The 114,065-nt window shown below is 40.3% G+C and carries 124 protein-coding genes (2 of these 124 running past the window's edge); 65 read left to right on the top strand and 59 right to left on the bottom strand.

Going from position 1 to position 114,065, the window contains the following annotated elements; translation table 11 throughout:
- The 12 genes from ACULLH_RS13410 to mgrA all read right to left on the bottom strand — a co-directional run.
- Window positions 1-542, bottom strand: partial view of an alpha/beta hydrolase gene (locus ACULLH_RS13410; RefSeq protein WP_454089266.1) — the 5' portion only. It extends 118 nt beyond the left edge of the window; the window shows 542 of its 660 coding nt (coding positions 1-542); it begins with the start codon at window positions 540-542; its stop codon lies off the left edge, out of view.
- Window positions 543-642: 100 nt separating this feature from the next.
- Window positions 643-966 carry a hypothetical protein gene (locus ACULLH_RS13405; protein WP_454089265.1) on the bottom strand — a complete coding sequence of 108 codons (324 nt, stop codon included), beginning with the start codon at window positions 964-966 and terminating at the stop codon, window positions 643-645.
- A 4-nt stretch (window positions 967-970) separates the two neighbouring features.
- Window positions 971-2,224 carry a dihydroorotase gene (locus ACULLH_RS13400; RefSeq protein WP_454089264.1) on the bottom strand — a complete coding sequence of 418 codons (1,254 nt, stop codon included), beginning with the start codon at window positions 2,222-2,224 and terminating at the stop codon, window positions 971-973.
- Complete coding sequence (locus ACULLH_RS13395; RefSeq protein WP_454089263.1) at window positions 2,221-4,140, bottom strand: BatA domain-containing protein; 1,920 nt, start codon at window positions 4,138-4,140, stop codon at window positions 2,221-2,223. The genes ACULLH_RS13400 and ACULLH_RS13395 overlap by 4 nt, the downstream gene beginning before the upstream one ends.
- A 214-nt stretch (window positions 4,141-4,354) precedes the next feature.
- Window positions 4,355-5,362 (bottom strand): glycosyltransferase family 2 protein, encoded by a 1,008-nt coding sequence (locus ACULLH_RS13390; RefSeq protein WP_454089262.1) that lies wholly within the window; start codon window positions 5,360-5,362, stop codon window positions 4,355-4,357.
- A 39-nt stretch (window positions 5,363-5,401) separates the two neighbouring features.
- Window positions 5,402-6,349 carry a hypothetical protein gene (locus ACULLH_RS13385; protein ID WP_454089261.1) on the bottom strand — a complete coding sequence of 316 codons (948 nt, stop codon included), beginning with the start codon at window positions 6,347-6,349 and terminating at the stop codon, window positions 5,402-5,404.
- Complete coding sequence (locus ACULLH_RS13380; RefSeq protein WP_454089260.1) at window positions 6,346-7,038, bottom strand: SGNH/GDSL hydrolase family protein; 693 nt, start codon at window positions 7,036-7,038, stop codon at window positions 6,346-6,348. Before ACULLH_RS13380 ends, ACULLH_RS13385 begins: the two co-directional genes overlap by 4 nt.
- Before the next feature lie 61 nt (window positions 7,039-7,099).
- On the bottom strand, window positions 7,100-7,678 hold the full coding sequence (locus ACULLH_RS13375) for a hypothetical protein (protein WP_454089259.1): 579 nt from the start codon (window positions 7,676-7,678) through the stop codon (window positions 7,100-7,102).
- On the bottom strand, window positions 7,675-8,844 hold the full coding sequence (locus ACULLH_RS13370) for a heparan-alpha-glucosaminide N-acetyltransferase domain-containing protein (RefSeq protein WP_454089258.1): 1,170 nt from the start codon (window positions 8,842-8,844) through the stop codon (window positions 7,675-7,677). Before ACULLH_RS13370 ends, ACULLH_RS13375 begins: the two co-directional genes overlap by 4 nt.
- 5 nt (window positions 8,845-8,849) lie before the next feature.
- Window positions 8,850-9,455: a carboxymuconolactone decarboxylase family protein gene (locus tag ACULLH_RS13365; protein WP_454089257.1), complete on the bottom strand. Its 606-nt coding sequence runs from the start codon at window positions 9,453-9,455 to the stop codon at window positions 8,850-8,852.
- Between the two features lie 25 nt (window positions 9,456-9,480).
- A complete protein-coding gene (locus tag ACULLH_RS13360; RefSeq protein ID WP_454089256.1) occupies window positions 9,481-10,968 on the bottom strand; it encodes a S10 family peptidase in 1,488 nt (495 codons plus the stop codon).
- Between the two features lie 43 nt (window positions 10,969-11,011).
- Window positions 11,012-12,028 (bottom strand): L-glyceraldehyde 3-phosphate reductase, encoded by a 1,017-nt coding sequence (gene mgrA, locus ACULLH_RS13355; RefSeq protein WP_454089255.1) that lies wholly within the window; start codon window positions 12,026-12,028, stop codon window positions 11,012-11,014.
- A 180-nt stretch (window positions 12,029-12,208) separates the two neighbouring features.
- Here mgrA and ACULLH_RS13350 point away from each other — a divergent pair, with 180 nt between their 5' ends.
- Window positions 12,209-13,345: a Gfo/Idh/MocA family protein gene (locus ACULLH_RS13350; protein WP_454089254.1), complete on the top strand. Its 1,137-nt coding sequence runs from the start codon at window positions 12,209-12,211 to the stop codon at window positions 13,343-13,345.
- A gap of 90 nt (window positions 13,346-13,435) precedes the next feature.
- Here ACULLH_RS13350 and ACULLH_RS13345 read toward each other — a convergent pair whose 3' ends face one another.
- From ACULLH_RS13345 to ACULLH_RS13320, 6 genes are all read right to left on the bottom strand, one after another.
- Window positions 13,436-13,831, bottom strand: coding sequence for an EthD family reductase (locus ACULLH_RS13345; protein WP_454089253.1), 396 nt, complete (start codon window positions 13,829-13,831; stop codon window positions 13,436-13,438).
- Window positions 13,832-13,905: 74 nt separating this feature from the next.
- Complete coding sequence (locus ACULLH_RS13340; protein WP_454089252.1) at window positions 13,906-14,358, bottom strand: GNAT family N-acetyltransferase; 453 nt, start codon at window positions 14,356-14,358, stop codon at window positions 13,906-13,908.
- Between the two features lie 96 nt (window positions 14,359-14,454).
- On the bottom strand, window positions 14,455-14,889 hold the full coding sequence (locus ACULLH_RS13335; RefSeq protein WP_454089251.1) for a cupin domain-containing protein: 435 nt from the start codon (window positions 14,887-14,889) through the stop codon (window positions 14,455-14,457).
- A gap of 11 nt (window positions 14,890-14,900) precedes the next feature.
- Window positions 14,901-15,308, bottom strand: a complete 408-nt coding sequence (locus tag ACULLH_RS13330) for a gamma-glutamylcyclotransferase family protein (RefSeq protein WP_454089250.1) — start codon at window positions 15,306-15,308, stop codon at window positions 14,901-14,903.
- 58 nt (window positions 15,309-15,366) lie between these two features.
- A complete protein-coding gene (locus ACULLH_RS13325) occupies window positions 15,367-16,131 on the bottom strand; it encodes a TIGR02757 family protein (RefSeq protein ID WP_454089249.1) in 765 nt (254 codons plus the stop codon).
- Window positions 16,132-16,140: 9 nt separating this feature from the next.
- Window positions 16,141-16,803, bottom strand: coding sequence for an ABC transporter ATP-binding protein (locus ACULLH_RS13320; RefSeq protein WP_454089248.1), 663 nt, complete (start codon window positions 16,801-16,803; stop codon window positions 16,141-16,143).
- A gap of 156 nt (window positions 16,804-16,959) precedes the next feature.
- Between ACULLH_RS13320 and msrA the strand changes: the two genes are divergently transcribed.
- From msrA to ACULLH_RS13305, 3 genes are read left to right on the top strand one after another with little or no spacing between them, the layout of a single operon-like run.
- Window positions 16,960-17,520, top strand: coding sequence for a peptide-methionine (S)-S-oxide reductase MsrA (msrA, locus tag ACULLH_RS13315; protein ID WP_454089247.1), 561 nt, complete (start codon window positions 16,960-16,962; stop codon window positions 17,518-17,520).
- Window positions 17,521-17,522: 2 nt separating this feature from the next.
- Entirely contained in the window at window positions 17,523-18,122 is a 600-nt protein-coding gene (folE, locus tag ACULLH_RS13310; RefSeq protein WP_454089246.1) for a GTP cyclohydrolase I FolE, read from the top strand.
- Window positions 18,123-18,162: 40 nt separating this feature from the next.
- On the top strand, window positions 18,163-18,459 hold the full coding sequence (locus ACULLH_RS13305) for a hypothetical protein (RefSeq protein ID WP_454089245.1): 297 nt from the start codon (window positions 18,163-18,165) through the stop codon (window positions 18,457-18,459).
- A gap of 193 nt (window positions 18,460-18,652) precedes the next feature.
- On the opposite strand, the gene ACULLH_RS13300 is transcribed toward ACULLH_RS13305, so the two are convergent.
- The 10 genes from ACULLH_RS13300 to ACULLH_RS13255 form a co-directional block, all read right to left on the bottom strand.
- Window positions 18,653-18,985 (bottom strand): hypothetical protein, encoded by a 333-nt coding sequence (locus ACULLH_RS13300; RefSeq protein WP_454089244.1) that lies wholly within the window; start codon window positions 18,983-18,985, stop codon window positions 18,653-18,655.
- A gap of 40 nt (window positions 18,986-19,025) precedes the next feature.
- Window positions 19,026-19,580, bottom strand: a complete 555-nt coding sequence (locus ACULLH_RS13295) for a type 1 periplasmic binding fold superfamily protein (protein WP_454089243.1) — start codon at window positions 19,578-19,580, stop codon at window positions 19,026-19,028.
- A gap of 12 nt (window positions 19,581-19,592) precedes the next feature.
- On the bottom strand, window positions 19,593-21,992 hold the full coding sequence (locus tag ACULLH_RS13290; protein ID WP_454089242.1) for a TonB-dependent receptor: 2,400 nt from the start codon (window positions 21,990-21,992) through the stop codon (window positions 19,593-19,595).
- A 429-nt stretch (window positions 21,993-22,421) separates the two neighbouring features.
- Window positions 22,422-22,937 carry a DUF6787 family protein gene (locus ACULLH_RS13285; protein ID WP_454089241.1) on the bottom strand — a complete coding sequence of 172 codons (516 nt, stop codon included), beginning with the start codon at window positions 22,935-22,937 and terminating at the stop codon, window positions 22,422-22,424.
- A 30-nt stretch (window positions 22,938-22,967) separates the two neighbouring features.
- Window positions 22,968-23,426, bottom strand: a complete 459-nt coding sequence (locus ACULLH_RS13280) for a DUF6146 family protein (protein WP_454089240.1) — start codon at window positions 23,424-23,426, stop codon at window positions 22,968-22,970.
- Window positions 23,427-23,495: 69 nt separating this feature from the next.
- Window positions 23,496-24,137, bottom strand: a complete 642-nt coding sequence (locus ACULLH_RS13275; RefSeq protein ID WP_454089239.1) for a DUF937 domain-containing protein — start codon at window positions 24,135-24,137, stop codon at window positions 23,496-23,498.
- A 52-nt stretch (window positions 24,138-24,189) separates the two neighbouring features.
- Window positions 24,190-25,140: a D-2-hydroxyacid dehydrogenase gene (locus tag ACULLH_RS13270; RefSeq protein ID WP_454089626.1), complete on the bottom strand. Its 951-nt coding sequence runs from the start codon at window positions 25,138-25,140 to the stop codon at window positions 24,190-24,192.
- Between the two features lie 42 nt (window positions 25,141-25,182).
- The gene (locus ACULLH_RS13265; protein ID WP_454089238.1) at window positions 25,183-25,518 is read right to left on the bottom strand and encodes a four helix bundle protein; all 336 of its coding nucleotides are present in this window, start codon (window positions 25,516-25,518) and stop codon (window positions 25,183-25,185) included.
- 29 nt (window positions 25,519-25,547) lie between these two features.
- A complete protein-coding gene (gene serC / locus ACULLH_RS13260) occupies window positions 25,548-26,612 on the bottom strand; it encodes a 3-phosphoserine/phosphohydroxythreonine transaminase (protein WP_454089237.1) in 1,065 nt (354 codons plus the stop codon).
- 114 nt (window positions 26,613-26,726) lie between these two features.
- Window positions 26,727-27,773, bottom strand: coding sequence for an acyl-CoA reductase (locus ACULLH_RS13255; protein WP_454089236.1), 1,047 nt, complete (start codon window positions 27,771-27,773; stop codon window positions 26,727-26,729).
- A gap of 90 nt (window positions 27,774-27,863) precedes the next feature.
- Between ACULLH_RS13255 and ACULLH_RS13250 the strand changes: the two genes are divergently transcribed.
- Entirely contained in the window at window positions 27,864-28,217 is a 354-nt protein-coding gene (locus ACULLH_RS13250; RefSeq protein WP_454089235.1) for a 4Fe-4S dicluster domain-containing protein, read from the top strand.
- A 3-nt stretch (window positions 28,218-28,220) separates the two neighbouring features.
- On the opposite strand, the gene speB is transcribed toward ACULLH_RS13250, so the two are convergent.
- Window positions 28,221-28,997: an agmatinase gene (speB, locus tag ACULLH_RS13245; RefSeq protein WP_454089234.1), complete on the bottom strand. Its 777-nt coding sequence runs from the start codon at window positions 28,995-28,997 to the stop codon at window positions 28,221-28,223.
- A gap of 111 nt (window positions 28,998-29,108) precedes the next feature.
- On the opposite strand from speB, the gene ACULLH_RS13240 reads away from it, so the two are divergent.
- From ACULLH_RS13240 to ACULLH_RS13220, 5 genes are all read left to right on the top strand, one after another.
- Complete coding sequence (locus ACULLH_RS13240; RefSeq protein ID WP_454089233.1) at window positions 29,109-29,237, top strand: hypothetical protein; 129 nt, start codon at window positions 29,109-29,111, stop codon at window positions 29,235-29,237.
- Window positions 29,238-29,383: 146 nt separating this feature from the next.
- Entirely contained in the window at window positions 29,384-30,478 is a 1,095-nt protein-coding gene (ychF, locus tag ACULLH_RS13235) for a redox-regulated ATPase YchF (RefSeq protein WP_454089232.1), read from the top strand.
- A 101-nt stretch (window positions 30,479-30,579) separates the two neighbouring features.
- Complete coding sequence (locus tag ACULLH_RS13230; protein ID WP_454089231.1) at window positions 30,580-32,439, top strand: DNA topoisomerase IV subunit B; 1,860 nt, start codon at window positions 30,580-30,582, stop codon at window positions 32,437-32,439.
- 24 nt (window positions 32,440-32,463) lie between these two features.
- The gene (locus ACULLH_RS13225) at window positions 32,464-35,091 is read left to right on the top strand and encodes a DNA gyrase/topoisomerase IV subunit A (RefSeq protein WP_454089230.1); all 2,628 of its coding nucleotides are present in this window, start codon (window positions 32,464-32,466) and stop codon (window positions 35,089-35,091) included.
- A 63-nt stretch (window positions 35,092-35,154) separates the two neighbouring features.
- Window positions 35,155-36,111, top strand: coding sequence for a sterol desaturase family protein (locus ACULLH_RS13220; protein ID WP_454089229.1), 957 nt, complete (start codon window positions 35,155-35,157; stop codon window positions 36,109-36,111).
- On the opposite strand, the gene ACULLH_RS13215 is transcribed toward ACULLH_RS13220, so the two are convergent.
- Genes ACULLH_RS13215 through ACULLH_RS13205 form a run of 3 tightly spaced genes read right to left on the bottom strand, consistent with a single transcriptional unit; the run spans window position 36,112 to window position 37,742 of the window.
- On the bottom strand, window positions 36,112-36,924 hold the full coding sequence (locus tag ACULLH_RS13215) for a TerC family protein (protein ID WP_454089228.1): 813 nt from the start codon (window positions 36,922-36,924) through the stop codon (window positions 36,112-36,114).
- A 2-nt stretch (window positions 36,925-36,926) separates the two neighbouring features.
- Window positions 36,927-37,304, bottom strand: a complete 378-nt coding sequence (locus ACULLH_RS13210; protein WP_454089227.1) for a DNA topoisomerase IV — start codon at window positions 37,302-37,304, stop codon at window positions 36,927-36,929.
- 42 nt (window positions 37,305-37,346) lie between these two features.
- Window positions 37,347-37,742: a helix-turn-helix domain-containing protein gene (locus tag ACULLH_RS13205; RefSeq protein WP_454089226.1), complete on the bottom strand. Its 396-nt coding sequence runs from the start codon at window positions 37,740-37,742 to the stop codon at window positions 37,347-37,349.
- Between the two features lie 274 nt (window positions 37,743-38,016).
- Between ACULLH_RS13205 and ACULLH_RS13200 the strand changes: the two genes are divergently transcribed.
- The 3 genes from ACULLH_RS13200 to ACULLH_RS13190 all read left to right on the top strand — a co-directional run bounded on the left by ACULLH_RS13200 (window position 38,017) and on the right by ACULLH_RS13190 (window position 40,243).
- Window positions 38,017-39,126: a M14 family metallopeptidase gene (locus ACULLH_RS13200; protein WP_454089225.1), complete on the top strand. Its 1,110-nt coding sequence runs from the start codon at window positions 38,017-38,019 to the stop codon at window positions 39,124-39,126.
- Between the two features lie 100 nt (window positions 39,127-39,226).
- Entirely contained in the window at window positions 39,227-39,706 is a 480-nt protein-coding gene (locus tag ACULLH_RS13195; RefSeq protein WP_454089224.1) for an Lrp/AsnC family transcriptional regulator, read from the top strand.
- A gap of 18 nt (window positions 39,707-39,724) precedes the next feature.
- Window positions 39,725-40,243: a DinB family protein gene (locus ACULLH_RS13190; RefSeq protein ID WP_454089223.1), complete on the top strand. Its 519-nt coding sequence runs from the start codon at window positions 39,725-39,727 to the stop codon at window positions 40,241-40,243.
- Between the two features lie 12 nt (window positions 40,244-40,255).
- On the opposite strand, the gene ACULLH_RS13185 is transcribed toward ACULLH_RS13190, so the two are convergent.
- Both ACULLH_RS13185 and aroB read right to left on the bottom strand, forming a co-directional pair.
- The gene (locus tag ACULLH_RS13185) at window positions 40,256-40,591 is read right to left on the bottom strand and encodes a hypothetical protein (RefSeq protein WP_454089222.1); all 336 of its coding nucleotides are present in this window, start codon (window positions 40,589-40,591) and stop codon (window positions 40,256-40,258) included.
- A 97-nt stretch (window positions 40,592-40,688) separates the two neighbouring features.
- The gene (gene aroB, locus ACULLH_RS13180; RefSeq protein ID WP_454089221.1) at window positions 40,689-41,744 is read right to left on the bottom strand and encodes a 3-dehydroquinate synthase; all 1,056 of its coding nucleotides are present in this window, start codon (window positions 41,742-41,744) and stop codon (window positions 40,689-40,691) included.
- Between the two features lie 91 nt (window positions 41,745-41,835).
- Between aroB and ACULLH_RS13175 the strand changes: the two genes are divergently transcribed.
- Window positions 41,836-43,008: a proline dehydrogenase family protein gene (locus ACULLH_RS13175; RefSeq protein WP_454089220.1), complete on the top strand. Its 1,173-nt coding sequence runs from the start codon at window positions 41,836-41,838 to the stop codon at window positions 43,006-43,008.
- Between the two features lie 2 nt (window positions 43,009-43,010).
- On the opposite strand, the gene ACULLH_RS13170 is transcribed toward ACULLH_RS13175, so the two are convergent.
- The 7 genes from ACULLH_RS13170 to porX form a co-directional block, all read right to left on the bottom strand.
- Window positions 43,011-44,603, bottom strand: a complete 1,593-nt coding sequence (locus ACULLH_RS13170; protein WP_454089219.1) for a helix-turn-helix domain-containing protein — start codon at window positions 44,601-44,603, stop codon at window positions 43,011-43,013.
- Window positions 44,604-44,839: 236 nt separating this feature from the next.
- A complete protein-coding gene (locus ACULLH_RS13165) occupies window positions 44,840-45,211 on the bottom strand; it encodes a DUF4258 domain-containing protein (RefSeq protein ID WP_454089218.1) in 372 nt (123 codons plus the stop codon).
- Between the two features lie 6 nt (window positions 45,212-45,217).
- Window positions 45,218-46,417 (bottom strand): alanine dehydrogenase, encoded by a 1,200-nt coding sequence (locus ACULLH_RS13160; protein ID WP_454089217.1) that lies wholly within the window; start codon window positions 46,415-46,417, stop codon window positions 45,218-45,220.
- 43 nt (window positions 46,418-46,460) lie between these two features.
- Window positions 46,461-47,000, bottom strand: coding sequence for a hypothetical protein (locus ACULLH_RS13155; protein WP_454089216.1), 540 nt, complete (start codon window positions 46,998-47,000; stop codon window positions 46,461-46,463).
- Between the two features lie 88 nt (window positions 47,001-47,088).
- Window positions 47,089-47,223 carry a hypothetical protein gene (locus tag ACULLH_RS13150; protein ID WP_454089215.1) on the bottom strand — a complete coding sequence of 45 codons (135 nt, stop codon included), beginning with the start codon at window positions 47,221-47,223 and terminating at the stop codon, window positions 47,089-47,091.
- A gap of 176 nt (window positions 47,224-47,399) precedes the next feature.
- Complete coding sequence (tsaE, locus tag ACULLH_RS13145; protein ID WP_454089214.1) at window positions 47,400-47,807, bottom strand: tRNA (adenosine(37)-N6)-threonylcarbamoyltransferase complex ATPase subunit type 1 TsaE; 408 nt, start codon at window positions 47,805-47,807, stop codon at window positions 47,400-47,402.
- 9 nt (window positions 47,808-47,816) lie between these two features.
- A complete protein-coding gene (gene porX, locus ACULLH_RS13140; RefSeq protein WP_454089213.1) occupies window positions 47,817-49,361 on the bottom strand; it encodes a T9SS response regulator signal transducer PorX in 1,545 nt (514 codons plus the stop codon).
- Window positions 49,362-49,398: 37 nt separating this feature from the next.
- On the opposite strand from porX, the gene ACULLH_RS13135 reads away from it, so the two are divergent.
- The 23 genes from ACULLH_RS13135 (at window position 49,399) to ACULLH_RS13025 (ending at window position 71,723) form a co-directional block, all read left to right on the top strand.
- Window positions 49,399-50,625 carry an HD domain-containing protein gene (locus ACULLH_RS13135; RefSeq protein ID WP_454089212.1) on the top strand — a complete coding sequence of 409 codons (1,227 nt, stop codon included), beginning with the start codon at window positions 49,399-49,401 and terminating at the stop codon, window positions 50,623-50,625.
- Window positions 50,626-50,648: 23 nt separating this feature from the next.
- Window positions 50,649-51,680: a UDP-3-O-(3-hydroxymyristoyl)glucosamine N-acyltransferase gene (gene lpxD / locus ACULLH_RS13130; RefSeq protein WP_454089211.1), complete on the top strand. Its 1,032-nt coding sequence runs from the start codon at window positions 50,649-50,651 to the stop codon at window positions 51,678-51,680.
- Window positions 51,667-53,073: a bifunctional UDP-3-O-[3-hydroxymyristoyl] N-acetylglucosamine deacetylase/3-hydroxyacyl-ACP dehydratase gene (locus ACULLH_RS13125; RefSeq protein ID WP_454089210.1), complete on the top strand. Its 1,407-nt coding sequence runs from the start codon at window positions 51,667-51,669 to the stop codon at window positions 53,071-53,073. Before lpxD ends, ACULLH_RS13125 begins: the two co-directional genes overlap by 14 nt.
- Window position 53,074: 1 nt before the next feature.
- Complete coding sequence (gene lpxA / locus ACULLH_RS13120; protein WP_454089209.1) at window positions 53,075-53,860, top strand: acyl-ACP--UDP-N-acetylglucosamine O-acyltransferase; 786 nt, start codon at window positions 53,075-53,077, stop codon at window positions 53,858-53,860.
- 4 nt (window positions 53,861-53,864) lie between these two features.
- Window positions 53,865-54,431, top strand: a complete 567-nt coding sequence (gene efp, locus ACULLH_RS13115; protein ID WP_454089208.1) for an elongation factor P — start codon at window positions 53,865-53,867, stop codon at window positions 54,429-54,431.
- 6 nt (window positions 54,432-54,437) lie between these two features.
- Window positions 54,438-55,376, top strand: coding sequence for a UDP-3-O-(3-hydroxymyristoyl)glucosamine N-acyltransferase (locus ACULLH_RS13110; protein ID WP_454089207.1), 939 nt, complete (start codon window positions 54,438-54,440; stop codon window positions 55,374-55,376).
- A 61-nt stretch (window positions 55,377-55,437) separates the two neighbouring features.
- Entirely contained in the window at window positions 55,438-56,310 is an 873-nt protein-coding gene (gene sucD, locus ACULLH_RS13105) for a succinate--CoA ligase subunit alpha (RefSeq protein ID WP_454089206.1), read from the top strand.
- 112 nt (window positions 56,311-56,422) lie between these two features.
- On the top strand, window positions 56,423-57,169 hold the full coding sequence (fabG, locus tag ACULLH_RS13100) for a 3-oxoacyl-[acyl-carrier-protein] reductase (RefSeq protein ID WP_454089205.1): 747 nt from the start codon (window positions 56,423-56,425) through the stop codon (window positions 57,167-57,169).
- A 6-nt stretch (window positions 57,170-57,175) separates the two neighbouring features.
- Window positions 57,176-59,203 carry a VWA domain-containing protein gene (locus ACULLH_RS13095; RefSeq protein ID WP_454089204.1) on the top strand — a complete coding sequence of 676 codons (2,028 nt, stop codon included), beginning with the start codon at window positions 57,176-57,178 and terminating at the stop codon, window positions 59,201-59,203.
- 12 nt (window positions 59,204-59,215) lie between these two features.
- Window positions 59,216-60,028, top strand: a complete 813-nt coding sequence (locus ACULLH_RS13090; protein WP_454089203.1) for a prohibitin family protein — start codon at window positions 59,216-59,218, stop codon at window positions 60,026-60,028.
- Between the two features lie 202 nt (window positions 60,029-60,230).
- Window positions 60,231-61,088, top strand: coding sequence for an ATP phosphoribosyltransferase (gene hisG, locus ACULLH_RS13085; protein ID WP_454089202.1), 858 nt, complete (start codon window positions 60,231-60,233; stop codon window positions 61,086-61,088).
- Window positions 61,088-62,377, top strand: a complete 1,290-nt coding sequence (hisD, locus tag ACULLH_RS13080; protein WP_454089201.1) for a histidinol dehydrogenase — start codon at window positions 61,088-61,090, stop codon at window positions 62,375-62,377. Before hisG ends, hisD begins: the two co-directional genes overlap by 1 nt.
- Window positions 62,378-62,436: 59 nt before the next feature.
- Window positions 62,437-63,483 carry a histidinol-phosphate transaminase gene (hisC, locus tag ACULLH_RS13075; RefSeq protein WP_454089200.1) on the top strand — a complete coding sequence of 349 codons (1,047 nt, stop codon included), beginning with the start codon at window positions 62,437-62,439 and terminating at the stop codon, window positions 63,481-63,483.
- Window positions 63,483-64,619: a bifunctional histidinol-phosphatase/imidazoleglycerol-phosphate dehydratase HisB gene (gene hisB / locus ACULLH_RS13070; RefSeq protein WP_454089199.1), complete on the top strand. Its 1,137-nt coding sequence runs from the start codon at window positions 63,483-63,485 to the stop codon at window positions 64,617-64,619. Before hisC ends, hisB begins: the two co-directional genes overlap by 1 nt.
- Window positions 64,620-64,671: 52 nt before the next feature.
- Complete coding sequence (locus tag ACULLH_RS13065) at window positions 64,672-65,025, top strand: four helix bundle protein (RefSeq protein WP_454089198.1); 354 nt, start codon at window positions 64,672-64,674, stop codon at window positions 65,023-65,025.
- Window positions 65,026-65,070: 45 nt separating this feature from the next.
- On the top strand, window positions 65,071-65,655 hold the full coding sequence (gene hisH, locus ACULLH_RS13060) for an imidazole glycerol phosphate synthase subunit HisH (protein WP_454089197.1): 585 nt from the start codon (window positions 65,071-65,073) through the stop codon (window positions 65,653-65,655).
- Between the two features lies 1 nt (window position 65,656).
- Complete coding sequence (locus ACULLH_RS13055; RefSeq protein WP_454089196.1) at window positions 65,657-66,079, top strand: GNAT family N-acetyltransferase; 423 nt, start codon at window positions 65,657-65,659, stop codon at window positions 66,077-66,079.
- 136 nt (window positions 66,080-66,215) lie between these two features.
- Entirely contained in the window at window positions 66,216-66,998 is a 783-nt protein-coding gene (locus tag ACULLH_RS13050) for a 1-(5-phosphoribosyl)-5-[(5-phosphoribosylamino)methylideneamino]imidazole-4-carboxamide isomerase (protein ID WP_454089195.1), read from the top strand.
- A complete protein-coding gene (locus tag ACULLH_RS13045) occupies window positions 66,988-67,509 on the top strand; it encodes a DinB family protein (protein WP_454089194.1) in 522 nt (173 codons plus the stop codon). The genes ACULLH_RS13050 and ACULLH_RS13045 overlap by 11 nt, the downstream gene beginning before the upstream one ends.
- A 104-nt stretch (window positions 67,510-67,613) precedes the next feature.
- Window positions 67,614-68,369: an imidazole glycerol phosphate synthase subunit HisF gene (gene hisF, locus ACULLH_RS13040; RefSeq protein WP_454089193.1), complete on the top strand. Its 756-nt coding sequence runs from the start codon at window positions 67,614-67,616 to the stop codon at window positions 68,367-68,369.
- Between the two features lies 1 nt (window position 68,370).
- Complete coding sequence (hisIE, locus tag ACULLH_RS13035; RefSeq protein WP_454089192.1) at window positions 68,371-68,967, top strand: bifunctional phosphoribosyl-AMP cyclohydrolase/phosphoribosyl-ATP diphosphatase HisIE; 597 nt, start codon at window positions 68,371-68,373, stop codon at window positions 68,965-68,967.
- A 73-nt stretch (window positions 68,968-69,040) separates the two neighbouring features.
- Window positions 69,041-70,201 carry a vWA domain-containing protein gene (locus tag ACULLH_RS13030; protein ID WP_454089191.1) on the top strand — a complete coding sequence of 387 codons (1,161 nt, stop codon included), beginning with the start codon at window positions 69,041-69,043 and terminating at the stop codon, window positions 70,199-70,201.
- Window positions 70,202-70,259: 58 nt separating this feature from the next.
- Window positions 70,260-71,723: a magnesium chelatase gene (locus ACULLH_RS13025; RefSeq protein WP_454089190.1), complete on the top strand. Its 1,464-nt coding sequence runs from the start codon at window positions 70,260-70,262 to the stop codon at window positions 71,721-71,723.
- A gap of 3 nt (window positions 71,724-71,726) precedes the next feature.
- On the opposite strand, the gene ACULLH_RS13020 is transcribed toward ACULLH_RS13025, so the two are convergent.
- Window positions 71,727-72,206, bottom strand: a complete 480-nt coding sequence (locus tag ACULLH_RS13020; RefSeq protein ID WP_454089189.1) for a hypothetical protein — start codon at window positions 72,204-72,206, stop codon at window positions 71,727-71,729.
- A gap of 134 nt (window positions 72,207-72,340) precedes the next feature.
- Window positions 72,341-73,558 (bottom strand): DUF418 domain-containing protein, encoded by a 1,218-nt coding sequence (locus ACULLH_RS13015; RefSeq protein ID WP_454089188.1) that lies wholly within the window; start codon window positions 73,556-73,558, stop codon window positions 72,341-72,343.
- A gap of 136 nt (window positions 73,559-73,694) precedes the next feature.
- On the opposite strand from ACULLH_RS13015, the gene ACULLH_RS13010 reads away from it, so the two are divergent.
- Window positions 73,695-74,570, top strand: a complete 876-nt coding sequence (locus ACULLH_RS13010; RefSeq protein ID WP_454089625.1) for an alpha/beta hydrolase — start codon at window positions 73,695-73,697, stop codon at window positions 74,568-74,570.
- Window positions 74,557-75,354 carry an alpha/beta hydrolase gene (locus tag ACULLH_RS13005; protein WP_454089187.1) on the top strand — a complete coding sequence of 266 codons (798 nt, stop codon included), beginning with the start codon at window positions 74,557-74,559 and terminating at the stop codon, window positions 75,352-75,354. Before ACULLH_RS13010 ends, ACULLH_RS13005 begins: the two co-directional genes overlap by 14 nt.
- Here ACULLH_RS13005 and cysM read toward each other — a convergent pair whose 3' ends face one another.
- A complete protein-coding gene (gene cysM, locus ACULLH_RS13000; RefSeq protein WP_454089186.1) occupies window positions 75,355-76,239 on the bottom strand; it encodes a cysteine synthase CysM in 885 nt (294 codons plus the stop codon). It abuts the gene before it with no gap.
- Window positions 76,232-77,023 (bottom strand): serine O-acetyltransferase EpsC, encoded by a 792-nt coding sequence (gene epsC, locus ACULLH_RS12995; protein WP_454089185.1) that lies wholly within the window; start codon window positions 77,021-77,023, stop codon window positions 76,232-76,234. The genes cysM and epsC overlap by 8 nt, the downstream gene beginning before the upstream one ends.
- 94 nt (window positions 77,024-77,117) lie before the next feature.
- Here epsC and ACULLH_RS12990 point away from each other — a divergent pair, with 94 nt between their 5' ends.
- Entirely contained in the window at window positions 77,118-77,798 is a 681-nt protein-coding gene (locus tag ACULLH_RS12990) for a DUF2461 domain-containing protein (protein WP_454089184.1), read from the top strand.
- Here ACULLH_RS12990 and ACULLH_RS12985 read toward each other — a convergent pair.
- Window positions 77,790-78,197, bottom strand: a complete 408-nt coding sequence (locus ACULLH_RS12985) for a glyoxalase (RefSeq protein WP_454089183.1) — start codon at window positions 78,195-78,197, stop codon at window positions 77,790-77,792. The two genes, ACULLH_RS12990 and ACULLH_RS12985, sit on opposite strands and share 9 nt — an antisense overlap.
- A gap of 127 nt (window positions 78,198-78,324) precedes the next feature.
- On the opposite strand from ACULLH_RS12985, the gene ACULLH_RS12980 reads away from it, so the two are divergent.
- Complete coding sequence (locus ACULLH_RS12980) at window positions 78,325-79,224, top strand: DUF72 domain-containing protein (protein WP_454089182.1); 900 nt, start codon at window positions 78,325-78,327, stop codon at window positions 79,222-79,224.
- Here the strand turns inward: ACULLH_RS12980 and ACULLH_RS12975 are convergent.
- On the bottom strand, window positions 79,221-80,072 hold the full coding sequence (locus ACULLH_RS12975; protein ID WP_454089181.1) for a phosphatidylserine decarboxylase: 852 nt from the start codon (window positions 80,070-80,072) through the stop codon (window positions 79,221-79,223). The two genes, ACULLH_RS12980 and ACULLH_RS12975, sit on opposite strands and share 4 nt — an antisense overlap.
- A gap of 191 nt (window positions 80,073-80,263) precedes the next feature.
- Between ACULLH_RS12975 and ACULLH_RS12970 the strand changes: the two genes are divergently transcribed.
- A complete protein-coding gene (locus tag ACULLH_RS12970) occupies window positions 80,264-80,671 on the top strand; it encodes an acyl-CoA thioesterase (RefSeq protein ID WP_454089180.1) in 408 nt (135 codons plus the stop codon).
- On the opposite strand, the gene ACULLH_RS12965 is transcribed toward ACULLH_RS12970, so the two are convergent.
- Complete coding sequence (locus ACULLH_RS12965; protein ID WP_454089179.1) at window positions 80,668-81,816, bottom strand: dipeptidase; 1,149 nt, start codon at window positions 81,814-81,816, stop codon at window positions 80,668-80,670. The genes ACULLH_RS12970 and ACULLH_RS12965 overlap by 4 nt on opposite strands.
- A 67-nt stretch (window positions 81,817-81,883) precedes the next feature.
- Between ACULLH_RS12965 and ACULLH_RS12960 the strand changes: the two genes are divergently transcribed.
- Window positions 81,884-82,762, top strand: coding sequence for a hypothetical protein (locus ACULLH_RS12960; protein WP_454089178.1), 879 nt, complete (start codon window positions 81,884-81,886; stop codon window positions 82,760-82,762).
- A 19-nt stretch (window positions 82,763-82,781) separates the two neighbouring features.
- The gene (locus tag ACULLH_RS12955) at window positions 82,782-83,141 is read left to right on the top strand and encodes a hypothetical protein (RefSeq protein WP_454089177.1); all 360 of its coding nucleotides are present in this window, start codon (window positions 82,782-82,784) and stop codon (window positions 83,139-83,141) included.
- A 434-nt stretch (window positions 83,142-83,575) separates the two neighbouring features.
- Here ACULLH_RS12955 and ACULLH_RS12950 read toward each other — a convergent pair whose 3' ends face one another.
- Window positions 83,576-84,442, bottom strand: a complete 867-nt coding sequence (locus ACULLH_RS12950; RefSeq protein ID WP_454089176.1) for a sigma-70 family RNA polymerase sigma factor — start codon at window positions 84,440-84,442, stop codon at window positions 83,576-83,578.
- A 241-nt stretch (window positions 84,443-84,683) separates the two neighbouring features.
- Between ACULLH_RS12950 and ACULLH_RS12945 the strand changes: the two genes are divergently transcribed.
- Window positions 84,684-86,195 carry a DEAD/DEAH box helicase gene (locus ACULLH_RS12945; protein WP_454089175.1) on the top strand — a complete coding sequence of 504 codons (1,512 nt, stop codon included), beginning with the start codon at window positions 84,684-84,686 and terminating at the stop codon, window positions 86,193-86,195.
- A gap of 4 nt (window positions 86,196-86,199) precedes the next feature.
- Window positions 86,200-87,435, top strand: coding sequence for a glycosyltransferase (locus ACULLH_RS12940; protein WP_454089174.1), 1,236 nt, complete (start codon window positions 86,200-86,202; stop codon window positions 87,433-87,435).
- A gap of 24 nt (window positions 87,436-87,459) precedes the next feature.
- Here the strand turns inward: ACULLH_RS12940 and ACULLH_RS12935 are convergent, their stop codons facing one another.
- The 3 genes from ACULLH_RS12935 to ACULLH_RS12925 are packed head-to-tail and all read right to left on the bottom strand — an operon-like array spanning window position 87,460 to window position 88,959.
- Entirely contained in the window at window positions 87,460-87,954 is a 495-nt protein-coding gene (locus ACULLH_RS12935; protein ID WP_454089173.1) for a GNAT family N-acetyltransferase, read from the bottom strand.
- Between the two features lie 17 nt (window positions 87,955-87,971).
- Window positions 87,972-88,424 (bottom strand): N-acetyltransferase family protein, encoded by a 453-nt coding sequence (locus ACULLH_RS12930; protein WP_454089172.1) that lies wholly within the window; start codon window positions 88,422-88,424, stop codon window positions 87,972-87,974.
- Window positions 88,425-88,467: 43 nt separating this feature from the next.
- Window positions 88,468-88,959 (bottom strand): DinB family protein, encoded by a 492-nt coding sequence (locus tag ACULLH_RS12925; RefSeq protein ID WP_454089171.1) that lies wholly within the window; start codon window positions 88,957-88,959, stop codon window positions 88,468-88,470.
- Window positions 88,960-89,135: 176 nt separating this feature from the next.
- Here ACULLH_RS12925 and ACULLH_RS12920 point away from each other — a divergent pair, with 176 nt between their 5' ends.
- On the top strand, window positions 89,136-90,302 hold the full coding sequence (locus ACULLH_RS12920; protein WP_454089170.1) for an acyltransferase family protein: 1,167 nt from the start codon (window positions 89,136-89,138) through the stop codon (window positions 90,300-90,302).
- Here the strand turns inward: ACULLH_RS12920 and ACULLH_RS12915 are convergent.
- A complete protein-coding gene (locus ACULLH_RS12915; RefSeq protein WP_454089169.1) occupies window positions 90,292-91,263 on the bottom strand; it encodes an NAD(P)-dependent alcohol dehydrogenase in 972 nt (323 codons plus the stop codon). The genes ACULLH_RS12920 and ACULLH_RS12915 overlap by 11 nt on opposite strands.
- Window positions 91,264-91,348: 85 nt before the next feature.
- Window positions 91,349-92,479: a hypothetical protein gene (locus tag ACULLH_RS12910; RefSeq protein WP_454089168.1), complete on the bottom strand. Its 1,131-nt coding sequence runs from the start codon at window positions 92,477-92,479 to the stop codon at window positions 91,349-91,351.
- Window positions 92,480-92,645: 166 nt separating this feature from the next.
- On the opposite strand from ACULLH_RS12910, the gene ACULLH_RS12905 reads away from it, so the two are divergent.
- The gene (locus ACULLH_RS12905) at window positions 92,646-93,491 is read left to right on the top strand and encodes a 1,4-dihydroxy-2-naphthoyl-CoA synthase (protein WP_454089167.1); all 846 of its coding nucleotides are present in this window, start codon (window positions 92,646-92,648) and stop codon (window positions 93,489-93,491) included.
- Between the two features lie 313 nt (window positions 93,492-93,804).
- Here the strand turns inward: ACULLH_RS12905 and ACULLH_RS12900 are convergent, their stop codons facing one another.
- Window positions 93,805-95,139 (bottom strand): serine hydrolase domain-containing protein, encoded by a 1,335-nt coding sequence (locus ACULLH_RS12900; protein WP_454089166.1) that lies wholly within the window; start codon window positions 95,137-95,139, stop codon window positions 93,805-93,807.
- Between the two features lie 45 nt (window positions 95,140-95,184).
- On the opposite strand from ACULLH_RS12900, the gene ACULLH_RS12895 reads away from it, so the two are divergent.
- Genes ACULLH_RS12895 through ACULLH_RS12875 form a run of 5 tightly spaced genes read left to right on the top strand, consistent with a single transcriptional unit; the run spans window position 95,185 to window position 100,143 of the window.
- Window positions 95,185-96,057 carry a pirin family protein gene (locus tag ACULLH_RS12895; RefSeq protein WP_454089165.1) on the top strand — a complete coding sequence of 291 codons (873 nt, stop codon included), beginning with the start codon at window positions 95,185-95,187 and terminating at the stop codon, window positions 96,055-96,057.
- A 43-nt stretch (window positions 96,058-96,100) separates the two neighbouring features.
- Complete coding sequence (locus ACULLH_RS12890; protein WP_454089164.1) at window positions 96,101-97,588, top strand: FG-GAP repeat domain-containing protein; 1,488 nt, start codon at window positions 96,101-96,103, stop codon at window positions 97,586-97,588.
- A 20-nt stretch (window positions 97,589-97,608) separates the two neighbouring features.
- Window positions 97,609-98,034 (top strand): 3D domain-containing protein, encoded by a 426-nt coding sequence (locus tag ACULLH_RS12885; RefSeq protein ID WP_454089163.1) that lies wholly within the window; start codon window positions 97,609-97,611, stop codon window positions 98,032-98,034.
- Complete coding sequence (locus ACULLH_RS12880; RefSeq protein ID WP_454089162.1) at window positions 98,031-98,690, top strand: peptidoglycan recognition protein family protein; 660 nt, start codon at window positions 98,031-98,033, stop codon at window positions 98,688-98,690. The genes ACULLH_RS12885 and ACULLH_RS12880 overlap by 4 nt, the downstream gene beginning before the upstream one ends.
- A 4-nt stretch (window positions 98,691-98,694) precedes the next feature.
- Window positions 98,695-100,143, top strand: coding sequence for a M14 family zinc carboxypeptidase (locus ACULLH_RS12875; RefSeq protein ID WP_454089161.1), 1,449 nt, complete (start codon window positions 98,695-98,697; stop codon window positions 100,141-100,143).
- On the opposite strand, the gene ACULLH_RS12870 is transcribed toward ACULLH_RS12875, so the two are convergent.
- Window positions 100,140-100,307 (bottom strand): hypothetical protein, encoded by a 168-nt coding sequence (locus ACULLH_RS12870; protein ID WP_454089160.1) that lies wholly within the window; start codon window positions 100,305-100,307, stop codon window positions 100,140-100,142. The genes ACULLH_RS12875 and ACULLH_RS12870 overlap by 4 nt on opposite strands.
- A gap of 173 nt (window positions 100,308-100,480) precedes the next feature.
- Between ACULLH_RS12870 and ACULLH_RS12865 the strand changes: the two genes are divergently transcribed.
- Entirely contained in the window at window positions 100,481-101,089 is a 609-nt protein-coding gene (locus ACULLH_RS12865) for a 3-keto-disaccharide hydrolase (RefSeq protein WP_454089159.1), read from the top strand.
- Window positions 101,090-101,146: 57 nt separating this feature from the next.
- Here the strand turns inward: ACULLH_RS12865 and ACULLH_RS12860 are convergent, their stop codons facing one another.
- Both ACULLH_RS12860 and ACULLH_RS12855 read right to left on the bottom strand, forming a co-directional pair.
- Entirely contained in the window at window positions 101,147-102,088 is a 942-nt protein-coding gene (locus tag ACULLH_RS12860) for a 3-keto-disaccharide hydrolase (RefSeq protein ID WP_454089158.1), read from the bottom strand.
- Window positions 102,089-102,181: 93 nt separating this feature from the next.
- Window positions 102,182-103,270, bottom strand: coding sequence for a vWA domain-containing protein (locus tag ACULLH_RS12855; protein ID WP_454089157.1), 1,089 nt, complete (start codon window positions 103,268-103,270; stop codon window positions 102,182-102,184).
- Window positions 103,271-103,441: 171 nt separating this feature from the next.
- Between ACULLH_RS12855 and ACULLH_RS12850 the strand changes: the two genes are divergently transcribed.
- The 11 genes from ACULLH_RS12850 (at window position 103,442) to ACULLH_RS12800 (ending at window position 113,927) form a co-directional block, all read left to right on the top strand.
- A complete protein-coding gene (locus ACULLH_RS12850; RefSeq protein WP_454089156.1) occupies window positions 103,442-103,903 on the top strand; it encodes a (2Fe-2S)-binding protein in 462 nt (153 codons plus the stop codon).
- A gap of 30 nt (window positions 103,904-103,933) precedes the next feature.
- Window positions 103,934-106,168, top strand: a complete 2,235-nt coding sequence (locus tag ACULLH_RS12845) for a molybdopterin cofactor-binding domain-containing protein (protein WP_454089155.1) — start codon at window positions 103,934-103,936, stop codon at window positions 106,166-106,168.
- Between the two features lie 4 nt (window positions 106,169-106,172).
- A complete protein-coding gene (locus ACULLH_RS12840) occupies window positions 106,173-106,427 on the top strand; it encodes a MoaD/ThiS family protein (protein ID WP_454089154.1) in 255 nt (84 codons plus the stop codon).
- A gap of 43 nt (window positions 106,428-106,470) precedes the next feature.
- The gene (moaA, locus tag ACULLH_RS12835) at window positions 106,471-107,457 is read left to right on the top strand and encodes a GTP 3',8-cyclase MoaA (RefSeq protein WP_454089153.1); all 987 of its coding nucleotides are present in this window, start codon (window positions 106,471-106,473) and stop codon (window positions 107,455-107,457) included.
- A 144-nt stretch (window positions 107,458-107,601) separates the two neighbouring features.
- On the top strand, window positions 107,602-108,210 hold the full coding sequence (locus ACULLH_RS12830; protein ID WP_454089152.1) for an NTP transferase domain-containing protein: 609 nt from the start codon (window positions 107,602-107,604) through the stop codon (window positions 108,208-108,210).
- Window positions 108,200-109,264, top strand: coding sequence for a ThiF family adenylyltransferase (locus ACULLH_RS12825; RefSeq protein ID WP_454089151.1), 1,065 nt, complete (start codon window positions 108,200-108,202; stop codon window positions 109,262-109,264). Before ACULLH_RS12830 ends, ACULLH_RS12825 begins: the two co-directional genes overlap by 11 nt.
- Complete coding sequence (locus ACULLH_RS12820; RefSeq protein ID WP_454089150.1) at window positions 109,255-110,037, top strand: sulfite exporter TauE/SafE family protein; 783 nt, start codon at window positions 109,255-109,257, stop codon at window positions 110,035-110,037. Before ACULLH_RS12825 ends, ACULLH_RS12820 begins: the two co-directional genes overlap by 10 nt.
- Window positions 110,034-111,230, top strand: coding sequence for a molybdopterin molybdotransferase MoeA (locus ACULLH_RS12815; RefSeq protein WP_454089149.1), 1,197 nt, complete (start codon window positions 110,034-110,036; stop codon window positions 111,228-111,230). Before ACULLH_RS12820 ends, ACULLH_RS12815 begins: the two co-directional genes overlap by 4 nt.
- 2 nt (window positions 111,231-111,232) lie before the next feature.
- A complete protein-coding gene (locus tag ACULLH_RS12810; RefSeq protein WP_454089148.1) occupies window positions 111,233-112,237 on the top strand; it encodes an XdhC family protein in 1,005 nt (334 codons plus the stop codon).
- 9 nt (window positions 112,238-112,246) lie between these two features.
- Window positions 112,247-112,846, top strand: a complete 600-nt coding sequence (locus tag ACULLH_RS12805) for a nucleotidyltransferase family protein (RefSeq protein WP_454089147.1) — start codon at window positions 112,247-112,249, stop codon at window positions 112,844-112,846.
- Entirely contained in the window at window positions 112,839-113,927 is a 1,089-nt protein-coding gene (locus tag ACULLH_RS12800; protein ID WP_454089146.1) for an amidohydrolase family protein, read from the top strand. The genes ACULLH_RS12805 and ACULLH_RS12800 overlap by 8 nt, the downstream gene beginning before the upstream one ends.
- On the opposite strand, the gene ACULLH_RS12795 is transcribed toward ACULLH_RS12800, so the two are convergent.
- Window positions 113,924-114,065: the 3' portion of a hypothetical protein gene (locus ACULLH_RS12795; RefSeq protein ID WP_454089145.1), read on the bottom strand. Its footprint extends 2 nt past the window's final position; only the last 142 of its 144 coding nucleotides appear in the window; only part of the start codon is in view: it crosses the right edge, with 1 base visible at window position 114,065; the stop codon is at window positions 113,924-113,926. The two genes, ACULLH_RS12800 and ACULLH_RS12795, sit on opposite strands and share 4 nt — an antisense overlap.

The raw sequence follows: 114,065 nt of genomic DNA, 5'->3' as shown, positions 1-114,065 counted from the left end.
GTTTTTTGGGCCCATTCCAAAGGAATCACTTGGTCTACCTGACCATGAGAGGCATAAATATTAAGTGAGCTATGGTCCTTTTCCTGATAGCCTTGCAACAAGATGCCTTCATTGACATAACCGCTCAAGGCAACGACATTCTTAATTTTTTCTGGGAAGGAAAGTGCGACGGAATAACTGAGAATGGTTCCCTGGCTAAAACCTAACAAGGTAATATTCTCCCTGTCCAATCCATATGCATCACAGGCTTCGTCAATGAATGCGACTATTTTGTCTCGAGAACTTATGGCCTGTTCATCATCACTCCATTTTCCATATTCCGCGTCAAAGTTAATAGCATACCAAGCATGCCCAAAGGGCTCAAGGTCATAAGGAGCTTTAACGGAGATTACATGGAGTTCCTCAGGGAGTTCCGAAGCAAATGAGAACAAATCTTCTTCATTACTTCCATAACCATGAAACATAAAGATTGAAGGAATTTTTCCGGAGGTTAGAGACGATGGCCTCTGTAGGTATTCCAAAGACAGTGAGGTGGGGGACATCTATTTTTGTTATTCGTTGATATGTTATTGCGTTAGGCCAGTTTCCTTCATTGTATTTTTACTGACTACTGACTACTGACTACTGACTACTGACTACTGACTACGGAATAAAGGTAAACCATTTTTGAAAATGTTCGCCAATAATTGGAAGCGGTTTGGTTTTTCCGTTTAGGGCTTGCAAAAATCCATATCCCCAAATAATTAAATACAGAAAATACAATCCAAACGAAGCATAAACTATCCCCGTATAGGTCAATACAATGGCCAAGGCGTGGAAAATCAAATGGATGCCAAAGGCCTGTCGGGTGTGAAACCGGGCGTAAGCATTCTTTGGTTCGATGTTCATAGTAATGGCAATCAGACTTCCCACTATGGTAATATAGGCTATGATAGCAGTTGTTTTTCCGGGATTGGACTTGCTCAAAATATTAGATTGAAATTTGGTTGTTATTTATGATTCCATAAACCTTACCTTTTAGGGGGCTTTCCAAGAACATGCTATTTTTTGAAGTTGACAGAATATTTTCCGTTTCAAAAACTGATTCTGGTTCGGGATCAAAAAGCGTCAAACAGGCTTCTTGTCCTTCCTTTAGCTCTGGGGTAACCAGACCAAATCGCTCACGTCCCTTGGTCAGCATTGCAATGGTATCCTCCAAACCGAAAACTCGGTTCAAACTACCAAATGCCGATTCCATACCAATAGTTCCATTGGCTGCGTTGTCAAATTCAACCCGTTTTTCTTCCACATCGATGGGAAGGTGATCTGTGGTCACAAAATCTACGGTTCCGTCTTTAAGTCCCTTGATCAATGCCTTGCAATCTGAAGCACTACGAAGGGGAGGGGATACTTTATAAAAGGTATCAAATTCTTTTAGGGAATCATCCGTGTATATCAGATTATGAATGGCCGCACTACAGCTAACATTTAACCCTTTCTTTTTGGCGTTGGCAATCAACTTCACTGAATTTGCCGTCGAAATGGTAGGAATATGCAATTTGCCGCCCGTATATTCCAAGATAAAAAGGTCCCTTGCAATCTGTAACTCTTCGGCCAGACTGGGGATTCCTTTCAGGCCTAAAGAAGTGGAGATTTCCCCTTCATGAACAATGCCCTTACCTTTGATTTGGTTATCCACTGGAAAAGAAAGCACCAAACCGTCAAAATTCTGTGCATACAACAATGCAATTTTTAGAAGGTTCGGATTCGAGATTTGTTTTTTGAAATCATAGAAGGCCACCGCCCCTGCATTTCCCATGTCATATAGCTCGGCCAAATCAACACCTTCCGCATTTTTCGTCAGAGTTCCCAAAGGGTGCAAGCGCGTGGCGCTTCCATTTGCTCTTTCCTTAAGGAAAACAACATCAGAACTGGTATCCGGTACGGGTTTGGTATTTGGATTCAAAACGATATCGGTAAAACCACTACGGGCTGCTACCTTGAGACCGTTTGCTATGGTTTCGCGCTCTTCAAAACCAGGTTCGCCAAAGCTGATACTGGAATCGAACCACCCTAGTGAAACATGTAAGTTTTTCTTATTGACAATCTTGCTGTTTGAAGGTGCCTCAATAGAAGCTGCTATCTTTTCTATAACTCCTTTCTTAATAAGGATATCCCGCTTTTTAAGGTGTAGCGCCTTGTTCTCGGGGCATATTATTTTGGCCGACTTCAGCAGCATGTTCATGTAACAAATTTTTGAATGATTACTTCAATGAGCGCCAGAAGCAGCGCTAAAATAACAAACCATTTCCAATAAGCGGTAATGGTATTCTCTGATTCGAGATGGTCAAAGAGCGCAGGAATGGAATTTTGAACGTTTGCATTGTCCAAATTATCCAGATTTATGTAATTGAGCTGACTCTCTTTCCTGGGATAATTAAAACTGATATTCTTAAGGAATTCGTTTTCATTTAAAATATCGAATATGCCATCTGTTGTTGGGTTTTCATCAAAGGTCAAACTTACCTTGTTGGGAAAACTCTGTTGCAGGGGAATAAAAGCATTTCCTTGTTGCGAGACACTCAAGATGTTGTCATTGGCCAAACGAATGGAAACATCAATGGTCTTTGCTTCTCCAATAGTATGATACAGCTCAGATGTTTTCAAACTAAAGACCCCCATATTGTAGAAAGTGGGCACGATCAATGGCGAATTCTTAAAATTGGAGTTGTCATCTTCCAATGAAGCAGTGAACAGATAAAAGCCATCATTTCCAATCAAAAAAGCATCGTTTCCTTCCAGGGAAAGTATTCGCGGGGCTCGAGACTGAACCTTATACGAGTACTTCAGATAGGGATATTGAAAATTATCGACCTTCCTTTCAAATACGTTGCGATATAACGGATGTCCGAATGAGATCGAAGTGATTTTTTTCTCTGAGTCACTTCTTTCCGTCAACCTAGTTCCATAAAAACCTGATAAGAACTGATTATAAGAGGTCAAATCGCTTTCCTTGGATGGAATAACGATAAGCGTGCCACCATTCTGTTTAAAAATACGGAGCACTTGCTGTAAACTATTGGGAATCGCTGTCAAGCTATTCAATATAACAACGTTTTGCTGGTCAATAGCGCTATAATCCAACTGATTCAAGGTAGTCTGCACCAATTCGAATTCATCCGAAGTATACAATCTTGATAAGTAATCTGCAGGCTCACCAATGGACAAAACGCGTATCCTTTCTTTTTTATTGATGTTGAAGTAGAACTGATTATCATAGTTCAAACCCGCATCCGTGATTTGAAGTTTTCCTTTGATTTCCTTGTTTGCAGGAATGGAAAACTCCACTGCTGACCTGCCATCAATTTTAAACTTCGCAGAAGTCTTGGCAATCAAGGTATCACCGTTATAAAGCGAAATCGGTAAGTTTTCGCCATCATCTCCACCGGAAAGAAGCGTTGTTAGCGAAACCTGGTCCAAAGGACCATTTTTTATGTGGACGGAATCTATCGTTACGTTTTTAACCTCTTGGGGCAGCATTGAAACAAAATACGAGGTAATCGAGGAGTCTGCCGGTATCGATGTGGAAGCTAAATTTTGTTGAAAATCGGATATCAGGATGAGATTTTTTTGCATGGCATTTGATTCCGAAAACAGGGTGTTCCCCTTTAACTGGATTTCATCCAATGTCAGCTGTTTATGCGAATAGGGGAGTGACAATAAATTGTTCTGAATGTCCTTGACCCTAATATTTTTAAAGGTACGTTGGTTGGTGAAAAGACTAAAAACCTGCTCCGCATCCAGGCTCTTTATTAGGTTTTGAACCGATTTTTCAAGTAAAGTAATCCCGTTGGCTTTGGCCTGCATACTGAACGAATCGTCAAGATAAACCACAGTTTCCTTTTGTTGGAGCGCGGTTAGCGAGGCCGAGAACGGTTGGGCAAATGCGATAATTAAGCACGCTAAAAGAAGTAACCTTGTCAACAGCAGCAACCACTTCTTCAGCGTATTGCTCTTTCTTGATTCCGAAACCACTTTCTGTAGCATGGCCACATTGGTGAAAGGAGTTTTTTTAAACCTTCGAAGCTGAAATAGATGGATTAAAATGGGAATTAGTAGGAGAAAAAGGGCCCAAAGAATTTCTGGATGTTTAAACTGCATTCCCAACTTTGATTGGACAAATATAGATATTTAAACAATGTTCAATTAATAATTGGTCAATAAACAATAGCCAATTAACAATTTTTTATGTAGAGTGATCTGTTTGCATGTTCAGTAAGCAGTGAACAGTGAACAGTGAGCAGTGAACAGCAAACAGTGAACAGCAAACAATTTTCAATGATCAATGGACAGGAAATAAGAATTGTAAATTGCACTAGCAAAAGAAGAAGAAGTCTCGCATGGAAATTTGACCGATTGAGGCGAAGAAATCCCTTATTTCAGTTTGCGCTTGTTCATTGGCCACTGTCACGACACTTTGTGGGTTTTCCAATTTTTCCAGGGCTGTAAAATGTACCAACTCTTTACCATAAACATTTTTTCCAATCTTTTTGGGGTTGTCGCAGAGCCAGGTGAAATCGATTTTACGCTCCACAAGTTTTTTTGCAATGGTCTTTCCTTTAAATCCAGCTCCCCAAATAGCCAGCGGTCGGTTCTTATCGTGATCCAACTTCAAAAAGTAGTGAAGTTTGATATCCAAAAAATAGTTTTGGGCATAATGCTCATGGGTTCGTGAGGTTCTGTCATCATAATCACGCCACAAATGCAAGATTTCGTTACAGGGAATGATTTTCAAGTCTTTTTCATAGAATCTAAATGTAAGGTCATAGTCCTCAGGATATCTATCAGGATCAAAAGCTCCGCAATTGTCGAAATCATCGCGGAAAGTCATCCAACAGGGTGATGGAATTACACACTCCTTATAGATTTCCGTATAGTTTGAGCCCGTGGAGGTCAATCGATTTAGCCATTTTTCATAGCGCTCATACCCATTGCTAATACCTCTATGGGAAAAATATTTTACCAGACCGACCGAAACGTTTCCAATGCCTTTTTCAACCAAACCATTTGCCATGGAAGACAATCGGTTGGGTTTCATAATGTCATCTGAGTCCATTCGGGTGATTAAGGTTCCTACGGAGTTCGAATATGCAGTCCGCAAAGCTGGGATAATGCCTTCGCCTTGATTTGGAATTACTTTTATTCGTGAATCTTTCTTGGCATAGGAAGTCAACACATCAAAACTTGTATCCTTGGAATGGTCATCAATGGCCAATACTTCCCAATGCTGATACTCCTGATGCAGTATGGAGTCCAGACATTCCGGCAGAAAGTGCGCAGTGTTTTTAAAAGGGATAAGGATACTGACCTTGGGATTTTGCATTATGCAAATTAAAGAAAATCGATAGGGATGTTACTCTAATTAGTATTTAGCAGGACTTTGCAATAGGTTTATATCAATTTTGGCCTTGTACAGTCTGCTGTTTCCATTTTGATAAGTATCCAAGAACTTTGAAAGGGCGTCAATGGATTGAATCGAGCCATCTGGATTTTGACTTCTTCGACTTGTGAAATACAAAACATTATTATCCTCATCCATGAAAGGGCAGTAGTCCATATACTTGGAATTTATGCCGAAGGGTAACGGCTTTGCCTTGGACCACTCACCCGAGGAGTTTTTGTAGCTGATGTAAATATCACCACTTCCTTGCCCATCTTCTCGGTTGTAGCCACCAAAAAGAAGATAGGAATCATCTGAGGATATATAGGCATTGTATTCAAATCCTTCAGAATTGATATTGGCATTTAGGGGAGCGGGAGTAGCATAAGTCTCATTTTCGTAGCTGGAAAAGAAAATATCATCCCTTCCAAGTGCCCCTGGGCAGTCGCAGGTAAAATAGAGGTTCCCGTTTTTTGCTACGGCCGGATAAAACTCGTTGCTCTCCGAATTTACCGGAGCACCCATATTGATGGGATTGGACCATACCGAGGTCAAATCCTTTCTTTGAACGTACCAAATGTCAAAATCTTTGGTTTCCTTTTGGGTATTATCCAATGGTCTGTTGGATACAAAATATAATTTCAGGCCATCAGGGCTTAAAAAAGGTTCCAAGTCTTTATACGCCCCAGAAAAGAGAGCAATTTCAGGTGTTTGCCATTCATTTTCTTTCTTTTTGGAACTTGCTATAACCGAAATTTCCTCGTTTGCGGATTGAATCGTAAAATAGGCCTCATCTCCGGTTTGGGTCATAGCAAAATCCCGGACCTTATCAAATTGCTTCAGCACTTCCAAGGCAGGTGAAACAGAAACCTCAGTTTGACCGAAACCAACTACTGCACACAGGAGAAGAGGAATTAGCTTTAACCTCATTTTTTAAGTAATGCTTGTTGTATGGCTTTCTCTGCTAGTGATTCCATGATTTTGTACCCTTTAGAGGTGGGATGTACGCCATCCTCTGCCAATTCTTTGGGTAGTCCATTTCGTTCATCTGCCATCGAACTAAAATAATCCAGATAAACAATATCCATTTGCATGGCAGTTTCCTTAAGCAGGGAATTCAGCTTCGGGATTTTTAGGTTAGGTTCTAATCCAGGTCTCCACGGATAATCAAATGCCGGTACCACCGAACAGATAATGGGATGAATTCCATTGGACTGGGCAAGCTGGACCATGGAGAGGATATTGTCATGAATCTGTTGCAAGGTCATAGGTCCCGTATTTCCTGCGATATCGTTTGTTCCCGCTAGAATAAGTACAACTTTTGGTTGTAGCGCTATAACATCTTGCCGAAACCTCAACAACATTTGTGGCGTAGTCTGACCACTTATACCTCTGTTTATATATGGTTTGCCTTCAAAAAACTGTGGATTGGCAACAGACCATCCTTCTGTTATGGAGTTGCCCATAAAAACTATACGGTCTTCTCCTTTCATCGGAACTGAAAGACTGGAGTTGGCTTCTTGGTATTTTTGAAGATTAGCCCAATCTTGGGCTTGGAATGTTTGGGTAAATCCTAAAAACGAGAGCACAATAAGGAGTGTTAATTTGATTTTTTGCATACCGTTGATTTATCTAAAAATAAGAATTTAATACCCGCACCGGAACCTGTAAAAATCATCTTTACTTCTTTGGAGGAGTAATCATTATGTGGGCTCGATGGGTCCCTGGATCCATTAGCCATGCATGTCCAGGGGGTGTGGGAGTGGTAGGTAAACCTGTAGATTCTCCTGTCGCAAAGGGGATATAGAATACGTAGCGCACATATGGATTTTCAATTTCCTTGGTTTCCTGGTTGACGGTTCCGGTAAATACACACAAGGTGGCCTTGTCGGGCATTTTTAGTTTCCCAGCTTTAACTTCTTCTTCGCGCATGTCAAAAATCTCTTGACCTTCTTTTCCCTGCGCCTTTAATTCTCTTCCACGGGCCATAAAGGGCTCTAAATCCTTGTGATAGGCCGCTGTGGAGAATTTTTCCCTTTTTGGGTCATCCGCAAGGGCAATATAATCGTTGGTGCCATTTCTTAATGTGGTAAAATTCCCGTTTGAATCATAACCATACACCTTGGCTCCATCTTTATAGTCCTTTGGGACGGCCATTAAAGCTGTTTTTATCTGCCATTCTTTGGATGGAATTTCCTGAGCACTAAAAAGATGGCTGCTCAATACACAAACGATAAGTAGAAAGATGTTTTTTCTCATAACTTTAATTTATAGCCTTTTCGCTCCAGCCATCCTGTAAACAAAACGACCAATAGCGCAAAGCAGAAAGAAATCAATAAACCAACTATACCGGAATTCAACACTTCAGGCAGTCTAATATAACTTAAGTTTCGCAAAGGGTAGATAAAATAGGGAATCATATAGCAGGTCAACGTTGCTGTGCCTGCGGGTTTTATGAAATCGGCCCATTTGGTAATTTTATTGACATCTGCTATGTAATGCAATACAACAAAGGACAAAAAACCGATACCACTGCATACGGCCAGCCATGACGGGGTGCCTTGAATCTTCGAAATACCCCAGATGTGTCTAGTACCATAACCATAAACCAAACAGACAAGGCCCAACAACGTTAGAACCAGATATTGCATTTTAATGCCTGCCTTCGCCAATTTTTGGAATAACAATGTGGTAACTACTCCTGCAGCTGTGAATGCTGGGATTGTTCCGGAGTACAGTGCTGAAAAATAACCGATGAAACCATCAAATTGCAGCATATCGGTCGATGTTGCCATTACCGCTAGCACATTGAATAAAATCCATAAAACTAACATGGCAAATAAATTCCCTTTGGTAAATAGGTAGGCGAGTGCATTGGCCAAGTAAGCCCATCCTATGAGGCCAAGTATACCCCACCACTGGGGTCTCAGCCAATCTTCACCGACACTACCACCTTTGTAGACTATGGCCAAATACAGGAAAATTAACAAACCGGCAGCTTGGAGCGGAAGGTGCCATTTTTTACTAACCGGACTCTTTTTCCAGTTCATCCAAACAAGGACCGTTGCAGCTGCCATTAAAAAACACCACCATGACTTTCCTAATCCCAAAGTTGCATGATGCGTTTCATAATTGACCATAAAATACCCAATAAAAAGTAAGGATACTGAGCGAATTATGATATGTTTTCCGATAGTGAACCCACTTTCATTTTTTGAAATCCTATGTTGGATGGCATAGGGAATGCTGAGTCCAACAATGAAAAGAAACAACGGGAAAATCACATCGGAAAAACCCAAATAATCCTCTGAGCCTGAAGCATGTTGCAACCATTTTGGCACCTCTGTCAAGGTCCAAAAATCATTCACCCAAATCATTAGTACCATGGTCAAGGCCCTTAATATATCAATGGATGCTATTCTCATGTTCGCTATTTATGATTCCAATTATCTGGGTCCGCACTTTCATTTGGAGACAATCCCAAAATATCCCCCTTGGTGTTCACTCCGAGGCCCAGAACTGTGCGGTTAACATAGTTAAAGTAACTACTAACCTGATTTATTTCCAAAATCTGTCCGTCAGTAAAACCTGCATTCCTCAAACCAACAATATCATGTTCAGAAATTGCTGTATGGGAAACGGTCAACTTTTTGGCATACACCATTCCTGCCAAATACTTCTCCTCAAATATACCATCAACCTTATCTGCCTTGACGGCCTTCAAAAAGTCTTCTGCTTTTGCATCATCATTTAGCAACCTTTTGAATCCTTCAAAATGGTGTTGAACGCAATAATCACATTCATTTAGGTGGCTCACATAAATACCAATGGCCTCTAAATACCATTTGGGGAGCTCATTGTTGGAGTTGTGGAGCACATTTTTATAAAGTGTCATATGCCCAACAAGTGAATGTGGTCGTAAACTATGGATGGAAAGGACATTGTCCACATTGTTGTTCGGTCCTTTGACCCGGTCATAAATTCTTTTCAATTGCGGGTCCGCATTTTCGTAATCAACAACTTTTATCCAACTCATAGTAAATCGTTAGCAATACATTGAATTAATATTTAGCGCTTTTACCGGTAGCTGCGGTTCTCATAATAAATTCTCTTAGATCATCATTGGCCTTTTTAAGATCCTCCCGTCTTAGGTACATCATATGTCCTGAGCGGTAACCTTTGAATTCAAAACGATCTTTCATGCGTCCGCTTGGGTCAACCTGCCACATGGTATATTTGGCATTGAAATATGTGGTGGCGCCATCATAGTAACCCGATTGTACCAAAACATTCAGATATGGATTCTGCGCCATGGCCTGTCTAAGGTTGTCGCGCGTATTGTCATTCTCGTTGTTCCATGGGTGGACAGGACCGAACATATTGTATTTGATATCCGTTTTAAATTTCAATTCTTCTTGAAGATAATAGTTGATTGCCGGGGTAAAACTATGCAGCCAAGAGGTAAGCTCAGCCGAATAATCAGGACTTGCACCAAAGAGCTTTTTATCAATTCCCAAATAGCGACTGTCCAGTCTTCCAACATTATATCCGCCATTATCTTTCAATAAATTTTTCCAGAAGAACTGGGTAGGTACATCCAGATTGTGGTCCAGGATGTCTTTTTCCTTTAGCCCGGAATAGTAGGCCATTTTTTTGGCCACGCTTGTACGTTCCGCCTCTGAAATAAATCCTCCTTTGGCAATAGCGGGAATTAAGGTATTAACCGTGTATGCTTCAGATTCTGGCAAAACATCTAATAAATCTTTGCCTTGGAGTTCAGCAGGAAGAGCCTTATGATGCCATGCGGCGGCGGTATAATAAGGGAGGTTCAAGGCGCTTGAAACAGGTCCACCAACACGAATTACCTTGTAGTCTGCTGGTGAAACCATGATTACCCCATTGAGATACATCCACTGCTGATTCTGCAAGGCCAATGAAAGCCCCATTACCCGGGTTCCTCCATAACTTTCACCGATAATATACTTAGGAGAACGCCAACGGTTATTTCTTGTGACAAAGGTATTCAGCCATTCTGCCAAATATTTTACATCAGCATTAATACCAAAAAATTTATCCCTGTCCACTTTTTCACCCTTCTCTGGGATGGTTCTGGAATAACCGGTATTGGCCGGATTGACATAAACAATATCGGTAACATCCAATACAGAATACGGATTGTGTTTTACGCCATAGGGCTGCACAGGATAACCTTCATCGTCAATTTTGAGGATTCGAGGCCCTGTATAGGCCAGGTGCATCCATACAGAACCTGAACCTGGACCTCCGTTGAAGGAAATCAACAATGGGCGTTCGGCTCTGTTTCTTACGTTGTTTCTCGTATAATAGGTGTAGTGTAATGAGGCAACAGGTTCACCCATTTCATCCCAAACAGGTTGTGTCCCCGTGGTTGCAGTGTAATTGATATTCGTACCATTGATGGTTACATTGTGTTGTGTGGTGACAGTGGTGTCCACTGGTAATTTTCTACTTTGCGCAAAGGCAATGGAACTGCACATGAGAATGTACAGCATTAGCTGGATTTTTTTCATTTTATATTTGAATTAGTCAGATTCTTATACAATTGACGCTACTCTACGCTAAAATAGCTTCGATTTCAGCTAGCTCTTCTTTACTGAACGTCAAATTATCCAATGCTTTTATATTGTCCAAAAGTTGTTCGGTTCTACTTGCACCTATCAACACCGTGGTAATACGCTCATCTTTTAATACCCAGGCCAATGCCATTTGTGCCAGACTTTGATTTCTCGAATTGGCTATAGCATCCAATTTTTGGACCTTCTCCAAAACTTCCGGGGTGATTTGGTCGGATTTTAGATAACGCGCATCCTTGGCTGCCCTGGAATCTTTCGGAATTCCTTTTAAATATTTGTTAGTCAATATACCTTGCTCCAAAGGCGAGAACGGAATGGAACCAATACCTTTTTCACCCAAAACATCAAGGAGTCCATCCTCAACCCATCTGTCCATCATATTGTATCGCGGTTGGTGAATAAGCAATGGTGTTCCAAGATCCTTTAAAATTTCATAAGCTTTAGCAGTATCTTCTGCATTGTATTGCGATATCCCCACATAAAGTGCTTTGCCCTGTTGAACTATATGGTGCAATGCTCCCATGGTTTCTTCCAGAGGTGTTTCTGGATCGGGTCTATGATGATAGAAGATATCTACATATTCCAACCCCATTCTGGCCAAGCTCTGATCTAGACTGGCAATTAAATATTTTCTTGAGCCATAGTTGCCATAAGGCCCTGGCCACATATCCCATCCAGCTTTGGAGGAGATAATCAGTTCATCCCGGTAATTTTTGAAGTCTTTGGCGAAAAGACGTCCGAAGTTGTCTTCAGCGGCGCCGTAGGGAGGGCCATAGTTATTTGCAAGGTCGAAATGGGTTATTCCGTGGTCAAAAGAAGTTCTTAGGATTTGACGGGCGTTATTAAAGTCGTTCGTATGTCCGAAATTATGCCAAAGTCCCAAGGAAATCATTGGAAGTAACAGTCCGCTTTTGCCACAGCGTCTGTATTGCATTTTTTCATATCTACTTTCGTCTGGAATGTAATTGTCAATTCCAAAGGAATCATTCAAGGCCATAATTTAAAGGTATAGTTGTTTTTTAAGGGAACTAAATTTATCACATTTCCATAGAGATATTACCGTTTTGGAGATTTTAACTTAAATTTTTGATAATGCCAGATTTTGAAGAAGTATATTCAAAATAAATCATGCCGAATGTTTTATTTCTAACACCTAAATACTTCAAAAGCGAACACTATGGACAAACTTTCTAGACGGGATTTTAATACCAAGTTGGTTAAAGGCACAAGTGCAGCTGCCTTGATGTCGGTATCTCCTTTGGCTTGTGCCATGGGCACAAAAATCAACAAAAAGAAGTTGGGAATAGCACTTGTTGGCCTGGGGAGCTACAGCACTTATCAGCTGGCACCTGCACTTTTGGAAACGGAGCATTGCTATCTGGCGGGAATAGTGACAGGGACTCCTGAAAACGAAAGTGCATGGGCTCGTAAATATGACATTCCGGACGCGAATATTTATAACTATGAAAATTTTGATGACATCGCTAAGAACGATGCCATTGATGTTGTTTACGTGGTACTTCCGAATAGTATGCATGCTGACTTTTCCATCCGGGCGGCGAAGGCAGGGAAACATGTCATTTGTGAAAAACCCATGGCCATGAACGTGGAGGAATGCGATGCTATAATTGAAGCGTGCAAAGAAAACAATGTAAGGTTAGGAATGGGATATCGATTGCATTCTGAGCCTTTTACCCAAGAAATAAAACGTATCGTTAGGAACAAAACATTTGGGAGGATCAACTACATTTCTGCAGATGCGGGTTATCGGTCCATGTCAAATCCGGAACAGTGGAGACTTAACAAAGCGCTATCTGGCGGAGGGGCATTGATGAACATGGGGGTTTATGCCATCCAAAGTGTTATTTACGGCACTGGGGAGAACCCTATATCCGTTTCAGCACAGGAATATAGTACCCGTCCAGATTATTTCAAGGAAACCGATGAAACCATTACAGCCCAGTTTGAGTTTAAAAGCGGAGTAGTTGGTAGCATAATGACCTCCCATAACATTCGCGCCAATAGACTTTTTGCTTCCTGTGAGCGGGGATGGTACGAACTTGACCCGGCTAGCACCTATATTCCTTTGGCAGGCAGAACTTCAGACGGTCCGATGGATTTCCTCCAAGAAAGTCAACAAAAATTGCAAATGGATGATTTTGCCAAGCATATTTTATTCAATCAGGAGAATAGGGCTCCTGGAGAGATGGGTAGGAGGGATATGGTCATCGTGGAGGCTATCTATAAATCCATTGCTGAAGGTGGAAAGAAGATAGATTTAAACTTCTCTCCGAACTATGGATTTGGAGGATAATTATTTAATATAAAGGATAATACAAATCTTATTTAAAGTTTAACTATAAGATTATTTTTGACACTTTCCAAACCCAGCCCCTAAACCAATTTATTCAAAAATCTCGCTGATTTGAACCACCGGCTGAATGTTGGTATAGTTTGGTATGTCGCCCACAATTTGTTCCGCATTTGGACCAAAGGCATTTTGGTAGTCTGAAAGTTGGTCAAAATACAAATACCCGATGGCCAAGTAGGGAATAGGTTCGTCGGGTGTCCTGCCGCTTATCCCCTTATCAATGGCATAATGTTTTAATGCATCCCCCAGTAAATCGGCTACCATGGGCATATGGTTTTTGGAATAGTAATCCATATCAAAGGTTTTTCCATCACTGTTGGGATATAGTATAGTCACTTTGACCATGCCTTTTTCGCTTTTGGACGCAGGTTGTTGGCAGCTGACAAAGATTAATATAATGCCAAGGATTAGAAAGATTCTGGCCTTCATTTTGTTTGGTTTATTGGTTTGCTTAAAGGTAACATTTTTAAGACCGCTTTTGTTCATATAGGTGGGGTTCATAATTATTTTAATCGCAATCCATAAATTCTGGATTCCTCTCCCCACGGATGATACCCTTGACCCACATATTCGAATCCATGTTTTTCGTAATAGCCCACATGTTGGGTTGATAAATAGATATCTTCAAAACCGGCAGCAATGGCGTCTGATTTTGCTTTTTCCATGAGCAAGGAGGCATACCCGTTTCCGCGATGTTTTTCTTCAATAAATAGGGCACAGATCCATGGATACAAATCACCTCGGCTGATAAAATCATTGCTGATGAGTCCAGCACAACCTATGATATCATCGCCATTTTCCAACAAATACCATTGTGGCAGGGGATGTTTTGCACCAATACTGTGCGAAATACAATCTTCATATATAATTGGCAAAACACTAGGCCAGGCATTCTGGAAATACTGGATAGCCGCATTTTTTATTTCGGGCTTGTTCCTAACCGATAAGATTCTCATTTTTTAATTTTTTACTGTCTTATACCATCCAACTACTCCTTTGTGGAGTTGCCGATAAAAATATGCTCATGACATGTTGATTAATTCGTTCGGAAGTTATGCTTCATAGATATCAAATTCCGCAGAAACAGCCTTCATTAATTCAGCATTTGCAAAATCATCATCGGTCATTTTCGATAGTTTTTCCAGATACAGATCAAACTGGCCATTCTTAAATATTGTGAGCATTTTGCCCCCTTTTTTGCAACTTGCGGCATGCCAAACATTGGGCGGAACCGTGATGGTATCCCCGGGTTTTGCCGTTATGGATTCGTCGTCAAAAATTAACTCGACCTCACCTTCGAGTATGTAGAAGACTTCGGTCATTATTTTGTGGTGATGCCTGCCTAAATAAAACCCTGGCTTCAACGTATCTTCAACAAAACACAATTCTCCATTTGTGGAACGGGATGATAGTTTAACGAAGCAGTGATCTTGTGAGTAATTATAGTTTTCACCATTCCCATTCCGGATAATTTCTTTTTCTTTCATTTTTGTTGGTATTATTTTGTCATCTTTTTGATTTTTTCCAAATAAATAACTGGAAAACCCATTTGTTCTGCCAATGTGTGAAGTGACAAGGCGTATGAAGCATTGGTTCCAGTAAGGGACTCCAAAGGCAGATTGTAACAGATTGCCTTAACGGAAGTACCGTTGGCTATTACCACATCAATCTCTTCGGGAATATAATCGGAAACGCTTTTTTCGGCATAAAGTTTTTGAATCGCTTCGGCATCGCAGGTCATCACAACACCATAAGATTTTTCATTTTTAATTGGAATCAAAGAGGCGCGATTTCCAATTTTTAAGGCATAATCATTAAGGCAGCCTTTTCGCGGATTTATGGGCTTAATCCCATTTTTCAATAAAATATCCCGATCCATAAATAGGCCGTAAAAAAACACCTCCATTTTCTATCATATTTGGTTGAAATAAAGATACTACTAAATAAAAATGGATAAAAGGACTCTAGAAATGCTCAAAAACACCTAGACCAAATAGGGCAAAATCATATTTCACAGGATCCAGGGCGTCAAGTTTTCTTAGATTTTTATCTAATGCAGCCAAAGCTTTGGCATCATTTTGCTTTCGTTTCAGGAGTTTGAGTTTTCTGGCGACATTTCCGGAATGTACATCCAAAGGACAGGAGAGCTGGCCTGGGTTTAGACTTTTCCAGAGTCCAAAATCCACTCCGGTGGTATTGTCCCGAACCATCCAACGCAAAAACATATTGATACGCTTGGCAGCTGAACCTTTTAGGGGATCAGAAACATGCTTTTGGGTCCTTGATTGATGGGGGAGTTCAAAAAATGTGGATTTAAATTGGGAAATGGCCGCTTGCAATGAATCTTTTTCTTGGTGTTTGGCAAAGACCGATTCCAATCCATCGTGATTCTGATATATGTTTTTTAAACCTTGGATAAAATAGGTCAGGTCAATTCCATTGAAGGTTCGGTGTACAAAAGGCCCTAATTTTTCCAAATCATTTTCTGAGTGATTCAGCACAAAATCACACGGAGCGTTATCCAAGAGCTCCATCAAGCGAACGGAATTTTTGATAATACTTTTTCGATTCCCCCAAGCAATGGTAGCCGTCAAAAAACCACTGATTTCAATATCCTCTTTTTTAGAAAATCGATGTGGAACTTGAATGGGGTCATCTTCCAAAAATTTGGGATGGTTGTATTGCTCCACCTTTTCATCCAAAAAATCTTTGAGCTCAGATTGGGTCATAGCAGCGAATCAGGAGACTATTTGCCCATCGACCATGGTCAATTTGCGGTCTGCCATATTGGCCAATTCAGTATTATGGGTGACCAAAACAAAGGTCTGCCCGAACTCATCCCGAAGCTTAAAAAACAACTTGTGCAGGTTGTCAGCGCTCTCAGAATCCAAATTACCACTGGGTTCATCGGCCAAGATCACTGATGGATTATTTATTAAGGACCGCGCAACGGCTACGCGTTGTTGCTCACCTCCGGAAAGGGCATTGGGCTTATGGTCATGGCGATTGTTCAACCCTAAAAAGTCCAACAATTCCTTGGCCTTTTTTTCGGCTTCGGCTCGTGGTGTCTTTTTAATAAATGCTGGAATACAAACATTTTCCAAAGCTGTAAACTCAGGCAACAGCTGGTGAAACTGAAAAATGAATCCTACATGCTCGTTTCTAAATCGGGCCAAGGGCTTATCCTTCAGTTGTAAAACATCAATATCGTTGACCGAGAGCGAACAATCATTTGGGTTGGATGGAGCATCCAAAGTGCCTAGAATCTGTAGCAGCGTTGTTTTACCTGCACCAGAAGCACCAACAATGGAGACGACTTCCTTTTTTTGTATTTCCAGGTCAACTCCCTTTAGCACCTGCAGTTGTCCATAACTTTTTTGAATGTTTACAGCTTTGATCATTAAAGTTGCTTTATGTTGTGAAAGTAATGATTACTGGTCGCATGCAAAAGTCGAGATTTTAAATAAAGTTTTCCGCTTGCTTTACGACTTTTAAGAGTATTTAATTAAAACCAATGGTTGTAGAATCGACATCTTTGGTTTACTTTACATCTACAAATGGACAATCAAAACAATACGAAGTTGGAAACAGCCATTTTTGCCGGAGGCTGTTTTTGGTGTACCGAAGCGGTATTTCAGCGTCTTAATGGGGTATATGAAGTCAAATCGGGCTATACAGGAGGCTCGATTAAGAATCCTGCTTACCGTGAAATATGTACAGGACGCACCGGACATGCCGAGGCCATTGAAATTACTTTTGATCCTAACCAAATTACATACAACGAACTCCTAGAAGTGTTTTTCGCCACCCATGACCCAACTACCTTAAATCGTCAGGGTAATGACGTGGGGACGCAATATCGTAGCGAAATTTTTTACACCACCCCGGAACAAAAAAGACTCGCTGAAGAGTTTATTGGCTTATTGGAACAAGAAAAGGTCTTCGGAGCTCCTGTAGTGACTGCCGTTTCAGAAGCACAGCCTTTTTATTTGGCAGAAGAAGAGCATCAAAATTATTATAATGGCCATAAGTCGCAACCGTATTGCCAGTTCATTATTGATCCCAAGATCAAAAAATTGAACAAGCATTTCTCGAACAAGCTAAACACTATAAAATAACCATGGCACCATATAAAAACTTAGAGGAATACAACATAGAGGTCACCAACGAGGTGAAGGACAGATTTTCCCGGATTATTGATGAAATAGGGGAGGATGTCAACCGGGATGGACTTTTAAAAACCCCGGAACGTGCAGCAAAGGCAATGTTGTTCCTTACACAGGGATACAAACAAAATGCGGAGGAAATTCTTAAAGGAGCCATGTTTAAAGAGGATTACGATGATATGGTTATCATAAAGGATATTGAGGTGTATTCGCTATGCGAACACCATATGCTTCCTTTTTTTGGCAAGGCCCATATTGCATACATTCCCAACGGATATATCGTGGGATTGAGCAAAATACCTAGAATTGTGGATGTCTTTGCACGGCGATTACAGGTACAGGAGCGTTTGACACATGATATATTGGAATGTATCAACGACACCTTAAAACCTCAAGGTGTGGCTGTGGTAATCGAAGCTGCCCACATGTGCATGATGATGCGTGGGGTGCAGAAACAGAATTCAGTTACGACAACTTCAGGGTTTCGAGGACAATTTGAAAAAATTGAGACCCGAAACGAGTTTCTGAAGTTGATAAGCTCCGATTTGTCTTAATCGATTTCTTCATCTCATTTCGATTTCCTATTTTTCATCAATGGGAAAAGAAAAAGACCCCAAGTACAAACACTTACTGCTAGGACTGCTGTTTGATGGCATTGGAATGCTTTCTTTTGCGATACCCGGTATAGGGGAGTTTTCCGATGTAATTTGGGCTCCGGCCGCAGGTTGGCTTATGACCCGCATGTACAAAGGAAAAATTGGACAAGCGGCGGGAATTGTAACTTTTGTTGAAGAACTTGTTCCCGGATTGGATATAATACCGTCCTTCACCATCATGTGGATTTACACCTACGTGATTTCCAAGAATAAAAAACTAAAAGAAAGCCGCTAAAGCGGCTTTCCAACTAACCTAAATCTAAAATTGCTTCAAAAGCGTGATTTTACTGATGAATGGGTAGTATTTCCTAATGCCACATAACAGACGGTTCTGTTTGAATAGATAAAAGTTTGAAGGTTCAAAAGAACCAACCTGGTTTTGATGTACACGGAATAACGGTTATTTCCACTGTACTATAAAAAGAAGTTTAAGGAGTAGATGGAGGTCCTCTTCGAAGATTTAGACCAAGAAAAGGCTGCACTATTGCAAAGTCTCCACGGGAAGTTACAACGTACTTTGCAATGATATTCAAAGCGATTTTTGGTGCAAAAAAGAAGGTGGCAGGCTTTACATTTAATTTAGCACATAAGTCACATTCATAATCTATACCATAAATCGCCTCATTACTATTATCAACCTTATTTTGGGAATGAAATTCCGTATGTGAAGTGAAAACATGGATAGCAGCAAAGCCCCATTGAAACAACAAAATAGCGGCCAAAAAAGAACTGAACCTTATATGTTTGTTTTCTGTTTTCACGGTTTTCCAATTGTAAAAGGACAAAAGCCTTTTGCCTGTATTAGTTAATGGTCAAGTTAAAAGTTTCGGTAATATCGGTTTCTCCACCTGCATCTGCCAAGGTACCGTCGTTGGGTTTCTTTGGCTCATGACGCAGTGTAATGGTTAATGTAGCTGCACCTGCTGTATCCGTGTTGAGAGTAAATAGAATTCCAACAGGATTCCCATTTCCATCCTGATCACCATAGGTTACACTTCCAATGGATCCGGAGATATTAAAAAAGAATTGATGTTCTTCATCTTCTGCCGCTACTTCTTCGGTTATATTTTCTGCTGGAGTCTCTGTTTCGTTCAAGAGAACAATAGTTCCGGTATAAGCCGTATTGCCAGCGAGGGGGCCAGAAACTGTGACTACAGGGGCATTAGGGCCATCACCATCTAAATCCCGAGTTTGTAAGGTGACGTTATCACCTCCGCCCGAGGGTACCAGCGTAACCGTCATGGTAGTAATAGTTTCTTCTTCGTTTACTTCCTCTGGGTCGTTGTCATCGCTAGAACAAGCAACAAATAAATGCCCTGCAACTAGTGCCAATGATAAGAATTTGATTGTTTTCATTTTAATAAAGGTTTAATAGTTAAATTTTAATTGAATAATAAAGTTCCTACCCAGATCATCAGCGAAGAATCGCTGACGGTTCAGGTAGTCCCGGTAATTTGTATTTAAAAGGTTGTTTACGACCAATGAAGTGGTCAAGTTTGTGCCATGTCCAAAAGGAAATTCCAGCTTTGATGTAAGTCCCAACAGGTGATAGGTATCTGGAGCTGTATTGATCTCCAGCAGCACATCCTGTTGTTGTTCAGGTGAAAAGACCATGATGTTTTCAGGTACTTCATTCTGTCTAAAAACATATTGACTTTCCAACGAGAGCTCAAATTTTTTCCATTCTGGTCTACTGAAAGTTATTTTATTCCGCAAATTGGCCGATGGAATATTGATGAGGGGCATGTTATTTGAAATATCCCTTCCTTTTACCAAAGAGAATCGATGCTCGGTCCTTAATTGGTTAGTCCAATCCGAATATATCGAAGCGTCAAGTCCTAGCAATCTTGCGTCTGTCTGCCGATATTCCCAAACTGGAAAAGCTCCACGTAAGTTAAGCTCAACTCCAGAAGGTTCTAAGAGCAAAAAGTTGTTGACCCAATTGGCAAAGGGTTCAAAAACAAAACCCCAGTTATCGAAATCCTTGCCATAGGAAACCGATACTTTATTTGAGGTTTCACTACCCAGGCGTAAATCCCCCAACTCAATTCTCGCAGCTGAATGATGCAAGCCATCGCTGAACAATTCAGAAGGGTTCGGAGCCCTTTGGGCAAGGGCATAATTGATTTTAAGGCTCGAATCATCGTTAAACTCAAGGTAACCACCTATTGTAGCGGATACGTTGTGGTAGTTAAAAATTGGATTTACCAACAATTGCGTGCCTAAGTCTTCAATGACCAAATCTTGGAACTCTGCATCATAACCGCGTTCTTCCCAACGGGTGGTGCGATAGAATTTTTTTGCATCGATACGACTAAAGTCATATCGTACCCCGCCTTCCAACAATAATTGATCTGTAATCTGGTATTCTCCAATAATAAAACTGCCAAAATCGAACTTTTCATAATCAGGAATCAAACGGCGCACACCCGTGTCAGGATTGGCAAAATTGTCCTGGTATCTACCTAAAAGACCCACTTGCAACTGATGCCCTTCCTTTGCATCCCATTTAAAATCAGTGGTAAGCGTATGGGTAGTAAGTTCAAGATCTATGGAAGCCCTGTTATCTCGTTCCCCTCTGCGGATATCAAATTCGAATCTTCTGTTATTTTGAAAGTCATATTGCACATTCCATTTCCCAAGACCTTCAAATCTTTTATAGAAATTAAGTTTACCCAAATGATGGGTCACCTCTTGTCTAGGATTCTGAAGGTCATAAGTGAAAGATCTAATAATCGCGGGTTGCCCACTGTTGATGCTGCGGATCAAATCATCAACATTACCAATGTGGGAAGCTCTTAAAATTGCTATTTCCGTATTAAAATATGAATATCGAGCATCCCAGCCCCATGTAAACTGACGCTTTCCAAATTGTAGGGAGGCCCCAATCTCTTGCACTCCTGTGTTGGATAGAATATAATCAGGTGCCTCGCGGTCACCTAATCGTTTGAAAGACCCCTGGCCTTTAACAAACCACCCATTTTCGAAGGCTTTTGTCAACTCTGAGGTAATATTTCCTCCTCGACCATTGGACATGCCATTCAACAAGGTCTTTCCGTATAAAGTATCCTTAGCAGGAACCCTGGCTTGTTCCATTATGATGACACCACCGATGGCGTCGCCTCCGTATTGCAGTGACGAAGCACCTTTGATAACAGAAACGGCACCTACTGCGTTGATATCGATATTTGGGGCATGTTCATCACCCCATTCCATATCCTGCATTCGAACACCATCATTTAAGATCAATACGCGGCTACCATTTAAACCATGAATAGCTGGTTTCACAATATTGGAACCCGTATTTAGTGAGGAAACCCCACCTAATTCCTTTAAAGCATCGCCCAAACTAGCTGAACTGTAGAGTTCAAGCGTTTTTAATTTTAGTTTCTCTTCTTGCGCGGAATTGGTCTTATCGTTTATGGCATCCCCAACTACATTTACCTCATCAAGCTCTTCCAAGTGGTGTTCCAGTTTTATATCAAATACAGTGACCCCACCGACTTCAACATCGATGAACACAGTGGTACATTCTGGATGGGAAACTTCCAACTGATATTGACCTTGACATAGGTTAGGAATGTTATACCTCCCTTCCTTGTCCGTCATTACCTCCAAATTGGTGTCCACTATGGAAACACTTGCTCCCTCCAAAGGTGTTTTGCTGTGATAATCTGTCACTTGTCCCTTAAGAATGTCTTTGCATTCTTGTGATTTGCCCTGTAATGGTATTACAGTTAAAAGAACGATGAAAAGCATTGCTCTCATTCTCAATACAATAAGTTAAATGTGTTTGTGATGTTTCCCTGAAGAAACCTAAGAAATCGGGTAGGGGTAGCCTAGGCTATGCTGGCAGGTGGGGGCCTGGAAAAAAGGAGAAAGTTAAATCCAGTAGTCTTGCACTGTTGACTTTCAAAGAATATAAGAGCCCCCTGAGCTAATACTGTTGTTGAAACTTCTGGAGATTCAACTTGCAATTGGAAATCAGAACTCTGATTTTCCATAGCAATCTCGCAAGTGGAACAATTCTCTACTGAATCCGCCTCTGTATCATCATGGGTATATACGTGAAGTGCCGATACCTTGACAAGCATCAGGGTGGCAAACAACAAAAACCCAAAAAGTTTCTTAAAGCCGGGCATATTCTCGCAAAGGTATATTTTTTGAAATAAAGAAATATGTTAACAAAACCATAATTTATGGGAGCAAAAAGCCCAATCCCATACGTTTCAGCATTTTTTTCTCAAAATTCCAGAAGAAACGGAACTGTCCAAAAAGCCATCCAAAGCATACCAATAGCACCTGATAAATTGGGAAAATGAGTAAAATCCGGATTGTCCAGAAAATCCACCCACTTATTTTTCCCTGTTGTATTCCCAAGAAATCGGTAAATGGGCCGGCCAATTTTCCAGAGACACTTCCTGTTATGGCGAATACGATAAAAATGGCGATCATTTCCCAGCGTTCTTCTACGGGCCACTTATTGGCCAACTTTTTAAAGCACCATAGAAAGAATCGAATCATTAAAAAATATAAGATAGCACCCACACCTAAGGTGAAAACCCATTCAGCGGTGGTATTGTTAAGGTCAAAAAGGTGCAAAAGACGTCTCGCAATAACGTAGGCGGTCAACATAACCAGTGCAACACCAAAAATGGGAAAGAAAAGTTGCCAGTTTTTAGAGATGTCCCAGCGTGTTTTTATTTTTTCCATCAAACAAAATTCGACGGCTAAAATAGCACATTAAATTCTAGGAAGAAAAGGACCTAATCGCTGATTATATTTCCGTTGGAAATAAATAAAATAATTGTAGAGCTTGTAATTGACTTCGTAACCATAGTCTATGCCCGGATCATAGTCAATTCGCAGTTCATACAAATTGGAATTAAAAAACTGCGGCTGCAAGACCCTTTGATTCCATGCAATGACCATTAACTGATTTCGGTTCTCCAAAAAACTTTGGGAATAATAGCCTTCAGGTCTCGCTATACTTTGTAGCCAAGTAAAAAAACCAGGTTCAATAATAATGATTTCGTATTCGGTCTCGTCATCCTTAATCTCAACTTTTTCCTCATCATCCGAATCGAAATAGGCTTGTTCATCTGGCGTAATGTCCAGTGCTTGTTTTTGCGAGGTGCAAGAAAGTAACATTGCTGTAGACACAAAAACTCCAATAATATGATATAAAACTCTCTTTTTCATAATATTAAAGTACAAAAAAAGCCATTTGAACAAACAAATGGCCTTGTTAAATAAAGTTAATGTCCTAGTTTACTTTCCAAAGAGTCCTCCCAAAAGGCCACCTAGACCACTTTTTTTCCGTCCTCCGCTGTTGAGGACCATTCCGGCTAAATCATCCACAACACTTCCATCCCCATCAGAATCCAAAAAAGTTTCAATAAGGGATTGTTGCTTTCTGGCAGAGCTTCCACCACCCATTAATCCACCTAAAAGGCCACTAAGGGCATCGGGACTGCTTACTTTTTGTTGTCTTGTTTGTTTTCCTAGATATCCGAGCAGGATAGGGGCCGCGATTTTCAAAATTTGCGAGATGGTTCCGGCGTCCATTCCAGATTTACTGCTCAGTGCATTCTCTACTTGAGGTTGTTTAGCACCAAAGACATGTCCTAGAATTCCTGCACCGTCATCCATCACACCTTTATCCACGCCACCACCGAAAAGACCTCCAAGATCGTCCAATATACTTCCATCATGTTTTGATGAAAGGGCATTCAGTAAGCCTTCAGCTCCACTCGAAGTGGAGGTATTTTTTTTCATAGCACCCATTAAAAGGGGCATGGCCATACTTAAAACATCTGCTGTTTTATTTTCAGGTTGTCCCGTTTGACCGGCTACTCCGCTAATCAATTGTTTCCCCATCGGGCTATTCAATAAATCTAATAATCCTGACATTTTGTAGTGTTTAGTTTAGAAGGACAATGTACAAAAAGAAAAAGTATCGAACCTACTTTAGCAAATTGATAATTTGATCCGCCAATTCCAAACCTATCCTGTCCTGTGCTTCTTTGGTTGCTGCACCGATATGGGGGGTCAAGGAGATTTTTGGATGCATCAATATGCGGATTTCAGGACTTGGTTCGGATTCAAAAACATCCAGTCCCGCAAATGCGATTTTTCCACTTTCCAATGCATCTATCAGCGCAACCTCATCCAAAACCCCACCTCGTGAAGCATTGATTACCGCAGCGCCTGTTTTCATCATATCAAATTCCTTTTTGCCCAACACATAGTTTTTTTGGGCAGGCACATGAACGCTTATGAAATCTGATTCTTTTAGCACCGACTCCAAATCAATACTTTCCAACTCAAACTTCACGGATTGACCATCAAAAAAGGGCACTTCCAAGGTAGCATCGGTTACTATCTGATCGTTGAAAATGACTTTCATGCCAAGTCCCAAAGCCATTTTGGCAACGGCCTGACCAATGCGTCCAAAACCGATAATTCCGATGGTCTTTCCCCGTAATTCGATACCTCCAGCATAGCTTTTCTTCAACTGTTTGAACTTGCTGTCGCCATCAAGGGGCATGTTTCGGTTAGAATCGTATAAAAACCGTACACCACCGAACAAATGGGCAAAAACCAATTCCGCCACTGATTCGGACGAAGCGGCAGGAGTATTGATGATGTGTATGCCCTTTGACTTCGCATAAGACACATCAATATTGTCCATGCCAACACCACCACGACCTATCAGTTTTAGATTAGGGCATGAATCAATCAATGATTGTCTAGCCTCAGTTGCACTTCGAACCAAGAGCGCATCAATATTGTTGCTATTGATAAAATTCTCGAGTTGCTCCTGGGCCACTTTTGTTGTTATGACTTCAAAGCCTTCAGATTGAAGTTTGTCTATTCCAGATTGGGCGATACCGTCGTTGGCTAAAATTTTAATCATAATTTTTAGTGCTAAATTTTAAGTTGTCAGTGTTGTGTGCTAAACGGTTTCTTGACTTGTCTTGACAATCTTGGTTAAAATTTTAATAATCTGATCTATTTCATTCAAAAATGAGGATAAATCGACGGCAATCAAGTCACTTTCATTTAAAAGCCTTAACCAGTACCTTGTTTCTCTAGCTTCTTTAGAAGCTATTGACATCTTATGTGTAAAATCTTTTTTAGTTAGTCCAGCACCAGCCTCGGCCACGTTTGCTCCAATACTTGTCGCGGATCTTAATAGTTGATCTGCAAATATGTATTCTCTCTTATTTCGCAGCTTTTTCACCAATGAAATAATGGCAAGAGAAAATTTAAAACTTCTTTCCTCAATCAATATTCAACACTTAACATTACAAAGTAACCTTATCCTTTCTTTTCCAATTCGCTCATAATATCCACCAGTACACCAACACTTTCCAAGGGTAGGGCATTGTACATAGAAGCTCTATATCCTCCGACTGAACGGTGACCATTGATGCCACTTATTCCGGCTTCCTTGCACTTTTCATCAAAAATCTCTTTAAGTGTTTCATTCGTTATATTGAAGGTGGCATTCATAATGGAACGATCCTCTTTGGCCGCGAATCCAGAGAAAACAGGGTTTAGCTCTATTTCCGAGTAAATAAGATTCGCCTTTCGTTCGTTGATTTCTTCAATAGCTTCAATTCCACCTAAATCTTTCAACCACTGCATGGTGAGCATGGAAGTGTACACGGCAAACACGGGAGGAGTGTTGAACATACTGTCCTTGCTAGCATGCACTGAGTAATCCAGCATAGAAGGGATTTTTCTGGATACTTTGCCCAAAATATCTTCTTTTACAACAACAAGAGTGGTACCAGCAGGCCCCATGTTTTTCTGGGCTCCGGCGTAAATTATATCGAATTTTGAAAAATCCAATTGACGGGAAAAAATATCGGAACTCATGTCACAAACCAACGGGACATCGGTTTTCGGGAATTCCTTTATTTGGGTTCCAAAAATGGTGTTGTTGGATGTAAGATGTAGGTAGTCCAAATCTTTTGGAATAGTATAACCTTTGGGTATATAATTGAAGTTCTGGTCTTGGGACGAAGCTACTTCGGTAATTTCCCCAAACAATCTGGCCTCTTTTATCGCTTTAAGGCTCCAGGTTCCAGTATTAACGTAACCTGCTTTTTTCTCCAATAAGTTATAGGCGGCCATCAAAAATTGTGTGCTTGCACCTCCTTGAAGAAACAATGCTTGGTAACCTTTGCCTTCCAGACCCAACAATTCCAAAGCCAAAGAACGGGCTTTCTCCATAATCGCAACGAACTCCTTGCTTCGGTGCGAAATCTCTATTAATGAGAGTCCTATGCCGTCCAGTTCAACAACTGCTTCAGATGCTTTTTGCATCACTTCTTGAGGTAAGATACAAGGTCCTGCGCTAAAATTGTGCTTTTTCATGTGTTCGTTAAAAGAGTCTTTGTTGCAGGATTACTGCGAGAAACCCTGCATGGTTATTTTTAAATAAGCGATAAAGGTCTAAAAAAAACTTGGATATGAAAACAATGGTTTTGGCTAAAGTTCCAACAAGAATTTCATGGTATCGACGCCATCGGCATAATCATCCAATTTAGGTTTTTGGGTTCGACCGAATGCAATTTCATTGTCAAACAAGCCATCCGACACTATACATTGAATATCCTCGGCTTTGCTTGTCAATTCGTTCTTCAGATCACTTTCCGAATTATAAAAGGTATAAAATAGGGATGCAATAGGTGAGGAAAAGCTTGCATCCTCTTTTAAGATCAAAAATCCATTGTCCAGAATTTTAAACCCGCTCATCAAATAAACCGCCTTGTTGTAATCGTAGTTATTGGCATATTTGGTTTGATGGATTATATCTTTGAACGAGAATAAGGCATTAAAGAGCTTGTCGAAATCATAGTCTTGGGGGATGTAAACTCTGGAGACATTCCGGCACCCCAATCCGTAGTACCTAAAAATATCTTCTCCCAGTGCTGTTAGCTGCTCTTCGGACTCATTTCCTGTCAAGATGGCAACGGCATTCCTGTTTTTTCTAATAATATTTGGCTTTTTACCAAAGTAGTATTCAAAATAACGGCTGGTATTGTTGCTACCAGTTGCAATTACGGCATCAAAATGTTCAAACTTGCCTTCTGTATATTCTATGGAACCTTGAAGACTTTGATCTTCCTGCATTAAAAAATCCGATAAAAACGGTAGCAAAACATTGTCGTTCGAAGATGTCTTGGCTAGCACCTTATTGCCCGAAAGCAGAATACAAATGAAATCATGGAACCCTACAAGTGGAATGTTGCCTGCCATTACCACGCCAATGGTCTTAGGTTTTTGCTCCTTGGCGAAAGTGTATTTTGAAAGCCATTGCATCAGATTTTCCTCTGTCAGCAACAGTGACCAATGTTCCAGTGTATACAAAAGATTCTCCTTGGTAAACCATGAATTCTGTTGCTCCGCCCTGACCAGGACATCATTAAATGATGCAAAGATTCCTTCGGAATCTGAATTGTGATTTTCACAAAATTCCTTAAGATAATTTCCAAGTTTAACAAAAGCTTTCAATCTTTGGTTATCTGCCGTCATTATATTTGTACACTAATTTGGTAGGGTTTATTTTTGTCCTCCAAAAGTAAGCATGCTGAAATGATTTCGGCATAACGGAAAAGGAAAATTATGGCAATTATCATAACAGACGAATGCATTAACTGCGGAGCTTGCGAACCAGAATGCCCGAATACTGCAATTTATGAGGGGGCTGATGAGTGGAGATACAGTGATGGAACTTCTTTGGTGGGGGATGTTGTGCTTCCTGATGGCAAAGCGGTAAATGCGGATGAGGTGCAAGAGCCCATTAGCGACGAGATTTATTATATAGCTCCTGATAAATGTACAGAATGCATGGGCTTCCATGAAGAGCCGCAATGTGCTGCGGTATGTCCTGTGGACTGCTGTGTTCCCGATGAGGACAGGGAAGAGTCTGAGGATGTACTTCTAGGGAAGCAGAGGTTTATGCACCCTGAAGGGTAGCTACTAAAGCATTTTAGCAGCAATTTCCTTAAATAATTTTGCGCTGACCATAGCGGTTATCTTGTTGATGTCTCGTGTTGGATTGTATTCTACGATATCCGCGCCCACTATGGGAACATCAATTTTCTGAATAATATCGATTACTTGTCGTGTACTTAGGCCACCAGGTTCATGATGCGAGACTCCTGGAGCAAACGCCGGATCAAGGGCATCCATATCCAAAGAAAGGTATACGGGATTTTTGAATTCAGGCATTTTGAAAGCTTCAAAATCCTTCATTTCATTGATTTTCACGCCAAACTTTTTGGCATTCGCCCGTTGTGTATCGTTTAAAGTTCGGATCCCGACTTGGTGTAAATTTTCGGCAAGTCCGTTCTTCATGATGTTGTAAAAAGGGCAGGCATGGGAATAGGGGTCACCTTCAAAATTTTCATATAGATCACCATGAGCATCAATATGTAAAATATCCAACTTCCCATGGATCGCATGGAATGCTTGGATAATGGGAAAGGTTATGGAATGGTCCCCACCGAAGGTTATGACGGGATTTCCCATCTCCAGGTTTTTTGAAGTTGTCTTGGAGATATCAAAATAATCTTTGATGTCATGGTCACCTGTATCCTCAAACAATTCTGGTGCTATAAGACTGCCGTCCTCTGCATAATAATTGGCGGAGTGACTATGGTATGCTTCCCGAATTAACGCCGGAGCTAGACCAGGGCCTCTTAAAAATGAGGATTTTTCATCATAGAGGATTCCTTGAACGGTAATTTTGGCCATAACCCAAATTTAAAAAATTGAAATGCGAACCTAGGGGTTAATTTCGATATCGCCAAAGAATTGTATCCTACTATTTCTTGTTATTTTTGCATGATTTTGCAAAATGAAACTATGGAGGAAAAGGAACAGGAGTACAAAGGATTTTGGAAAAATGCCGGCTGTATACTTTCGGTACTGGCCATTTTAGGTATCATCGCCATCTTTGTAATTGGCCTGTATATGTTGATAAAAGGCTTTTAGCTTCTTTAAACATAGTTTTCTATCTAAAACTTCAACTTATATTTGCAGCCTTAAATCAATGAACAATTGTCAATGTTCAGTAAGCAAAGAGGATAAACGAGAATCTGATGACTTATTACTGAAATCTGACATCTAATATCTTTTGAATGAAAGCTGGTATTGTAGGATTACCCAATGTTGGAAAATCAACGCTCTTTAATTGTCTGTCCAATGCGAAGGCGCAAAGCGCCAATTTTCCGTTCTGTACCATCGAACCAAATATTGGGGTGGTAAATGTTCCTGACCCAAGATTGGAAAAATTGGAAGACTTGGTAAATCCAGAAAAGGTTATTCCTGCAACTGTTGAGATTGTCGATATTGCCGGTTTGGTCAAAGGAGCCAGCAAAGGAGAAGGATTAGGGAACCAGTTTTTGGGAAATATCCGGGAAACTGACGCCATTTTGCATGTGCTTCGGTGTTTTGACAATGACAATATCGTTCATGTTGATGGATCCGTGGACCCTATGCGGGACAAGGAAACCATTGATATGGAGCTTCAACTAAGGGATTTGGAAAGTGTTGAGAAGAAATTGGATAAGGTAAAGCGCGCTGCCAAAACAGGAAACAAAGAAGCTCAAAAGGAAGAAGCGGTCTTAAATGTTTTAAAGGAAGGTTTGGAAGCTGGAACGTCTGTTCGGGCCATAACAGTAGGTGAGGAGGATAGAGATGCCTATGTTAAACCTTTACAATTGATTACGGACAAACCAGTGATGTACGTTTGCAATGTGGATGAAGATGCCGCGGCGGAAGGCAATGCCTATGTTGAACAAGTAAAGGAGGCTGTTGCTGATGAAAATGCAGAAGTAATTTTCCTTGCCGTTGGAACGGAAGCGGATATTACGGAGCTGGAAACTTATGAAGAACGACAACTTTTCTTGGAAGACCTCGGATTGACAGAACCTGGTTCTGCAAAGCTTATTCGTGGGGCCTATAGATTATTGGATTTGGAAACCTACTTTACCGCAGGACAAAAGGAAGTAAGGGCTTGGACCATTCCAGTGGGAGCGACCGCTCCTCAGGCCGCAGGAGTCATTCACACCGATTTTGAAAAAGGCTTTATCCGCGCGGAGGTCATTTCCTATACTGATTATCTAGATTATGGCAGTGAGACCAAAGTAAAGGAAGCGGGCCGTATGCGAGTAGAAGGGAAGGAATACGTTGTAAAAGACGGGGATGTCATGCATTTTCGTTTTAATGTATAACAGAATATAGGTATATCAACAGTATTTGTTGATTACTTTCCCTTGTCCACACTTTTATTTTTATCTCTAAATTTTATATTAGCGAGGATTAACCCTTACTAATGGCACAAACCCAGTATACAGAAGACAACATACGTTCGTTGGATTGGAAGGAGCATATCCGTATGCGCCCTGGAATGTACATTGGTAAACTCGGAGATGGTTCTTCTGCGGATGACGGAATCTATATTCTCCTTAAGGAGGTTATCGATAACTGTATCGATGAGTTTGTCATGGGTGCAGGTAAGACCATCGAGATCAATATTCGGGAAAATGTTGTCCATGTTAGGGATTACGGACGTGGAATTCCACTGGGAAAGGTGGTGGATGTTGTTTCCAAAATGAATACCGGTGGAAAATACGACACACGGGCCTTTAAGAAATCGGTCGGATTAAACGGGGTTGGTACCAAAGCGGTAAATGCGCTTTCAACTTACTTCAAGGTAGAATCCAATCGTGATGGTAAATCAAAAACTGCAGAATTTGAGACCGGAAACTTGGTCAACGAGGAGCTTTTGGATGAAACTTCGAGAAGACGAGGCACCAAGGTAAGCTTTACTCCAGATGAGACCATCTTCAAAAAGTACAAGTATCGTAATGAGTATGTGGAACGCATGCTCAAAAACTATGTATATTTAAATCCAGGACTTACGATTGTCTTCAATGGTGAAAAATTCCATTCAGAAAATGGTCTAAAGGATTTATTGGAGGATAACAACAATCAGGAAGATTTTCTATATCCTATTATTCACCTAAAAGGAGATGATATAGAAGTGGCAATAACCCATAGTAAGACCCAATACAGCGAGGAGTATCATTCTTTTGTCAACGGGCAGCATACAACCCAGGGCGGGACCCACCAAGCAGCATTTAGAGAAGCAATTGTAAAGACCGTGAGGGATTTTTACGGTAAAACCTACGATGCATCCGATATCCGGAAATCGATAATATCTGCCGTATCCATTAAAGTAATGGAGCCGGTTTTCGAAAGTCAGACTAAGACCAAGTTAGGTTCTACGGACATGGGTGGCAAATTGCCCACGGTGAGAACTTATATCAATGATTTTATAGGAAAATATCTTGATAACTTTCTTCATAAGAATCAGGAAACCGCCGATGCCTTACAACGAAAGATTGTTCAGGCAGAAAAAGAACGCAAAGAACTTTCAGGTATACGAAAACTGGCAAGGGAGCGGGCTAAAAAAGCAAGTCTGCATAACAAAAAGCTAAGGGATTGCCGTATTCATTTACAGGATATGAAGAAGGATAGAAGGTTGGAATCCACCCTGTTTATCACAGAGGGTGATTCAGCTTCAGGTTCCATTACCAAATCAAGGGATGTGAATACCCAGGCTGTTTTTAGTTTGCGTGGAAAGCCCTTGAATTCTTATGGGATGTCCAAGAAGATTGTATATGAGAATGAGGAATTCAATTTGCTTCAGGCTGCGCTGAACATCGAAGAGTCGATGGAAGACCTTCGATACAACAATATTGTAATAGCTACGGATGCCGATGTGGATGGTATGCATATTCGCTTGTTGCTCATTACTTTCTTTCTTCAATTTTTCCCCGAGCTGATCAAGGAAAACCACCTGTATATTTTACAGACCCCGCTTTTTAGGGTTAGAAATAAAAAGGAAACTATTTATTGCTATAGTGAGGAAGAAAAGCGAAACGCGATTCAAAAACTTACTGGTAAACCAGAAATAACCCGATTTAAGGGGTTGGGTGAGATTTCTCCGGATGAATTCCAGCACTTTATAGGAGATGATATTCGTTTGGAACCGGTAATGCTGGATAAAGCGATGAGCATTGATAGTTTGTTAAAATTCTACATGGGTAAAAATACCCCTGATCGTCAAGAATTCATTATAAAAAATCTTAAAGTAGAACTTGATTTAGTTGAAGAAAAGCAACTATAAACCAAATAAATGCATTCCTTCTAAATGGAAGAGAACGAAGAATTGAATGATGAAGGTCTAGAGAGCCAAGAAAATCCCCAGGATACACTTACCCGGGTAACCGGTATGTACAAGGATTGGTTTTTGGACTATGCTTCCTATGTGATTTTAGAACGTGCGGTTCCGGCCATCGAAGATGGTTTTAAGCCGGTGCAACGTCGTATTATGCATGCATTAAAGGAGCTGGATGATGGTAGGTACAATAAAGTTGCCAACGTAGTTGGGCACACAATGCAATACCACCCCCATGGCGATGCCAGTATAGCGGATGCCATGGTACAAATTGGTCAGAAAGATTTATTGATTGATACCCAGGGTAACTGGGGAAACATCCTTACCGGAGATGGAGCGGCAGCATCGAGATATATCGAAGCGAGACTTTCCAAGTTCGCTCTTGATGTGGTCTATAGCCCCAAGATTACCGAGTGGCAGCTTTCGTATGATGGCCGTAAAAAGGAGCCTGTAAATCTACCTGTGAAATTCCCCTTGCTTCTGGCTCAGGGAGCAGAAGGTATTGCGGTGGGACTCTCAACCAAGATATTACCACACAATTTCAATGAGCTGATTGATGCCTCGATCAAGCACTTGAAAGGACAGCGTTTTAAGTTATTTCCAGACTTTCCTACTGCAGGAATCATTGATGTCACCAATTATAACGAGGGTCTACGTGGCGGAAAGATTCGGGTAAGGGCCAAGATATCAACCTTGGATAAAAACACCTTGGTCATTAAAGAGATACCGTATGGCACCAATACGTCATCCTTAATTGATTCGATATTAAAAGCCAATGATAAGGGTAAAATCAAGATCAAAAGGATTGAGGACAACACTGCTGCAGAAGTTGAGATTTTGGTTCATTTGCCAAGTGGCATATCACCAGATAAGACCATTGATGCGCTATATGCTTTCACATCCTGTGAGTCCTCCATTTCTCCATTGGGATGTATCATAGAGGATAACAAACCCCTGTTTATTGGAGTACATGAAATGTTGGTGCGCTCTACGGATTATACCGTTGAATTGCTCAAAGCGGAGCTCGAAATCCAATTAGGGGAATTGGAAGAACAATGGCACTTTGCTTCCCTGGAACGAATTTTTATCGAGAATCGAATCTATCGAGATATTGAAGAGGAGGAAACCTGGGAAGGGGTAATTGCCGCGATTGACAAAGGATTGAAGCCCCATGTAACAAACTTGAAAAGAGCGGTTACTGAAGAAGATATTGTCAGGCTGACCGAAATTCGAATCAAACGGATTTCCAAGTTTGATTTGGAAAAAGCCCAACAGCTTATTGAAAGCTTGGATGAGCGAATTGCCCAGACCAAACACCATTTGGAACATTTGGTGGATTTTGCCATTGATTATTTCAAGGAGCTCAAAAAGAAATACGGCAAAGGACGCGAGCGAAAATCTGAAATCAAGATATTCGACGATATCGAGGCGACCAAGGTGGTAATTCGTAACACCAAATTATATGTCAATCGAGAAGAAGGATTTATCGGTACATCACTGCGTCGCGATGAGTATGTTACGGATTGTAGCGATATAGACGACATCATAGTATTCACCAAAAAAGGGGAGATGATGGTGACCAAGGTCGATTCCAAAACGTTTGTTGGCAAGAACATAATACATGTTGGTGTCTTTAAAAAGAAGGACAAGCGCACCACCTATAATATGATTTATAAAGATGGCAGGGGAGGTCCCAGTTACATCAAAAGATTTAATGTTAGTGGAGTGACTCGCGATAAAATGTATGAGCTTGCGGGAGGAAAAACTTCAGCTGAGGTGCTTTACTTTTCTGCAAACCCAAATGGAGAGGCTGAAGTGATAACTGTATTGCTTCGTCAATCTGGTAGTATCAAAAAGTTGAAATGGGACCTTGATTTTGCCGATTTGATGATAAAAGGTAGGGCATCCAAAGGAAATCTTGTCACCAAATACCCTGTCAAAAGGATTGAGCTTAAAGAAAAGGGAGTTTCCACCCTCAAACCAAGAAAAATTTGGTTCGATGACATCGTTAGCCGATTAAATGTTGATGGGAGAGGCGAACTTTTGGGCGATTTCAAGGGAGACGACCTATTGTTGGTCATAGATCAGAAAGGGAAAGTGAAAACTATACCCCCAGATTTGTTGACAAGATTTGATGAGGATATGATAGTATTGGAAAAATGGAATCCTAAAAAACCAGTTTCTGTGGTTCATTATGAAGGAGAGAAGGAACGATACTATATCAAACGCTTCCTTATTGAGAATCCCAACAAGGAAGAAGTTGTAATTTCCGAACATCCAAAATCCGTATTGGAATTGGTTTCCACCGATTGGAGGCCAGTGATAGAGATAGAGTTTTCCAAACCTAGGGGAAAAGAAGCTAAGCCCAACCAGCAGGTTGATGTCGAAGACTTCATTTCTATAAAAGGGATTAAGGCCATTGGAAATCAGCTGACCACTGAAAAAGTAAAAAACATAAATGCTTTGGATCCACTTCCCTTTGAGGAGCCCAAAGAGCCTGTGCCTGAAGAGATTGAAGTTGTGGATGAAGAACGAATTGATATTTCAAAGGACAATCCGAATCAAAAAGATGAAGGTTCTGACCAAACTACTTTGTTTTAACGGATTATTCCGCTATTTTGCTGGACAAGCTATCGAGACCAAACCTAAAGCTTAATTACTTTTATGGATTTAACAAACCCGCTGGTATACGGCGTACCCGTTTTTATTGCCTTTATTTTAGTTGAACTTACGTATAGCAAAACGCACGGGGACGACCACCTATACAATTGGAAGGATTTGGCAGCCAGTGGTTTTATGGGTGTTGGTTCCGCACTTTTGGGGCCACTTTTCAAAGTTATTTTTGCCATTGTACTCTTTGAGTGGGTATATGAGTTTTGGAACCCAGTGATTGATGGGACACGCACCAATCTTTTGGGCTATGAATCTTTCGGGTATGCCTGGTATGTTTGGCTGTTGTGCCAATTGGCGGATGATTTTACCTATTACTGGTTTCATAGGGCAAACCATGAGATTCGCATATTATGGGCGGCACATATAGTACACCATTCATCTGACAATTTCAATCTTGGCACCGCCGTAAGAAATGGATGGTTTACAATTCTCTACAAACCACTTTTCTACATGTGGTTGCCTGCTATTGGTTTTCCTCCTGAAATGGTAGTGGTTTGTTTGGGAATAGAAGCACTGTGGCAATTTCAACTGCATTCCGTCTATGTTCCAAAAATGGGCTTTATCGAAAAAATCTTCAATACCCATACAATGCATCAGGTGCACCATGCCCAAAACGTAGAATATTTGGATAAAAACCATGGGGGTTTTCTAAATATCTTTGATAAGGTGTTTGGGACATGGAAGGAATTGGACGATGATATTGACGTAAAATATGGCGTAATTCATTCACCTGAATCGTACAACCCTGTTGTCATTCTCACTCACGAGTTTAAAGATATTTGGAATGATGTAAAAAAGTCCAACAAACTATCCCATAAACTCATGTATATATTTGGCCCACCGGGATGGAGCCATGATGGCAGTACGCTTACCGTGAAGCAGCAACAAAAACTTCACGAAGAGCATAAGGTTTCACACCCTGAATTAGTTTATCAAAGGCCAAATTAGCTATTCTTCCAATACTTCATCACTCTTGCCCTTGTTCTTTTTCATTCGAAGATCAAAGAACTCGACCATTAGTGAAAATGAAATGGCAAAGTAGAGATACCCTTTCGGAATAGCACCTACTTCGTTATCGAATACAATTAAATGGGATAGGTGGGCCGCCTCGGCAATCAGCATAAAGCCTATCAAAATAAGAAATGACAACCCTAAAACCTGTACGGACGGGTGTCTGTTGACAAATTCTCCTACAGGATTTGCAAAAATCATCATTATAATTACGGAAGCCACCACAGCTGTAATCATCAATACCAAAGCATCGGTAGGATTCGGAGATATTCCATTGGTCATTCCAATGGCCGTCAATATGGAATCAAAAGAGAAAACGATGTTGATCACGGTTATCTGAACAATCGCATTGGTCAGTGAAGAGGATCTTGATTTGGTAACTTCACGCTCATCATGTCCTCTGTCTTCAATTTTCTCATGGATTTCCTTGGTGCTCTTGTACAAAAGAAAAAGCCCTCCCAAAAATAGAATAACGGCCTGCCAACTGATACCGCCAGTTATCCACCCTTCATCAAGAACCAAAAAGGGTTTTTTCATTTTGGTCAACCATGTTATTCCAAACAGCAACAAGATTCGCATCCCCATGGCCAATACCAATCCTATGTTGGTGGCTTTTCTTCGGTCTTTTTTTTCAAGCTTTCCTGCAGCTATCGAGATAAAGATGATGTTGTCTATACCTAAGATAATTTCCAAAAAGGTAAGGGTGAGCAATGCCATCCAGGCATCGGGGCTGGTAAAAATTTCAAACATGGTCAGTGTTTTTTAAATGCGGTTCCTTTAAATTTTCGTTTATCGCCTATGGCGTTGTATTCAAATGTATAAGAAGAATCTGAAGTTGTCAATATTTTTATGTGGATTGATTTTTCTTCTGCTTTGTTTTTTGGATTTAGATTCTTCAAAACATATTCACAATCATTGATCCATCTTACCGAGGAGGTATCTTGCTTGCCTTCAAAAAAATCCACTTCCCTATCTAAACTTCTAATAAAAGTTGTGGTTTTCTCTTCACCATCAATTATGGCGGTAAACGAAAATTCTCCAGTCTTGAAATTATTACAATTGCGTTCCGGTGGGGTTTGGCAGGAAGCTATAAAAATAAACCCTGTGATAAGGAGTAGCTGTTTTGACATAGATGCAAAGTAAAAGTAAAGAATGGAATTTGACCGACTGTCTTACGCTTTTTTTGCATTGAAAGATTCGAAGGAACCATCAGAATAGAAAATAACAATCTTCACAGCTTCTCTTTCTTTTTGATTATGAATTTCGCCAACAATTGGATTGACCTTTTCCAGTTGATTCTTACCCTGGGTAGGAGGGGTGGGTTCCATGTTTTCATTGGATGGAAATTCCCCCTTGCCATTCAACAGCCAGTACAAGTTTACCTCAGGATATGTTTGAACAACCTTTAGGACAAAATCTAAGCTAGGTCTATTCCTTCCATTTAGCAAATGGGATATGCTAGATCGCTGTACGCCGATCTTGTCAGCAAAAGTGGAAACTGTCAACCCATAATGCTTGATTATTGTCCGAATTCGTTCTATGATAGCGTTATTCACAATTGTGTTCATTGTTGCGTCAAAATTAAAAGAAGTAAGCCGTCTTGGCAAATTAGAATCAAACCAAAATGCATTAATATTATAAATTAAAAGGTTATATAAAATAGTATAAATAGCTAATTATAAATGAAATATGATGCATCATCTAAAACTTATTAATTTTTGTTTACAACTGTAACTTATTGACGCATTCCAGATAAACTTTTGTGAAAAATGGTGTTGAAATCATTTACAATTGTAACATTTTTATGATTTACTTTTGTAACCTTTGATAGGAGACAGCGGAATGATTGATCATAAAGATTTTAAGGAGGAATCGATTTCTGGACGGTATGTGACTACCACTATGTTGGAGGAACATTGGTTTCCAAAACTGAAAAACTTTGAAGTTACTAAAGTTGGCGAATCAGTTAATGGTCATGAAATAAAAACCATATCTCTCGGAAAAGGACCGCTAAAAGTTTTGATGTGGTCGCAAATGCATGGGAACGAATCAACCACAACCAAAGCAGTTTTGGATTTGGTCCATTTTCTGAGCCCCCAAAACGAAGTTGCAGCTTCCATTTTAGAAAGTTGCACGCTGCTGATTGTTCCGATTTTGAATCCGGATGGAGCAGAGAACTATACTAGGGTAAATGCAAATGCTGTTGATCTAAACAGGGACGCAAAACAATTAACGCAGCCGGAGAGTAAGGTACTTCGCAAACTCTTCAATACGTTTAAACCGAATTTCTGTTTCAACCTGCACGATCAGCGTACCTTGTTTAGTGTTGGAAAAAACGACAGGCCTGCTACAGTTTCTTTTTTGTCACCTTCCAGCGACGAGAGTCGAAAGCTTACACCAACCCGTGAAACAGCAATGAGGTTGATTGTTGCCATGAACGAGAAATTGCAGCAGCTGATACCTGGGCAAGTAGGGAGGTATGATGATGGTTTTAATGACAATTGCGTGGGCGATTCTTTTCAAATGGAGAAAGCACCCACCATCTTGTTTGAAGCGGGTCATTATGAAAATGACTACCATCGGGAAAAGACAAGGGAACTTATTTTTTATGCACTGGTAGAAGGCATCAGGACAATTTCGACCATGACTATTGAGAATTTCAAAACCGAGGATTACTTTAATATCCCCGAGAATGGAAAATTGTTTTTCGATATTCTTGTTCACAATGCCCAAAAGCTCAACCCCAAATTGGAAGATGATGTCAGTCTTGGTATTCGATTTAAGGAGGTGTTGGACAACAATATCATACAGTTTTATCCAGAGGTGGCCGAAGTTGGTAATCTGGAAGATTTCTTCGGGCATGAAACCTTTGATTGCTCTAACAAAGAACATTTGAATCTCCTGTCTACCAGAAAAGAAATTCTGGATTTGGTTCAAGGTGTAAGAAAATAGTCGGGCATTTTTGAACAAATGTTACATTTTATTTAAAAAAACCTCATTTTTTTTAAATATAATTTCTTAATTAACTAATTTTGCTGCAAATAATCACACTATGAGCAAGGTAAAATTAGACGAGATAGACCACCAGATTTTGGATATGTTAATTGACAATACCCGAACACCTTTCACGGATATTGCCAAAAAACTTTTGATTTCTGCAGGAACGGTCCATGTAAGAGTAAAGAAAATGGAAGAATCAGGAATAATTAAAGGTTCTTCTTTGACATTGGATTATGTAAAACTTGGTTACTCGTTTATAGCCTATGTGGGCATCTTTCTTGAAAAAACCCACCAAACCAAATTTGTATTGGAACGTTTGACACAAATACCTTATGTCACTGTTGCCCACATTACCACAGGGAAATTTAATATCTTCTGTAAAATACGGGCCAAGGATACAACGCATGCAAAGAATATCATTTTTAAGATTGATGATATTGATGGTATCAGCAGAACGGAGACCATGATCTCACTTGAAGAAAGTATCAACGACAAAAAACGTTTGATGCATACCATTTTCAACGAACTTTAATTTATTTTTTACATACTGATGTTGGTTTCTGAACTTTCACCTTCGGAGTACAATCCCTTTTATCACAATTATGTCCAGTCTGTTGGGGAAGGCCCCCTGCTTTCGGAATTGGAAAAGGGTAGGGATGAACTGATTTCATTTTTGGAAACTATCCCCGAATCTAAAATGGACTTTGCGTATGCAGAAGATAAGTGGACTTTGGCTGAACTTTTGGTGCATATAATTGATGCCGAAAGGGTATTTCAATATAGAGCCTTGCGTTTCGCAAGAAACGACAAAACAGCTTTGGCTGGATTTGACCAAGATATATATGTACCGCAATCCAACGCAGGTGCTCGGACCATGAAAAATATGCTGGAGGAGTATAAAGTGGTTCGGGAATCGACGCTTGTTTTGTTCCGTTCTTTTGACGAAGAAGCGCTAAAACGGATTGGTGTTGCCAGTGGCTCCGAAATGAGCACAAGGGCCATGGGATTTGTAATATGCGGACATCAGGCCCATCACCTTAAGATTATCCGCGAACGTTATCTGGTTTAAAGTAGTTTTTTACTATAAGTCGTCGTTTTCAGCGTCGTTTTCAGATTCCATGTCCGGATTGGGTGCAGGATTTTCTTCGGCGCCTAATACTGCTTCCGCTTCAGAGGATTTGTCCAGTTCCTTTTCAATAGTTGCCTCAAAATTGGAAATAAAGTTGGAAAGGCTTTTACTGATTTTTACCAAATAAATGGCATCGTTGGTTTTTACTTCAACAGCTTCTATGATTTCACCATTTGGTTTTTTCAAGGTGATAATGTCCTCATCCCCATAACCATAGGGGTAAGAATCAATAAGAACTGCAGCCACATCGTGGTCGAGCTTTTTGTAATCGATCAGGATTCGTTTCATGGTAGATTAGGTTTTTGATTTCTTATCCTAATCTATAAATTTTTAAAACCGATAGGTGTAAAGAGTTGTAAACGATACATTTTAGTATATGTACCCGTTATTCTTTGTAGTAAGCAAATGCTTTTTCAAAAAGATTTTCTGGAACCCTGACGTCGGTAACGGCATTTCCAATAGCTTGCAACAAAACAAAGTTGACATCGCCATGGGAGTTCTTTTTGTCATAGACCAAAAGTTCCAAAATGGCCTTTATATCATTCGAATCGAACTCCACGCGATTAAAGTGCGCTAGAAAAGTGTCTTTTATTTCTTGGAGCGACAATTTTGACAATCCTTTAAGCTCATGCGAAAGATATCCTTCAAGAATCATCCCAACCGCAATCGCTTCACCATGCAGTAAGGTGGGTTTGTCCATACTCTCGAGAAAATATGATTCTATTGCATGGCCCAAGGTATGTCCAAAGTTTAGAATCTTTCGGAGACCCTGTTCAGTGGGGTCTTGACTTACCACATCATTTTTAATGGCAATAGATGTTTTAATACATTTTGCGTCCGCAAAGTTATCCGCGGTGCGTAACCCTTTCCAGTATTCTGCATCGACAATAAGACCGTGCTTTAGCATTTCGGCAAAGCCACTCTTGACCTGCCTGGGCTCAAGTGTTTGCAAAAATTCAGGAAAAACCAACACCATTTGAGGTTGATTGATCACCCCAATTTGGTTTTTCAGTGCCCCCAGGTCAACACCTGTTTTCCCACCAATGGAAGCATCGACCATTGCCAGAAGGGTGGTGGGTATGTTGATAAAATCTATGCCCCTTTTAAACGTAGATGCGACAAAACCACCAAGATCCGTTAGTACTCCACCGCCCAGATTGAGCAAAAGACTTTTTCTGTCTCCACCTTGATCAGACAACCATTGCCATACCAAGGAGCAGGTACCAATGTGTTTATGGACTTCACCAGCTTTTATCTCGAAAATATCATCAGGTTGCTGTCCCAACTTGCCAATGAGTTTGGAAAGGCAGTGTTCCTTGGTATTTTCATCGACTAAAACGAAGACTTTAGAGTAATCACTTTTGGCAATATGCTGTTTCAGTGAAGCTTCTGCCAGTTCCTCCATATGTACTTCGTAAGCGTGTGATTTGATTGATTCCATAATTTGGTTTGCACTGCAAAATAAAGACTATTTTAATAGATAATCTTCCCAAAGTCCGACTTATATTTGAATCTTTAAAAGATTCCTAATAATGCATCCAAATTTTGAGAATACCGCAACCGCATTTCAGCTAAAAACGGACTCCGAGCTAGAGCGCGCTTACTTTCTTTTCAAGTTGATCGCCAACGAACCTTTGGTTAAAATTGGCACCGCAGTCACAAACTTTGCGCTTAAGGCCCATTTACCCATAGAAGGTTTGATAAGAGCAACCGTATTTGATCATTTCTGCGGAGGAGTGAATGAAGAGGATTGTTTGCCGATTATAGATAAAATGTTCGAAAGAGGTGTCTGTTCAATTTTGGATTATTCAGTTGAGGGGAAAGAGGTGGAAGACCAGTTTGATTTTGCTTTGAAGAAGACATTGAATGTCCTGGATTTTGTAAAGGAGAAAGATGCTATCCCGTTCGCAGTTTTTAAACCTACAGGTTTTGGACGTTTTGAACTGTATGAAAAAGTGAGCGCTGGAGAAAAATTGAATGAAAAAGAGTCCATGGAGTGGGCTAGGGTAGTAGATCGCTATGACCAGGTCTGTAAAAAAGCCCACAAACTTCAAGTGGCATTGCTTATTGACGCTGAGGAAAGTTGGATGCAAGATGCTGCAGATGCCATTGTTTTGGATATGATGCGGAAGTACAATACCGAAAATACCATTGTCTTTAATACCCTTCAGATGTATCGTTGGGATCGAATGGACTATCTAAAAAAGATACTGGACAACGCCAAATCAGAAGGATTTAAAATTGGACTTAAAGTGGTTCGGGGTGCCTACATGGAAAAGGAAAATGACAGAGCTGAGGAATTGGGATATAAAAGCCCGATCTGTCCATCTAAAAAAGCTACGGATGAGAACTTTGATTCAGCTATCACATTTATGATGGAGCACTTGGATGTCATTTCCATTTTTGCCGGAACCCATAATGAGGAAAGCTGTCTAAAGCTGATCAGACAAATGGAAGCGAAGGGCGTGGCTCATGATGAACCCAATATTTGGTTTGGTCAACTCTATGGAATGAGTGATCATATCACCTATAATCTTACAGCTGAAAAGTACAATGCGGCCAAATATGTGCCTTATGGTCCGGTAAAGGATGTTATGCCTTATTTGATTCGGCGCGCTGAAGAAAATACTTCTGTTGCTGGACAAACTACAAGAGAACTTTCATTATTGCAAAAGGAGAAGGAAAGAAGAAAACTGGATTTGTGAAACTAAGAAGCTTTTGAAAGCTCTCGTAGGAAAGCTCCCGGTGTTACTCCAATTTTTGATTTGAGCGCTTTGTTGAACACGGTTATGGAATTGAAACCGTACATTTCGGCGATTTGCACCATAGAATAGGTATTGGCCAATATAGGATTCTCTTTTAAATTATTAATGGCATAGGTGATCCTTAGATCTTTAAGGTAGCTAGCAAAATTCTGGCCCTTGTGATGGTTGATAGCTTGGGAGAGATAAGCACTGTTGGTACCCAAGTTCTTTGCCAACGATTGCTGGCTTACAGCATGATTCAAAAACTTCTTCTGGGATTCCCACTGATCTAGTTTCTCCAATATGCTTTGAAGCACGCTCTTTTCAATTTCCTTTACAGGTGGAGCCGAAAGATCTGAATCGTTTCTAGTATTTACTTTTACAGGATGATTCATTGCATATACGAGCCGGTTTTTAGTGCTTTTATATTTTAGATAATAACTTGATAGACCAAATAGGGACAGAGCCAGTAGAAAATAAAACAGCTGGATGAGTTTGTTTTTGGATGAAATCACACCATGTAATATCGAGGTCTCTTCTTCTTGTAAAGGAACATCCAATTCTTTTAGGGTAATTTCTTCGAGACGATTTTGGGTTCTTGTTAGAAGACTGTCATAGTGTACCAGTATGTCCAGATACTCTCGCTCTTTTTGCTCATTTCGCTGGATAATAGCATCCTTTAAAAGAAATTGGTACACCTCGTTTATGTTATCGATCAATGGGTAATTGAAGGCCTTCATTATACTATCGATTGAACTGAAGTATTCCATTTTTTCAGGATTATGCCCTAGTTTGCCTTCGATCATTCCCAAATAATAATACCTGTCTGCTTTGGTGGTTCCAGATTCCATTTTCGCATACTTGGTCAAACTATCCCTGGCCTTTTCAAAATTATCTTCATAATAATCCAATTGAGCTTTCAACACGGCTAAATCTTCTGGATTATAAAATTTATCCCCCAATTCATCTGCAAGTTCTATGGATTTGTTTATATAAGTACCTGCTGAATCTAGTTTTGCAGCAAACAAATAACAATACCCCAAATTAAAAGTGCACTCCAAATACAAAGACTCATACTCTGGATGCTTATGACGTTTTCTTACAAACTCCAGTGTTTTTCGTTGAAGTTGTATACCCTCAATTTCTTCACCATAAGCAGCCTTTAAGTATGCTAAATGACAAAGCGTGTTAACCATCAAACCTATTCTATTGCTTCTTTTGGACAAGTGCAAACTCTTTAACAGTTCTTGTACTACTTTTTCATCCAAATCATTATAGTGAAAAACAGCAGATCTGGCATAGTGAATTGAAGCCATAGTACTGTCTAAGGTTGTTTGGTCAATTGTTTTGTATTGCTTAATTATTGAAACTGCGGTATCAAGACTTTTCAAAGCCATTTCCATAGAATCAAAATCCCAGGACCTATAGCGATGGGCGGTGGCCCATTGTATTGTATCCTTCTCTCTTTTGGCTTTGGCTAGATGCAGTGGAAATATTTCATGGAAATATCTTTTTCCTTCGTATCTGTAGATATCATACATTTCTTCATAACTCAACTCTTTGGGAGTTTCAGCAAGAGTTGCTTGTGAAAAGCAAAAGTTAGTTGAACAGCTGAGTCCAAAGAAATATAAGAAGCGGAGAAATTGAAGTGGTTGCATTTACTTACAACTATTGGTGACAAATCATCAATAAGTTTAATGAAAATCTTAGGTATAAAGCAAGTAAAATATGGAAATAATAGACTTTTCTGTAAAAGGAGCTAATCTGTAACCGTCAAAACTAATTTTTGATGCTATTCGTTATGTGCGATGGTCTCAATCACAATATTTTCAGAGCAGTTTTTGACTTTCAAAACCAAACTCTTTTCATCAACCCTGTTCGAAATAAGGTAAGTTTTACAGGGTTTGGATTTAGTGTTGCTCTTTCCAAAATCGATATCGCCATCATTTAAAAAGGACTGTATTAGAAGTGTATCCTTTTCTTGATTAAAATCCTCTGAAAAGATTATTGGTTTTGACCGCATATCTTTCAATACCCTGCAATTGGGAAAGTAGCAAAACTCGATTCCGTTTTCACCAGATTTCTTCTTTAGAAAGAAAACAAGAAAAATAATTCCAATGGACAGTCCAACCAGATACCATCCCAAGCGTTTCAAAAATGCCATTCGTTGTTAAAAAATAAGAAAATTAATATCGTTGTAGGTGAGTCCGAACCAATCACCAACAGATTTATTGGTCAATATGCCGTGGTACATGTACAGACCGTTTCGCAGCCCCTTGTCAAATCGCAAAGAATTTTCCAATCCACCATCTTCGCCGAGTTTCAAAAGATAAGGTGTAAAAATATTGCTGATGGAAATGGATGATGTTCTTGGATATCGTGATGGGATATTTGGGACACCGTAATGAATTACATCAAACTTTTCTATAGTGGGTTTATCATGACTGGTGACCTCCGAAGTTTCAAAACATCCGCCCATGTCAATACTTACGTCGATGATGACTGCACCCTTTTTCATGTTTTCGACCATGGTGCTGGAAACCACAACAGGGGAGCGGTCTTTTCCTCGGGTCGCTCCAATGGCAACATCACACCGCTTTAAGGCCTTCAATAAATTTTTGGGTTGGATGGTAGAGGTGTAAACCGTCTGGTTCAGATTGGTCTGTATATTTCTTAGCTTGGTGATAGAGTTATCAAATACTTTGATGTTGGCACCAAGTCCCAAAGCGGACCGAGCGGCAAACTCACCCACAGTTCCGGCTCCAATAATAACAACTTCAACCGGAGGGACGCCACTGATGTTTCCAAACATCAATCCATTTCCTTTGTTCGTAGTTGCCATCAATTCAGAAGCCACAAGGATGGATGAAATTCCAGCAATTTCACTTAACGAGCGGACGGCGGGATATTTGCCATCTTCATCACGAATGTATTCGAAAGCAATGGCAGTCAAACGTTTTTTGGCCATACCTTCGAAGTACTCCTTGCTCTGCGTTTTAATTTGTAGTGCCGAAATAACTGTTGTCTGGGGATTCAACAAATCAATTTCTGAAAGGGTAGGAGGTTCCACTTTAAGAATGAGCGGACATGAAAATACTTTTTTAGTATCCCGTGTAATTTCTCCACCGGCATTGGTATAATCTGCATCTGAAAAATTGGCCCCTTCTCCAGCTCCGGATTCAATTAGAACACGATGTCCATGGGCGGTAATCGCATTGACCGCATCAGGAGTAAGACAAATTCGTTTTTCTTGATATTGATTTTCCTTTGGGATACCAATAAAGAGTTCTCCTTTTTGCTTTAGGATCTCTAGAGTTTCTTCTTGGGGTAAAAGTTGCTGCTTACTAAAAGGAGAGGATGGTTGATTCATATAATGTAAATCTGTTTGTAGTCCCTAGCCTACAAGGACAAATTTACATTTTTTTTGCAAGGGTTTGTTGGCGCTGCTCCAGTTTCTCCCGTTCTTTTCGGAGTTCTTCTTTTTCTTTTAAGATTTGGAGTTCGGTATCCATAGCATCCAAATCAATACCATGTACATGTTTGTCAAATAACTTTACCCTAATGAAATATACAATAGGTACTATTACCATAGTGACAGCGATGACATACAAAATTTCATTTTCATCCAAATCTGATTCCGTAGCAATTGCGGAGTATAGTTGAAACCCATACATGGCAATAGGAATCAATATAGCGTGATACCACCATTGTTTATTGGTGACAAACCAAATGACCAACAAAAACAAAGGGATTATTTTTTGGAGGTAAAACCAAAGTGCAGTTCTTGCGTCGGCAAATCCATTGGATGTGATCTCAAAGAGAAACAAATCCAATACCTCAGTATCATTAGGAGAGTATTTGTACGAATATATCAAAACAGGCGACAATGCTATAAATAAGGTAATCAACCCTTCAACTATCAGCCTTTTCTGAATATTTTTTTTACTGCGCATACACTAATAACTGAAGAAGCCAAAAATTATTGCATGAAAAAACCCCTTATCATAAGGGGTTCTTTAAAGAAATATTTTTTAATACTTCTTAACGCTGCCTAAGATCTCCTCTTTTTACTTCAGTGGTTTGATCTTCATCAATGTCAATAACATTGGTAGAAACCGCAGTCATTGCCAAAAAAGCAACAGCCAATAATCCAAAAAATAGTCTTTTAGTGTTCATCGTAAAAGAGTTTTTGGTTAATAAATGAATTCATTTCAATAACAAATGTAGGAAATTTTACTTACCCCACATGCATTTCATCGATAAAAATTGCATTTCATCCTAAAATGAAAGCTTTTTATCGACAGATTTGCCGTTTATCGAAACTCGAAAGAAGATAGCTGTAATTAATATCATTAAACACTAAACTCGATTGAACGGGTATTTTCATCGATTAAGTGTAAGAAAATGGAAACCGAATCTTGAGGTAAAAGTGATTCAATTTTCTCTGGCCATTCAATAAAGATCCAAGCATCCGAACTTAAATAATCTTCCAGTCCCAAATCCAAAGCTTCCATTTCATTTTCAATCCTATAGAAATCAAAATGATAGGCTAAAAGATTCCCTTTTTGATCATGATATTCGTTGACCAATCCAAAAGTTGGACTGTTGGCATTATCAATTCCCCCCAATTCCTGGACCATGGATTTTATCAATGTAGTTTTACCGGCACCCATCTGTCCATTAAAACACAGGACTTTACCTTGGGTGTTTTCCAAAACATATTTTGCCGCAAGCTGGAGTTCCTTCTTATGGTAGTTCATTGAGGGCAACTATTTTGCTTCCAAAACTACAAAAGGAACAATCATTTCTTCCAAAGAAACGCCACCATGTTGATACGTATTCCTATAATAGCTTACATAATGATTGTAATTATTGGGGTAGGCAAAGAACATATCGTTTTTGGCAAAAATGAAGCAACTGCTCAAATTGATATTGGGCAGATGAATATTCTGCGGTTTCTCCGCAGCTAATACTTCTTTATTTTCATAGGTAAGGCTTCTACCTGTTTTATACCTTAAGTTAAGACTGGTGTCACGATCTCCGATAACTTTGGATGGCTGTTTTACATTGATGGTGCCGTGATCTGTTGTCAAAATTAATTTCATTCCCATGTTCTGGGCCGATTGGATAATCTCCAAAAGCGGAGAATTTTTGAACCAGCTCAACGTAAGTGAACGATACGCTTTGTCATTCGAGGCCAATTCCTTTATTACTTCCATCTCCGTTTTGGAATGGGAAAGCATATCTACAAAATTGTAGACCAAGACTGTGAGGTCATTATCCTTTTGCGACCTAAAGTTTTGTGCCAGTTGTTTCCCTTGCCTTAAATTACTAATCTTATGGTATTCCCATTTAAGGTCGAGGCCCAATCGCTTAAGCTGGGCTCCCAAAAATTCTGCTTCAAACAAATTTTTCCCACCTTCATCTGTATCATTTTTCCACCAATCAGGATGTCTCTTTTCCATATCTAAAGGCATAAGTCCAGAGAAAATGGCATTACGCGCGTACTGTGTGGCGGTAGGTAAAATGCTGTAGTAGGAACCCTCTTGCTTCTTCTTGTAATGCATGCTTAGTGTTTCCTCGAAAGCCAACCACTGATCATACCTAAGATTGTCAATGACCACTAATAAGGTCTTGTTTCCTTCAAGTTCCGGTTGGATCTTTTTACGAAACAAGGTATGGGACATTGTTGGTCCGTCACCATCTTGAAACCAATCTGGGTAGTTTTTGTCAACAAATTTACTGAACTGCGAATTCGCTTCAGTTTTTTGGGATTCTAGAATCTCTGTCATCCCTGTATCTTCAATTTCTTCCAACTGTAATTCCCAATAGATAAGCTTTTTATAGAGCTCTGTCCATTCTTCGTGACTGTTGACCATGGAAAGATCCATAGCAATTTTTCGGAATTCCTGTTGATAGTTCGCAGTCGTCTTTTCTGAAACCAAACGGGAATTGTCCAGACTTTTCTTCAGCGACAACAAAATCTGATTTGGATTGACTGGCTTTATCAAATAGTCGGCAATTTTGGAACCAATGGCCTCATCCATAATATATTCTTCCTCACTTTTGGTAATCATCACCACGGGAATGGAGGCATCAAGTTTTTTAATCTCGTTCAAGGTTTCCAAGCCCGATATACCCGGCATGTTTTCATCCAAAAACACAATATCAAAAAATGAATTGCGAAGCTCTTCCAAGGCATCCTGACCACTTTGGCTTGTTACTACCTTGTAATTTTTATTCTCTAGAAAAAGTATATGGGGTTTTAATAGGTCAATTTCATCATCGACCCACAGAATTGTGATCTTGTTCATATAGTGGTTATCTTTGTGCTACTAAAAATTAACTTTCTTGGCCAACACCAATAAGCTCAAAGTATTTAACGATCCAATTTACGGTTTTATTGGAACTCCAAATCAACTTATTTTTGACCTGATCGCCCATCCCTATTTTCAGCGGCTACGCAGAATTGCTCAGATGGGCATGTCTTACCTGGTATATCCTGGTGCCCACCATACACGATTTCACCATGCTTTGGGGAGTATGCACTTAATGACTAAGGCAATCCAAGTGCTTAAATGGAAGGGAATTGAGATAAACCAAGAGGAAGAAACAGGTTTATTATGCGCTATTCTTTTGCATGATATTGGCCATGGACCTTTTTCACATGCGCTGGAGGGGTTCTTTATAAATGACATCAGCCATGAGAAGTTGTCCTTGGAGTTTATGCAAGACTTAAATAATGAATTTGAAGGACGACTGGAAACTGCCATTTCAATCTTTAAAGGTGAGTACGCTAAACCTTTTATGAATCAGCTGGTGTCAAGTCAGTTGGATATGGATCGATTGGATTATCTGAAACGAGACAGCTTTTACGCCGGGGTCACCGAGGGCAATATCAATTCTGAGCGTTTGATTTCCATGCTGAACGTGGTTGATGGTAATTTGGTGGTAGAAGAGAAGGGGATTTATGCCGTTGAAAAGTTTTTGATGGCGCGAAGATTCATGTATTGGCAAGTATACCTGCATAAAACTGGAATAATGGCCGAGCAGTTGTTGATCCGAATTATGGGCCGTGCGAGACATTTATTACATGAAGGAACCACGATACAGGCAAGCCAAACATTATTGTCCTTTTTGAAGAATGGTAGCGAAGATGTTTTCGATTCCAATGCGTTAAAACAATTTGCGCTTCTTGACGATATCGATGTCCTCGGTGCAATCAAAGCATGGCAATTTCATGATGATTTTGTGTTATCGAAGCTTTGCAAAATGCTTCTGAACAGAAACTTGTTGTTCATCAAAATCAAGAATAAACCGATTCCTTCGGAAAAAATGGATGGTAAATTAAATGCTGTTGTAACCCAGTTTGGTATTTCTGATTCGGAAGCCTCATATTTTGTTTTTCAAGGCGAGATCTCGAATAAGGCGTATAGCGATGGCCCCCAGGCCGTAAGAATCCTTAAAAAGAATGGAAAAGTTACCGATGTACTAAAGGAATCCGACCAACTAAGCCTGAAAGCCCTCTCCAAAACAGTGACAAAATATTATTGCTGTTACCCCAAAGAAAGCGTTTAACAAATTTTGTTACTTTTGCACAAATGAAATTTACAGCCACCCAAATTGCCGGAATTTTAGAGGGAGAAGTTGAGGGTAATCCTCAGATTGCTGTTCACAAATTATCTAAGATTGAAGAAGGAGAAAAGGGGTCTTTGACCTTTTTGTCAAATCCAAAATATACTTCTTATATCTATTCCACTAAAGCATCCATTACCATCGTAAATAAGGATTTCGTTCCAGAACAATCCTTGTCCACAACCTTGATCAAAGTAGATGACGCTTATAAATCCTTTTCAAAATTGTTGGAATACTACAATCAAGTAAAAAACAACAAAGTAGGCATTGAGAACCCATCGTTTGTTTCTGAAAGCGCTGAATACGGGGAGGGGTTTTATCTTGGTGCGTTTTCCTATTTAGGGAACAATGTAAAGATTGGAAAAGATGTTAAGGTATATCCTAATGTATATATCGGAGACAATGTCACCATTGGAGATGATGTACTCATCTTTGCCGGAGCCAAAATTTACTCCGAATCAATTATAGGTAAAGGATGTGTGGTACACAGCGGAGCAATTATTGGAGCTGATGGTTTTGGATTTACGCCAAATTCGAATGGAGAGTATAGTAAGGTGCCCCAAACAGGAAATGTGATTCTTGAAGATAATGTCGATGTGGGTGCCGGTACCACTATAGACAGGGCCACTTTGGGCTCAACAATCCTTAGAAAAGGAGTAAAACTTGACAACCAAATTCAAATCGCCCATAATGTAGAAATTGGAGAGCATACAGCGATTGCAGCACAAACTGGTATTGCAGGATCTACCAAAATTGGAAAATACTGTTTAATAGGAGGCCAAGTGGGTATTGTAGGACATATCACCATAGGTGATCGTGTCAAAATACAAGCCCAATCAGGAATTGGACGAAATGTAAAGGACGATGAAGTGTTGCAAGGGTCCCCTGCATTGAATTATGGTGACTACAACAAATCATATGTTCATTTTAAAAACTTACCAAAACTGGTGAACAAAATCAACGACATAGAAAAAAAGGTCGAAGGTGAGCAAAACTAGCACGAAACAACGCACAATTAAGAAAAATGCAACGCTAAAAGGAGTAGGGTTGCATACCGGGGAAAATGTCACAATGACTTTTGTACCGGCCAAAGAGAACCATGGATTTGCATTTAAAAGAGTTGATCTAGAGGGTGAACCCATCATTGAAGCAGATGCCAACTATGTGGTCAATACACAACGTGGAACAAACTTGGAAAAAAATGGAGTCAAAATCCAAACTTCAGAACATGTTCTGGCCGCACTGGTTGGCTTGGATATTGACAATGTTCTTATTGAATTGAATGCTCCAGAACCTCCGATCATGGATGGTTCTTCTAAATTTTTTGTTGAGGCCCTCGAGAAAGCGGGCATTGTGGAACAAGAGCAAGATAGGCAAGAGTACGTTGTTAAGGATGTTATTTCCTATAAAGATGAGGCGACGGGAAGTGAAATCACTGTTATTCCATCAGAAACCTACCAAATTACAACTATGGTTGATTTTGGAACCAAGGTTTTGGGAACGCAAAATGCTTCATTGGACAAGATTTCAGATTTCAAGACTGAAATTGCAGATGCCCGTACATTTAGTTTTTTGCATGAACTGGAAATGTTGTTGGAACATGGTTTGATAAAAGGAGGAGATTTGAACAATGCCATTGTTTATGTAGATAAAGAAATCTCGGAGTCTACAATGAAGAAATTGGAAAAGGCCTTCAAAAAGGAGAAATTGTCCGTCAAGACCAATGGAATTTTGGACAACCTTACTTTACATCATCCGAATGAGGCGGCTCGCCACAAACTATTGGATGTGGTTGGAGATTTGGCGCTAGCCGGAACTAGAATCCGCGGAAAGGTCATTGCGAACAAACCTGGTCATTTCGTAAATACGCAGTTCGCCAAGAAACTTCAAAAAATTGTAAAGCAAGAAAGACGGAATTATGTGCCTGATGTTGACTTGGCTGCAACCCCAGTGAAGGATGTTAATCAAATTATGGACATGCTTCCCCATAGACCACCGTTTCTTTTGGTCGATAGAATTCTGGAACTATCTGAACAACATGTTATTGGACTTAAGAATGTGACCATGAATGAGCCCTTTTTTGTTGGACATTTTCCAGGAGCCCCCGTAATGCCTGGGGTACTTCAGATTGAAGCCATGGCGCAAACAGGAGGAATCTTGGTGTTGAGCACTGTTCCAGATCCAGAAAATTACCTTACTTATCTTTTAAAAATAGATAATGTTCGTTATAAGCATCAAGTGGTACCCGGAGATACCCTGATTTTCAAACTTGATCTTTTGTCTCCGATAAGAAGAGGCATCTGCCAGATGCAGGGAAGGGCCTATGCCAATGGTAGATTGGTTTCCGAAGCAGAAATTATGGCACAAATCACTAAAGTAAAGGGAGAATAATATGAATCAACCACTTGCTTACGTACACCCAGGAGCTAAGATTGCTAAAAACGTTGTGATCGAACCCTTTACAACCATACATAATAATGTTACGATTGGAGAGGGGACATGGATAGGTTCCAATGTTACGATCATGGAGGGTGCCCGTATTGGAAAGAATTGCAATATTTTTCCAGGGGCGGTAATTTCTGCGATGCCGCAGGATTTAAAATATCAAGGAGAGGAAACCACTGTTCATATCGGTAACAATACTACTATTCGAGAATGTGCGACAATTAATAAAGGTACGGCCGACCGTATGAAAACTGTTATAGGTAATAATTGTTTGATTATGGCCTACTGTCATGTTGCCCATGACTGCTTGGTAGGTGATGGTTGTATTTTCAGTAATGATTCCACTTTGGCGGGGCATGTCACCATAGGTGAAAATGTGGTTCTGGCCGGGATGGTAGCAGTGCATCAATTTGTTTCCATTGGCAATCATGCTTTTGTAACAGGAGGTTCCCTTGTTCGAAAAGATGTGCCTCCGTATGTAAAGGCAGCCAGGGAACCGCTTTCGTATGTGGGAATCAATTCCATAGGATTGCGTAGACGTGGTTTTACTGCTGACAAAATCAGGGAAATACAGAATATTTACAGAATACTTTATCAGAAAAACTATAATAATTCCCAAGCAGCTTCAATTATTGAGGCCGAAATGGAGGCCACTCCAGAACGTGATGAGATTTTACAGTTCATCAGGGACTCACAACGTGGAATTATGAAAGGTTATTTCAGCTCAAACTAAAACTATGGCCAATACTTCAGATATACGAAAGGGATTGTGTATTAAGTACAATCATGATATTTATAAAATTGTTGAGTTTCTTCATGTTAAACCCGGAAAGGGCCCTGCTTTTGTTCGGACAAAACTAAAAAGCGTTACAACCGGAAAGGTCATCGACAACACCTTTTCAGCCGGACACAAAATAGAAGATGTTCGTGTGGAAACAAGATCATATCAATATTTATATGCGGAAGGTGACACCTTTCATTTTATGAATACCGATGATTACAACCAAATTTCATTGCAAAAAAGCTCTTTGGATGCTCCGGATTTATTGAAGGAAGGTGAAGTGGTAACCATTCTTTTCAATACCGAGGATAGTATGCCACTTTCTGTTGATATGCCCGCAAGTGTTATTTTGGAAGTAACACATACAGAACCTGGGGTGAAGGGAAATACAGCTACAAACGCCACTAAACCTGCCACGGTTGAAACAGGAGCTCGAATTAATGTGCCGCTCTTTATCAATGAAGGGGATAAAATTAAAGTGGAGACAGAAAAAGGTACTTACCAAGAAAGGGTTAAAGAATAATAAGGAATGAAATTCCCAAAACCCCATACATTAAAGGAGATTGCTGAAATCATTGATTCCAAGTTTGTTGGGGATGAAAACTTTCCTGTGCTGGGAATGAACGAAATCCATGTTGTCGAAGAAGGCGACATCGTTTTTGTAGACCATCCGAAGTATTACGATAAAGCACTGGAATGTGAAGCATCTGTGGTGCTTATCAACAAGGAAGTTGAGTGCCCGGAAGGAAAAGCTCTTTTGATTTCAGAGGAACCCTTTAGTGATTTCAACAAACTAACCCAGTTTTTTTCACCCTTTAAAAGCGCTAGTTCAGCAATAGCAGAAACAGCCAAAATAGGCGAAGGGACAGTTATTCAGCCTAATACATTTATAGGGAACAATGTGCAAATTGGCAAAAACTGCTTGATACATGCCAATGTCTCCATTTATGACAATTGCATTATTGGGGATAATGTTGTTATCCATAGTGGTACCGTACTCGGGTCAGATGCATTTTATTATAAGAAAAGGGAAGAAGGTTTTGAGCGACTGCTGTCCAGCGGGCGTGTGATCATTGAGGATAATGTAGATATCGGAGCATCTTGTACTATTGATAGGGGTGTGACCGGAGATACAACCATTAAAGAATGGACCAAGTTGGATAACCAAATCCAGGTTGGACATGACACTGTTATTGGTAGAAAGTGTCAAATAGCCTCTCATACGGGAATCGCTGGCTGCGTGGTCATTGAGGATGAAGTTGTTCTTTGGGGGCAAGTAGGTGTGATAAGTGCCATTACCATTGGCAAAGGAGCTGTAGTCTACGCACAGTCTGGTGTTGCAAAGAGTTTGGAAGGTGGGAAAACCTATTTCGGTAGTCCAGCGGAAGAAGCAAGGTCTAAAATGCGAGAAATCACAGCGATAAAAAACCTTCCGTCCTTGCTAAAATCCCTAAAAGGAAATAGCTAATAAATTACTTTAACTTTTAGTGTCAATAGTATACTTTTGTCGTGGCTAATAAATTAAAAATATGAGCGTCTTAGTAAACAAAGATTCGAAAATAATTGTCCAAGGTTTTACAGGAAGTGAAGGTACCTTCCATGCAAGCCAAATGATTGAATATGGGACTAATGTAGTAGGAGGTGTTACTCCTGGAAAGGGAGGACAAGAACACTTGGGAAAACCGGTGTTCAATACCGTGGATGAAGCTGTTGAGAAGGTAGAGGCCGATACTACCATAATCTTTGTTCCTCCGGCCTTTGCAGCTGATGCAATTATGGAGGCGGCAAGCGCTGGCATTAAAGTGATTATAACGATTACAGAAGGTATTCCAGTAGCCGATATGGTAAAGGCGAACGATTATATCAAAAAATTCGATTGCACCCTTGTTGGGCCCAACTGTCCTGGTGTTATCACTCCTGAAGAAGCTAAGGTGGGTATTATGCCAGGCTTCGTTTTCAAAAAAGGAAATGTTGGTATTGTGTCCAAGTCAGGTACTTTGACCTATGAAGCTGCCGACCAGGTAGTACGACAAGGTTTGGGGATCACCACAGCTATTGGAATCGGTGGTGACCCAATTATCGGAACCACAACCAAAAAAGCGGTAGAGCTATTGATCAATGACCCAGAAACCGAATGTGTTGTTATGATCGGTGAGATTGGGGGTCAATTGGAAGCAGATGCAGCCAAGTGGTACAAAGAAAGTGGAAGTAATAAACCAATTGTAGGTTTTATTGCAGGTGAGACTGCACCAGCAGGTAGAACTATGGGGCACGCAGGAGCGATTGTTGGTGGTAGCGATGATACCGCCCAGGCTAAAAAACGCATCATGCGGGAGTGCGGCATCCACGTCGTGGATTCCCCTGCGGAAATTGGTGTAAAAGTCAAAGAAGTAATAGGATAACCAATAGTTAAATCTATTGTAAATCCCGTTTAATACGGGATTTTTTTGTGCCAGAACATAAAACAAAAAACTATATTTGGTTAGATAACCGGTCAAACAAACACAGAATATTATGAAACTTTTAGAAGGCAAGAATGTAATCATCACAGGAGCCAGCAGGGGAATTGGAAAAGGGATTGCCCAAGTATTCGGTCAAAATGGAGCAAATGTGGCTTTTACCTATAGCTCGAGCGAAGCTCCAGCACTTGAACTTGAAAAGGAATTATTGGGAATGGGTGTCAAAGCCAAGGCGTTTAAAAGTAACGCGGCCAGCTTCTCGGAATCTGAAGAACTTGTCAAGCAGGTACTAGAAAGTTTCGACTCCATCGATGTGTTGATCAACAACGCCGGAATTACAAAGGATAACCTCTTGATGCGAATGGGGGAGGAAGATTTCGACAAAGTAATAGAAATCAATCTCAAATCTGTTTTCAACATGACCAAGGCAGTACAGCGCACCATGCTTAAACAACGAAAGGGGTCAATCATAAATATGAGTAGTGTTGTCGGGGTGAAAGGAAATGCCGGCCAAACCAATTACGCCGCATCCAAAGCCGGGATGATTGGTTTCACAAAGTCCGTGGCATTGGAATTGGGATCTCGTAACATCCGTTGCAACGCCATTGCTCCAGGGTTTATCGAAACTGAAATGACAGATAAGTTAGACGAGAAAACCGTTCAAGGTTGGAGAGATGCTATTCCTTTGAAAAGAGGAGGACAGCCCGAGGATGTGGCCAATGCATGCGTGTTCTTGGCTTCAGATATGTCTGCATATGTCACTGGCCAAGTATTGAATGTTGATGGTGGTATGCTAACCTAAAACTGCATGGAAATACGTACGGTGCTCTTGATTATTTTGGCTGTTCTGGCAGCTTTTGTCATCGTATATTACCAATATTCCTATAAAAATAAACGAAAGGGCCAATTCTATAAAGTATTGGCAGGGCTGCGCTTTTGCACCTTGTTGGGCGCTTTCTTATTGTTGATAAATCCTAAATTCACCAATAATGAATATTTTCTGGAAAAAGCTAACCTCGTCCTCTTAGCCGATAACTCTTCTTCCATTGATGCGGATGATAGGGAACGACTCTCAAATGCAATTGCGGATATTTCCGATAATCCAGATCTAAAGGAGCGTTTTCAGATAGAACAATACAATTTTGCATCGCAATTGGTGCAAGATTCGTTAAGATTTAATGGAACAAACACCAACATTGCCAATGCGCTTTCAAAAATCGACGAAATCTACGCGAGCGGAGCTAACGCAATTGTTATGTTTACTGATGGAAATCAGACGCTTGGAAGGGATTATGAATTTCTCAACTTAGGGGAGAATGTTTCGATTAATCCTGTTGTTGTAGGTGATACTACGCAATATGAGGACGTTTCCATAGGATTGGTGAATAGTAATACCTATGCCTTTTTAAGAAATAAATTCCCTGTTGAAGTTGCTGTTAATTATAATGGCGACAGGGAGGTTTCCAAAGCCCTTACAATATCCATAAACGGAGTGATACAGTTTCGCCAGAGATTGGATTTTTCGCGAAATGGGAATAGCAAGACTATTAATGCATTGTTGGATGCAAAATCCGTTGGGATTAAAAACATCACTGTACAGGTAGAACCCCTGGCAACAGAAAGAAACATTTTCAACAATAAAAGAGAGATTGCCGTTGAAGTCATAGACGAAAAAACTAAGGTTACCATAGTGTCTGAGATACTTCATCCGGATATTGGAACTTTGAAAAAGTCGATAGAGTCCAATGAACAACGTGTGGTCAATATTAAAAAACCATATGAAGCTCTGGAGCAAAGAGAAGAAACGGATGTGTTTATTTTATATCAGCCCACGAGCCAATTTAAACCTATTTATGATTACCTGGCCAGAAGTGGGGCCAGCACGCTGACCTTTACGGGAACAAAAACCAATTGGGGTTTCCTGAACAATGTGCAGACTAGTTTTTTTAAGGAAACCTATAATCAACCTGAGGAAATCGAGCCAGTTCTGAATACAACATTTAGTTCGTTCGGGCTTTCAAATTTTTCAATGGAGAATTATCCACCCCTCTTAAGTAATTTGGGTGATATTGAGCTAAAAGTGGATAGCGATGTTTTAGTGAATCAGAGGATTCGTGGTGTGGATCTGGATAAACCCTTGTTCGCGGTTCTGAAGGAACCTTCTAAAAAAGAAGCCGTGGTATTTGGTGAGAATATTTGGAGATGGCGGGCCCAGACCTATCGTAACACACAAAGTTTTGATGAATTTGATACGCTGATAGGAAAATTAATGGTGTACTTGACCGCCAATAGTAGAAAGAGCAGACTGGAATTGGATTACAAATTGATTTTTGAGAACTCAAGTGAAGCCAGAATTCGGGCATATAGTTTTGATGAGAGCTTCAATTTCGACCCTAATTCACACGTCACATTGAAATGTTATGCCAAGGACAGCAACTTTTCAAGGGAGTTGCCAATGTTGTTGAAGGGCAATTATTTTGAAGCAGATCTTACAGATTTTCCAGCTGGAGAGTACACTTTCACGGTCGCTAAACAGGGAGACAACAGCAAACGTTCAGGTTCTTTTAAAATTCTCGAATTCAATCCAGAAAAGTTGACGGTTTCGGCAGATTATCAGAAGTTGCAGCGACTTTCTGAAAAGGCAAATGGAGCGATTTTTTACTTGGACAACACTGATTCTTTGGTAGAAAAACTGAATACCTCCAATCAATTTATCCCTGTACAAAAGAGCAGACAAAATGTCGTATCTTTAATCGATTTCAGGGTACTATTGGCCCTTATGGCATTAACACTTGCACTGGAATGGTTCTTGAGAAAATATAACGGATTAATATAAAATATTATAAAAATGGATAGATTACCTAGAATTGCATTGCCCGCAGTTTTTATTGCAATTGTCTTAATCATTTTGGTGACCAAAACAATTGTACGGATTGGTCCTGGTGAGGGAGGTGTTTTGTTTAGACCTGCTGCAGGCGGGGTTGTTACCGATAAAACCTATGGAGAAGGGTGGCATATTGTTGCTCCATGGAACGATATGCTGATTCATAAAGTACGACAGCAGTCAATTACAGATGAAATGAATGTGCTCTCTGTAGATGGTCTTCAAGTAACTGTAAACGGTACTATTTGGTTTGAACCAGAATATGAGAACCTAGGAAATTTAATAAAGACCAAGGGACAAGATTTTGTTGTGGAATTACTTGACCCAGCAATCAACTCTGCAGCTAGAAGTGTAGTGGGTAGGTATACCCCAGAACAGTTATATTCGAGCAAGCGCGATGCTATTGAGCAAGAGATTCTTGTCGAGGTGAGAAAAGAATTGGAAGGTCAATATGTAAACGTAAAACGAATTTTGGTTGAAGACGTTAAGTTGCCGACCACTATTAAGGATGCTATAGAAAATAAGCTAAAGCAAGAACAGGAATCTCTTGAATACCAATTTAGATTGGAAATAGCTGCCAAAGAAGCAGATAGACAACGAATCGAAGCCCAAGGTAAGGCCGATGCAAATAGAATATTGAGCGCATCCTTAACGGATAAAATTCTTCAAGACAAAGGAATTGAGGCCACATTGAAGCTTTCAGAATCTCCTAATTCAAAAATTGTCGTTGTGGGATCAAGCGGAGATGGACTTCCTTTGATTTTGGGAAATAACTAAATTGTGTTTTTTTGATATAAAAATAAATTCTACATTTGAAGTCGAAATGAAAAATAGAAACACACATCATCACCATTTTTATACTTGCCCTCAAGCGAGATAGAAATGTATTGTTGTTTGTAAAATATATTCTAACCCGTTTGAGAAATCAAACGGGTTTTGTTTTTAAATCAGTTTGGTTTCCGAACATAATTAAAAAGAAATGACAAAGATTCGGATTGCTGTTCAAAAGAGTGGACGCTTGAACGAGGATTCCCTCAAAATTTTGAAAGACTGCGGAATATCTGTTGACAATGGAAAAGACCAACTGAAGGCCACTGCAAGAAATTTTCCTTTAGAGGTCTTGTACCTTCGCAACGGGGATATCCCTCAATACTTAAGAGATGGGGTAGTGGATGTAGCCATCATCGGAGAAAATGTTCTCATTGAGAAAGGGAAGGACATTTCCATTGTGGAAAAGCTGAATTTTTCAAAATGTAAAGTTTCATTGGCTGTTCCAAAATCTGTGGAATACAACTCAGTGACTGATTTTCAGGGAAAGCGGATAGCTACGTCCTATCCCAATACAGTAAAGGAATACTTGAAATCCAAAGGGGTTGCCGCTGACCTTCATATCATAAATGGTTCCGTTGAAATAGCACCTAATATTGGATTGGCAGATGGTATTTGCGACATCGTGTCCAGCGGAAGCACCCTGTTTAAAAATAATCTGAAAGAGGTCGAGGTGATCTTAAAAAGTGAAGCGGTATTAGCAGTTTCACCTGAAATATCCTCGGAAAGAAAAGAGATTCTCGAAAGGCTTCAGTTCAGAATAAAATCAGTTTTACAGGCTAGACAGAACAAATATGTACTGTTGAACGCTCCTAACGAAAAATTGGATAAGATCATTTCAATCTTACCGGGAATGCGTAGTCCCACGGTTTTACCTTTGGCCGAGGAAGGTTGGTGTTCTGTACACACGGTTATCAACAGAGATACCTTTTGGGAAGTTATTGATGAATTGAAGGAGGCCGGAGCAGAAGGAATTTTGGTATGTCCAATTGAAAAAATGGTATTGTAATGCAACGCATTGATTATCCATCATATAAAGATTGGGTAGAGCTTTTAAAACGGCCTACATCGTCTGTTTCTGATATTGAAGGAGTGGTTACTTCAATTTTTGAAGATGTTAAGAAGCAGGGAGATAGTGCCATTCAGAAATTCACCAAAAAATTTGACAAGGTAACACTCGACTCTTTTTTGGTTTCCGAAGAGGAATTAAAAAGTGCTTCGGAAAAAGTATCCGCAGATTTAAAAGAGGCCATTTCCTTGGCCAAAAGCAATATTGAAACGTTCCACGCTGCCCAAAAAACCAAAAAAGTAGAAGCGGAAACGCTGCCGGGAGTGTTGTGCTGGCAGGAAAAGCGCGCCATTCAAAAAGTTGGGTTGTATATACCAGGAGGAACAGCACCATTATTTTCCACAATTTTAATGTTGGCTGTTCCGGCAAAGCTGGCGGGTTGTCAAGAAATTGTACTCTGCACCCCTCCAGATAGCAATGGGGAAGTGAATCCGTCCATTTTATACACAGCTGACCTATGCGGGGTAGCTAAAATATTTAAAGTTGGAGGTATTCAGGCTATTGCGGCTATGACCTTTGGTACGGAAACCATTCCGAATGTCTATAAGATTTTTGGTCCAGGAAATCAATATGTGACCGTTGCAAAGCAATTGGCCACAAAGCACAATATTTCAATTGATATGCCAGCTGGCCCCAGCGAATTATTGGTTGTTGCTGATGATTCCGCTAACCCTTCGTTTGTTGCTTCGGATTTACTCAGCCAAGCTGAACATGGAGTGGATAGTCAAGTTATTTTGGTCTCCACATCGGAAAATTTACTTAAAGAGGTTCAAAAAGAGATTGAAGTTCAAATTGCCAAGCTTCCTCGCAAAGAGATTGCGGAAAAGGCAATTGCCAACAGTAAATTGATCCTGGTCAAGGATGACAAAACAGCGGTTGATTTGATTAACGAATATGGCCCAGAGCACTACATCATCTGTATGGAGAATGAGGAGTTCTATTTGGACAATATTCAAAATGCGGGATCGGTATTTATTGGGAATTATACACCCGAAAGTGCTGGGGATTATGCCTCTGGCACCAATCACACCTTACCCACCAATGGATATGCCAAACAGTATAGTGGCGTGAACCTTGACAGTTTTATGAAAAGCATGACCTTTCAAAAAATCACTGAGGAAGGTCTTTTGGGAATTGGAAAAGCGGTTGAGCTTATGGCAGAAGCCGAGGGTTTGCAAGCACATAAAAACGCCATGACGCTACGATTGAAAAGTATAGAAAAGAATTAAATGTCAGGTCGAGCGTGGTCGCTGAGCGAAGTCGAAACGAAGTCGAGACCTAAACAAAAATGAAGGATTTTAAATTAAACATATTGGTAAGGCAAACGGTAAAAGACCTAAAACCATACTCCTCGGCTAGGGATGAATATGTGTCCGATGGCTCCGAAATGATTTTCCTGGATGCCAATGAAAACCCTTTTGAAAATGGAGTCAACCGGTATCCCGACCCCCAACAAAGAAGCTTAAAAGCTATTTTGGCCAAACAACGGGAGGTTTCCGAGGAGAATATTCTCTTAGGGAATGGAAGTGACGAAGTGCTGGATTTGATCTTTAGGGCTTTTTGTGAACCTGGCCACGATAATATTATCACCATGCCACCCACATACGGGATGTACAAAGTACTGTCAGGAATAAATTCGGTGGAAAACCGTGAAGTTTTATTGAAGTCAGACTTTGAATTGGATGTGCCTAAGATTGTAGAGGCTGTAGATGCTAGGTCCAAATTAATGTTCATTTGCTCTCCCAACAATCCTACCGGGAACGCCTTTTCAATAAAAACTATTGAAGCATTGTTAGTGGCATTTAATGGGTTGGTGGTAATCGATGAAGCTTATATCGATTTTTCCGAAAATGAAAGTTGGGTGGCTTCATTATCCAAGTATCCAAATTTGTTGGTAACGCAAACCCTTTCGAAAGCTTATGGAATGGCGGGTATTCGTCTCGGTATTTGCTACGCTTCCAAAGATGTGATAGCAATTCTGAATAAAATAAAACCACCGTACAACGTAAACCAATTAACGCAGGACAGGGCCTTGGATAGGGTAGTGGCAAAGAAACTGGTTCAGGGGGAGGTAGAGCGCATTTTGGAGGAAAGGGACTCCCTTGTCAAAATTTTGAACAAGCTTGATTTCGTCCAAATGGTTTACCCAAGCGATGCCAATTTTGTGTTGGCCAAAGTGGATAACGCTGATAAGCGCTACAATGAGCTATTAAAAGAACAAATTGTGGTTCGAAACAGGAGCAATCAACCCCTATGCAAGAACACCTTGCGCTTTACGGTTGGTACTTCTGAAGAAAACAAGAGATTGATTACGATTTTAAAAGGATTGAAATAATGGGCAAAAAAGTACTGTTTATTGATAGGGATGGTACCATCATCAAAGAACCTTCCGATGAGCAAATTGATTCGTTTGACAAATTGGAGTTCTACCCCAAGGCATTTGCTTTTTTGGGTAAAATAGCCAAAGAATTGGACTATGAACTGGTGATGATCACCAATCAAGATGGATTGGGGACTGAGGTTTATCCCGAGGAAACCTTTTGGCCTGTTCATGATTTCATATTAAAATCCTTTGAAAATGAAGGGGTTGTTTTTGATAAGGTATTTATTGATAGAACCTTTCCAAAAGACCACGCGGATACCCGAAAACCTGGAACCGGAATGCTAACCGAATTCTTTTCAGAAACCTATGATTTAAAGCATTCCTTTGTAATCGGGGACCGGTTGACCGACATTGAGCTGGCCAAAAACTTGGGGGCAAAAGGTATTTTTATCAATGACGAAACCAACTTGGGCACGAATGAGATTACGGTAAAAAGAAATGAGTTGGACGTCTATATTGCTTTGGAGAGCAATGATTGGGAAAATATATATGAGTTTTTAAAATTAGAATCTAGGGTTTCCGAGATTTTAAGGAAAACCAATGAGACCGATATTAAGATTAAACTCAACCTGGATGGAACGGGCCAGAGTAAAATTAATACTGGTTTAGCCTTTTTTGACCATATGCTGGATCAATTGGCACGACATGGCCAGATGGATCTTGATATCAAGGTAGATGGAGATCTTGAAGTAGACGAGCATCATACTATAGAAGATACCGCAATAGCATTGGGCGAGGTTTTCTCAACTGCATTGGGGAATAAATTAGGAATGGAGCGTTATGGTTTCTGTTTGCCCATGGATGATTGCCTGGCACAGGTCGCTATCGATTTTGGAGGTCGGAATTGGCTGGTGTGGGATGCCGACTTTAAACGTGAAAAAGTTGGGGATATGCCAACAGAGATGTTTTTGCATTTTTTTAAATCATTCTCGGACGGGGCAAAAGCGAATCTGAACATCAAGGCCGAAGGAACTAATGAGCATCATAAGATAGAAGCAATATTCAAGGCGTTTGCAAAGTCAATTAAAATGGCGGTCAAGAGAGATCCAGAAAAAATGGTGTTACCATCAACTAAAGGAATGCTGTAAAAATTGGAAGAACGAGAATTGAAATACAAAGTAAGAGGTTAAAAATACAAGGATGCAGGATTTGATTACAAGGACCAAAAAATTTGCCGTCGATTGTTTTCGATTTTGTAAAACCATTCCCAAGTCAAGAGAACTTGATGCCTGGGTAAGGCAATTAATTCGTTCATCAAGTTCCGTTGGTGCTAACTATCGCGCTTCACAACGGGCAAAAAGTACGGCTGATTTCATAAACAAACTGAAAATAGTGGAAGAAGAAGTCGATGAATCAGCATATTGGCTTGAACTTTTTATGGAAGTGGACAAAAATGAACTTGATACTATTAAAAGTTTACATAAAGAAGCAAAAGAACTACTGGCAATTATTGTGGCATCAATAAAAACGGCAAGAAAAAACAAGGACAAATGAAATTATCACTTTGTATTTCGCACCTTTAATTTTTAACCTTTCATCATGAAAATAATAATAATCGATTACGGTGCTGGGAACATTCAAAGCATCAAATTTGCCATTAAACGCTTGGGATACGAAGCGATATTGAGTGACAAGGTCGAAGAAATCCAAAATGCGGATAAAGTTATATTTCCTGGGGTTGGTGAGGCAAGTTCGGCAATGAAAAAGCTTAAAGATAGTGGACTGGACAAACTTATCTCCAAGTTGGAACAACCAGTTTTGGGAATCTGTTTGGGCATGCAGTTGATGTGTAATTCTTCAGAAGAGGGAAGCACAGAAGGGCTTGGTATTTTTGATTTGGATGTAGTAAGGTTTCCAAATACGGTGAAGGTGCCCCAGATAGGATGGAACCAGATTGAAGGGTTAAAGTCTGACCTTTTCGAAGAAATTAAAGACAAATCGCACATCTATTTGGTACATAGTTATTATGCCCCTAAGGGAGAAGATACAATTGCAACAAGTGAGTATGCTCTGCCATACAGCGCAGCCTTGCAAAAGAACAATTTTTACGGCACACAATTTCACCCAGAGAAAAGTGGAGTAGTGGGAGCTAAAATTTTGCAAAACTTTCTTGAAAGGACTTAACATGGATTTTTATATATCTGACGACAAAAACAAATTGGATGTTCAAAGAGTTCATGTGGAAGTCAAGAATTCCTACTGGGGAGATTATCGAACCAAGGAAATGACCCTTAAAACCATTGAAAATTCCATGTGTTTTGGAATGTATACCGAAAACGAAGGTCAAATTGGGTTTGCAAGGGTGTTGACAGACAAGGTGGTCTTTGCATATATCATGGATGTCATTATTTTTGACCCCTTCAAGGGCAAGGGACTGGGGAAAAAATTGATGCAACATATTTTGGAACATCCAGAAATCAAACAAGTGCAGACCGTAGCGTTAAAGACAAAAGATGCCCATGGATTATATGAAGCATTCGGATTTCACAAAGTTGGCGATTCGGAAATGTGGATGGCAAAAGACAGAGCTAAGTATAATGTACAATGAGAAATGGGAAGTGTTAAATAAAAAATAGCATTACCAGTGAGTCAAGAACTTAAGACTAGTAGTTGCCTCAATCAATACAACCACCAAAAAATAGGTAAATGATTTCCAATTTCCAATTTAAAATTTTCAATTGCATATGAGAGTTATTCCAGCTATTGACATTATAGAGGGGAAGTGTGTGCGACTCTCTAAAGGAGATTATGATACCAAAAAAGTGTACAACGAAAATCCTTTGGAGGTGGCCAAACAATTTGAGGACCACGGAATCAAATTTTTACATCTGGTTGATTTGGATGGCGCAAAATCCAAGCATATTGTCAATCATAAGATTTTGGAAACGATAGCCACAAAAACCGACCTACAAATTGATTTTGGAGGAGGGTTGAAAACCGATGAAGATTTACATATCGCTTTCGAAAGTGGGGCAAACCAGATCACGGGAGGCAGCATAGCCGTAAAGGACAAGGATACATTTTTGGGCTGGTTGACAAAATATGGTGCCGGAAAGATTATTTTGGGTGCAGACGCCAAAGATGAAAAAGTGGCCATATCGGGATGGCAAGAGGAATCGGACCAAGCACTATTACCCTTTATAGCATCCTTTCAGAAAAGAGGTGTTAAATACGTGATTTGTACCGATATCGGTAAAGATGGAATGCTTGAAGGACCTTCTTTTCAGCTCTACAAACGAATATTGGACAAAACCAAAAAAATCGAAACCGTGGTGACCGGCAGTGGAGTGGAGGATAGGGAAGTTTTAGGAATCAACCTAATTGCAAGTGGAGGTATATCCCATTTTGATGAACTTCCAAAATTGGCAGAATTGGGATGCGAAGGAACTATAATTGGCAAAGCCATTTATGAAAATAGAATCAGCTTAAAGCAATTGGAAAATTATATTTTGAAAAATGGCCAATAACGACAGCTTTCAGGACGAATTCATACAGAACGCTTGCTATCGCATGGACGAAAGCTTGCGGATGGTCAAAATATGCATGGATAAATTGGATGAGTCTGTGATATGGCAAAAACCAAATGCCTCCACCAACAGCATTGGAAATCTGATTTTGCATCTCTGCGGTAATATTACACAATATGGCATTGCTTCATTGGAAGGGTTGGAAGACAATAGAAACAGGGATAAAGAATTTGAAACCCTTTCCGGATTTTCGAAAAAAGAACTTTTTCTGAAACTTGAGGAAACGGTGGAGAAAGCCAAAGCAAGTTTTACCAACACTTCAGAAGAGGAGTTGATTCGAAAAAGGGAAGTCCAGGGGTTTGAGTTTTCTGGAATAGGAAATATTATTCATGTTGTAGAGCATTTTTCCTATCATACGGGTCAAATTGCACTTTGGACAAAAATTTTGAACAATGCGGATTTAGGGTTTTATGATGGCATCAACCTGAATGCAAAAAACCAAAACCGATAAGTTGGAAGTACAATTTTAAAAGTACAATGTATTGCAGCAAGAAAAAATCTAAAAGCAAAAGCCAAAACTTCTAACCTCTAATTTCATATTTCTAACTTTAGCATATGCTGACAAAACGAATCATACCCTGTTTGGACATAAAAAACGGAAGAACCGTAAAGGGAATCAATTTTGTTGACCTTCGAGACGCTGGTGACCCTGTTGAACTAGCTGAAATATATGCGAGGGAAGGAGCGGATGAATTGGTTTTCTTGGATATCTCCGCAACCGAAGAGCGAAGAAAGACACTTGCCGATTTAGTGTACCACGTAGCCGAAAAGGTGAATATTCCCTTCACCGTGGGTGGCGGAATTTCATCGGTGGAAGATGTAGACATCCTATTAAAGAATGGTGCTGATAAGGTTTCCATCAATTCTTCGGCGGTAAAAAGACCAGAGCTTATCAATGAATTGGTGGCTAAATTTGGTTCCCAGTGTATTGTTGTGGCCATAGATGCCAAACAAATCGATGGAAGCTGGAAGGTTCATTTAGTGGGAGGCAAAGTTCCCACGGAAATAGATCTTTTTGAATGGGCCAAGGAAGTGGAGGAAAGAGGTGCTGGCGAAATACTGTTTACCTCTATGGATCATGATGGCACCAAAAACGGATTTGCCAATCAAGCTCTTGCGAGATTGTCGCAGGAACTGAATATTCCCATAATAGCTTCCGGTGGAGCGGGAGAAGTATCGCATTTCACTGATACCTTTGTTAATGGAAAATCAGATGCTGCCCTGGCAGCAAGTATTTTTCATTTCAAGGAGATTGAAATAAAGCAGTTGAAAGAAGAATTAAAAAAAGACGGAATTCCCGTCAGATTGTAAGATGAAAATAGACTTCGATAAAAACCAAGATGGTCTTGTGCCGGCAATTGTTCAAGATGCAAAGACCAAAAACGTCTTGATGTTGGGCTATATGAACCAAGAAGCTTTTGATGTAACACAGCAAACCAAAAAAGTAACTTTTTATAGCCGAAGCAAGCAACGCTTATGGACCAAGGGCGAAGAAAGCGGAAATTTTTTGGAATTGGTCAGCATAAAAAATGATTGTGACCATGATGCGCTGCTGATTTTTGTTAAACCTTTGGGCCCAATTTGTCACAAGGGAACGGATACCTGCTGGGGAGAAACCAACAAACAAGATTATGGTTTTCTAACCCAACTGGAAGAGGTGATAACCTCTAGAAAAAATGATGTGGAGAACAAAAACAGCTATGTGGCGTCCCTTTTTAGAAAGGGAATCAATAAAATTGCCCAAAAGGTAGGTGAGGAAGCTGTTGAGACAGTTATTGAATCAAAAGATTCCAATGATGAACTCTTTCTCAATGAGAGTGCCGATTTATTGTTCCACTACCTTATACTTTTACAGGCTAAAGGTTTTCGATTGGAAGATATCGTGAAGACACTGAAGAGTCGACATTAATGATCGTTAAACAAGACCGTTAACTTTTGTTTAAAAGCATAGCCCTTAAACTGAAATAGTTTAATTTTATGTAATGGCTATGAATACTAGAAAAGGGTTTCGTTTCACTACCTACGAAGCTCCCGATCAAACCCCGTTTGAAAAGCTCTTCGAGATTTTTCAAGAACTCATTACCCATACTTCTGGTGATGTTGAGGAGGCTTTGGATTGGCTACGGGAATTGGATAAGGAATATGAGCTTACCGATGACGACTATACCATTGATGATTTTATTGAAGATTTAAAAGCCAAAGGTTTTATCCGGGAGGAAATTGACCCCGATGCGCAACAGGGCGAAGGTGAAGAAGGAGACGAAGACGGAGAGGGCGGCGGCAATCTTTCCATCACTGCAAAGTTGGAGCGAATGCTTAGACAACGCGCATTGGACCAAATTTTTGGAAAGCTCAAACGTAGTGGTGCAGGAAACCATAAAACGGGTAAGTCTGGTAGGGGCGATGAGCATACAGGTGAATTTCGGGAGTATCGTTTTGGGGACGCCCTGGAACATATTTCCATGACAGAGAGCCTTAAGAATGCACAAATCAACCATGGTATAGGAAACTTTTCCTTGAGTGAAGAAGATTTGGTGGTGGAAGACACCCAGTACAAGGCCCAAATGAGCACCGTTCTGATGATTGATATCAGCCACAGTATGATTCTGTACGGCGAAGATCGGATTACCCCGGCCAAAAAAGTGGCTATGGCATTGGCGGAGCTCATCACCACAAGATATCCAAAGGATACATTGGACATTTTGGTATTTGGAAACGATGCGTGGCCCATTCCCATCAAGGATTTGCCGTATCTAAAAGTAGGACCCTATCATACCAATACCGTGGCTGGACTACAATTGGCCATGGATATGCTTCGGCGAAAGCGAAATACCAACAAACAGATCTTTATGATTACGGATGGGAAACCATCATGCTTAAGACTCCCAAATGGCGATTACTATAAAAATAGTGTGGGGCTAGACGATTATATCGTTGAGAAATGCTATGCCATGGCGCAACAGGCCAGAAAATTGCATATACCCATAACTACTTTTATGATTGCCCAGGACCCCTATCTTATGCAATTTGTAAGAGAGTTTACCCAGGCCAACAAGGGAAAAGCCTTCTACACAGGGTTAAAAGGTTTGGGTGAAATGATTTTTGAAGATTACGAACAAAATAGAAGAAAACGAATTAAATGAGCATGAAGCTAGTTCATGCAATCACTCAAATTCGTGACATAAAAGCGAACAATTAAGAATGGACCACAACAAAATAAAAACGCTTGGAGAACTAAAGGCTGCAGGATATCAAAGTAAAAGTATCAAAGATGAGCTTCGCGACAACCTTCTTGAAAAACTGTCCAACGGCGAGGAAACTTTTCCTGGAGTATGGGGGTATGAAAACTCGGTGATTCCAGAATTGGAAAGAGCCATACTTTCTAGACATAACATTAATCTTTTGGGGCTGCGCGGACAGGCCAAAACAAGATTGGCCCGGTTGATGGTCCAATTATTGGACGAATGGATTCCGATTATTGCGGGATCAGAGGTTCACGACGATCCCTTACAGCCCATATCGCGATACGCTTCTGAGCTTATTCGGGAGAAGGGAGAGGAAACTCCGATATCATGGATATATAGGGATGAACGATTTTATGAAAAATTGGCTACGCCAGATGTTACGGTTGCTGATTTAATTGGAGATGTTGACCCTATTAAGGCCGCCAATCTTAAACTTTCCTATGCTGATGACAGGGTGATTCACTTCGGAATGATTCCACGCGCAAATCGCTGTATTTTTGTGATCAATGAACTTCCAGATCTTCAAGCAAGAATTCAAGTAGCTTTGTTTAACATATTGCAGGAAGGAGATATACAGATACGGGGATTCAAATTAAGATTGTCACTGGACCTTCAATTTGTTTTTACCGCTAATCCGGAAGATTATACCAATAGGGGGAGTATCGTTACTCCGTTGAAGGATAGAATTGGCTCTCAGATTCTGACGCATTATCCGGAAAATATTGAAACTGCAAAAATGATTACAAAGCAGGAAGCCCTATTGGATAAGCGACAATCCGATGCTGTATATGTACCTGAAATAGCGCTGGATGTTTTGGAACAGATCAGTTTTGAAGCGAGAAACAGTGAATATGTTGATGCAAAAAGTGGTGTGAGTGCAAGAATGAGCATAACAGCATTTGAAAACTTGCTTAGCACTTCAGAAAGACGAATTATTAAGTCCGGAGATAAAAAAACAACTGTTCGGCTGACTGATTTTATTGGGGTCATTCCATCCATCACCGGAAAAATTGAATTGGTCTATGAAGGAGAGCAGGAGGGAGCAGGTTCAGTGGCTGAAAACTTGATTGAAGAAGCTGTAAAATCATTGTTCACCAGCTATTTTCCTAAGATAGACAAACTACAGCGCAAGGATGCCGTCACGGTGTATGATGACTTGATCAGTTGGTTCTTTGAAGGACAAGGTTTTGAACTGTTGGACGAGGATACGGATACAGAATATCGCGAGAAATTGGATGCAATACTACCCTTAAATGCACTTCTGGAGGATAATCTTCCCGATATCTCGAAAGAAGACTCATATTTTATGAAAGAACTGTTGCTCTGGGGGCTTGTAGCGCATAAAAAGCTCAGCAAACATCGTTTTGTTCAAGGAATCCAGTTCAAGGATCTTTACGGTAGTTATATCAGAGGACTTTAATCTTTATTGCTGCCACACATTTAAATTGTCATTATAGTTTTCAAAGTTGTAAACTCCAACAAGCCGTTTTCTGTGCCAGAAAGACAAGAATGTTAATGCTGGCAAGAAGCTATATAAAACCAAAGTCAATATACTGATAGGTCGAAAAGCTCCAGGGAGTATATGCTCCTGAAATTCAGAAAATGAGTTCACCACAGTCACGCTGTCATATATTTTGAATGCATAGACAATCAAAATCACGTAAATCGCATATTCAAGATTGCGCATTTTTGGATCTGGAAGTTCTCCCTCTTTTATTTTGAACCAAATCACATAAAGGTAGAGTGTGTGAATGGCGGCCAAAACGGGAAAAATGTAGTTATCTGCCTTCAAAAAGTAAAACCTATCGGTATAGATGCCATAAAAGTTGAGGACGATCAAAACCGAAAGGATAAACAATGTAATAACATTGACTACTTTCCAATTGAATATTTTACGAAACATTCCCATTGAATTAAAGATTTGGGTTAATTATGATGTAAAGAAAAAGATTACATCACCCGTAATTAAAAAATTTCGATGAGAAGAAAGCTATTCTAGCCCATTGGAACGGAATTCAATTTAAAAAGATTGGTGCTCTACTTTTTAAGCGGGAAACTTTTAAAAAAAGTTGCACTACGCCAAAACCACTCCAAAGGACCATACCGGAATTTTTTTAGCCACCAGCTGCTAAAAAGCATTTGCAGCGCTATGATAACCAGAGCTAAACCAAACGTATATATGTTTCTCAATTCACCCAAGTATCCCATGCCCCAACCAAATAGAAGAAAAGTGCCCACTATGCTTTGAAAAAAGTAATTGGTCAAGGCCATTTTACCATAAGGTGCAAACTTGGAAAGCCATTTTTTCGGCAAAGCTCTTTTGTAAAGTATGACGAATAGACTTATTAGCAACATGGTCATGGAGATATTGTTTAAATCATAGGCTGTCAATCCTAGCATGGCGACCCAATTATCAAAAGTTACATTTTCTCCAAGGCTTCCAAAGGTTACGCCCATTAATACACCGGATACCACAAACCCCACCAAGGACCAAATCCAAGTTCTTTTTATCAGTTTTTTATTGTTTTCATAGGTCTTAAAAAAACCCATTCGACCTACAATCAGGCCCAGTAAAAAGAATCCGAAGGTAATATACCCTCTGCCAAAAATCCCCAATTGAAAGTTGAGTTTGTTTAAATGACTGTTGTAAGCATTGGCACTAAAAACATCGGATAGCGTACCCTCTTTAAGTGTATTGTAATAATCAAGTACGGCAGGATCATTTGGCTGCATTCCCATAGTACCAAACATATTTGCGCCTTCCGTGAATGCAAATACGGTAAAGCGACCCACCCCCAAGAAAATCAGCACAACAAGCATCAGTATCCATTTGGTGTCAACTCGGTAGAAGGGAAGCAATAAAATACCTAGCATTGCGTAAATGGTTAAAATGTCTCCTGCGTAAAACAGACTATGAACGTAACCTATAACCAACAATAGCATAAGCCTCCAAACAAAACGACCACCGAAATACTCTCCCTTTTGGGCTCCATTATCCATTTGGATAAAAAAGCTCAGGCCAAATAGAAAAGAAAATAGGGCAAAGAACTTACCGCGCAATAAAAATCCGATGAAACCGTCTACTATGTAATCCCCTACACCTTGGTGTACCGCTTCAGTGAATACCTCAGGTGCTGGAGCGCCGATATAGTTCTCAACCATATGAACGATTACAATACCTGCCAAAGAAAATCCCCTTAAGGCATCAACAATTTCAATTCGCTTGTTCGGAGTGTTTGTTTCTTGGTTTTGCATAATTGAGTGGTCAATTCAGTCATTAGACTGATTGATGTTCAGTATGTTACACTTTTCGTTAAAAACTTTTATTTGATTGATTCATCTAAAATCAGTTACAATGGATTTTTTTGTATTTTGTGTGAAAGCGCTGAACATGCAAGATTGGCTTTACATTCTGCTCCTAATATTTTCCGTATATATCTTAATTAGTGTCTTGCTTTATGTATTTCAGGACTTCTTCCTTTTCAAACCGGAAAAATTGCCAAAGGATTTTGAATTTCATTATGCCAATCAAGAAATAGAGGAATATAATGTGGAAACTAGGGATGGAGCTGTAATTAACGGGGTACGCTTTAAGGCCAAAACTCCAAAGGGAGTGGTGTTCTATCTGAAGGGAAATTCAAAAAGTATCAAAGGCTGGGGAAAGTTTGCCGTCGATTTTACGCGGCACGGATATGATGTAATCATGGTAGATTACCGAGGATTTGGCAAAAGCACAGGACGGAGGACCCAAAAGGCCGTTAAACGCGACATGCAGGTCATTTACAATAAGATTAAAGAAAAAGTAACCGAAAAATATATCATCCTATACGGACGTTCACTGGGTTCTGGCTTTGCAACCAAGTTGGCCTCTATGAACAACCCAAGGATGTTGATTTTGGACGCACCATACTATAGTTTGAGCAAGGTAGCCAAAAAGTATATCCCCTTTATGCCTTTATCTTTATTGATCAAATTTCCCATGCCAACCTACAAATGGCTTAAATATGTCAATTGCCCCATCCATATTATTCATGGGACGGATGATAGGTTGATTCCATATAAAACCAGTGTAAAACTATCCAAAATCAAACCGGAACTTACCAAACTATATACTGTGATCGGTGGTGGACACAAGAATTTGAACAACTTCGAATCATATCATAAAATGTTATCGGAGATAATTCATTCCCGTCCGCAAAAGGTCGATTTGGAAGGTTCAAGTATCAATGTAATCCATACCTCAAAGCGGGCCAATGCGAAAGCTTAAGCGGATAGTTCTCCTTGGTTTAACTTTTTTGACCCTATTCACAGCTATGTTCTATTTTCTCCAAGAAAAACTGATTTTTTTACCCACAACACTTCCATTGGATTACAATTATTCATTCGATGTGGATTTTGAGGAGGTTTTTATGGATACAGAAGATGGTGCCCGATTGAATGCACTTAACTTTCGAACTGAAAACCCTAAAGGGTTGATCCTTTACTTTCATGGCAATGCAGGGGACCTTTCCAGATGGGGAAAGATTGTTGAGCCCTTTACCGACCTGGGATATGAGGTTTTGGTGATGGACTATCGTAGCTATGGCAAAAGTAGTGGTGAGCTTAGCGAGGAGGCGCTTCATAAAGATGCACAGTTGTTTTATGATTACGCAAAGCAGAAATTTGATGAAAAAGAAATCGTAGTTTTTGGACGTTCTCTGGGAGCGAGCATAGCCACAAAAGTGGCCTCAAAAAACAACCCTAAAAAGCTCATTTTGGAAACCCCATTCTACAGTCTACTGGATGTGGCGAAAGAACGTTTTCCAATTTTACCATTGGGTTATATGTTAAAATACAAGTTCTCTTCTTTTGATTACATTCAGAATGTTACTGCACCAATTCGAATCTTTCATGGAACATCGGATAATGTAGTGTCGTATGAATCCGGTAAGAAGCTTTTTGATGTCATTCCACAGACAGATAAAAAATTATACACCATCGAAAATGGGGAGCATAATAATCTAGCTACTTTCGAATCCTATCAAACGGACCTTCAAAAGGAATTGGAATAACTACTCAAAAAGGTCAGACGATAAATACCTGTCACCACGATCACAGACTATGGAAACTATGGTTCCACTTTGTAAGGAACTGGCCAATCGTAATGCTACCGTTGCAGCCCCTCCGCTGCTAACACCTGCAAAAATGCCCTCCTCCTTGGCTAATCGTCTTGCCATATCTTCAGCTTCAATTTGACTGACCTCCATAACGGTATCCACTTTTTTTGGATTAAAGATTTTTGGCAAATATTCCTCTGGCCATTTTCGAATACCAGGTATCCTAGAGTCATCGGTGGGTTGGACCCCTACAATCTGGATGTCTGGATTCTGTTCCTTCAAAAAGGTGGAGGTACCCATTATAGTACCCGTGGTTCCCATACTCGAAACAAAATGGGTGATTTGTCCATCCGTATCCTTCCAAATTTCCGGTCCTGTAGTTTTTAAATGGGCCTGCCAGTTATCGTTATTGGCGAATTGGTTCAACATTTGGTATCCTTCATTTTGAACCTTGGCTTCGGCATAGTCCCGAGCACCTTCAATACCGATATCGGAAGAAGTTAGGGTAACCTTGGCTCCATAGGCTCTCATGGTTTGGACTCTTTCCTTTGTTGAGTTTTCAGGCATCACCAACTCAATGTCCAAGCCATATATACCGGCAATCATAGCCAGGGCAATACCAGTATTACCGCTTGTGGCCTCAATGAGTTTGCTATTGGTGTCAAAATCGCCCCGCTCCAATCCGCTTTTGATCATATTATAAGCCGGCCTATCCTTTACACTGCCGCCAGGATTGTGGCCTTCTAGCTTAAAATATAGTTTTACATTGGGGTTGGTGTTCAAAACCCGGGAGGCTACCATTGGGGTATTCCCGATAAGGTCTAGAATACTGTCAGACATTTGTAGGTGTTTTAATTTTTATTTCAGGAGTGTGGAACACTGTGGAATTTGCTGGTACCGACGAGGTCAACCAAGCGTTTCCCCCAATCACCGAGTTTTCTCCGATAACGGTCTCTCCTCCTAAAATTGTGGCATTGGCGTAAATGGTAACATTAGACATGATGGTAGGGTGCCTTTTGGTCTTCTGTAGACTTTTGGCAACATATAAAGCCCCTAGTGTAACACCTTGATACATTTTTACGTTGTCATGTATTACCGCAGTCTCACCAATAACCACGCCTGTGGCATGATCTATAAAAAATGATTTACCAATCTGGGCTCCAGGGTTGATATCCACACCGGTTTGGCGATGTGCATACTCGGTCATTAATCTTGGAATCAAGGGAAATCCTCGAATATAAAGTTCATGCGCCAATCGGTATATGGCTATGGCATAGAAACCAGGATAGGCCATATAGATTTCCTGCATGGAAAGTGAAGCCGGGTCACAGTTTAGGATAGCTTCAGCATCAAGATTTAATTTCTCCAGAATCTCCGGGAGCTTTGCCACATAATTTTCCCAAACCTTGCTACAAGGTCGCTTTAACTCCCAACAAGCCAAATCCACTAAGTGATTAAATTTTTCTTCTAGAACTTCCAAGTTTTCAGGCACTGGAGTGTTCACATCGAATAATGTATAAAAGAGGGTGTTGGTAAATTCCTCTGTTTCTTGTTTTAACCTATAGTCTAAATAGGGTTGTTTCTTATGCTTTATCAGTTCTGAGATGATTTTTTCCTTATCCATAATCTGAAATAAAGTTTAAAAATAGCCAAATCATTACCACTCCGATCTAGAATTGGCTAACTTTAGCTTAAAAATAACACATCATCCCTGAACTGTGAGTAATCCCGAAATAACTAAAGAGATATTTGGCTTTTTAAAGGACCTGGCCAACAATAATAACAAGGAATGGTTTGAGAAAAACAAACCTGTGTTCAAACAGCATGAAGCCCATGTAAAGTCGTTTTATTCGAGTTTACAGGAGCATTTGGATGTGCATGATGAAATTGAAAAGATGAAAATGTTTCGAATTTATCGGGATGTTAGATTCTCAAAAGATAAAACACCATATAAAACCCATTTCGCGGGTTCTTTTTCAAGATTGGGAGCTCGACTTCGAGGTGGTTATTACCTTCATTTGAAGCCCGGAGGAAGTTTTGTGGCCACCGGATTTTGGGCACCCGATAAGGAGGATTTATTTCGAATCCGCAAAGAGTTTGAAATGGATGCAACCGATTTTCGCAAGGTAATCCATGAGAAATCATTCAAGCAGATTTGGGGTGATTTAGAAGGGGAAGGAGTGAAGACAGCTCCAAAGGGATTTGACAAAGAACACCCTGATATTGATTTGATCAAAAGAAAGCAATTCATCTTTGTTCGCAACTTCTCGGACAGCCAAGTGCATTCCAAAGATTTCATAAAAGAGGTGGACAACTCTTTCAAAGCAATTAGGCCTTACTTTGATTTGATGAGCGATATTTTGACCACCAATCTAAATGGAGAGTCCCTATTAGACTAAAATCGCCGTTTCCAAAAGTTGCACTTGGTCCTTCAGACGTTCTATCACAATATTCATCATTCGTTTGTTGAGTGCAGACGAATTCTGGATATAAATCTGATATTCTTCAACCGTAAATTGACCTATGACCATTCCCTTAAGGGAATTTCTAAATTTGATGTCCTTCTGGATCGAGTTTTCGATATACTCCAACCGCTTTTCCAACGATAGATCATAAAATGCTCCCTTATGTTTTCGGATGTAATTTTTATACACCTCCAAGAGCAAGGGGTTCTGGAATTTGATAATTGGACGTAAAGTTTGGTTTTGAAAACGCTCGTCTGAGCTCATGTCATCATGCAAAATACTTTGCTTCAGCTCGGGTCGGATACCCTCTAGGTGATCGGATCTTGAATCCATATCGATAAGTTTCCCTTAAAATTACACAATCATTAAACGGACACAGATTTGAGTGGTTTTAGTTTTTAACGATGTTATGAACAGCCTGTAATTATTCATAACTTAGGCTCTTCCTAAAACAAGGCCCATGAAATTTGGAAAGGTTGAGAACCCAGAATTGATTGATTTCACCATACCACAGGACCATCCGGATACGGATGCAATCCTATCAAAAAACAAGTCCGACGGCAAACCGAATATCTATATTGGATGCGCAAAATGGAATAGACAGGATCTTAAAAACTTCTATCCGAGGGGTACCAAAGATGAGCTGGGGTATTATTCTTCCCAGTTTAATAGCATAGAACTTAATGCCACATTTTATCGTATTTTTCCGGCAGAGCAATATCAAAAATGGTATGACAAGACTCCGGAGGGATTTAAGTTCTTCCCTAAAATGACCCAAGATGTGAGTCATTTACGCCGACTAAACGACAAGGTGTATGAAATAGCAGATCGCTATGTGGAGGTTACTTCCAACCTAAAAGAAAAGTTGGGCACTATTTTTCTACAGATGCACAATAATTTTGGTCCGAAGAATTGGGATAGGGTAGTGCGTTTTGTGGAGTATTGGCCCAAAGAATTTCCCTTGGCCATTGAATTTAGACATACAGATTGGTTTAATGAAGAAAATGTTGCACAAGAACTTTACCACCTATTGGAGGAGAATAATATGGCCAATGTGTTGGTCGATACGGCTGGAAGGAGGGACTTAATGCATATGCGTTTGACCAATAATGAAGCTTTTGTGCGATATGTGGGCGCAAACCATAAATCGGATTACCCAAGGTTGGACGATTGGATAGAACACCTATCAAACTGGAAGGACAAAGGCCTTAAAAACATCCACTTTTTTGTGCATCAAAACTTGGAGCTTGAATCCCCTTTGCTTTCTGCTTATTTCATTGAAAAATTGAACAAAAAACTGGACGCCCAGCTTATGGTGCCCAATACCTTGGTAAAAGCAAAGCCAAATACGTTGTTTTAATAAGGAACTCCGACTTCGACAAAGGTATTTTTTGTATGGTGTTTCGGAGCAATGGGTGCCGCCATACAACAGGTGGAGCCCAGATAGAAAAGGGAAATCTCTTGAAGCTTTGAAACCCTGCTACCTTCATGTATATTGTCGCATAGTGCGATGGTTCCCACCGCCGGCCCACCTACAATGGACAAATACCATGTCTTTCCGAGCTCGTCCACAATATCAATATTATAGCGTTCATTTCTGAAAGCAGGTAGCGATGGATTCTCTTTATAGATCCAAGGACGGAGTACGACCAAATCACCCGGAACATGTTGAATTCTGGTTATTGTACCATCAATGGGAGAGTGAATACGATGGTAGTTTTTGTTATGGAGAAACACATTGGTAAATGTATAATCTTTGGGAATTTGTTTATCACCCACACCAAACACGGCAGCAACCGTTCGGATATCCGATTTTATACAAACAAGACGTAGGTTGTCAATGGACTCCTCGTCGCACAACAACCCTTCACATGGCCATACATATGGACTTTTAGCCTTTGGAAGCGATTTGAACTCCCTGATAAAAAAGTCTTGAAAGCACTCAAAATTGTCCTTCCCATTCGGAGGTTTGAATTTATCCAAATAGTTTTTGTCTGAATAATTTAGACGGACATACGGCTCAATTATGCTTTTGGAAATTGGCTTGTTATAAAAAGAACTGTACCAGCTGGAAATGGTTCGTTGCAGATTACTGGGGACATTCCCCCAAATATCCACGGATAGAAACTTGTAGAGCTTAGCACGCCATTTAGGAACTTGAAAAACGGTAAAACTTGGGTCGGAGTAATAATTGGAAACGGCTTCCATGATTGTTCGCTGATTTAGATTGATAGCTGAATTTATGACGATGCAATCTGATACCCCAACGAATTAAGAAAAGTTTATTTTTTGATTAACAAAATTTATAAAATGGGAATCTTTCTGTTAAAAGTCAATAAGCTATTGATACTTTATTCCAAAAGGCTAAATTTTGTTGAAAGAAATTCAGAACACCACCTATGCGATTCCACACAAGAAAATGGGTAAAACCGGAAGATTTAAATGCAAATGGAACCTTATTTGGAGGTAAACTTTTAGCATGGATTGATGAGGAAGCAGCGCTTTACAGCATTATCCAGCTCGAAAGTAAAAAAGTGGTCACCAAATACATGTCGGAAATAAACTTCATGAGCAGTGCCGAAAAAGGGGATATTGTTGAAATCGGTATTGAGGTTGTAAAATTTGGTGTTACCTCAATTACCCTGAATTGCGAAGTAAGAAATAAAATGACCCAAGAAAGCATTGTAACCGTGGACCATATCATTATGGTGAACCTAGATGAAATGGGAAATCCTACGCCTCATGGAAAAACCAAGGTTGAGTTTGTCAAGGACAGACTTGAGGAACGCAAAAAGAATGGAGTCTAGGATTCAGAAGCTATTTGCTGTACCTCATCCAGGACTCTTAGCAGATTCTCTCCCCAAAGTTTAGCAATTTCTTCTTCTGAGTATCCGCGTTTTACCAGCTCTAGGGTAACATTAAAAGTTTCAGAAGCGTCTCGCCAGCCATCGATACCGCCTCCGCCGTCAAAATCAGAGCTAATGCCAACATGGTCAATACCAATTAGTTCTACCATATAATCAATATGGTCCACAAAATCTGCAACGTTAACGGGTTCAGGGATTTCAGCATCGGTTATGCTGTCTTTTTCCACACTTTTGAGGTATGCTTTATGTTTTTCGTGTTTCTCTTTGTTCAGATAGGCGCTAAAAGCGACCGTTTGGACAACTCCACCATTTTTCTTAAGGGCCAGAAGTTGTTCGTCATCCATGTTTCTGCTGTGATCACACAGTGCCCTAGCAGAAGAATGGGAAGCAATAATCGGCGCCTCGGAAAGTGCTAACATTTGCATGATGGATGCTTTGGAAGGATGCGAGATATCAATCATAATTCCTAACCTATTCATCTCTTTTACAGCCTCTTTGCCAAGCTCACTTAAACCATTATGCAACCATATATCATCGCTTTCACCAGTGTTGGAATCACAAAATTGACTGTGATTATTATGGGAAAGGGAAATGTAACGTGCTCCTCTTTCGTGATATTCTTCAAACTTAGATAGGTCATCACCGATTGGATAGGCATTTTCAACACCGATCATGGCTACTTTTTTGCCGGAAGCTACAATACGTCTCACATCTTCCGAATTCAGTGCCAATTCAATTTGGTCCGGAGCGTATTGCTCGCATAGTCTATGGATGGCTTCAAATTTGGAGATGGCGTTATCGGACGCTTTTGTATATCCCCCAGCATTAAGGGAATCTTGTTTTGTATAAACAATTAACCATGCCACATCTAACTCTCCAGCTGCCATTTTCGGCAAATTGATCTGGGTGTCGAGGTTTTGGGTGTAGTTAATGCTGTCGGTAAAATTTTTCACGTTGATGTCATCATGGGTATCAATCGTAATAACATTTTGATGGATTCGCTTAGCTTTTTCCTCCAAGGTTTCTGCTTTTTTTACGCATGAAAATAGCAACAGGCTGCCCAGTAAAATAGGTAAATGCTTCATGACGGTTGCTTTACACATACAAATAAAGCAATTTGACAACAAAATTATGGGACTATAGAACAATAAATTGGAAACCCCCTGTCAAATCCACACTTTTAAATTCTACAATAAAATTGATTTGGAAAGTTTGGGAACAAGGGAATTACTTGCGTATTTAGAAAAATTGGAAATTGGGCTAAGTAGCTTTTCATATGAAGAGCTTGGCACTGCAGAGGCTGGAAAACTCAAAAAATCTTTTGACGAGTTCAAGAATGGACTGGAAGATAAGGTATTTGGAGTTCCAGAAATGGATCAACTTGAGGTTATTTATGAGCAAGTTGGTATTCAAAGCCCGAATAAATCAAGAGAAGGAGGTGCTGACAGCAACAAACAGACCAAGCCAAGCGAATCAGACCTGTTTGTTTCATTGCTCTCAATGTTGGAGAACACAGATTTGACACCTAAACAACGCGAGATTACCAAAGCGTTGACCACCGTAGGTCAACGTATTGCTGAATTCAATAAAGACAAGGGTGCCAGTAGGGCAAGTAAGGCTGACCAAACACACACCAACACACAGCGAATAGAAAGAAACTTGCAGTCTTTTTTGCAAACGGACAAGGTCAACTTAAAACCTGTACTAACAGAATGTATGGGACAAATGGAACTTTTGGAAGAACTTATCCGATTGTACAAGCAGAACATTTTAGAGTTTATTGGCAGTGTAAAAGTGCATTTGCAGACCAAAAACTTTAGGGGTGTCGATTTTGCCTGTCAAAAAATACAGCCTTGCTTAAGAATGATGAAAACCGTAAGTTTATTGGAAATCACGGAACAAATGATTACCGTATGCAAAACGGACAATGATCTTAAATACTTAAATTTTCTTTACAACCAATTCTTGGTTGAGTTTCCAAAGGTTGATGAATTGGTTGATTTTGAAATAGAAGTACTGCGCAATATGTAAAAACCAAACCTGACATAGCATGAAAGATAATAGTCTTCCTGATTACCATCAGAGCATCTTTCATCAGTTGTTTGAACACGCTTCTGACCGAGATTGCAAACTAATTTTACTGGACCAAATTTTAGAATTTGGCGACAAAAAAGAAATTCCGTTGTTATTGGAATTGGAAAAAAGCCTTGACCCCAAACTAAGCCAGAAAGCTACTAGGGTCAAGGAACACTTATTACACAGATTCAACAAGTCCAAACGGGAAGAAAAAAAGCTTCTACCCATGAGCTTGTGTTTTTTGTATGAAGAATTCAACATCAGGCCTTCCAATTTCAATCCAAACACAGGTATCGATTTTGATATTACCCCTGATATCTATGAAATGGAATAAGCTCCAAAACTGAAGGATTTATCCTACGAAATCTGATTTTATGGGTTTCACAACTTGAATGCTCTGTTTCACCACAAATTATTGTTAAAGCATAATCTTTCTGTTAGGTTTACGTTATAAGTACAACCCAAATAATAAACTGCCTGTACTATGTTATACGATACCTATGGAGAAGAATATTTAGCATTTCTTCAAGAGTTGAACGAAATATTGAGCTCAAACGAACTTGTAGAGTTGGATTACCTATAGTCTAAGCCCCAAACTATATCCCATGAAAAATCAAAATCAAGAAAACACGGCATATTTAAACTTCATTCAAGATTTAAATAACATTTTGACAGATTTTAATATCAGTCAATTGAGCCGTCCATGATCGTTTAAAGTGAAATCGTAAAAAAGGGATGTCAAAGGCATCCCTTTTTTATTTGAATTAGCTATCCTCCCAAATACGATTTCAGGATTTTACTTTTTGAAGTATGTCTTAATTTTCTAATTGCTTTTTCTCTTATCTGCCGCACCCGCTCCCTGGTTAAATCGAAAGTACTTCCTATTTCTTCCAGCGTCATGGATTGTTGATCTCCGATGCCGTAATACAGTCGGACCACATCTGCTTCCCTAGGTGATAAGGTTTCCAGAGCCCTGTTTATTTCGGTATTTAGCGATTGATGCATTAAATCTCTATCTGGTTTGGGAGATTCTGCGGAATTTAACACATCATACAAACTGGATGTTTCCCCTTCTTTCAAAGGAGCATCCATGGAAACATGTCTGCCGGTATTCTTTAACGATTGTTTTACCTCATCCACCGTCATGTCAAGTTCCTTGGCAATTTCCTCCGCAGATGGCGGCCGTTCGTGGGCCTGTTCCAAATACGAAAAAGTCTTTTTGATCTTATTGATCGAACCAATTTTGTTCAATGGTAACCTTACCACTCTGGATTGTTCGGCCAAAGCTTGAAGAATAGACTGCCGTATCCACCACACGGCGTAGGAAATAAACTTGAATCCCCGGGTTTCGTCAAAACGTCTAGCGGCTTTGACCAAACCAACGTTGCCTTCATTGATAAGATCGGGCAATGTCAATCCTTGGTTCTGATACTGCTTTGCAACCGATACAACGAACCTCAAATTGGCATTGGTCAGTTTTTCCAGCGCAATCTGGTCACCATCCCTAATGCGTTGTGCCAATTCAACCTCTTCTTGAGCAGTGATCAAATCGATCTTGCTAATATCTTGAAGGTATTTATCGAGGGATTTGGATTCGCGATTGGTTACTTGCTTGATAATTTTTAGCTGCCGCATGGAAATATTCTGTTACAGGTGGTTATAGCTTACATAATACATCATAAAAGATAATTTTCCAAACGGCTTTTCAGATTGTTATCAAAATGTTATCAGCAAATCCAAAATGTTGTATTTGAGTTAAAAGTTAGCAGTTGTTGATAGTAGGTTGATAGAAATAAAAATCCTATATCTATCCATAGGATAAAAACGCCTAATTTTGTAAGGTTTGTTAGTTTCCAACATTTAACCCATTATTTCATTGGAAGTAGAAAAAGCTGTAAGCCGGAAAACATTATACGATTACCAACATGAGGATTTAAAGAAGATCTTCAAACATATCAATGAGCTTCCACAAGGAACCAACATCCTTTACCAGCTTCCTACAGGTGGGGGCAAAACCGTGGTCTTTTCAGAAATTACACGAAAGTACATCCAAGAGACCGGTAAAAAGGTCATTGTACTCACCCATAGAATTGAATTGAGCTTGCAGACTTCCAAAATGTTGCATGGTTTTGGAGTGAGCAACAAGATTATCAATAGTGAGGTAAAGGAACTCCATGACCAAGATGAATATACCTGCTTTGTGGCCATGGTGGAAACCTTGAACAATAGACTTCAAGAGGAAAAAGTGACCATTAACAACATTGGATTGGTCATTATAGATGAAGCACACTACAATTCCTTCAGGAAATTGTTCAAATACTTTGAAAATTCGACCATACTGGGCGTTACGGCTACACCATTGAGCTCTAACATTAAGCTGCCCATGAAGGATCACTATAAGCATTTGATTATAGGGGAGTCCATAAAATCATTGATTGAAAAACGCTTTTTGGCCAAGGCCAACCTTTACAACTACGATGTAAGTCTAAGGACGCTCAAACTTGGCATAAATGGGGATTACACGGTAAAATCGTCAGATGAGTTCTACGGTAACCATAGTATGTTGGGGAAACTGCTTTCTTCTTATGAAGAGATAGCCAAGGGTACCAAAACGTTGATCTTTAATAATGGAATCAGCACTTCGCTCTATGTTTACGAAACTTTTAAAAAGGCGGGTTATGAAATTAGGCATTTAGACAATAAGAATAACGCCACCGAACGACGTGAAATACTGGATTGGTTTGCCAGCACGCCCAATGCTATCCTAACCTCGGTCAGTATCCTTACCACAGGTTTTGACGAACCTAGTGTTCAGACCATTATTCTAAATAGGGCTACAAGGTCGTTGACACTGTATTTCCAGATGATTGGTCGTGGGTCGCGCGTGCTGGAACAAAAGGATGAATTCAGCGTAATTGACCTTGGGAACAATATTGCCCGGTTTGGGCCTTGGGATGCTCCCGTGGACTGGCAAGAGATTTTTCATTTTCCTGATTTTTATCTGGAGAACATCAAAAATGATGAGGATATTGAACGGGAGTTTGTTTATGAAATGCCAGAAGCGCTCAAAGCTAAATTCAGCAAGTCGGAAAACATAAGTTTCGACATAAAAGAAGAGTATAAAAAGGTGTTTGCTAAAGGAGGGAAGTCAAAACAAGTGCTCGAAATGAGCATTGAACAGCATGCCCAAATATGTGTTGAGAACAGCGAAGATGTTTTTGATGCCCGAATTTTGGCCAAGGAATTGAGGGAAGAAATCGCTTATCGTGTTCGACAGTATTCCTACTGCATAATGAACAATACCAAAAACTACAAAGAGTGGCTCGAAGAAGATTATGAGCGTAAATTACGCTCCAGTATCTCTAAAAAGTTCGCTGCACTAATGTAGTCCGATGAAAAGATTGCTGATTATTGGATATGTATGGCCAGAACCGAATACCACGGCTGCTGGACATCGTATGCTCCAATTGATTCATGCTTTTAAAACCTTTGGATATCAGATTACTTTCGGTTCTACTGCAGTTAAAACAGCGTACAGTGAAAACCTGGAAGTCCTTGGTGTTGAATGCGCACCCCTTAAATTAAACCATGAAAGTTTTGATGATTTTATCCAGGAACTAAATCCCAACCTTGTAATATTTGACCGTTTTATGGTTGAAGAACAATTTGGATGGCGGGTAGCTGAATTTGCTCCAAATGCGATTCGGATATTGAATACTGAAGATTTACACTCCCTCAGAAATACAAGGGAGATCTGCCATAAAAAGGGCTTGGAGTTTTCTATGGACCAGTGGCTTCAAACTGATATGGCTAAAAGGGAGATAGCGAGCATTTATCGTAGTGATCTTACACTTCTGGTTTCGACTTATGAAACGCATCTTTTAACCAAAGAGCTTGGACTGCCGAATGAAATTCTTTTGCATCTGCCATTTATGTTGGAAAATATTGACGAAGCAAAAGAGGATACCTGGCCCGATTTTGAAGCTCGGCAGGATTTCATTTCCTATGGAAATGGAAAGCATGCACCAAATGTTGATGGCATCAAATATCTAAAGGAAAACATTTGGCCCTTGGTTATAGAAGCGTTACCAGATGCTTGCCTGAAAATTTATGGCGCTTATTTGCCTCAATCCATTAGGCAAATGCACCATCCAAAAGAAGGTTTCCATGTAATGGGGTGGACTGAAAATCTGGATGAAGAAATCCAAAAAGCGCGGATCTGTTTGGCACCCCTTCGTTTTGGAGCGGGTATCAAAGGAAAACTAACGGATGCTATGAGAAATGGCACGCCTACGGTAACCACTGGGATAGGGGCAGAGGGAATGCACGGTGACCTGAATTGGTGCGGTGCAATTGCCAACGATGCTGCTTCGTTTGCAAAGGAAGCGGTGGCGCTTTATCAGAACCAACAACATTGGAAACAGTCCCAAGGCAATGGTATCACGATTATCAATGAGTTGTATCAAAAGGAAAAGTTACAGCAAAGGCTAGAAAATCGAATACATACCATTGAAAAAAGATTGCAATCCCACCGAAACCAAAATTTTATAGGGCAAATGCTGCAGCATCAAACACTTGCCAGCACCAAGTATATGGCCAAATGGATTGAAGCAAAAAACAAGGATTAGATTCGGGCAGGCGCCCATGGAACCTTATTTGTACCGATATACCTCATGTGGGCCAAAATCGAGGAGGTCAATGGTTGTGTCATATTTTGCTCCCAGTCTAAGAGCCAACTTTTTAGAAGACTCGTTTGCTGTATCAATATAACTCACCAAGGACTTGAGATTCAGGGTTTCCAGTGCATATTCCTTGACAGCCAAACCGCCCTCGACGCCATATCCTTTTCCTTGGGCTGTGGGCAACAACCAATAGCCAAGCTCAGGTTCTGGCCAAGGATCGGAGTTCCATAGGCCTATGGTGCCTATTAAATTCCCTAATTCCTTTTCATCTATGGCCAAATAGGAATACCCATTGAGCTCATAGTGCCCGATATAGGTGCTCATCAATCGCCATGATTCTTCTGGGTTTTTGATTCCTCCAACAAATCGGGCATTTGCTTCCGATTTATAAAATTCAGAAAAGAGCGCATAATCCTCATGTTTCCATTGACGGAATAGCAATCTTTCGGTCTCAAGTCCTATCATAAACTTATTTTATGTTTTTAGGAAGTCAATTTCCATCTGAAAATACCTTTTACATTGATTTCAGCCCCTAAATCCTTATAAAATTGAATAGCTCTGGTATTATCTTTTTCGACTTCCCATCGGATCAACTCCATTCCCTTTTCCTGACACATATTTTTTGCGTATTCCATTAATTGTAGCCCAATCTTTTGACTTCTTTGGTCTTCCAGAACAAACAAATCGTCCATATTCATGTATTCGCCCCCGGTCCAAATGGAATAATTCCAGGTATAGGAAAGATAACCAACAGACTTGCCGTTCACTTCGGCAATAAGTGCACCGTATCTTGGGTTCGTTCCAAATCCATCGTTCAGAAGTTTTTCCTCATCTGTGTTAACATATTGTTCCTGATTATGGTATGCTGCAATTTTTAGTATCAGTTCGAATAGAACATCGATATCATCGCTCGTGGCTTTCCGGATTTTTACCATGTTATACAGTTTATACTTTCAGTAATGCACATATAACTATCCATTATAAATACCTTTCTTTTATAATGTTGACATGATGTATTTCATGCCCAATTTTGGATTTTAAAAAATCATGCAGTGTAATCTCATATTGATTGGCCATTCCCTTTAGGTTCAACTGATTTTCGGATAGCCCTTCTATAAAACTTATGGATGCTTTTCGAACATTTTGAAAATCAGTGATCAGCTCTTGAAACCCCAATGCTTCAAAACGGCTATTTTCTACCAGGGTATTTTGATCATATCCCCAAAGTTGCGTTGGCAGATTTCTGCTGGCTAGAAAAGCTCGATGCATTTTTATTCTTTCATGATCTGTTATATGGCCCACAACCTGCTTAATGCTCCACTTGTCTGGAGCATATCTGTAGGTCGCCCTTGCTTCATCTATCGAACCCAAGAATTCAAAGGTTTCGGTCGAGCTGAAAAGAGATTTTGGGTCGGTGTTTCCCGCCAAAGCAAAATAGTAGGGGAAACCATCCTTCGGAGTATACTGCACATTCAAAAATTTAAGCTTGAAAATTTCAATAATGGTTTATTAATTCAAAACCACTTCTAAGTAATTCAAGTTAGTCATAATTTCTTTGAAGTTATAGTGTCACCAAAAAATTAATGTACAAGGCAACCCTTAAGTAAAATTTGGAGTCTATATCTATATAACCAACCTTTTAGTTCATGCATCAAAGACTGCATTATATTGACTGGCTTCGGGTAATGGCCTTTGGCACCCTGATCCTTTTCCACTGTGCTGTTCCCTTTGTGGAAAATTATACCTGGGAAATCAATAATAAGGAGACTTCCCCATGGATAACACGTGTAATTTGGTGGCTACACCAATGGCGCTTACCCTTATTGTTCTTTATTGCCGGTGTCGGAGTACGCTTTTCTTTGCGTAGAAGATCTATTGTGGCTTTTGTTGGGGAACGCTTTGTCCGATTGTTTATTCCCCTGGCATTTGCGATATTCTTTGTGACACCGATTCAAGTTTATTTTGAATGGTTGCAGAAGGGTAGAATTTCAGAAGGATTTTGGGAGTTTTACCCCTCCGTTTATGACATTGTACCCTATCCTGACGGCTCGTTCACATGGAGCCATATGTGGTTTGTGGCTTATTTATTTGCATTCACTTTGTTGTTGCTACCCGTGTTTTCCCTGGCCAAAGTGCAATGGTTTAATGGAATCAAAGCCTTTTTGGACAAGTTATTCAATCCCCCCATAACACATTTGATATTGGCACTTCCCTTTGTGGCGTACTTCTATCTGTTGTATATCGATTGGCCTGAGCAAGGGAGTTTGATCAATGATTGGTATGTCTTTGTTTCATCGAGTACATTTTACCTCCTAGGTTTTCTCTTGGGAAGCATTCCATCATTTTGGAAAACCTGTTTGCAACACCGTAAGCTCTTTTTAAGAGTAGCTTTGCTATTGGCTATTATTCTGATCTGTAAATATTATTGGAATTGGGAAATGAATCGACCCAGTGTGCAAAACCAAATATATGTCTATGGACTCTTGAACGCCTTTCACATTTGGACCATCATTCTAGCGGCTGTGGGATACTCAATGAAATATTTAAACTTTGGTAACAGATATCTCTCTTACCTAAATACGGCGGTTTATCCGTTTTATATTCTACATCAAGCGGTTATAGTGGCTTCTGGGTATTATGTATTGCAGTGGGATGTAGGTATCGCAATAAAATTGGTGATACTAGTGCTAATTTGTCTAAGCACAATTTGGGTACTCTACCACTTTTTTATCCGAAATACCATACTGACCAGAGTACTTTTTGGGATGAAATGGAGGAAAAAACCAAATCAACAGTCAACACCTATTCCGTAGGGTCGTCAACTTTAACCACGATCTTCCCCTGGTGCTTACCTTCTCCAAAATATTGAATCAGGTGAGGTAATTCTTCAAAAGGGTATGGCCCATCCAAAATGGATTGTAATTTATTTTGGACAAATAGTTCCCCGATACGGTCAAGACCAAGGTTAGGCTTTAAGCTTAAAATCTGAAGTTTTTTTGAAGAAAATAACTTGCCCCACAGTGCCAAAGAAATTAGACGGCCAACGGTACCACCCACGGTAATGTAAGTACCTTTTGGAGTCAATGAGCTTAAGTACCTTTTTGGAGGTCTAGTTGTTTTACAGTCCAAGACCAGGTCATATTGAATGCCATTTTTGGTAAAGTCTTCTTTTTTGTAGTCCAACACATGATCAAAGCCAAGCTTCTTCATCATTTGTAATTTATCGCCTGTGTCAACCCCAGTGACTTCACAGTTTTTCATTTTACAAAGTTGTAATCCCAAAGTTCCAACACCTCCACCTGCACCATTGATCAACACTTTTTGATTCTCTTTCAGTTCAGCTTGTTCCAACGCTTGCAAAGCCAACAGTCCAGCGTGGGGTAGGGCGGCGGCTTGTGCATAATCCATTGCCGAAGGCATTTTAATTACTGCTTGTTGGTTTACGCAGGCATAGGCTGTGAAAGTTCCAAAGCCATGTCCAGAAATATCCCCATAAACTGAATCACCAACCTTGAAATCCGTTACTTTGGCGCCAATACTCTCAATAGTGCCTGCCAATTCCATTCCCGGAATGGTATATTTAGGTTTGAATAGTCCAAACATTAAGCGGTAAAGTTTGGGTTTTCCTGTAATCATGGCCCAATCATAATCATTGACTACAGTTGTGATTACCCTAATGACCACTTCATTTTCCTTGGGAATAGGTTTTTCAATCTCCTTTAGCTGCAGCACTTTTTCAGGAGGTCCGTAGGAACTATAAACAAAAGCCTTCATAGCTAACGAAGATCATGAAATTTATTTCTAATCCCAAGAAGGAAGTCCTTCAGAAAAGATTTAGGGATATGAAACAGAGGTACACCTATTTCAAATTCCCGTTTACAATGTCAAAGCTAAATGTTGCTTTCCCAGAAGTTGCCTTCCAAAAGTTATACAGACTGCCCCAAGAAGCATCAGGGTCGCCTTGCTTTGCAAAATTCTCCAAATTGGCATTAAGGGTGTCCCATTTTTCTTGGGAAACATCTCCAATGGAAAGCACAACGACCAGCGCTTTAAATTCAGTTTGGGCATTTTCGTGCGAGGGTACACGACTTCCATTTTCCGCTATAATATCCGCTGCGGTGTACGTGGTAAGGGCATCTGCGGTAAAAACACCAAAATCACCTGTAGATGCAGGGTTTTCGGCGACAATTACGGATTCAAGCTCGTCAGGACCTATAAGTCCCATGGAATATAACTCTAAGTTGGAATAGGGTACAGAATTTCCGCCATTGGCGATTGTGCCGAATCCAACTTCACCATCGACACTACCTCGATAGGTATTATTGCCCAAATCCTCGATCTCATCAAAACCTCCCAATTGCCCTCCCGCGCTGGAATAACCCCAGTGTCCTCCGACAGTGGTTGGAATTATACCATGGTTGGTCCAGTAATGTTGGATTTCATGCAAGAAAGGTCCGTTTCTTATATATTCTACCCGTGGCATATGGATAACGGTCTTAAGTTTTCCCGAAGACCCAAATGAACCAGTATTATCCCAGATATTTCTGCCAAGCCCTTCTATGTCGTTCTGGGCAGGGGTCGATAATCCATAGTAAAGGTTGTTAGGTTGGGATTCTTCAACATTAAGAATGATGATAAAATCAAAATCATCATTGAAATGCTCATAAACCTTGTTGCTTACCATTCTCATATCACCTTCATCGACCAAAAATTTATTGTAATCACTTTCTGAAAGTACGAGGTTGGTAAACTGATGATCCTCGTCAATGGTAAATCCAGATTCGAGAACTAAGGTCTCTGGGGTACCGGTATCCTCAGGATTATCGGTAGTGTCGTCATCATTGTCATTGGAGTTCTCATCATCCGTGTCGGACATTTCACTATCCGAATCCATTTCCGGGACGGCTACCTCTTCGGTGCTACAGGAAAGAATTAAAATGGAAAAAAAGAATGATGTGGCTAGAACAAAGTAGGATTTGAGGCTGCGCATAAGTGTTCATATTTATATGCATGAACGCATAGGAATAATACATATTTCAAAAATTACAGAGATCTCGATGAAATGCAACTATCCATTTCACAGCGAATTACCACTTACTGTCACATTCTAGCGCAAGTTTTGCCAATCTATTTATCTTTGGACAAACACTTTTTTAATGACTAAGACACCCAACTGGCAAACTGCCATCGAATTTGAAGATATTACCTATAAAAAATGTGACGGAGTAGCGCGAATCGCATTCAATCGGCCCAATGTTAGAAATGCTTTTCGGCCTAAAACTACCAGCGAGCTTTACAAAGCGTTTTATGATGCCCAAGAGGACACCTCAATTGGGGTTGTTCTGCTTTCGGCAGAGGGGCCATCAACCAAGGATGGGAAATGGGCATTTTGTAGTGGCGGAGATCAAAAAGCTAGAGGGCACAAAGGGTACATAGGAGAGGATGGATACCACAGATTGAATATTCTGGAGGTACAACGTCTCATACGATTTATGCCCAAAGTGGTAATTGCTGTAGTTCCGGGTTGGGCCGTTGGAGGAGGGCATAGCCTTCATGTAGTATGCGACATGACCTTAGCTAGCGAGGAGCATGCTATTTTTAAGCAAACCGATGCCGATGTCACTAGTTTTGACGGAGGATACGGGTCAGCTTATTTGGCCAAGATGGTCGGACAGAAGAAAGCCAGGGAAATTTTCTTTTTGGGAAGAAACTACTCTGCACAGGAAGCGTATGAAATGGGAATGGTAAATGCTGTGGTTCCGCATGCCGAATTGGAAGATACGGCATATCAGTGGGCACAGGAGGTATTGGCCAAATCGCCCACATCCATTAAAATGCTCAAGTTCGCTATGAACCTTACTGATGACGGAATGGTTGGACAACAGGTGTTTGCCGGTGAAGCCACACGTTTGGCGTATATGACGGATGAGGCCATAGAGGGTAGAAATGCCTTTTTGGAAAAGCGAAAGCCAGACTTTGGGAAGAATAAGTGGATTCCCTAACGCAATTGTCGCTAGACAATGAATAACTCACAGTTGTAGCCTTCGAATAAAAGAAGGGCCAACTGATTTTCGTGATAATGGATAATCTTTGTAATTCGTGTCCAGCCTACGGTGAGTTAAAAACGTATAAAATCAAAAAGAGCCTTGCCATTTGGTCAAGACTCTTTTACGAGAACACTATATGAAAATGAAAAAATTTACTTTCGTTATTATTACATTGTAAATGTACCACCAGTGTTCCCGCAAACGAAATTATTGTTGTGAAGCGGCGTTTTATTGTGGTTTGCTGTTCTTTTTAAGATATATTATCGACCTACGGTACGGATTTAACGACCTCTGACAGGAACCTATTTATATCAAAATCAGGCTCTTCGGCCAATCCGGTGCGAACAATCACCAAATTTTTGGAAGGAATCACAAATACATATTGCCCTTGATACCCATTGCATGAAAACAAATCTTTCGGCACATCAGGATATTTACCTTCGGCATTCAACCAAAAGTGGGCACCATATGTACCTTCTGAATGAAGCGTGGGTTTGGTAATATAGTCTACCCAATCTGGTTTAAAGATTTGTTCCCCGTTCCAGTTTCCTTTGTCCAAATACAGCTGTCCGAACCTGGCCCAATCACGGGTGCTTGCCCAGCTATAGGAAGAACTTACGTAGTTCCCGGCAATATCAGCTTCTAAAACCATGGAATACATCCCGATTTTATCAATTAAAGTGGCATAGGGAAAGTCAAGATATTCTTGATGCGACCGAAATTGTTGTCTCAAAATACCGGATAACAAATTTGTAGTTCCTGAGGAATAGTTCCATATCTCTGTGGGAGCTGCGATGCTCTTTTTGGTTCTTTGGGATTGGGTCATATCGGTTTCCAGAAAGAGCATACGGGTAACATCGGATATTTTGGTATAATCCTCATCCCATGCTAAACCACTCTGCATGCGTAATAAATGGTTTAGGGTGATGTTTTTACGCTCATCCTTCTCCCATTCTGTTATAGGAGCAGGCCATGACATGTCCAATTTTCCTTGATTTTCCAATATACCATAACAAGTGGCCAGTACACTTTTGGTCATGGACCATCCCAAAATAGGAGTATCCTTGGTAAATCCGTCCACATACCTTTCGGCAACCAGATGCCCTTTGTAAAGAATTAGCAGTGTACGGGTTTTTTGAATAGCGGAATTTTCAAAAGCTGAGGCAACTGCTTTGTTTAACTGTTCCGTATCAATACCATTCGGGATGGTATCCTTGGGACTGGCTTGTCCATAAGGGTAGGGGATGGTATCCAAAGGCTGCATCCTTACTGGAGCCGGAACGGTCTTGGCTTCATCATAATCATCATTGACCAACACAGTTCCCAAACCTTCCCGGTAAACCGCTTTGCGGTTCATTAAACCATATACAGAAGCGGAAGCCCATTTATGATCCGTGTCCACTTCGGTATCCGCCAGTTCGATCAAGGGTACGTTATTGTCATGCTGCGTAAGGGAAGCGGCCGTTCGGTCTGCCACAAAAACCCCGGAAGCCATATTTTTAGATGCGTATCCTGAGATTATGTTCAATTTTGGATAATTGAGATAAACAACAACTCCTATGACTATTACCAATAAGATTAGCGCGCGCTTCAGTATTTTCATGATTAAGATTTGTAACTTTCAGGTACTAAAATAAACAATTAGAACATGTCCAATATAGGAATGATCATTGAGGAACGAAGCAGGGATATTGGCGACTTTTTAGTGGGACGTCTGATCCCTTTCCGAAAGAAGCGAATGATAGGCCCTTTTGTCTTTATTGATCATATGGCCCCGGTACAACTTGGGCCCCATAAATACATGGATGTGGATCAACATCCCCATATCGGTTTGTCTACATTGACCTATTTGTTTGATGGTGAAATCATGCATGAGGACAGTCTGGGATCCAAACAATTGATTAAACCAGGTTCGGTGAACTGGATGACTGCTGGCAAGGGCGTTTCGCATACGGAGCGTACTCCTGAACATTTGAGAAACGGTAACACTTTTATGGCTCAGGGATATCAAATATGGGTGGCCTTACCAAAGGATTTAGAAGATATGGAGCCCCAATTTCATCATATTGAAGCCGAGGATCTGCCCAGATGGCAAGATGGTGATGCAGAGTTTACATTAGTTGCCGGTGAAGGGTATGGAAAAAAGTCTCCGGTGCCAACATATTCCCCATTGTTTATGGTTGAAATTAAAACCGCCAACGAGTATCAATTGAACGTGAATGGGGAACTTAAAGGCGAAATAGGGATATGTGTGGATAAAGGAAGTATCGATGCTTGTGGAGAAATTATTGGGAAGGGGAATATTTTGGTAAGCAAAGTTGAAGATACTTGCGCTATTAAGGTGCATCCAAATTCCCATCTCTTATTGTTTGGGGGAGAGGTTTTTCCCGAGGAGAGACATATCTACTGGAATTTTGTATCAACAAGTAAAGAAAAGATTGCCCAAGCCAAGGAAAATTGGAAAAACAGGACTTTTCCTATGATGGAAGGTGACCAAACTTATATTCCAGCACCTAATTAAATCCTTGATTAAAAAAAGTATTTTTAGAAACAAAGCAGCCTCAATGCCCAAAGACCACAAAACACCTTGGTTACAAACTTTACTGATATTGACATGTATTCTTCTTGATTCCTGCGCACCGGAAAAGCCGAATAAAGCCTTGGTGTTGTATGATCAATATTGCACCAGTTGCCATATTGCCCCAAGAATTGATGAATTACCAAAAGAAATATGGAAAAATGCTGTTTTACCAGATATGGCGTCTCGCATGGAAATTGAGGAAATGTACCAAGATCCAAATGAGATTAAAGTAGGCTTTCGTCCAAAAATAAAATTAAAGGACTGGGTGCTACTTCAGGATTACATCGTGAAAATGGCCCCAGAAACGTTGGCTGCGAATAAAAAGATCGCTTTAAACCCGTTGAAACTCTTCGAAACTTCAGAAATAGCCTTAGACCAACAAAATGGAGCGCTGATTACCTATTTGGAGTTCAAAGAGAATACATCGAATCTTTTTTACGGTGACGTCTCTGGCAATTTGGCCTCCTATAATTTACAAATAACAGATAATAAGCATCTATATAGTGGTAAAACTCCGGTGACATGGTACAATCATGGGAATTCGCTAGAAGTTATCACCGAGGTTGGGATTCTGGATCCTTCCGAATTGGAACAAGGAAAACTAACACTAAAAAAGGAAAAGGATACAATAGCATTGGAAACCAAATTCCACAGGCCGGTGCATACATTGGTCGAGGATTTGAATAAAGATGGTAAAGTTGAAATGGTGGTCTGTGAATTTGGCAATGAAACTGGACGATTGTCACTATTAAATCAAAATGATTCAGGCCAATACAACAAAACAGTACTTTTAAATATTCCTGGAAGCATTCGAACCCTTACGAAGGATATGAACAACGATGGGAAAACAGACTTAATCGCCCTATTTTCCCAAGGAAACGAAAACCTTACCATACTATATCAGGAGGAAAACTTAAGATTTCGAGCGGAAAAAGTATTGGAGTTTAGTCCCGTATTTGGAAGCAGTTGGTTTGAACTTGTGGATTATAATGGCGATGGATATGATGATATCATCACGGTAAATGGTGATAACGCGGATAAATCGTATGTGCACAAACCGTATCATGGTATGCGAATTCATATAAATAATGGGGACAATACCTTTAGTGAAGCTCATTTTTATCCCTTACATGGAGCAACAAGAGTCTTAGCACGGGATTTTGATAAGGACGGAGATATTGATTTTGGGTTGATCAGTACCTTTCCGGATTATGACACCGCTCCTGAACTGAGTTTTGTGTACTTGGAAAATAAAGATTCTGATAATTTTGAATTTTCGACCCAAATATTGGAAAACCCCAATGCCGGACGTTGGTTTTTGATGGATGCAGCGGATGTTGATGGGGATGGAGATGAAGATATGGTGTTGAGCTCATTTACTTATGTGTTTACACCTGTGCCGGATTCGTTATCTGAACAATGGGCGGACAATAATGTTGATATTTTGTTTCTGGAAAATAAATTATACTGAAAAGGTTTTTAGACATAGCGTTGATTACGATTGGTTTCCTTTTGTTTTCTTGTGAAGAAATACCTGAGCAAGAAACAAAGGAGCAAAATCAACAATATCAGTGGTATGGACATGAGGTGGTAGTATCGGCGTATAATTCCGTATCATGGCAAACACAGGGTGACCCGAGTATTGCGGCATGGGGAGATACTTTAAAACCTGGCATGAAAAGTATCGCGGTGTCCAGGGATTTGTTGCGGATGGGATTGGATCACAATACAATGGTCAAGATCGATACATTCCCAGATACCTTTTATGTTAAAGACAAAATGAACAGACGTTGGAGGAATCGGATTGATCTGTATATGGGTCTTGATGTAAAGAAGGCGCGTGAATGGGGCAGAAAAAAACTGTTTATATGCTATGCTGTTCCAGTTGATAGTACTTTTATAAATAATTTTGAATGAAAAGAATAATTCTCGGATGTATTGCGTGTTGTTTGCTCTGGTCCTGCCAAGTGCAGCGAACTATAGCTGATAAACCCATAATTTTTGATGATGAACGCATTGCTTTGACCAAGGAGTACCTGTTACAGCGGTACAACTTAGAGCAAGATACCCCAGAAATTAAGCCGCAAATGATTGTTCTCCACTGGACCGCCATTCCAACCTTGGAAGAGTCTTTTGATGCGTTCAACGAGACAAAACTACCCAATTGGCGTCCGGATATTGAAAATGTAAGTGGTTTGAATGTTTCCACACAATTTCTGGTGGATAGGGATGGGACCATTTACCGATTGATGCCTGAAACTTATATGGGCCGTCACGTTATCGGATTGAATCATTGTTCCATCGGAGTCGAGAATGTTGGTGGTACCGATGAATGGCCTTTGACCAAGGAGCAATTAAAATCCAATATTTGGCTGGTTGAATATCTGGCGGAAAAATATGATATCGATTATATGATTGGTCACTACGAATATACGCTGTTCGAGGGCCATCCACTTTGGCTTGAGGTTGATGACGGTTACCGAACAGAAAAAACAGACCCAGGAATAGATTTCATGCAAAAAGTCAGAAAAGCAACGAAAAGGTTTAATTTTAAACCCATACCTTCAAATTAATACTATGCGTCAAAAGTTTTTTCTCCTAATTGGGTGTCTTGGTTTTTTAGCCTATCCCCAGGAAACCATTACCTCCAAACTTTATGAGACCTACGAAGAGTTCAAAGAACCCTCATTGCAAAAACGCAGGATCAAACATCATCAGATTCAGCCCCTGATTCAACGATTTGATGCAAATCCAAAATTTGAAGTTCAAAAGGTAGGTGAATCCATTGAAGGCAGGGATTTACATTTGGTCAGTATCGGTTCTGGACCTGTAAATGTGTTTCTCTGGTCGCAAATGCATGGCAACGAACCTACCGCCACACAGGCAGTTTTTGACATTCTCAACTTTTTGGATGCGCAAGAGTTCAAGGATGAAAAAAGGGAGATACTTTCAAAATTGAAGCTACATTTCCTTCCAATGCTCAACCCAGATGGGGCAGAGGTATATCAACGTAGAAATGCTTTGGGAATCGATATAAACAGGGATGCACTGAGATTGCAGTCCCCTGAAGGACAAACACTGAAAAGATTGCGAGATAGCCTTGATGCCAAATTCGGCTTTAATTTACACGACCAGAGCACGTATTACAATGCTGAGTTAACGGATAAACCCGCAACTATTTCGTATTTGGCAACAGCCTATAACTACGAAAAGGATATCAATGAAGTGCGCTCGAATGCCATGAAAGTAATTGTTTATATGAACAACATCATTCAAAATTATGCTCCTGGTCAAGTGGGGCGTTATAGTGACGATTTTGAACCAAGGGCTTTCGGTGACAATATTGCCAAATGGGGAACAAGCCTTATTCTTATAGAATCAGGGGGCTACGCAAATGATGTTGAAAAACAGGAGATTCGTAAACTGAACTATGTTTCCATCCTTTCAGCGCTGTACACAATTGCCAAAGAGGATTATTTGGACATCCCTATTGAGGATTACGAGAAGATCCCGCACAATGACAGGAAAATGTTTGATTTGAAAATTGAGAATGTGACCTATGAGCTTTTGGGAAAAGATTACATTCTGGATTTGGGAATTTATCGCCAGGAGGTCGACAACGCTACACACGATTCCTTTTATTATAAAAGTACCATAGTGGACCAAGGGGACCTATCCACTTTTTACGGTTATGAAACTTTTGATGCTTCGGGATATAAAATTGTTCCACCAAACATGGGAAACCCCAATGTTTCTATTTTGGATGGTCCGTTAAAATTACTTCAACATGGTGTCGGATTCATTTTCAGCAGCCATGCGGAAGGAGAGGATTTTACCTTATCTCCAATCAATCAAGTAGAAATGGGACGAGATTTACCTGAGTTTAAAATCGCAGTAGGTCAAAACCCCAATTTCTTTTTAGAGAAAGATGGAAAATTGACCCATGCCGTTATCAACGGATTTCTTATTGATTTGGACAAACCTATCAAAGATCAAAAATTTGGCAATGCATTGATTTTTCGCTAGTATCCGAATTGGATATTCAAATCAGGACCTTTGATGATCAAAAAGATTAACATGGTCAATAAGGTTCCCACGATTGAGGCAAATAATGAAAGTATCAATCTTTGGTATCCTTTAGATAGAGGACCTAGAGCACTGTTCTGAATTATTTCTTTTACTACATCCATAACATTCTTTTTTTGGGTTCATATTTATTAGGTGTTTAGGATGTAATTAGTTGCTGTCTATACTTTAAAAACAATCATTGGTCTAAAAACCCTACCAAAAGCTGTTCCAAACCCATCCATTTATTAGGGAAATCACTACCTTCAAATCCTTTAAAACCAGATAAAATCGAAAAATGAAGACAAATTCAGCCTTAATTATCTTATTGTTTGCAGCATTTCAACTCACATATGCACAAAAGACCATCGATCTGTTCAATGGAAAAAATTTGGACGGTTGGGTGAATCATGGTGAAGAAAAATGGTATGTTGAAAATGGTGAATTGATCTGTGAAAGTGGGCCAAAAGCAGGTTATGGGTACTTAAGCACTAAAGATTTTTACGATAATTTTCAGCTTACGCTAGAGTTCAAACAAGAAAATAATGGCAATAGTGGGGTGTTTATCAGATCTACCGTTGAAGGAACAAAAGTTTCAGGTTGGCAGGTAGAAGTGGCACCTCCCGGACACGCAACTGGAGGAATCTACGAATCTTATGGGCGTGGCTGGTTGATCAAACCAGATGCTGAAAAAGATAAAGCCCTAAAGATGGGAGAGTGGAATACCATGAAAATTTTGGTCCGTGGTCCAATAGTCTCCACTTGGCTCAACGATCAAAAGATGGTTCATTTGGTCGATGCCAAAATAGGACAAGGAAAGGGTGGTATAGCACTTCAAATACATGATGGGGGCGGTATCCGTGTAAAATGGAGAAACATCAAACTTACACCCCTAATTCCTGAATAATAATAGTTTTTAAATATTTGTAAGGCACATCGGTTTTGGTTGATGTGCCTTTTTATTTTATCTGACAGGTGTCACTACAAACTTTCTAAATTCCACTGGCCCGTGATCTCCTTGTATCATAAATGCCCCTGGTTGCCCCTCCTTACTATCCAAGGCTCCTCCCGTAATGCCGGGAATGGTTTGGTCAGCAATCACAGTTTTGCCGTTGGCAACAATGGTTACCCTTCGACCAATTAGGGTGATATCGTAGGTTTGCCATTCTCCGGGGTCTTTGGCAGTATTTTCATTAGGCTCAAGAAAGCCGTAGATTCCGCTGAAATATACATCGGATGGTTCCAACCCCTTATTATCGGCTATTTGTACTTCATAACGCCCTCTTAGGTAAATTCCACTGTTACTTCCTTCTGGATAACGAAATTCAACTTTGAGCTTAAAATCGGTAAATTTTTGATTACTGATCAGGTTGGCACCTCCCTTGGCATTTTTTAGAATTCCGTTTTCCACAGACCATTGATTCTTGTCCGAATCCAAATGCCATCCATCCAAACTCTTTCCATTAAAAAGAGCAACAGGGTTACCCCATTCCGGATTGGTAGTGGCTTCCAGTTTTGGTGCACGAACCCCCTTCCAAGAAGTTACGCTGCCGTCGGTATATATCATAGTGCCCTTAAGGGTATCGTCCGAAAGCTCTCCATGGAAAACCATATCGTTTCCAGCTGGCTCCCATTGTTTGGGAATATCAAAGGTGAACTTATTTCCATGGATTTTAATTTCAGAAATCGGACGGGCGCTCCCCATCATAAACACAAATCGACCTACTAAAGTCTCAACCCCGGAATGACGTACCTCCAACCATGATGGCACTGTTTTTCCTTCGAATTCCATTTCCAGGTCCCATCTTCCCTCAAGGGCATGGAACTTCTGCGCATTACTTTGGAAAGAGCCAAAAATTAAAAGGTTGAAAATTAGAGCATAGAAATGTTTTCTGCCAAAAATCATAATGAAGTGCGTTTAGTTTGGAGTCGAAGATACTAATTTATGGTAGACTCCAATCCACTCTTTTGTTAGATGAAAAACAACCGTAAGGACCATTTATTCACACCCTCCAGTAAAACCATTGGCGTTGAATTCGGTCTGGACCGCACCTTGCAGCCCACTGTCGGTAAGCTGGATGACCAAATTATTGACACCACTTCCATCACGTTTTGGTGTGCAATATTCAAAAAGGTAGAAACTGTTGGCCTGTTCAGAAACCCTTTGTGAAATCTGGGTAAATGTGGCTTCCAATTCTTCCTTATTGCTGGCAAAAACACTTGCCGTTTTTCCAATTTCTTCCAAGATATCAGCATCTATTTCCGCTCCTAGTCCAATAGTAAATAAGGAAATGTTTCGATCCGCCTGATCAACTGCCCTAAGGGCCTCATCCCTTGTGTATCGAGAAGCCTGATCTGTTCCATCGGTGAACAAAACAATGGAAGCTGCTCCAATAACGGACGCTTGATTGCTCTCTTGCAATAAATCTTCCGCAAAATCCACAGATTTGATTACGGCACCATACAGGTCCGTAGAGGGATCATTGCTAATATCGGTGGTAATCCCTTCGACAGCTGCTACAAGTTCAGTAGTGGAGGAAGTCAGTTCATTCAATAGATGCAGTTCATCCTCACCATCAAACCAATAAATGGCCATTTTAAAAGAATTTGTTTCAGGGGAGGGCATTACATTATTGATAAAACTGGTAGAGGCCGCTTTTAATTCGTCCAAACTACTTTCCAATACACTGTTGCTCAAATCCAATACCAATAAAGTATTGTTACTGAACACCTGGGAATTTGGTGAGATTCTGGCAAGGGATTCAGAAGAGGAGATGGTGTTGAAGCAATCATCATTCCTACCTTGCTCATATACGGTAAATTGATTTGCGGTAAGTCCAGATATCGGATTCCCCAGTAAATCGGAAACCTTAAAAAGAATGGAAACCTTTCCTGGCAATGTGGTGAATTGATCCTGAATGGAAAGTAAAAGTTCGTTATCATCAAAACCTAAACAGTTGTCAGGCTCCTTTCCCTGTCCCAGTTCCCCTAAATTGAGGTTAAAATTGACGTCATCATCTGCATTACCACATGAGACAAGAAGAATCGTAAAAAAAGTTATGGATAGGTATTTAAGTGCGTTTTTCATTTTCATAAACTTGAGGTTCTGGTTGAAAAACGCTTAATTCTTCTGAAAATTATTTTGAATGCCAACAATAGATTTAAAGAAAAGTTAAAAAAAGTCGCTTGTTGTTAAAAAAAAAGCTGTGAGATTAAATTTTGGTAACTTCAAACAAACAACATCTCAATTCAAGAAACTATGCCAACGTATCAAATCAAAGTCAATGGAGAATCTAAGTCAGTGGATGTGGCAGAAGATACTCCAGTTTTATGGGTGTTACGAGATCATTTAGATCTTGTGGGCACGAAATACGGCTGTGGAATAGGGCAATGTGGAGCTTGTACGGTTCATGTTGATGGTACCGCAATGCGAAGCTGTTCCCTCACCTTAGCACAGATTGATGGAAAATCCATCACAACGATTGAAGGACTATCCGAAGATGGAACCCATCCGGTTCAAGAAGCTTGGAAGGAAGTCGATGTACCACAGTGTGGTTATTGCCAAGCAGGCCAAATTATGACGGCCTCCGCGTTCTTGGAAAACAACCCAAATCCTTCAGAAGAGGATGTGAAAAATGCTATGCACGGAAATATTTGCCGATGCGCCTCCTATTCCAGAATTCGAAAAGCGGTTATGATTGCTGCTGAGAATATGGATTAAAGATTCCGTTTTACACCTAAAAACAAAAAAATGTCAATAAATAAATCCAAAACATTAAGTAGAAGGGCCTTTATCCGTAATTCTTCGTTAGCTGGAGGAGGTATGGTAATAGGTTTTAACCTTTTCCAAGCCTGCAAACCAAAGGTTGTTGCTGAACCGGCAATAGATTTGGCCAGTCTGGATTATAGCGATTTCAATGCCTTTATTAAAATTGCGGACAATGGTGCCGTGACGATATTCTCACCCAACCCCGAAATAGGACAAGGTGTCAAAACCTCCATGCCGATGATCATTGCTGAAGAGCTTGATGTGGCCTGGAAGGATGTTTACGTTGAGCAAGGTATCCTGGATACTGAGAATTATCAGCGTCAGGTTGCTGGCGGTAGCCAATCCATCAGATTCGGATGGGATGCACTTAGGCAAACCGGTGCCAAAGCACGACATATGCTCGTAAGCGCTGCAGCCGCCCGATGGGGAGTTGACCCTTCGGAATGTACGGTTAGCGAAGGTGTAATCACCAATGCAGCCGGCGAGACGTTAGGTTATGGCGATGTGGTCAACGAAGCGGCCCTTTTGGAAGTTCCAGAGGATGTACCGTTAAAAGAGCCGAAAGATTATAAAATTATGGGCAAGGATGCTTCCAATGTCGACATCAGTAAAATCGTCACAGGGAAGCCTTTGTTCGGATTGGATTATAAAACCGACGGTATGGTTTATGCGTCTGTACTGCGACCGCCCTCCTTCGGACAGAAACTGGTTTCTTTTGATGATGCTGAAGCCCGCTCAATTCCAGGGGTGATAGATGTAGTTACCATTGGAGAAAAAGTAAGGGGACTATTGGCCGAGGATCCTGGTTTTGGCAGCAAGATTTCTTCCAGTGACAAAGTCGTGGTTATTGCTGAATCCACTTGGCAGGCTATGAAAGGTAAAGAAGCCATCAAAGCTGTGTGGGAAGAGGACACCAAGGTTGAAAGTACCGAAGAACACGATAAAATCTTGAACGACTTGTTGGATGGGAATACATTCAACACAATGCGTTCCGACGGAAATATCAAAAAGGCCTTTGCTGAGGCCGATGAAATATTGGAACGTACTTACGAATCTCCTTTTTTACCACATAATTGCATGGAACCTATGAATTTCTTTGCAAATGTGACCGATGAGAAGGTGCATCTTGTAGGACCAATCCAAACCCCGGCATGGAAAGCTGGATTGGTTTCCAAAATGTTGGGAAGGGAAGAAAAAGATATACTTCTCGAAATGACCCGAATGGGAGGTGGTTTTGGAAGAAGACTGTATGGTGACTTTGTGATAGAAGCTGCTGAGATTTCCGATAAAATCAGAAAACCTGTAAAGGTGGTTTACTCCAGGGAGGATGATATGGAAGATGGTATCTATAGGATGGCCATCAAGTACAGAATCAAAGCGGGTATCAAAGATGGGAAAATCACGGCATATCATTTAAAGGAAGCTGCGGTAAACGACAATATGTATGGACTTATACCCAACTTCTTCCCAGCTGGCGCCATTGAAAACTATCAAGTTGATGCAGCCAGTTACGATAGCAATATTACCACAGGTGCTTGGAGAGCGCCCTATACCAATTTCTTGGCCTATGCCGAGCAAAGTTTCTTTGATGAATTGGCTGAATTAATGGAGGTTGACAAGATCCAACTGCGATTGGACCTATTGGATAAGGTAAAACCTGAAGAAGATGAACGCATCCAATACTCTCCGGAGCGAATGAAAGAAGTCATCAGGACCGCAGTGGATAAATCCGGATGGGGGACCAAACCCAAACATATTTACCAAGGTTTTGTGAACTATTATTGTCACAACACCCATGTCGCAGAGGTTGCCGATGTAGAGATTGAAAACGGTGAGCCTGTAGTGAAAAAGATTACCTGTGTTGTAGATTGCGGTATCGTGGTGAATCCCATGGGTGCACTCAATCAGATTGAAGGTGGCGTAATAGATGGGGTAGGACACTCTATGTATGGTGAGCTTCAATTCAAGGATGGAAAGCCAACGGCAAACAACTTTGATAAATATCGCATGATACGAATGAAAGAGGCGCCTGAAGTCGAAACTTATTTTGTTCAAAACGAGCATTCACCGACAGGTTTGGGTGAACCAACACTTCCGCCAGCAGGAGGAGCTGTTGCCAATGCATTCAAAGCTGCCACGGGAAATAGACTCTACCAACAACCATTCACCAAAACACCTGAATTATTAAAAGTACCTGAAAAGGAAATTATAGGTTGATTTTATGACGATATTATTGTTTGGGATTACCAAGGACATTGTGGGAAGCTCCACCCTGTCTGTCCCCACTTCCAGTGCCACAGGCCGGAGAGTTCCAAGAACAGTAAAAGAATTAAAACAGTTTTTGGGTGAAACCTACCCAGAACTCAATAAACTTTCCTCTTTGGCAGTGGCCGTGAACAACAGCTATGCTGAAGACGAAGAACTTATCAATTCTTATGACGAAATTGCACTTATTCCCCCGGTAAGCGGGGGATAATAGGTGCAGAAGTAGTATCTTTCGAACACTTTGGAGATAATATATGTTGGTCGACAATCACAATAGACAAATTAACTACCTAAGGCTTGCCGTTACGGACAGATGCAACCTTCGATGCAATTACTGCATGCCATCTGAAGGAATTGAATTTGTAAAGAACGACAAGTTACTTACCATAGATGAACTCTCTAGAATAAGCGAGATTCTTGTTGGACAGGGAATCGATAAAATCCGGATTACGGGTGGAGAGCCCTTTGTAAGAAAGGATTTGATGGTGTTGTTGCGAAAATTGAGCTCCATGGACAAGCTCAAGGACATTTCGGTGACCACCAACGCCACCTTGATTGGCCCATATATAGACGAATTGAAGGCATTGGGCATAAAGAATATCAATGTGAGTTTGGATGCCATCAATAGAGAGACATTTGAACGCATCACACGACGCAATCAGTTTGATACCGTACATAATAATTTGATTAGATTGATAACGGAAGGATTCAATGTCAGGATCAATTTTATTGTATTGGAAGGTCAGAACGAACAGGATATCATTCCCATATTGGAGTTGATGAAACATTACAATGTTTCTGTGCGCTTCTTGGAGGAAATGCCCTTTAACGGTGGAAGTAAGAATTTCAAGGGTATCAAATGGAATTACAAAGCTATACTAGAGCACATTTCAAAGTCCTATCCTGGTTTCCATAAGCTCGAATCGCCGCCAACGTCCACCTCAATCAACTATAAGATTGAAGGACATAAAGGTACGTTTGGCATTATACCTTCTTTTAGTAGAACCTTCTGCGGAAGTTGCAATAGACTTCGGGTTACCGCCACAGGTGATGTCATAACATGCCTCTATGGCAAACCCAAAATCAATCTTAGGGATATTGTCAGAGGAGAAAATGAGCAGCAAGAAGTGCAAAATGCTATTCTAAAAGCCATTGGAAGTCGGGCCAAAACAGGGTTTGAGGCGCAGGAAGAGCATGCAAATACCGTCTTTGAAAATTCAATGACCTCAATAGGAGGATGATAGTATTTTAAATGGGCGGGATTAATAACTAATTGAATGTCATTCCTGCGAAAGCAGGAATCCAAATTCCGCATCAAGTGCGGAATGACAGCATTACTGAAAAATTTACGAAGCATATTAATTGTTGATTTCAATCTAGGAGTAATGGAAAAGGATGTACCAAAATTATTTGGTTTGGTCTTGGCCGGTGGAAAAAGTACCCGAATGGGATCGGACAAGGGATTATTGAAATACCACTCCGTTCCACATCAAGAACACTTATATAATTTACTGGATGAAGTATGCGATACCGTTTATCTGAGCATGCGCGCGGATCAAGAAAATCCGTTGACCAAAGATTTCAATATCATTGAAGATCAAAATGAGTACAGAGGGCCTTTCAATGGGATATTAAGTGCCCATAAAACCCATCCCGAAGCAGCTTGGCTGGTACTTGCCTGCGATCTTCCATTGATTGATTTGCCCTCCCTGAAAAAATTGGCTAAAAACCGGGATCCTGAAAAATTCGGAACCTCTTTTGCAACTAAGGAGTCTGGATTGCCAGAACCACTGATTACCATTTGGGAACCAAAGGGTCTTAAAAAAGCAATAACTTTCATGGAGCAAGCGGAAAGCAGTTGTCCCCGTAAGTTTTTGATCAATTCTGAAATAGCTTTGGTGCATCCAGAGCACGACGAGATTTTGTACAATGCAAATTCTCTGGAAGACTATGAGTTTATAAAATCAAAAATTGCAATGTCCAATGGAACCTAGGTACACCAGACAAACAACCCTCAAGGACTTCGGAGAGGAAGGACAGGCCAAACTTAACAAAGGTAGGGTGCTTGTTGTGGGGCTGGGCGGTCTCGGACTTCCGGTTCTCCAATACCTGAATGCGATGGGTGTTGGAACATTGGGTTTGATGGACCAGGATGTAATAGAGCTACATAATTTGCAACGACAGATTTTATATTCGGAACAGGACCTGGGAAAACAAAAATTGGAGGTCGTTCTTCAGAAATTGAGCGAACAGAATTCGTCCACAAATCTCATTCCACATGATTCTTTCTTGACCAAGGAGAATGCGTTGGACATCATTAAGGACTATGATGTTATTGTGGATGCGACGGATAATTTCCCGACACGCTATCTTATCAATGATGCTTGCGTGATATTGAATAAACCTTTTGTCTATGGTGCTTTGCACGGATTTGAGGGACATGTGAGCGTTTTTAATCATTTGGATGGTCCAACATATCGTTGCCTATATCCCAACATGCCTTCTGCAAACGAAGTACCCAATTGCAATGACAACGGAGTTTTGGGAGTTGTCCCTGGTATCATAGGAACTTTACAAGCGCTGGAAGTGGTAAAGCTGTTAACTGGAGTAGGGGAAGTGCTTTCAGGAAGACTGTTGTTATTCAATGGTCTGAATCAGCATGTGAGCAAAATAGCTTTCAAACCGAATCCAACGAATAAAAATATTAAGCAGCTGCAGGAGTTTTATGAACCTTTGGATTGTGAAATAGTTCGAACGATTGATGCAGAAAGGTTCCAATCCATTCGCGAATCCAATGCAGAAATTAGGCTTATCGACGTGCGCACAACGGAAGAATTTGAAGGTAATCATTTGGAAGAAGCTGTAAATCTACCTTTAAGCGAGCTAGACCAATATATTCCGACCAACCAGGACAAGGAGGTTTATATCATTTGCCAATCTGGAAAACGAAGCGAAATAGCAGCCAGACAACTTCAGGAAGCCTATCCCAAATTGACTTTTTATTCTATTTTAGGGGGAATGAACAAAATGGTGACCGTATGTCCGTAGCCCCTGGCGACTTTATCTTATTGCTTATTTCCTTTTTTGTTGTAGCTACTTTATACTCAGCGGTAGGTTTTGGTGGGGGCTCAAGTTATTTGGCCATTTTGGCTTTGGTTATTACCAGCTTTTTGACCATCAGGAGTACCGCACTGCTTTGCAATCTTACCGTGGTGACCGGAAGTTGCATTTTGTTTTACAGGAGCGGACATTTGAATTTAAAGAGATTTCTCCCTTTTGTGGTCACCAGTATCCCCTTGGCCTTTTTAGGGGCATCTTTTCGATTGGAAGAACGAAGTTTTTTTATCATCCTCGCTTTGGCACTCATTGTTTCAGCCATTGCATTGATATATCAAACCATGGTTCTTAAATCCAGCAACACCATAAAAAAATACCCCAGCTACCTTTCTTATCTATTGGGAGGCGCAATTGGCCTGTTGTCAGGTTTAGTTGGAATTGGTGGTGGAATATTTTTGGCGCCTGTGCTCAACCATATGAAATGGGATAGGCCCATAGTAATTGCTGCATTGGCCAGTTTTTTTATTTTGGTCAATTCAGTTTCTGGACTAGGGGGATTGTTTTGGAGTGGTTCTTTTCAGATTTTCTGGCCAGAAATTTTAGGATTGATGTTCGCTGTTTTATTGGGTGGACAGCTCGGAGTCAGAATCAGTTTGGGAAAACTCTCCGCAAAACGGATACGATTGCTCACTGCCGCCCTTGTACTGTTTGTAGGTATTAGAGTGCTTATAAAAAATGGATTCCAACTAACGCTATTTACATGATTGCATTTGAAACAGCATTACAAAAGGTTCTAGATCGTACCCAAGATTATGGTGTTGAAATGGTTTCAATGGAATCATCCTTAGGACGAATTCTTGCCGAGACTATTGTTGCGGATAGGGATTTTCCACCTTTTGACAGATCTACAAAGGATGGTATCGCCATCAAGTTCAACCAAAATATTGATACCAATACTTCATTTGGGATAAGTGGTATTGCCCAGGCTGGAAGTCCTCAATTAAAACTTAAAGATGAAACAGCTTGTATGGAGGTGATGACGGGAGCCGTGGTTCCGGAAAACGCGGACACCGTGGTAATGTATGAGCATACCGAAAAAGAAAATGATCGTTTCAATATTGTCAAGCCAATTAAAAAAGGACAAAATATTCATTACAAGGCCAGTGATACTGCTATGGGTGATGAATTACTCTTGTCTGGAACACCTATCACTTCTGCGGAAATCGGGGTTTTGGCTACTGTGGGTAAATCGCACGTTTTGGTGAAAAGACTTCCAAAAATTGCGGTCATTGCTACAGGAAATGAATTGGTGGAAGTTGATCAAAAACCACTTCCACATCAAATCAGAAAATCTAACACCCATACGCTAAAAGCGCTTTTGCAGAATGAGGGGATTGTGGCAGCTATGTATCATTTTACAGACGAACCCGAAGTCTTAAAAGATAAGATTGGGGAAATATTAAAGAATTACGATGTGCTCTTACTGAGTGGTGGTGTTTCCAAAGGAAAATTTGATTTTTTGCCATCGACCTTTGATCAATTAGGAGTGGAGAAAATTTTTCACAGGGTTCGGCAACGACCTGGAAAGCCCTTTTGGTTTGGAAAACATGAATCCCTCAAGACCACTATTTTTTCATTTCCCGGAAATCCCGTTTCTACCTTTGCAAATTACCATGTCTACTTTAAGCCATGGCTTAACAAAACTTTGGGAGTCACCACTCCGCAATTTGATGTATTTTTAAGTGAACCTATGGTAAACAACACGGATTTAACTAGGTTTTTGGGAATTGAAATCAATATTCAGCACGGAAAACTAAAAGCGAAAGAGATCGGCACCACGGGTTCAGGAGATTTACTAAGTCTGTCAAAAGCCGATGGTTTTATCCGATTAAATCCAAGCGAATCCCTTAAGGCTGACAGTTTGGTTCCATTTATTCCTGTGAAAAGGATTTTGTAAGTATGACGCACGAGTTAAAGAACATCATCAACCATTATGAAAAACGTGAAAGTGAGCGTGCTGTATTGGCCACTGTGGTTGCATTGGATGGATCCTCGTACCGACGGCCCGGTGTACGCATGCTGATTTTTGAAAATGGAGATATGATTGGCGCTGTCAGTGGCGGTTGCGTTGAGAAAGAGGTGCTTCGACAAGCGCAATCGGTCTTTGAAAACGGAATTTCCCGAATCATGATTTATGACGGGCGTTATCGTTTAGGTTGTGAAGGCATTCTGTACATTTTATTGGAAACTTTTGAACCAGACCAAAACTTCTTGGCCCAATTTTGGAGTACAATTACGAAAAGGCTTCCATTTCGTATCAAATCCTATTTTGAAAAAGACCAGGGAGATAATCAAGATTACTTTACCAGCTTCCACTTTGAAGATGCTTCACTACCTGTAAATCAACAGATAAAGGAGATTGAAAAGGAACTCCCTGATTTTGAACAGGAAATGCATTCTTGCTTTCAATTGGTCATTGTTGGTGCTGAGCACGATGCCGTACAGCTATGTAACTACGCATCCCTGACCGGTTGGGAGGTTACTATCGTCGCCAACCCCAGGGAAGAAAAAACCACGGAGGATTTTCCAGGCATACATAAATTGATAAACGTAGAGCCAGAGGCATTTCAATTGACCTTGGACAAGCAAACCGCTGTGGTCATCATGACCCACAGTTTTGTAAAGGACCTTCAGTTTTTAATCGCTCTAAAAGATGAGGAAGGAGCTTACATTGGGCTTCTGGGACCCTATAGGCGTCGAGAAAAACTGTTCGATGAGTTAATGGAAAGGCATCCGGATGTTTCGGAAGAATTCTTGGAACAAATCCATGGGCCGGCTGGAATCGATGTTGGTGCGGAAACACCTCAAGAGATAGCGATTTCCATTTTGAGTGAAATTCTCTCCGTTGTAAACAACAAAGAACCTTTGCTGCTAAAGCATAAAATGGGAAATATCCACAGCTGAACACCGACCATGCCCATTGCCGTATTAATTCTAGCTGCAGGTGCCTCTTCCAGAATGGAGGGGGATATCAAACAGTTGTTGCCATGGGGGAACAGTACGCTCTTGGAAAACGCCATACATCAAGCTAAAGGGGTTGCCGACAGGGTTTACATTGTGTTGGGCGCCAATGCTGAAAAGATTTTGGCATCCATAGCAATTCATGCTGAAATAATGCATAATCCCAATTGGCAATTGGGAATGGGAAGCTCTATATCCACTGGAGTTCGGCATATTTTGGAAAAGGAAAACCCGGAAGCACTTTTAATCATGGTAGCGGACCAACCCTTGATAGATGCCACCTTTTTATCACAATTAAATAAGGTACATGTGGAAAGTCAAGCCAAAATCACAGCAACTTCATATCACAACGGGGCAGGGGTTCCTGCCATTTTTGATAAATCCTTATTTGCTGAACTCAAAGAACTTCAAGAGGATTTTGGAGCACGAAGAATCATCAAATCCCATAAAATGTTGGTAAAACAGATTGACCCACAAGGGAAAGAGATTGACATTGACACAAAAGAAAAATATTTAGAAATATCTGGTAAACAATACTTTAAATATGATTAAATATACCATTACTTTATCATTTGCGGTTATATTTTTAAATTTTGACCTAGAAGCCCAAGAAATGAGCTTTGAGGACTACAATCCAGAATCTACTTTGGTTGTACCTCAAAATCCGATCAGCAAGGCAAAATTTACCTTTATAGACGTCCACAGTCATCAATTTCGAATGGCCACTCAGGATTTATCCCAATTGATTGCCGATATGGATAATCTTAATATGGGGGTAATGGTGAATTTGAGCGGTGGTTCGGGAGAGGGGCTCCGTGCCATGCTGAAAAATGTGAATGACCACTATCCCAATAGATTCGTGGTCTTTGCAAATGTTGATTTTAGTGGAGTTGGCAATCCAAACTGGGGAGAAATGGCTGCGGCCCAGCTGGAACTGGATGTAAAGAGTGGAGCTAGAGGGTTGAAAATCTACAAAAGTCTAGGACTTCGGAATAAAGATGTCAATGGTAACAGAATTGCCATAGATGATCCAAGGTTGGATCCTGTCTGGGAAAAATGTGGGGTACTGGGGATTCCTGTGCTGATCCATGCTGCTGACCCAAAATCATTTTGGGACCCTATGGACAAGTACAATGAACGTTGGTTGGAATTAAAAACCCGACCCCGAAGAAAACGCTCCGATACAAATCCCGCACCATGGCAACAGATCATTGATGAACAGCATAGAATGTTCAAAAACCACCCTAATACCAAATTCATAAATGCCCATATGGGGTGGTATGCCAATAATTTGGACAGGCTAGGGGAGTTAATGGATGATATCCCCAATATGTCAGTTGGCATTGGTGCTATTATTGCAGAATTGGGTCGTCAACCCCGAAGGGCAAGACAGTTCTTCATTAAATATCAAGACCGGATTCTATTTGGGAAGGACAGTTGGAAGCCCGAGGAGTTCCCTACCTATTTTAGAGTATTGGAAACAGCGGATGAATACTTTCCGTACTATAAAAAATACCATGCGTTCTGGGCGATGTACGGACTTAACTTACCAGATGAAGTATTGGAAAAGGTGTATTATAAAAATGCGATGACCCTGATTCCAGGATTGGATGAGTCGTTGTTCAAGAGCTAGGCTTTCTTCTTATGGGGAGCACCATTTGATTTGGAATCTTCCAAATCCTGGAAAATTCCACATGAGATTTGTCGCTTGACCAAGGATTTGGACTTTTTGTTTTTTACCAAGGTTTCGATTTCCTTATTTAAAAAATTC

The sequence above is a fragment of the Flagellimonas sp. 2504JD4-2 genome (assembly GCF_053642935.1).
Note: the sequence above shows the minus strand (reverse complement) of the source record. Positions and strands in the feature narration are given on the sequence as shown.

Excerpts from the sequence above, each read along its gene's own strand:
- ACULLH_RS13400 (WP_454089264.1), bottom strand. The coding sequence starts at position 2,224 with ATGAACATGCTGCTGAAGTCGGCCAAAATAATATGCCCCGAGAACAAG.
- ACULLH_RS13395 (WP_454089263.1), bottom strand. The coding sequence starts at position 4,140 with ATGCAGTTTAAACATCCAGAAATTCTTTGGGCCCTTTTTCTCCTACTA.
- ACULLH_RS13390 (WP_454089262.1), bottom strand. The coding sequence starts at position 5,362 with ATGCAAAATCCCAAGGTCAGTATCCTTATCCCTTTTAAAAACACTGCG.
- ACULLH_RS13385 (WP_454089261.1), bottom strand. The coding sequence starts at position 6,349 with ATGAGGTTAAAGCTAATTCCTCTTCTCCTGTGTGCAGTAGTTGGTTTC.
- ACULLH_RS13380 (WP_454089260.1), bottom strand. The coding sequence starts at position 7,038 with ATGCAAAAAATCAAATTAACACTCCTTATTGTGCTCTCGTTTTTAGGA.
- ACULLH_RS13375 (WP_454089259.1), bottom strand. The coding sequence starts at position 7,678 with ATGAGAAAAAACATCTTTCTACTTATCGTTTGTGTATTGAGCAGCCAT.
- ACULLH_RS13370 (WP_454089258.1), bottom strand. The coding sequence starts at position 8,844 with ATGAGAATAGCATCCATTGATATATTAAGGGCCTTGACCATGGTACTA.
- ACULLH_RS13365 (WP_454089257.1), bottom strand. The coding sequence starts at position 9,455 with ATGAGTTGGATAAAAGTTGTTGATTACGAAAATGCGGACCCGCAATTG.
- ACULLH_RS13360 (WP_454089256.1), bottom strand. The coding sequence starts at position 10,968 with ATGAAAAAAATCCAGCTAATGCTGTACATTCTCATGTGCAGTTCCATT.
- mgrA (WP_454089255.1), bottom strand. The coding sequence starts at position 12,028 with ATGGCCTTGAATGATTCCTTTGGAATTGACAATTACATTCCAGACGAA.
- ACULLH_RS13350 (WP_454089254.1), top strand. The coding sequence starts at position 12,209 with ATGGACAAACTTTCTAGACGGGATTTTAATACCAAGTTGGTTAAAGGC.
- ACULLH_RS13345 (WP_454089253.1), bottom strand. The coding sequence starts at position 13,831 with ATGAAGGCCAGAATCTTTCTAATCCTTGGCATTATATTAATCTTTGTC.
- ACULLH_RS13340 (WP_454089252.1), bottom strand. The coding sequence starts at position 14,358 with ATGAGAATCTTATCGGTTAGGAACAAGCCCGAAATAAAAAATGCGGCT.
- ACULLH_RS13335 (WP_454089251.1), bottom strand. The coding sequence starts at position 14,889 with ATGAAAGAAAAAGAAATTATCCGGAATGGGAATGGTGAAAACTATAAT.
- ACULLH_RS13330 (WP_454089250.1), bottom strand. The coding sequence starts at position 15,308 with ATGGAGGTGTTTTTTTACGGCCTATTTATGGATCGGGATATTTTATTG.
- ACULLH_RS13325 (WP_454089249.1), bottom strand. The coding sequence starts at position 16,131 with ATGACCCAATCTGAGCTCAAAGATTTTTTGGATGAAAAGGTGGAGCAA.
- ACULLH_RS13320 (WP_454089248.1), bottom strand. The coding sequence starts at position 16,803 with ATGATCAAAGCTGTAAACATTCAAAAAAGTTATGGACAACTGCAGGTG.
- msrA (WP_454089247.1), top strand. The coding sequence starts at position 16,960 with ATGGACAATCAAAACAATACGAAGTTGGAAACAGCCATTTTTGCCGGA.
- folE (WP_454089246.1), top strand. The coding sequence starts at position 17,523 with ATGGCACCATATAAAAACTTAGAGGAATACAACATAGAGGTCACCAAC.
- ACULLH_RS13305 (WP_454089245.1), top strand. The coding sequence starts at position 18,163 with ATGGGAAAAGAAAAAGACCCCAAGTACAAACACTTACTGCTAGGACTG.
- ACULLH_RS13295 (WP_454089243.1), bottom strand. The coding sequence starts at position 19,580 with ATGAAAACAATCAAATTCTTATCATTGGCACTAGTTGCAGGGCATTTA.
- ACULLH_RS13290 (WP_454089242.1), bottom strand. The coding sequence starts at position 21,992 with ATGAGAGCAATGCTTTTCATCGTTCTTTTAACTGTAATACCATTACAG.
- ACULLH_RS13285 (WP_454089241.1), bottom strand. The coding sequence starts at position 22,937 with ATGGAAAAAATAAAAACACGCTGGGACATCTCTAAAAACTGGCAACTT.
- ACULLH_RS13280 (WP_454089240.1), bottom strand. The coding sequence starts at position 23,426 with ATGAAAAAGAGAGTTTTATATCATATTATTGGAGTTTTTGTGTCTACA.
- ACULLH_RS13275 (WP_454089239.1), bottom strand. The coding sequence starts at position 24,137 with ATGTCAGGATTATTAGATTTATTGAATAGCCCGATGGGGAAACAATTG.
- serC (WP_454089237.1), bottom strand. The coding sequence starts at position 26,612 with ATGAAAAAGCACAATTTTAGCGCAGGACCTTGTATCTTACCTCAAGAA.
- ACULLH_RS13255 (WP_454089236.1), bottom strand. The coding sequence starts at position 27,773 with ATGACGGCAGATAACCAAAGATTGAAAGCTTTTGTTAAACTTGGAAAT.
- ACULLH_RS13250 (WP_454089235.1), top strand. The coding sequence starts at position 27,864 with ATGGCAATTATCATAACAGACGAATGCATTAACTGCGGAGCTTGCGAA.
- speB (WP_454089234.1), bottom strand. The coding sequence starts at position 28,997 with ATGGCCAAAATTACCGTTCAAGGAATCCTCTATGATGAAAAATCCTCA.
- ACULLH_RS13240 (WP_454089233.1), top strand. The coding sequence starts at position 29,109 with ATGGAGGAAAAGGAACAGGAGTACAAAGGATTTTGGAAAAATGCCGGC.
- ychF (WP_454089232.1), top strand. The coding sequence starts at position 29,384 with ATGAAAGCTGGTATTGTAGGATTACCCAATGTTGGAAAATCAACGCTC.
- ACULLH_RS13230 (WP_454089231.1), top strand. The coding sequence starts at position 30,580 with ATGGCACAAACCCAGTATACAGAAGACAACATACGTTCGTTGGATTGG.
- ACULLH_RS13225 (WP_454089230.1), top strand. The coding sequence starts at position 32,464 with ATGGAAGAGAACGAAGAATTGAATGATGAAGGTCTAGAGAGCCAAGAA.
- ACULLH_RS13220 (WP_454089229.1), top strand. The coding sequence starts at position 35,155 with ATGGATTTAACAAACCCGCTGGTATACGGCGTACCCGTTTTTATTGCC.
- ACULLH_RS13215 (WP_454089228.1), bottom strand. The coding sequence starts at position 36,924 with ATGTTTGAAATTTTTACCAGCCCCGATGCCTGGATGGCATTGCTCACC.
- ACULLH_RS13210 (WP_454089227.1), bottom strand. The coding sequence starts at position 37,304 with ATGTCAAAACAGCTACTCCTTATCACAGGGTTTATTTTTATAGCTTCC.
- ACULLH_RS13205 (WP_454089226.1), bottom strand. The coding sequence starts at position 37,742 with ATGAACACAATTGTGAATAACGCTATCATAGAACGAATTCGGACAATA.
- ACULLH_RS13200 (WP_454089225.1), top strand. The coding sequence starts at position 38,017 with ATGATTGATCATAAAGATTTTAAGGAGGAATCGATTTCTGGACGGTAT.
- ACULLH_RS13195 (WP_454089224.1), top strand. The coding sequence starts at position 39,227 with ATGAGCAAGGTAAAATTAGACGAGATAGACCACCAGATTTTGGATATG.
- ACULLH_RS13190 (WP_454089223.1), top strand. The coding sequence starts at position 39,725 with ATGTTGGTTTCTGAACTTTCACCTTCGGAGTACAATCCCTTTTATCAC.
- ACULLH_RS13185 (WP_454089222.1), bottom strand. The coding sequence starts at position 40,591 with ATGAAACGAATCCTGATCGATTACAAAAAGCTCGACCACGATGTGGCT.
- aroB (WP_454089221.1), bottom strand. The coding sequence starts at position 41,744 with ATGGAATCAATCAAATCACACGCTTACGAAGTACATATGGAGGAACTG.
- ACULLH_RS13175 (WP_454089220.1), top strand. The coding sequence starts at position 41,836 with ATGCATCCAAATTTTGAGAATACCGCAACCGCATTTCAGCTAAAAACG.
- ACULLH_RS13165 (WP_454089218.1), bottom strand. The coding sequence starts at position 45,211 with ATGGCATTTTTGAAACGCTTGGGATGGTATCTGGTTGGACTGTCCATT.
- ACULLH_RS13160 (WP_454089217.1), bottom strand. The coding sequence starts at position 46,417 with ATGAATCAACCATCCTCTCCTTTTAGTAAGCAGCAACTTTTACCCCAA.
- ACULLH_RS13155 (WP_454089216.1), bottom strand. The coding sequence starts at position 47,000 with ATGCGCAGTAAAAAAAATATTCAGAAAAGGCTGATAGTTGAAGGGTTG.
- ACULLH_RS13150 (WP_454089215.1), bottom strand. The coding sequence starts at position 47,223 with ATGAACACTAAAAGACTATTTTTTGGATTATTGGCTGTTGCTTTTTTG.
- tsaE (WP_454089214.1), bottom strand. The coding sequence starts at position 47,807 with ATGAACTACCATAAGAAGGAACTCCAGCTTGCGGCAAAATATGTTTTG.
- porX (WP_454089213.1), bottom strand. The coding sequence starts at position 49,361 with ATGAACAAGATCACAATTCTGTGGGTCGATGATGAAATTGACCTATTA.
- lpxD (WP_454089211.1), top strand. The coding sequence starts at position 50,649 with ATGAAATTTACAGCCACCCAAATTGCCGGAATTTTAGAGGGAGAAGTT.
- lpxA (WP_454089209.1), top strand. The coding sequence starts at position 53,075 with ATGAATCAACCACTTGCTTACGTACACCCAGGAGCTAAGATTGCTAAA.
- efp (WP_454089208.1), top strand. The coding sequence starts at position 53,865 with ATGGCCAATACTTCAGATATACGAAAGGGATTGTGTATTAAGTACAAT.
- ACULLH_RS13110 (WP_454089207.1), top strand. The coding sequence starts at position 54,438 with ATGAAATTCCCAAAACCCCATACATTAAAGGAGATTGCTGAAATCATT.
- sucD (WP_454089206.1), top strand. The coding sequence starts at position 55,438 with ATGAGCGTCTTAGTAAACAAAGATTCGAAAATAATTGTCCAAGGTTTT.
- fabG (WP_454089205.1), top strand. The coding sequence starts at position 56,423 with ATGAAACTTTTAGAAGGCAAGAATGTAATCATCACAGGAGCCAGCAGG.
- ACULLH_RS13095 (WP_454089204.1), top strand. The coding sequence starts at position 57,176 with ATGGAAATACGTACGGTGCTCTTGATTATTTTGGCTGTTCTGGCAGCT.
- ACULLH_RS13090 (WP_454089203.1), top strand. The coding sequence starts at position 59,216 with ATGGATAGATTACCTAGAATTGCATTGCCCGCAGTTTTTATTGCAATT.
- hisG (WP_454089202.1), top strand. The coding sequence starts at position 60,231 with ATGACAAAGATTCGGATTGCTGTTCAAAAGAGTGGACGCTTGAACGAG.
- hisD (WP_454089201.1), top strand. The coding sequence starts at position 61,088 with ATGCAACGCATTGATTATCCATCATATAAAGATTGGGTAGAGCTTTTA.
- hisC (WP_454089200.1), top strand. The coding sequence starts at position 62,437 with ATGAAGGATTTTAAATTAAACATATTGGTAAGGCAAACGGTAAAAGAC.
- hisB (WP_454089199.1), top strand. The coding sequence starts at position 63,483 with ATGGGCAAAAAAGTACTGTTTATTGATAGGGATGGTACCATCATCAAA.
- ACULLH_RS13065 (WP_454089198.1), top strand. The coding sequence starts at position 64,672 with ATGCAGGATTTGATTACAAGGACCAAAAAATTTGCCGTCGATTGTTTT.
- hisH (WP_454089197.1), top strand. The coding sequence starts at position 65,071 with ATGAAAATAATAATAATCGATTACGGTGCTGGGAACATTCAAAGCATC.
- ACULLH_RS13055 (WP_454089196.1), top strand. The coding sequence starts at position 65,657 with ATGGATTTTTATATATCTGACGACAAAAACAAATTGGATGTTCAAAGA.
- ACULLH_RS13050 (WP_454089195.1), top strand. The coding sequence starts at position 66,216 with ATGAGAGTTATTCCAGCTATTGACATTATAGAGGGGAAGTGTGTGCGA.
- ACULLH_RS13045 (WP_454089194.1), top strand. The coding sequence starts at position 66,988 with ATGGCCAATAACGACAGCTTTCAGGACGAATTCATACAGAACGCTTGC.
- hisF (WP_454089193.1), top strand. The coding sequence starts at position 67,614 with ATGCTGACAAAACGAATCATACCCTGTTTGGACATAAAAAACGGAAGA.
- hisIE (WP_454089192.1), top strand. The coding sequence starts at position 68,371 with ATGAAAATAGACTTCGATAAAAACCAAGATGGTCTTGTGCCGGCAATT.
- ACULLH_RS13030 (WP_454089191.1), top strand. The coding sequence starts at position 69,041 with ATGGCTATGAATACTAGAAAAGGGTTTCGTTTCACTACCTACGAAGCT.
- ACULLH_RS13025 (WP_454089190.1), top strand. The coding sequence starts at position 70,260 with ATGGACCACAACAAAATAAAAACGCTTGGAGAACTAAAGGCTGCAGGA.
- ACULLH_RS13020 (WP_454089189.1), bottom strand. The coding sequence starts at position 72,206 with ATGTTTCGTAAAATATTCAATTGGAAAGTAGTCAATGTTATTACATTG.
- ACULLH_RS13015 (WP_454089188.1), bottom strand. The coding sequence starts at position 73,558 with ATGCAAAACCAAGAAACAAACACTCCGAACAAGCGAATTGAAATTGTT.
- ACULLH_RS13010 (WP_454089625.1), top strand. The coding sequence starts at position 73,695 with ATGCAAGATTGGCTTTACATTCTGCTCCTAATATTTTCCGTATATATC.
- ACULLH_RS13005 (WP_454089187.1), top strand. The coding sequence starts at position 74,557 with ATGCGAAAGCTTAAGCGGATAGTTCTCCTTGGTTTAACTTTTTTGACC.
- cysM (WP_454089186.1), bottom strand. The coding sequence starts at position 76,239 with ATGTCTGACAGTATTCTAGACCTTATCGGGAATACCCCAATGGTAGCC.
- epsC (WP_454089185.1), bottom strand. The coding sequence starts at position 77,023 with ATGGATAAGGAAAAAATCATCTCAGAACTGATAAAGCATAAGAAACAA.
- ACULLH_RS12985 (WP_454089183.1), bottom strand. The coding sequence starts at position 78,197 with ATGGATTCAAGATCCGATCACCTAGAGGGTATCCGACCCGAGCTGAAG.
- ACULLH_RS12980 (WP_454089182.1), top strand. The coding sequence starts at position 78,325 with ATGAAATTTGGAAAGGTTGAGAACCCAGAATTGATTGATTTCACCATA.
- ACULLH_RS12975 (WP_454089181.1), bottom strand. The coding sequence starts at position 80,072 with ATGGAAGCCGTTTCCAATTATTACTCCGACCCAAGTTTTACCGTTTTT.
- ACULLH_RS12970 (WP_454089180.1), top strand. The coding sequence starts at position 80,264 with ATGCGATTCCACACAAGAAAATGGGTAAAACCGGAAGATTTAAATGCA.
- ACULLH_RS12965 (WP_454089179.1), bottom strand. The coding sequence starts at position 81,816 with ATGAAGCATTTACCTATTTTACTGGGCAGCCTGTTGCTATTTTCATGC.
- ACULLH_RS12955 (WP_454089177.1), top strand. The coding sequence starts at position 82,782 with ATGAAAGATAATAGTCTTCCTGATTACCATCAGAGCATCTTTCATCAG.
- ACULLH_RS12950 (WP_454089176.1), bottom strand. The coding sequence starts at position 84,442 with ATGCGGCAGCTAAAAATTATCAAGCAAGTAACCAATCGCGAATCCAAA.
- ACULLH_RS12940 (WP_454089174.1), top strand. The coding sequence starts at position 86,200 with ATGAAAAGATTGCTGATTATTGGATATGTATGGCCAGAACCGAATACC.
- ACULLH_RS12935 (WP_454089173.1), bottom strand. The coding sequence starts at position 87,954 with ATGATAGGACTTGAGACCGAAAGATTGCTATTCCGTCAATGGAAACAT.
- ACULLH_RS12930 (WP_454089172.1), bottom strand. The coding sequence starts at position 88,424 with ATGGTAAAAATCCGGAAAGCCACGAGCGATGATATCGATGTTCTATTC.
- ACULLH_RS12920 (WP_454089170.1), top strand. The coding sequence starts at position 89,136 with ATGCATCAAAGACTGCATTATATTGACTGGCTTCGGGTAATGGCCTTT.
- ACULLH_RS12915 (WP_454089169.1), bottom strand. The coding sequence starts at position 91,263 with ATGAAGGCTTTTGTTTATAGTTCCTACGGACCTCCTGAAAAAGTGCTG.
- ACULLH_RS12910 (WP_454089168.1), bottom strand. The coding sequence starts at position 92,479 with ATGCGCAGCCTCAAATCCTACTTTGTTCTAGCCACATCATTCTTTTTT.
- ACULLH_RS12905 (WP_454089167.1), top strand. The coding sequence starts at position 92,646 with ATGACTAAGACACCCAACTGGCAAACTGCCATCGAATTTGAAGATATT.
- ACULLH_RS12900 (WP_454089166.1), bottom strand. The coding sequence starts at position 95,139 with ATGAAAATACTGAAGCGCGCGCTAATCTTATTGGTAATAGTCATAGGA.
- ACULLH_RS12895 (WP_454089165.1), top strand. The coding sequence starts at position 95,185 with ATGTCCAATATAGGAATGATCATTGAGGAACGAAGCAGGGATATTGGC.
- ACULLH_RS12890 (WP_454089164.1), top strand. The coding sequence starts at position 96,101 with ATGCCCAAAGACCACAAAACACCTTGGTTACAAACTTTACTGATATTG.
- ACULLH_RS12880 (WP_454089162.1), top strand. The coding sequence starts at position 98,031 with ATGAAAAGAATAATTCTCGGATGTATTGCGTGTTGTTTGCTCTGGTCC.
- ACULLH_RS12875 (WP_454089161.1), top strand. The coding sequence starts at position 98,695 with ATGCGTCAAAAGTTTTTTCTCCTAATTGGGTGTCTTGGTTTTTTAGCC.
- ACULLH_RS12870 (WP_454089160.1), bottom strand. The coding sequence starts at position 100,307 with ATGGATGTAGTAAAAGAAATAATTCAGAACAGTGCTCTAGGTCCTCTA.
- ACULLH_RS12865 (WP_454089159.1), top strand. The coding sequence starts at position 100,481 with ATGAAGACAAATTCAGCCTTAATTATCTTATTGTTTGCAGCATTTCAA.
- ACULLH_RS12860 (WP_454089158.1), bottom strand. The coding sequence starts at position 102,088 with ATGATTTTTGGCAGAAAACATTTCTATGCTCTAATTTTCAACCTTTTA.
- ACULLH_RS12855 (WP_454089157.1), bottom strand. The coding sequence starts at position 103,270 with ATGAAAAACGCACTTAAATACCTATCCATAACTTTTTTTACGATTCTT.
- ACULLH_RS12850 (WP_454089156.1), top strand. The coding sequence starts at position 103,442 with ATGCCAACGTATCAAATCAAAGTCAATGGAGAATCTAAGTCAGTGGAT.
- ACULLH_RS12845 (WP_454089155.1), top strand. The coding sequence starts at position 103,934 with ATGTCAATAAATAAATCCAAAACATTAAGTAGAAGGGCCTTTATCCGT.
- ACULLH_RS12840 (WP_454089154.1), top strand. The coding sequence starts at position 106,173 with ATGACGATATTATTGTTTGGGATTACCAAGGACATTGTGGGAAGCTCC.
- moaA (WP_454089153.1), top strand. The coding sequence starts at position 106,471 with ATGTTGGTCGACAATCACAATAGACAAATTAACTACCTAAGGCTTGCC.
- ACULLH_RS12830 (WP_454089152.1), top strand. The coding sequence starts at position 107,602 with ATGGAAAAGGATGTACCAAAATTATTTGGTTTGGTCTTGGCCGGTGGA.
- ACULLH_RS12825 (WP_454089151.1), top strand. The coding sequence starts at position 108,200 with ATGGAACCTAGGTACACCAGACAAACAACCCTCAAGGACTTCGGAGAG.
- ACULLH_RS12820 (WP_454089150.1), top strand. The coding sequence starts at position 109,255 with ATGTCCGTAGCCCCTGGCGACTTTATCTTATTGCTTATTTCCTTTTTT.
- ACULLH_RS12815 (WP_454089149.1), top strand. The coding sequence starts at position 110,034 with ATGATTGCATTTGAAACAGCATTACAAAAGGTTCTAGATCGTACCCAA.
- ACULLH_RS12810 (WP_454089148.1), top strand. The coding sequence starts at position 111,233 with ATGACGCACGAGTTAAAGAACATCATCAACCATTATGAAAAACGTGAA.
- ACULLH_RS12805 (WP_454089147.1), top strand. The coding sequence starts at position 112,247 with ATGCCCATTGCCGTATTAATTCTAGCTGCAGGTGCCTCTTCCAGAATG.
- ACULLH_RS12800 (WP_454089146.1), top strand. The coding sequence starts at position 112,839 with ATGATTAAATATACCATTACTTTATCATTTGCGGTTATATTTTTAAAT.